This window comes from Mycolicibacterium doricum (genome assembly GCF_010728155.1).
Classification (GTDB): Bacteria; Actinomycetota; Actinomycetes; order Mycobacteriales; family Mycobacteriaceae; genus Mycobacterium; species Mycobacterium doricum.
This window is the reverse complement of record NZ_AP022605.1, coordinates 626171-738024: the sequence shown is the minus strand read 5'-3', so window position 1 is coordinate 738024 and position 111854 is coordinate 626171. Positions and strand designations below refer to the sequence as shown.

The window sequence follows — 111854 nt, the reverse complement described above, 5'->3', positions numbered from 1 at the left end:
CCATACGGAATATGGGGCGGATTGAGCGAATCCGAGCGGGAGATCTTGCTCAAGCGCGGGATTCGCCGGACCGCCTGACACGGCCTCTCGACGAACGAGAACGCCCCATCTCAGCAAACGCCGAGATGGGGCTTCTCCGTCTTTTGACGACACTGTTCGACGGCCGGCTCAGCGGGCAACCTAGCAAGCAGCCAGCTTGCGCAACACTGAGGCCGTCGCGGCCCAGTCCATGCATTTGTCGGTGACCGACTGGCCGTACGTGAGCGGCCGGGACTCGCAGGACTGCGCGCCGCCGACGAGGAAGCTCTCCAGCATCACGCCACTGACCGGGTGCCCGTCGCGGATCATCTGCGCGACCTCCGCGGCCACACTGGACTGGCGGATGTGGTCCTTGCCGGAATTGGCGTGGCTGCAGTCGACGACGACCCGGCCGGGCAGCCCGGCCGCGGTGAGCGTGGCGGCCGCGGCCCGCACCGCGTCAGCGTCGTAGTTCGGCCCGTCCGTGCCGCCGCGCAGGATCACGTGGCAATCCTCGTTGCCTTCGGTGCTCACCACCGCGCCCCGGCCGAGGTCGTCCATCCCGAAGAAGACGTGCTGGGCGGCCGCCGCCTTCACACCGTCGACGGCCACCTGGATGTTGCCGTCGGTGCCGTTCTTGAAACCGACGGGCATCGACAGACCCGAGGCGAGCTGGCGGTGTACCTGGGATTCGGTGGTGCGGGCGCCGATGGCGCCCCACGCGACAGCGTCGGCGATGTACTGCGGGCTGGTCGGTTCCAGGAATTCGCATCCGACGGGCAGGCCGATGTCGATGATGTCGAGCAACAGTTGGCGGGCGATGCGCAGACCGCGAGACACGTCGAAGGTGCCGTCCATCCCCGGATCGTTGATCAGGCCCTTCCAGCCGATCGTCGTCCGCGGCTTCTCGAAGTACACGCGCATGACGATCTTGAGCCGGTCGCCGAGCTCGTCGGCGACCTTGGCAAGCCGGCTGGCGTAGTCCAGTGCGGCGACCGGATCGTGCACGGAGCACGGACCCACCACGACCAGGAGCCGGTCGTCACGTCCGGCGAGGATGTCTGCGATCTCGTTGCGGTCGCGGGCCACCTGCTCGGCGCGCCGGGAGCCCAGTGGGAACTCTTCGAGCACCTCGTGTGGGCTGGGAATCGCGCTGAAGCTGCGGATGCGCCGGTCCGAGGTGGCCGGCGGGGTGGCGATCTGCGCCAGGTTCATTCTCGAGGTGCCTTTCCTGGGGTGGGCACCTGGGTGAGGACTTCCGGTGCCCTTGAATGACAAAAGGCAGCGACCATGGGTCACTGCCTGGGCTCCGGGTGGATGCGTGCTTAGCGCTGCGCCTTGTCGGCTCCGCCCGGAGCCTTGCTAAAGCGCCAATAGCCAGCATGCACACCGATATCCACGCGGCCAAGGGTACACGGCCGGCCGCGTCGAGGCGAAATCGGTCCCGGCGTCAGCCGACGCCGCCGATCCTGACGAGTTGTTTGCCGAGGTTTTCTCCGATGAAGATGCGCCGAAGTGCCTCCGGCGCGTTCTCGAGTCCCTCGACGACGTCGATATGGCTTCTGAGTTTTCCCTCGCCCGCCCAGGTCGCCAACTCCACTATCGCCTCGTCGGCCCGGTTCAGGTACTCGAAGACCAGGAAACCGCGCATCACCGCGCGTTTGACGATCAAACTTACGTGATTCCTGAGCGCCGCCCTGCTCAAGCGGTCGCTGTACCCGGAGATCGCCCCGCACAGCGCGATCCGCGCGCCGCCCGCAAGGTTGTCCAAGACCGCGTCCAGCACTTCGCCGCCGACATTGTCGAAGAACACGTCGACGCCGTCCGGACACGTCTCATGGATCCGATCCCGCAGACCTTCGGATTTGTAGTCAATCACCTCGTCGGCACCCAGTTGTTCACGGACCCAGCCACATTTTCGGGGCCCACCCGCGATGCCCACGACGCGACAACCCTTGAGCACGGCGATCTGGCACACGAGTGATCCCACCGCCCCGGCAGCGGCGAAGACGACGACCGTTTCCCCCTGTGCAGGCGTGCCGACATCCAGTAGACCGAAATATGCGGTGAGACCGGTGATGCCGAAGAGGGACAGCGCGGCCGTGGGCTCGCACCCCCGGCGGGATCGCGACCGGAGGCAGCAGACCGCCGAAGGCCGTGCCGTCGCTGACGGCGTAGTCCTGCCACCCGAACGCGCCGGACAAGTACTCACCGACCCGAAAACCCGGGTGGTTGGATTCGACCACCTCACCGACCGACACGGACGCCATCACCCCGCCCGGCGGGAGTGCCGGAATGTAAGTGTCAAACTCCATCCAACTGCGCTGTGCGGCATCGCAACTCAACCAACGGTTGCGCACCAGGAACTGACCGCCATCGATCGTCGGGGCGGGTTCTTCGCGCCACTCGAAATCATCGCGATCGACGATGCCCGTCGGACGTCGCGCGAGGACCCACTTGCGGTTGGTTCGCATCGAACACCCCCTCCTGGTGTGACCGCTCGTTCGGTGTGCGCCACGGACTCTCCGTGTAGCGGCGGGTCCCGATGGTGCAGACCTGGAGGCATAGAACTGCCCCACTGTGCGCCGCACCTCGTTGAAGATCGGCACGTCGCGGTGTTGCGCGCCGACCGGGGGACCGTCAGGCCGGGACATCACATTAAACTCCCTGTCAGCGCCGATGGTGTCTTTTCGACGATTCAGCGAATCAATGGCATCCCGATGCGCCGGGCCGCACAGCAGAACACCCCCGGCCCGAACGCCGGGGGTGCCCGATACTGGACTACTCAGTGAGCGTGGCCGTGGCCGTGATCCTCTTCCTCGGCCGGCTTGTCGACGATCGCGGTTTCGGTGGTGAGCAGCATCCGGGCGACCGACGCGGCGTTGAGCACCGCTGAACGCGTCACCTTGACCGGGTCGACGACACCGTCTGCGTGCAGATCGCCGAATTCGAGCGTCGCGGCGTTGAAGCCCTGCCCTGCGGGCAATCCGCTGACCTTGTTCACCACGACGGAACCGTCGAGCCCGGCGTTGGTGGCGATCCAGTACAGCGGAGCCGACAGCGCCGAGTTGAACACCTCGACACCGAGCGCCTCGTCGCCGGACACCGAACCGCGCAGGTCGGTCAGAGCCTTGCGGGCCTGCACCAAGGCGGCGCCGCCGCCGGTGACGATGCCCTCTTCGACGGCCGCCTTGGCCGCGGCGACCGCGTCCTCGACCGCTTCCTTGCGCTTCTTCAGGTCGGTCTCGGTGGCCGCACCGACCTTGATCACCGCGACGCCGCCGGCCAGCTTGGCCAGCCGCTCCTCGAGCTTCTCGCGATCCCAGTCGGAATCGGTCGCCTCGATCTCGGCGCGCAACTGCTTGGCCCTGTCGGCGATGGCTTCGGCGCTGCCCCCACCGTCGACGATCACGGTGCTGTCCTTGCTGACCACCACGCGCCGCGCGGTGCCCAGCACGTCCAGGCCCACCTCACGCAGCACCAGGCCGACGTCGGGGTTGATCACCTGACCGCCGGTGACGACGGCGAGGTCTTCCAGGAACGCCTTGCGGCGGTCACCGAAGAACGGCGCCTTGACGGCGACGGCTTTGAGCGTCTTGCGGATCGCGTTGACCACCAGGGTGGAAAGCGCCTCGCCTTCGACGTCCTCGGCGATGATCAGCAGCGGCTTACCGGCCTCGGCCACCTTCTCCAGCAGCGGCAACAGGTCGGGCAGCGAGCTGATCTTCTCCCGGTGCAGCAGCACCAGCGCGTCCTCGAGCACCGCTTCCTGGGAGTCGAAGTCGGTGACGAAGTACGCCGAGACGAAGCCCTTGTCGAAGCCGACTCCCTCGGTGATCTCCAGTTCGGTATTCAGGGTTGAGGATTCCTCCACCGTGACCACGCCGTCGTGACCGACCTTGGTCATCGCCTCACCGACCAGTTCACCGATCTGGGCGTCACGCGAGCTCACCGTGGCGACCTGGGCGATACCGCTCTTGTCGTCGATCGGGGTGGCCGCGGCCAGCAGCGCCTCGGACACGGCGTCGGCGGCCTTGCTGATACCGGAGCCAAGCGCGATGGGGTTGGCGCCGGCCGCGACATTACGTAGACCGGCCTTGATGATCGCCTGCGCCAGCACGGTAGCGGTGGTGGTGCCGTCGCCGGCCACGTCGTTGGTCTTGGTCGCCACGGATTTGACCAGCTGGGCGCCGAGGTTCTCGAACGGGTCCTCCAGGTCGATCTCGCGGGCGATGGTGACACCGTCATTGGTGACGGTCGGGCCGCCCCACGCTTTGGCCAGCACCACGTTTCGACCGCGCGGCCCGAGGGTCACCTTCACCGCGTCGGCGAGCTTGTCTACGCCGACTTCCATTGCGCGGCGCGCAGTTTCGTTGAATTGGATCTGCTTGCTCATATGTGTCTTCCTGTTTTTGGCGTGCAACGCATGCCGCCCCGGACATCACCCGTGCGTTACGGGGATCTCCGGGGCGGACACGGGTGCTTACTTGTTGACGACAGCCAGCACGTCGCGGGCCGAGAGGATTAGGTACTCCTCGCCGTTGTACTTGATCTCGGTACCGCCGTACTTGCTGTAGATGACGGTGTCGCCCTCGGACACGTCCAGCGGAATCCGCTTTTCACCCTCGTCGTCCCAGCGGCCGGGGCCGACGGCGACAACGGTGCCCTCCTGCGGCTTCTCCTTGGCGGTATCCGGGATGACCAGACCGGAAGCGGTCGTGGTCTCGGCCTCGTTGGCCTGGACGAGGATCTTGTCCTCGAGTGGCTTGATGTTCACGCTCGCCACGATGGAGCCCTCCACTAGTTCGGTGTAGGCCCAGGTGGTCCCGGACCTGAATGTTTCCAGCGTTTACAGATGTTCGGCATGCGTCCGGTCCCGAGCGCCGTCGTCGCGGGTGCCGACACGAGGGTTGGCCGCCTGCCACCTAGCACTCTATACATGCGAGTGCTAGCACTCAAGGCTGGGTGGCTGCCTGTCCGGTCGAAGTACCGCGGGTTGGTCGGAAGGTGGGCCGACACGTCCCCGACGTGTCGCCTGTACGACACCGAACGTCCACCTCCCCGGACGACGGTTCACGCCACCTGGCTCCGCATCACCGGCAGGCCCGGGTCACTGGCCGCGTCGAGCGGTGACGGCGTGGCACCTGCGGCGATGAGGTGAGCGGCGAACGACGCGATCATCGCGCCGTTGTCGGTGCACAACCGGGGCCGCGGAATGCGCAGCGTCAGGCCGGCTTCGGCGCACCGCTGTCCGGCCAGCTCCCGCAGCCGCGAGTTCGCCGCCACCCCGCCCGCGATGATCAGCGTCGAGACCCCCAGCGTTTCGGCCGCCCGCACCGCCTTGCGGGTGAGCACATCGGCCACCGCCTCCTGGAAACCCGCGGCGACATCGGCCTGCGAGGCTTCGGGATGCCCCTCCACATAGCGCGCGACGGCGGTCTTCAAACCGGAGAAGCTGAACGCATAGGGATCGTCGCGGGGACCGGTCATCCCGCGCGGGAACACGATCGCGTCGCGGTGGCCTTCGCGGGCCAGGTCGTCGAGCACCTTGCCGCCGGGGTAACCCAGCCCGAGCAGACGCGCCACCTTGTCGTACGCCTCCCCCGCCGCGTCGTCGACCGTGCTGCCGAGCTCGATGATCGGCTCCCCGAGCGACCGCACGTGCAGCAGGTGGGTGTGGCCGCCGGAGACCAAGAGCCCCACGCTCTCGGGCAGCGGTCCGTGGTCGTAGACGTCGGCGGCCAGGTGTCCGCCGAGGTGGTTCACCCCGTAGAACGGCACCTGCCAGGCCGCCGAATAGGCTTTGGCGGCAGCCACTCCCACCAGGAGGGCGCCGGCCAGCCCGGGCCCGATCGTGGCGGCGACGACGTCGGGTTTGCCGACACCGGCGGTGTCGAGCGCGCGCCGCATGGTGGGGACGAGCGCTTCGAGGTGGGCGCGCGAGGCGATCTCGGGCACCACACCACCGAAGCGCGCGTGCTCGTCGACGCTGCTGGCCACCTCGTCGGCCAACAGGGTCACGGTGCCGTCGGCGGTGAGTTCGGCGATACCGACACCGGTCTCGTCGCAGGAGCTCTCGACGGCCAGGATGATCACGGCACTTCTCGCTTCGCAACGCTGGGTGGGTCTCGCCTCATCGTATAGGCGTCGGCACCGCTGACCCGGTAGTAGCGCTTGCGCAACCCGATCCTGGCGAACCCGACGCTCTGGTACAGCGCGATGGCCGGCTCGTTGTCGGTGCGCACCTCGAGGAACACCACGCCGTCGTCGGCGATCTCGAGCAGTGATTCGAGCATCCGGCGGCCGATGCCGCGGCCCTGATAGCCCCGATCCACACCGATGGTGTGGATCTCGTACTCGTACGGCGCGTTTCGGCCCAGCCGCGCGATGCCGCCATAGCCGACGAGGACACCGTCGGCGCGGGCCGCGACGTAGTGGTTGTGCGGGGCGCTCAGTTCGGCGAGGAACGCGCGTGCGGGCCACGGATCGTCGCCCGGGAAGAGCTGTGCCTCCAGGTCGGCGCAACGGGCGGCATCGTCTTTGGTGAGGGCGCCGTAGGTGATGCTCACCGGCGGATCTGTTCGGCGCGCGGCGTCGCGTCGGGGCGGCGCAGGTACAGCGGCACCAGCGCGCCGGGCTCCGCGGTCCAGTCGGAGACGGCGCGGACCAGGCCCTCGACCGACGGGTACTGCGGGCCGACGACGGTAAGGTGGCGAAAGGCTGCATGATGGGGCGATCCGGCCGCGACGGTGGCGCCGGATGGCGCGTCGGCGGGTGCGCTGACCGCGGGACCGTCGATCCGGACGCCGTCGCGGTAGCGCGCCCAGTACACCTCCCGACGACGGGCGTCGGTCACCACGAGTGCCTCGCCGCACGTCGCGACCCCGATGGCGTCGAGGCTGCACACTCCGTACACCGGTATGCCCAGCGCGTGACCGTAGGCGGCGGCCGTCGCCATCCCGACGCGCAGGCCGGTGAACGGGCCCGGCCCACAGCCGACCACCACGGCGGTGAGGTGCTCCATGGTGATTCCGGCGTCCCCGACGGCGGCCAGCACGTTCGGCGTCAACCGTTCCGCGTGCGCCCGCGGGTCCACGGTCACCCGCTCGGCGAGCACGCTGACCGCGTCATCGGCCCGGCGCACCACCCCGGCGGTCACGGCGGGGGTGGCGGTGTCGATGGCCAGGACGAGCCTGCTCACGGTCGGCTCCAATGCCAGATCGCGATGCGCGCATCGGTCTCCACGGCGCGTTCCAGCCGGATGTCGAGGTGGTTGTCGGAGAGCCGCTCGGCGACGCCCTCACCCCATTCGACGACGACGACCGCATCGTCGAGATCGGTGTCGAGGTCGAGTGAGTCGAGTTCGGCGAGCAGGTCGGTGCCGGGGTCGTCGAGTAGCCGGTACAGGTCGACGTGCACCATGGCCGGCCGGCCGGGCTGCCGCGCGCGGTGCACCCGAGCCAGCACGAATGTGGGCGAGGTGACTGGGCCCTCGACATCCATCGCCTCGGCGATGCCCTTGGCCAGCACGGTCTTTCCTGCGCCGAGCGGTCCGGAAAGCACGACGACGTCACCGGCGCACAGGTGTGCGCCCAGCCGGGCGCCCAGCTCCATGGTGTCCTGCGCGGTGGCCAGTTCGGCGGTGCCGCTCTCCCGGTCAGCCACGGGGCCGTACCCGGTCGCGGATCCGCCGGGTCAGGGCGACGAGTCTGGACGGTGTGGCGCGTTCGACCAGCCGCACCAGCGCGTCGTCGATCTCCTCCGGCTGTTCGAGCTGAACCAGGTGGCCCGCGCCGGGCACGACGACGAGCTCACATTTGGGCAGCACGGCCGCCATCTCCTGCGAGTACTCCACCGGGGTGAGCAGGTCCCGGTCGCCGCAGGCAATCAGCGTCGGGATCTTGGCCAGGGTGCTCAGGCCACCGGTCTCGTCGTGCACCTCCAGCGCGTGCAGGAACTCGACGAGCGTGGGGATCGGCGTGTCGTGCATCATCTTCTGGGAGAAGGCGACGACGCTCGGGCTGATCTTCTCGTCACCGTAGGATCCCGCGCGCAGGATCGGGCCGATCACCGCCCGGGCCAGCCCGCGGGTGCGGTGCACGGTGCCTGGGGCGTAGCGTGCCGCGAACCGAACCGCCTCCAGCGCAGGATTTCTCAGGATCTCACCGAGCGGGGAACGGGATACGCCCTCGGCGGCCGACGAGATGATCGCGGCGCCGACGACACGGGTGGGATAACGCTGCGGGTACTGCCGTGCGTGCGAGAGCACGGTCATGCCGCCCATCGAGTGGCCTACCAGCACCACCGGCCCACGCCCAGCGACGACGGCCAGCACCGATTCGAGATCCTGTCCGAGCTGCGCGACGGTGTAGGTGTCCGGCGCCGCCTCGCCGGACTGGCCGTGGCCGCGCTGGTCGTAGAAGACCATGCGGACCTGATCGCCCCACTGCTCCGACAGGCGGGCCCGCTGGAAGTGGAAGGCGGCCATGCGAAGACAGAAGCCATGGGCGAACACGACGGTCAGCGGAGCGTCGGTGGGGCCGACCTCGCGGACGGCCAGCGGCACCCCGTCGGTGGTGGTGACCACCGAGCTGCGGTCGGCGTCGAGCAACTCGAAGTCTTCGGCGACATACGGGTCGTCGTCGGTGACTCGGCGTATCAGCGAGCGGGCCACCGTCACTCCGGCCAGTGAGCCGACCGCGGCCAGGCCCGCGGCGCCGGCCAGCCAGCCCGCATTGCCGCGGCGCCTGATCGCGTCGTCGATCAACGACTTCCCCGTCGATAGGCTCTGACGACGCGGCCACGGGGGCTTGTCACGATCTCGTAGTTGATGGTGCCGAGCGTCTCGGCCCAGTCCTGAGCGGTGGGTTCGCCGTAGGCGCCCGGCCCGAAGAGGATGGCCTCGTCGCCCTCGGCAACGTCGACGGCGCCGGGCCCGAGATCGACGACGAACTGGTCCATGCAGATCCGTCCGACACCCGGCCGCAGCCGGCCGTTGATCAACACCTGCAGGCGTCCGCTGAGGGTGCGGGACACACCGTCGGCGTAGCCGATCGGCAACAGCGCCACCGTCGTGTCGCGTTCGGCGATCCAGGTGTGGCCGTAGGAGACGCCGTCACCGGCCTTGATCGGACGAACTTGCGCCACCGGGCATTTCAACGTCATCGCCGGCCGCAGACCCATGTCGCCGAGCGCCGGGATGGGGGTCTGCCCGTACACGGCGATCCCTGGACGGACCATGTCGAAGGCCAGATCGGGCCGGGTCATCGCGGCGGGGGAGTTGCACAGATGCGCGATCTCGAACGTCACTCCAGCGTCGGCGGCCCGGCGCCGCATGTCCGCCAGCCGCTGCGCCTGCCGGTCGTTGGTCGGGTTGTGGGGTTCGTCACCGCACGCCAGATGGCTCATGATGCCCCGGACCCGGACTGCGTCCTCGGCGACCGCACGGGCCAGCCGGTCCAGCAGCGCCGGGTATTCGGCGGGGCTCACCCCGTTGCGACTCAGCCCGGTGTCGGCCTTGACGGTGAGGGTGGCCGTCGTCCCGGTCCCGTGCACGGCGTCGAGGACCTCGCCGAGTTGGCGCACCGAGGACACGGCGAGTTGGACGTCGGCGTGCAGGGCGGGGGCAAAGTCGGTGCCGGGGGTGTGGAGCCACGCCAGCACCGGTGCGGTGATCCCGTCGCGGCGCAGGGCGAGCGCCTCGTCGAGCGTGGCCACTCCCAGCTCGGTGACGCCGGCCGCGAGCACCGTTCTGGCGACCTCGGTGGCACCGTGCCCGTAGCCGTCGGCCTTGAGCACCGGCATCACCTGCGCCGCCCCGGCGCGTTCGCGCAGGCGCGCCACGTTGTGCGTGATCGCGTCGAGGTCGATGACCACCTGGGCGGTGGGCGTCGTCGTGGTCGTCTCAGTCGTGGTCGTCTCAGTCGTGGTCGTCTCAGTCGTGGTCGTCTCAATTGTCTGCATGGTCATGTCACCGTCGCCGATTGTCCCAGAACCGGCTCGGCGCGCGTCCAGGAGATCGGAGTTGACGCCCGCCGCGCCGCGGCAAGCGTGCGACAGGTCTGACTCGTCGAGCGGCTGGCTAGTGGGCGAACGGCTGCACCTCGTCGAAGTGGCCGCCGGGCTTGATCTCGTCGAGATGTCTGAGCACGGTGACCAGGTCGTCGCGCAGAGCGCGGGCCAGGTCGGCGGAGAACCCTTCTCGCACCACGACCCGCAGCACCGTGACATCCTCGGCGCCCTCGGGCATCGTGTACGCCGGCACCTGCCAGCCATAGGAGCGCAGCGTCTGCGAGATGTCGAACTCGGTGTAGCCGGGGTCGCCCTTCAACCGGAAGCTCACCACCGGGATGGCCGAGCCGTCGGTGATCAGGTCGAAGTGCTCGCTGTTGCGTAGTTCGTCGCCCAGCCACCGAGCGGTCTGCGACAGCGACTGCATGACCTGCGCGTAGCCGCCGCGGCCCAGCCGCAGGAAGTTGTAGTACTGGCCGACCACCTGATTGCCCGGCCGGGAGAAGTTCAGGGTGAAGGTCGGCATGTCGCCGCCCAGGTAGTTCACCCGGAACACCAGTTCCTCGGGCAGGTGCTCGGCGTTGCGCCACACCACGAAGCCGATCCCGGGATACGTCAGCCCGTACTTGTGCCCGCTGACGTTGATCGACACCACACGCGGCAACCGGAAGTCCCACATCAGCTCCGGATGCACGAACGGCACCACGAACCCGCCGCTGGCCGCGTCGACATGGACGGGCACGTCCACGCCACCGTCGGCGGCCAGCTTGTCGAGGGCGGCGCAGATGTCTTCGATGGGTTCGAGTTCACCGGTGTAGGTGGTGCCCAGGATCGCCACCACCCCGACGGTGTCCTCGTCGACGTGCTCGAGCACCTGATCCGCGGTGATGACGTAGCGCCCCTTCTCCATCGGCAGGTAGCGCGGTTCTACGTCGAAGTAGCGGCAGAACTTCTCCCAGACCACACTTCTCCCAGACCACCTGGACGTTCGAACCCATCACCAGATTCGGGGTCCGACCTTTCCATGTATCGCCGGCGAGGCGCTGGCGCCACCGCCATTTCATCGCCAGGCCGGCCAGCATGACGGCCTCGCTCGACCCGATCGTGGACACCCCGATCGCACTGTCGGGGTCGTCGTCGCGGAGATCCTCGGCATGGAACAGGTCGGCCACCATGCATACGCAACGCTGCTCGATGGCTGCGGTCGCCGGGTACTCGTCCTTGTCGATCATGTTCTTGTCGAACGTCTCGGCCATCAGTTTGTCGGCCTCGGGGTCCATCCAGGTGGTGACGAAGGTGGCCAGGTTGAGCCGCGAGCTGCCGTCGAGCATCAGTTCGTCGTGGATGAACCTGTAGGCCGCCTGGGGATCCATCGCCTCGTCCGGCAGCCGCAGCGACGGCACCGGCGCCATCGCCAACCGGCCGGTGTAGGCGGGCGAGATCTGCGGGACGTGACCGTGCGTGCGCGACATCATCGGTTCCTTTCGAGGGTCAGATACTGGCCAGTGCGGTGCGGATGTGGTGCAGGATGCGCGACGCCGAGGTGGGCGCCGCTCGAGGACCGGGGTCGGCCGCGGACGCGTTCGCGGCGTGGGCGTGGACGAACGCCGCCATCGCCGCGGCCTCACCGGCGGGTAGGCCGGCGGCCAGCAGCGCGCCGATCATCCCGGACAGGACGTCGCCGGAACCGGCGGTGGCGGCCCACGCCTCACCCGCCGGGTTGAGGTACGCCGGGCCGCCGGGTTCGGCGACGACGGTGACGTTGCCCTTCAGCAGCACGGTGGCGCCGAGCTGCTCGGACACCCTGCGGGCCGAGCGGACCCGGTCGTCTCCCGGTGGCGATCCGGCCAGCCGTGCGAACTCCCCGGCATGCGGCGTGAGCACGGTGGGCGCGCCGCGGTCGACGACGAGGTCGGGGTGGGCGGCCAGCAGCGTGAGCCCGTCGGCGTCGACGATCACCGGCAGGTCGGTGTCCAGTGCGAAGCACAACGCCGCCGCGGCCGCCTCGTTTGTCCCGAGGCCGGGGCCCACGACCCAGGACTGCACCCGCCCCGCCGCCGCGGCGTTGGGCGCGGCGACGACCTCCGGCCAGTGCGAAACGACCTCGGCGGCAGCACTTCCGGCGTAGCGCACCATACCGCTGGTGGCGGCCACAGCGGCCCCGGCGCACAGGATCGCCGCACCCGGATAGGTCGACGAACCGGCCAGCACGCCGGTCACACCCTGGGTGTACTTGTCGTCTTTCGGTCCCGGCCGTGGCCACCGGCTCCGCACGTCGGCCGCCTCGACGCCCCGTACATCCGACGGCGGCAGGTCCAGACCGATGTCGATGAGTTCGACCCTGCCGCATTCTGCCAGGGCATGTACGGGTTTGAGGCCGCCGAACGTCACGGTCGAGGCGGCGTTCACGTGCGGCCCGTCGGCGGCACCCGTCTGCACGTCGAGGCCACTGGGAATGTCGACGGCCACCACCGGGATCCCGGCGTCGTCGACGGCGGCGAACACCTCGGCCGCGCCGGGCCGCAGCGCCCCGGAACCGGAAATGCCCACCACGCCGTCGATCACCAGATCCGTTGCCGTAGGCACATTTTCGACCACCTGACCACCGGCCGCGCGGAACGCGGCGAGCCCCTTCGGATGGGCACGGTCCGGGTTGAGCAGCACCGCGGTGGCCGACGCCCCGCGCCGGCGCAGCAACGTGGCGGCCCACAGTGCGTCACCGCCGTTGTCACCCGACCCGACAACCGCACAGACCCGCCGCCCGGCGACGCCACCGGTGCGTGCGGTGAGTTCGCGGGCGATCGCCGTCGCCAGACCGAACGCTGCGCGCCGCATGAGAGCGCCGTCGGAGAGGCGCTGCAGCAGCGGTGCTTCGGCGTCGCGGATCGCCTCCGCGCTGTAGTAGTGCCGCATCAGCCACACCCTACGTGGGGAGGCGGTGCGTGCGGGTGGGCTTACTCGACGATGTCGGCGGCACGGGACGGCCACGTTCAACTATTCGACGGTGACGGACTTCGCCAGGTTGCGCGGTTTGTCGACGTCGTAGCCGCGGGCCCGGGCGACCTCCGCGGCGAACACCTGCAGTGGGATCGTGGAGAGCAGCGGCTGGAAAAGCGTTGTGGTGGCCGGGATTTCGAAGATGTGGTCCGCGAACGGCCGGACGGTGTCGTCACCCTCCTCGGCGATCACGATGGTGACCGCGCCGCGGGCCTGGATCTCGCGGATGTTCGACAGCAACTTCGCGTGCAGCATCGACGCCCCCTTGGGCGATGGCATGACCACGATCACCGGCAGGCCGTCGTCGATCAGCGCGATCGGACCGTGTTTGAGTTCACCGGCGGCGAAACCCTCGGCGTGCATATACGCCAGCTCCTTGAGCTTGAGCGCACCTTCGAGGGCCACCGGATAGCCGACATGCCGGCCGAGGAACAGGATCGTCGGCTTGTCGGCGAAGCGCCACGCCAGCTCCACCATCGGGTTGAGCTGCTTGAGCACCTGCTCGACGCGGCCGGGCATCGCTTCGAGCTCGTGGTACTCCCGCGCTACCTCGTCGGGGTACTTTGTGCCACGGGCCTGCGCCAACGCCAGACCGAGGAGATAGTTCGCGGCGATCTGAGCGAGGAACGTCTTGGTCGCCGCGACGCCGATCTCCGGTCCCGCACGGGTGTAGAGCACGGCGTCGGCCTCGCGCGGGATCTGGCTGCCGTTCGTGTTGCAGATCGCCAGCACCTTGGCCTTCTGCTTCTTGGCATGCCGCACCGCTTCGAGGGTGTCGGCCGTCTCACCGGACTGGGAGATCGCCACCACCAGGGTGCTGCGGTCCAGCACCGGGTCGCGGTAACGGAACTCGCTGGCCAGTTCGGCCTCGACAGGCAGCCGGGTCCAGTGTTCGATCGCGTACTTGGCCAGCAGCCCCGAGTGGTACGCCGTTCCACAGGCCACCACGAAAACCTTGTCGATGTCGCGAAGTTCCTGATCGCTCAGACGCTGCTCGTCGAGCACGATCCGGCCGTCGACGAAATGCCCGAGCAGCGTGTCGGACACCGCCGCTGGCTGCTCGGCGATCTCCTTGAGCATGAAGTACTCGTAGCCACCCTTCTCGGCGGCCGACAGGTCCCAGTCGATATGAAATTCCCGCGCATTGGCGTCGTCGGTGTTGCCGTGGAAGTCGCTGACGGTGTACCCGTCCGCGGTAACCACGACGGCCTGGTCCTGTCCGAGTTCGACGGCGTGGCGGGTGTGCTCGATGAACGCCGCGACGTCCGAGCTGACGAACATCTCCCCGTCACCGATCCCGAGCACCAACGGCGTCGACCGGCGCGCCGCGACGATCGTGCCGGGTTCGTCGGCGTTGGCGAACACCAGGGTGAAATGCCCCTCGAGCCGGCGCAGTACCGCGAGCACCGAGGCCGGGAAATCGCCAGCGGTGTCGCCGTAGCGGTACTGGCGCCCGACCAGATGGACGGCGACCTCGGTGTCGGTGTCGCTGGCGAACTCGACACCCTGGGCTTCGAGCTCACCACGCAGCGGGGCGTAGTTCTCGATGATGCCGTTGTGGACGACGGCGATCTTGCCGTCGGAGTCGCGGTGCGGGTGCGCGTTGCGGTCGGTGGGCCTGCCGTGCGTCGCCCACCTGGTGTGGCCAAGACCGCTGCAACCGGACAGTGTCTCCGGTGCCGCGCAGCCGAGGACCGCACCGAGGTTGGCCAGCCGGCCGGCACGCCGGTGCACGGTCATCCCGCCGTGTCCGTCCAGTAGCGCAATGCCCGCCGAGTCGTACCCGCGGTACTCCATCCGGTGCAGTGCGTCGACCACGATGCCGCAGGCCGGACGAGGCCCGACGTAACCGACGATTCCGCACATAGAGAACCAGGGTAGTGCAAGACCCTCCCGGGACCGGTGAGCTACGGTCATCAGGTGGCCAGCACAAAGAAGCTGTTCAAGGCTTTGACCCGCCGCGGCCCGCATCGCGTTCTGCGCGGTGATCTGGCCTTCGCCGGGCTGCCCGGCGTGGTGTACACCCCTGAGTCGGGGCTGAACCTGCCCGGTGTCGCGTTCGGTCACGATTGGTTGGCCAGTGGGATGCGTTACAGCGGCACGCTCGAGCACCTCGCGTCGTGGGGCATCGTCGCCGCCGCCCCCGACACCGAGACCGGAATCGCTCCGTCGGTGCTCAACCTTGCCTTCGACCTGGGCACCACCTTGGACATCATCGCCGGGGTGCGACTCGGCCCCGGCAAGATCAGCGTGCATCCGACGAAACTGGCGGTTGCCGGACACGGTTTCGGTGGATCAGCCGCGGTGTTCACGGCCGCCGGGATGCCGTCTCGGCTGAAGGCGGTGGCCGCCCTCTTCCCGACGGTGTCCCGCCCGCCCGCCGAGCAACCAGCGGCGTCGCTGCAGGTCTCCGGGCTGATCCTGGCCGATCCGGGCGGTCCAGTGTCGCTGCGGTCCAATGCGGTGGAGTTGGCGCGGGCGTGGAAGCCCGCGACCTTGCGCGCGGTGAACAAGGTGACGGCGGGCGGCCTCGTGGAAGGCCGCCGGTTGGCGCGCGCGCTGAAGCTGCCGGGTGAGGACAAAGGCACGCAGAAGATCGTGCGCGCGCTGCTGACGGGATATCTGCTGCACGAGTTGACCGGCGACAAGGCCTACCGCGACTTCGGTGATCCGGATGCGGTGCTGCCGAGGACCCACCTGATGGATCCGCACGCCGACGAACCGGTCGGTCTGGAGAACAAAGTCGTCGCGCTGCTGAAGCCGTAGTGTGTTCGCTCGACCAACCGCCGGGTGTATAACCTGGTGATGCGCACAGGCATCTTCATGAGTTATGCGGACGGCTTCCGTGAGGCCGTCGAGGACGTGGTGGAACTCGAGAAGGTCGGAGTAGACATCGCCCTGGTCGCGGAGGCCTACTCGTTCGACGCGATCAGCCAACTGGGATACCTGGCGGCCAAGACCTCGCGCATCGAACTCGGATCCGGAGTCGTGCCGATCTACGTGCGGACCCCCTCGCTGCTGGCGATGACGGCCGCCGGGCTGGACTACGTCTCCGATGCCCGGTTCCGGTTGGGCATCGGCACGTCCGGTCCGCAGGTGATGGAGGGCTTCCACGGTGTCCCGTTCGACGCGCCACTGGGCCGGACCCGTGAGGTTGTGGAGATCTGCCGGAAGGTGTGGCGGCGCGAGAACGTCGAATTCGACGGGCGCTACTACCAGATCCCGTTGCCCGCGGACCGCGGCAGCGGCCTTGGCAAACCGATGCACCTGATCAACCATCCAGTGCGAGAACGTATTCCGATCACCATCGCGGCGCTCGGGCCCAAGAACGTCGAGCTCACCGCCGAGATCGCCGAAGGTTGGCAGCCGGTGTTCTTCTATCCCGAGAAAGCAGACGTGGTGTGGGGCGACGCCCTGCGCGCGGGGTTCGCCAAACGCGGCCCCGAGCTCGGCCCGCTGGAGGTGATGGTGAGCGCGGCACTCGCGATCGGCGACGACGTCGACGACAGATTGGAGTGGGTGAAACCCCAACTGGCGCTGTATATCGGTGGGATGGGCGCCCGCGGCAAGAACTTTTATCACAACCTCGTGACACGCTATGGGTACGGCGAGGTGGCTGACCGAATTCAGGATCTCTACCTGTCCGGGAAGAAGGCCGAGGCCATCGCCGCGGTGCCCGACGAACTGGTCCGCTCGGTGTCGTTGATCGGGTCGGCGGGCTTCGTCAAGGAGCGGTTGGCCGCCTACGCGGAGGCCGGTGCCACCACTGTCCTGCTGCAGCCGGTGACGGCTGACCGCCGAGAGTCGATCCGCTACGTGGAAGAGCTTCAGGCGCTGCTGCCCTGAGTTCGGGACTCCTATCGCAACGGCATCACTCCCCTACCTGCGGAACCTCGTCGGCGGCGATCTCGCACGGAGTGGCCGGCATCGGCCCGGGTGGGGGCGGGATCGGTGCCGCCAACGGTGCCGCGGGAGTCGGGGCGGGTGTCGCGGCGAGCGGCTGGGGAACGGGCCCGTCGGCGGCGACGACCGGTTCCTCAACCGCAGCCGGCTCCTCGGACCCTGGTTCGGGTGCAGTTTCGGATTCGGGGTCTGTACTGTCTTTGTTCTCTTCGTCGTCGGTTTCCTCGTCGGTTTCCTCGTCCGTTTCCTCGTCCGTCTGCTCCTCGTCTGCTTCTTCTTCGTCTACTTCTTCTTCGTCTGCTTCTTCTTCGTCTGCTTCTTCTTCGTCTGCTTCTTCTTCGGTGCCGTCCTGTTCCTCGGTGCCGTCTTCGTCGTCTTGCTCGTCGAGTTCGAGCGCATCCTCGGGTTCATCAAGCTCGGGGGCGTCGCCGAGTGCGTCACCGATCGTCGGGACCAGACCGCCGACCATCTCGGCGAGCTGTTGACCGATACCTCCCATCCCGGACAGGCCGGAAAGACCTGATAGGCCCGATCCCACATCCGGTAGCGCGCCGGCTGGCGGCACGGGTGCAGCCGGCATCGGTGCCGCAGCCGCCGGTTCGGTCATCGGCGGGGGTACCAGCGCGGGCGCGGATGCCGGCGCGGACACGGGAGCGGGTGCCGGCACAGGTGCGGGCATCCACGACTCGGTGGACTCTGGAAAGCTCGGCGCCGGCTCGCTTTTCACTGCGGTGGTCGCGGCGTCGAAGCACTGGGCGACCGCAGCGCTCGCAGCCTCCATGGCGGCGACCCACTCCCCCCGGACGTCCTGTTCGACGAACGGTGCGACGTGGGCGTCGACCAGTTCACTGGCGGAGGACCGGTCACCGAAGCCGGTGGTGACGGTGTCCGCAGCCGCCCGCCACTCCGCGCGCACACCGTCGGTTCTCGCGTCGACCGCCTCGGCGGCCGCAACCTTGGCATCCACGATTCGCCAGAGTTCGTCTCGTAGCGCGCCCACCTGCTCGGCTGCGGTGGACAGCGCGGTGACGGCCTGCGTCGACGCCGTACTGTGCCGGCGCAGGAAGTCGGCGGCCGCATCCGCGCCGGCCCCCGTCCACGCCGCGCCGAGCGCGTTCAACTGCGTGTCCTGTCGTTCCTGTGCGTCGCGCAGCGCGGCCACAGCCGCGCGGAGGGCGGCGTGATCGGCGTCGAGCGCGTTCAGATCCAGCCCCGCTTCACTGGTGTAGGCCTGCTCCACCCGGTCGGTGAGGCCGTCCCCGCAGGTGCCCAGCGCCTGACACGCCGAGGCGTAGCGTGCGAGATCGTCGACAGCAGGACGTCCTTCGGCCAACCGGCCCGCCACGTCGAAGGTGTCCACCATGGCTCAACGCACCCGGGATGCCGCGTTGGCGTCGGCTTGGGCGTACCGCGCAGCCGAGGCGCGCAGCTCGGCAGCGATTCCGGCCGCCGAGCGCGCCCACCCGCGCAACCCGACGACGACGTCGTCCACTGCGGCGCGCAACGCCTCGCCGTGCGCGGCATAGTCCTGGCCTGCGGCCGAGCCGTCGAACGACAACGCCGCAAGCTTTGTCCGGACAACGGATTCGACGACGTTGGCCGTGCTGTCGAACTGCGCGGCGATCCTGACAAGTGCCGCACCGTCGACGTGGGCGGCCCGAACTGCTCCCATGTCAGTTAAGACGCCGCGCGGTGCCCGGCGGTTCCACAGTTCAGCGCTGTTCGCTCACCGATTCGGCCACCCGCACAGCCAACTGCCGGGCCGTGTCCTCGTCGGCCGCCTCGACCATGACCCGGACCACCTGTTCGGTGCCCGAGGGACGCAGAAGGATTCGCCCGGTCTCCCCGAGCGCCGCCTCGGCCTCGGCGACCGCGGTCCGCACTGACGGCGCCTGCGCGACGGTCGCCTTGTCCGCGACCTCGACGTTGATCAGCACCTGCGGCATTGTCTGCATCGGTTCGGCCAGCCGCGCCAACGACCTGCGGGTCTGCGCCATCCGCGACATCAACCGCAGACCGGTCAGGATGCCGTCACCGGTGGTGCCCATCGAGGGCATGACGATGTGGCCGGACTGCTCGCCGCCGAGCGCATACGACCCGGCCCGCAGTTCCTCGAGCACATACCGGTCACCGACGCTGGTGGTGCGGACCTCGATACCTGCCTCCCGCATTGCCAGATGCAGTCCGAGGTTGCTCATCACCGTCGCGACCAGCGTGTCGGACGCGAGCTCACCGGACTCACGCATGGCCAGCGCCAGGATCACCATGATTGCGTCACCGTCGACCACACGCCCGTTGGCGTCGACGGCCAGGCAGCGGTCGGCGTCGCCGTCGTGGGCAAGACCCAGATCCGCGCCGTAGGACACGACCGCCGCCTGAAGGGCCCCCATGTGCGTCGACCCGCAGCCGTCGTTGATGTTGAGGCCGTCGGGATCGGCGTTGATGGTCAGCACGTTGGCTCCGGCGGCGCGGTAAGCCGGCGGCGCGGCCAACGATGCGGCGCCGTTTGCGCAGTCGACCACGACGGTCAGCGCATCGAGGCCGGTGGTGACAGCCTTGCCGACGTGGCGCAGGTAGCGGTCGAGGGCGTCAGGGGCGTCGACCACCCGGCCGATTCCCGCTCCGACCGGCCGCCCCCCCGGGCCCTGTTGGACGAGTTCAGCGATGCGGTCCTCGGTGGCGTCGTCGAGCTTGTGTCCGCCGGGACCGAAAATCTTGATGCCGTTGTCGGGCATCGGGTTGTGCGATGCGGAGATCATCACGCCAAAGTCGGCGTCGTAGGCACTGGTCAGATACGCCACCGCCGGGGTAGGCAGCACCCCGACGCGCAGGGCGTCGACGCCTTCACTGGTCAGGCCGGCGATCACCGCCGCCTCCAGCATCTCGCCGCTGGCCCGGGGGTCGCGCCCCACCACCGCCACTCGGCGCCGCGGTTGTCCCGTGGAGCTGAGCCGCCGCGCCGCCGCGGAGCCGAGCGCCAAGGCGAGCTCGGCGGTCAGGTCGCGGTTGGCGACCCCGCGCACGCCGTCGGTGCCGAACAGTCGAGCCATTGGACAAACTTCTCACACATGGCGGCCGTGGAGCCAACTGCCGCGCAGACGACACACCGAGCAGGCGAACCGATTATCCGGTCGGGACGGAATCGGCCGGAGCGTTCGACTCGCCTCATCGGGCGCCTCGGCACCGGACGCCTCGATAGCCGCACGCCGTTCTTGATGGCCAGCGCGCCACCAGGCAGGTTCTCGCACACCGTCTGGTCGGTGCCCTCGCTGCGGACCCGCTCGACCAGAGCGGTCACGTCGGAGGTCGGCGGGCCACAGATCGCACCGGCGACGGTGGCGGCCATCTCGACGTCGACGTCCCCGAGGATCGCGGTGTTGCCGACGGCGACGGTGACGACGCTCTCAGGGACTCAGCCGGCTGAGCGTTGGCCAGCCCGAGCCCGGCGGTGAACAGGAGGCCACCCACGGTGTCCCGGCGGCGGTGTTGTTCAGGATGCTGTTCACGGTACTGCTACTTCTCAGTCACGAAGCCACGGCCCGGTTGGGTGCGAGTGACTGACTCGCCCCCGGGGGCAGAAGGTCCGCCGACGCCGTTGGACAGCGCCCGTGCTTCGACTCGAGGTTCTCCGATCTTGGCCCGGGAGTTCGAACCCACCCAGCGGATATTCGCGATTGAGCGCCGCGGTCCAACTAACTCGCACATCGAATGCCGCGCGCGTTCTCGCGTCGCAAATTGCGCGATACCGGATGGCGCCTGCCACGGTGACCATTTACTGAACCAGCGCTGTGTGACGTCACACATTGCGAATCGCCGGGCACATCCGAAGATGTGCCCGGCGATTCGGCGGAACGATCAGCGCTTGCTGTACTGAGGCGCCTTGCGCGCCTTCTTGAGGCCGTACTTCTTGCGCTCGATGGCACGCGGGTCGCGGGTGAGGAAACCCGCCTTCTTCAGCGCGGGGCGATCCTCGGGCTGCACGATGATCAGCGCGCGGGCGATGGCGAGACGCAGGGCGCCCGCCTGGCCGGACGGGCCCCCGCCGTCGAGGTGGGCGTAGACGTCGAAGCTGTCCACCCGGTCGACGGTCACCAGCGGTGCCTTGATCAGCTGCTGGTGCACCTTGTTGGGGAAGTACGCCTCCAACGTGCGGCCGTCCAGGTCGAACTTGCCGGTGCCCGGCACGAGGCGCACCCGCACCACGGCCTCCTTGCGGCGGCCGACGGTCTGGATCGGGCGGTCGATGTACACCGGCTCGCGGGGCGCCACGTCCGCGGCAACATCTTCGGTCGTCGGCTCGACGGTCTCGAATGCCTCTGTCATTGCGCCACCTGCTTGATCTCGAAAGGAATCGGCTGCTGCGCAGCGTGCGGGTGGTTGGATCCCGCGTACACCTTCAGCTTCTTCTGCATCTGCCGGCTGAGCTTGTTGTGCGGCAGCATCCCGACGATCGCGTTCTCCACGACGCGCGTCGGGTGCTTCAGCAGCAGCTCACCGATGGTGCGCCGGCGAAGGCCGCCGGGGTAACCCGAGTGGCGGTAGGCGTACTTGTTGTTGAGCTTGTCGCCGCTGACGGCGATCTTCTCGGCGTTGATGACGATGACGAAATCGCCACCGTCGACATTGGGCGTGAATGTCGGCTTGTGCTTGCCGCGCAGCAGTTTGGCTGCTTCGACGGCGAGCCGGCCGAGCACCACGTCGGTGGCGTCGATGACGTACCACGAACGTGTGGTGTCACCCGCCTTCGGCGTGTACGTAGGCACAGTGCTTACCCTTCTCATCTCGGGTTTTACCCCGCTCGGACCCCGGAGACCCGGGTGACGGTCTGGCGTGACGGAAGGTGTATCCCGGCGACCGACGTTGACCCGGGACCCGCGTTGCCGTGACGGCACCGCACGCCAACGAGGCAGCTTACCTGTGCGCGTCGTCGCAGGTCAAAACGCGGTTAGACGCGGTTGGCACAGGGTTAGACGCCGTGGGCACAGAACTGTGCGGTCCCGCGGGGCTCCCCTCCCGTTGGGACCGCACAGGGTCTGTGTGTGGGTCACCACCCCCACGCGTTGGCCGCGCTGCGGTCGGTCGCCGCGACGTCGTCGGCGCCGTCGCGCACCGCGCCGCCCAGGCTGAACAGGATCTCGTTCAGCGCAGCGGCCGCCTGGTCCCAGCGCAGCTGCTCGGCGCGGTAGGCCTCGGCCGCGTGCCGCGTCCAGACCTGCTGCAAGGGCGCGATCTGCGCGCGCAGTTCGTCCAGGACGGCGTTGAGCCGACCGTGCGTGGCGTGGATCTCCTGGCGGACGGTGTACTCGATTTGGTCGAAGTCGTAGGACAGAACCTGATCCATGGTGTCTCCAATTCTCGCTGCTACAGGGCGGTGCCGATGACACCGATTTGGTGTGAGTGTCCGTCGGAGGCAGCGAGCAGCGTCTGCTGGTTGCTCCGGATGGTTTCGGCGATGCGCTGCAGGGCGGTGTGCAGCTTCACCGACTCGCCGTCCCATCGGTCCACCACCTCGCGGAACCGGACGGCGGCCACCCCGCCCCACACCGACGGCGGCACGCTGGTCATCCGTCCGATGAACGACTGCAACATCGCCCGGATCTCTTCGTTGCGGGCGTCGATCGTGCCGGCAACGGAGCCCATGAGCTCGAAGTCGGTGTTGAGTGCGCCGCCGGTGGGTGTCGTCATCGAGGGGCTTCCCTTCTGCTGTGGTCGGATATGACTTAGGACGGGGCAGGCGTCCATCCGGTTCCGTTGTCGGACAGGTTTGTCAGAACACCGCATGAGCGGAGTGCACCGCGGCGTCACAAACCGACCGAAGGGTGTCCGCACGCTGCGGGGGGCTCTGACAACCGATACCTATCCGCAGCGCGTCGTCGACCAGCACCGCCCAGTCCGTCTGGTGGCTCGCGCGATGCTCCCGATACGTGACGACCGCCCGGTCACCTCGTTGGTCGGCGGCGATGAAATCGGTGAACACCCCTGCGGGCTCCGCCTCGAGTGCGTCGCGCAGTGTGCCCGCCACCTGTTCGAGCGTTTGAGCGTGCGGCAGTGGTGACTGCGTGACATGCAGGGCGACCGCGGCATCCACCGGTGAGGTGATCTGCATTCGGGCGGATCCGCGGCCGTCGGTGATGCGCCGAACGGTCCACCCCACCGGTACGACGACCGCGGCGCGGCCCTCCACCAGCAGGGTGCTCGTTTCCTCGGCTGCCAGTGGCGGTGTCGCGTCGTACCTGATCGCCACCGCGCCGACGGAGGCGACGGCCAGCAGCCCGCCGACCAGTACCGGTATGGCCCTCCGGCCTGACCGTTCGGATGACGGAGCGGCGGTCGCCGGCTCGGGTGACGGAGCGGCGGTCGCCGGCTCGGATGACGGGAGCCGCACCGGATGGGCACCCGTCATTGCGACGGTGATACCGCGCCCGCGCAGGGCCGCCGCGATCGCCGTCACCAGCGCCGTTGCGCCGACACCCGGTGGCACGTCGACGACAGCTGCCCTCGCATAGCCGATTTGGTGTACCACTGCCGCGCTCACCGCCTCGTCCGATGTGCGGGTGATGGTGCAGACACCCGCCGATATGACGGCCACCTGCTGTGCGGCGATCTCCACGATCGCCTCGCATCCGTCACCGAGTACCTCGGACCGAGCGACGGCGACCGCAGCGCCACAGATGTCGCCCGCCGCGTCGAGCACCGCCTTCACCCGGCGCCTGCTCCACCAAGTCGGATGGACCACGGTGAGCCCGTCGGCACCGGAGCCGGCCGCCGACCGCAGGAGGGCCGCCATCACCGCGCGGACGGAGACCGGACGGTCGTCCACCAGCATCAGGGTGTCGTCGATCGATTCGATTGCCGCACGGGCCAGGTCGTCGTCGACCGGATCAGCGCCACGCACCGTGGCCGGCCCCACCTCGACGGCGGTCACGGCAGATCCGTCCACGCCACCTGGATCAGCTGATCGATGGCACCACGGGTGATCAAGGTAGCCCGCCCGGGGGGCAGCACGCTGGGGCGCACCGAACCCAGGAGCACACCCTCTTCGGGCGCGGCGCTCATCATCAAACCCATCGCCCCGAGATCCCGCATCCGTCCCAGCAGTGGGTCGAACATCGCCCGGGCCGCACCGCCCGAGCGGCGCGCCACGATCATGTGCAATCCGACGTCACGCGCGTGCGGCAGGTAAGCCAGCAGCGGTGTCAGCGCGGTGCCACCGGCCACCAGGTCGTAATCGTCGACGACGACGTAGATCTCCGGACCCGACCACCAGGATCGGTCGCGAAGTTGACGTTGGGTCACGTCAGTGCCCGGCATCCGAGCCGCGAGATGCTCGACCACGGCGGTTACCGCGTCGGTCAGGCCGGCCTCCGTCATCACGTAGCGAACGAGGTGATCGGATTCGACCACCCCGAGCAGGGTGCGGCGGAAGTCGACGACGAGCAGCTGTACCGCCTCGGGCAAGTTGCCCGCGGTCAGCCCGGTGCACACCGCGCGCAGTGCGGCGGTCTTACCGCACCCGACGTCGCCGAGCACGATGAGATGCGGCTGCGCCTCGAAATCCATTGTCGCAGCCGCTGCGCCATTCTCGGCGGCACCGATGACCACCCGGGTGGGCGACTCTGCAGCAGCGAGGTCATGTCGGTGGACGAGCGGCGGCAGCTGGGTGATCGGTGGCGCGCCGCGGTGGTCATAGCGGGCCTTCAGCGTGTCCGCGGCGGCGGTGAGGGCCGCGGCGAGCCCGTCGTCGGTCGGACGACCGTCGAGGCGGGGAACCGCGATCACCGTCTCGCGTCCTTCGCGGGTGAGTCCCCGGCCCGACGCGCTCTGGGTGAGTTGCCGCGCCCGTTTGCGGTCCATCTCCGACTCCGCCGGATCGCCCAGCCGCAGTTCGATCCTGGTGCCCAGCTGATCCTTGAGCGCGGGGCGCAGGTCGGCCCACCGTGAAGCCGCCAGGACCACATGCAGACCGTAGGACAAGCCCTGCACGGCCAATGCGGTGATCGACGGCTCGAGCTGCTCGAAGTCCCGCCGCAGCGCCGACCATCCGTCGACGACGAGGAACACCTCGCCATACGGGTCACCCTCGGTGACCGGATCACCCGCACCGCGGCGACGTCGATACTCGGTGATCGACTCGATTCCGCCGCGCCGGAAGCGCGACTCCCTGGTACGGACCAGCGACTCGCATTCCGCGACGATCCGCCTGATCAGCTCGGGGTCCTGCCGACCGGCCACGGCTCCCACATGCGGAAGCTCCGACATCACGGTAAGCGCGCCACCGCCCAGATCGAGGCCGTAGAACTGCACCTCGTGCGGATCGTTCGTGGCCGCCAGAGCCAGCATCAACGTGCGCAACGCCGTCGACTTGCCAGATCGTGGACCTCCGATGACGGCGACGTTGCCCGCCGCTCCGCCGAGCGCGACGGTGAACAGATCGCGGCGCTGTTCGAAGGGGCAGTCGACGAGACCGATCGGGACCGTCAGCGGTGCGGCCTGGTCGGTTGGGGCGCGCGACAGCACCGTGTCGAGGGACGGCGAACCGGACAGTGGCGGTAGCCACACGGGGTGTGCCGGCGTGCCGGACCCGGCCAGCCGATCCACCACCGTGTCGAGCACCGTCGGCGCCGAAGAGCCAAGCGGTTCGGGCGCAACGGAATACGCTGTGCGCGAAGGCATCGTGAACAGCCGCGGTCTCGGGTGCTCCCCCGATGATGCAGGCCCAGCGGTGACGGGGCCGGAGACGAACGCCGTGCGGAATCGGGTCATGTCCCCGGAGGCCGTCTTGAGATAGCCCACACCCGGTGTGTTGGGAAGTTCGTGGGCGTCGCCCACACCGAGGACGGCGCGAGATTCGCCGGCCGAGAACGTCTTCAAACAGATCCGGTACGACAGGTGGGTGTCCAACCCGCGGAGCCGGCCCTCGTCGAGCCGTTGACTCGCCAGCAGCAGATGCATTCCCAGCGACCGTCCGACGCGCCCGATGGCCAGGAACAGTTCCGCGAAATCCGGTTGCTGGGCGAGCAGTTCGGAAAATTCGTCGACCACGATCAGCAGCACGGGCAGTGCCACAAGTTCGGGTCGGGACGCATGCGCCTGCCGGTAGTCGGCGATGTTGGCGACATTGCCCGCGGTCCGCAGCAACTGCTGGCGACGGTGCATCTCACCGGCCAGAGCGTCCCGCATGCGAGCGACGAGATGGGACTCCTCGTCGAGGTTGGTGATGAGCGCCGAGACGTGTGCGGCCCGCTCAAGACCGAGAAACGTGGCACCGCCCTTGAAGTCGACGAGGATCAGGTTGAGCGCGTCCGGCGGATGAGAGGCGATCAGACCGAGGGTCAGCGTGCGCAACAACTCCGACTTGCCAGACCCGGTAGCCCCGACACACAGCCCGTGGGGTCCCATACCGTGCTGAGCGGCTTCCTTGAGGTCCAGCTCCACCAGTGCGCCGTTGTCCGACAGCCCTATGGGTACCCGCAGGAACCGATCAGGAGCGTGCGAACCCCACGCCGTGGCGGGGTCCAACGCCGTCGGGTCGGTGATGCCGAGCAGATCCTGCCAACTCCCCGGTGCCGCGCGAACCGGCGTGTCGGTGACACACCGGGCCCTGCCGGCCAACTGCCTGGCGCAGGCGGTGGCCTGATCGACCGTGAGCCCGTCGGGGCAGCCCGGGCGTTCCTCACCGGTGCGGTCGGTGATCGTCAGTTCCACGCCTTCGGCGCACACCACCACGTCACTTCGCTCGGCCTCACCCAGACACAGCACGGTCATACCCGGCGCGCCGGCCCGGAGCTGTCCCCCGTCGACGATCTGCACAACATGTCCGCCGGAAGACCGGTAATGCGGTATCCACTTCAGCCACTCCCACTCGCCGGCGGCCGAGGCACCGGCTTCGGCACGCACGGAGACGTCCTCGGGACCGTGCAGGGTGACGAGTTGGCAGACCGCCGCCCTGACGAGATCCCGCACCGCCGCAGCGTCGCCGGTGAAACAGATCAGCCCCGGCTCGGTGACCCTCACGGTGAGCGGTGAACCGTCGACCGTGGAGCGGTCCCTGACCAGCGCACGCACCGCTTCAGCGGTCACCGGGTCGACGTCGTCGCCGCGGCCGGCGTCCGGGGCGACGAGCCGCACGCCCATCGGTACCCGGCCCAGGCCTACTCGTACCCAACCGAATTCGCTGTGACTGACGCCCCGCTCCCACATGCGCGCGCTGCCGGCGATCGCCCACAGCGTATCGGGGTCCGGGTGCAGGCGATGGTCGTCGTCGTACTGCCGGCGCGCGGTACCGGCGGCGGCCCGGTCGACGCCGTCGAGGTAGCGCAGATACTCGCGTCGGTTGCGCTCTACCTCGGCGCCGCGCTGGGTACCGCGCGCGCCGAACACCAGCGTGCCGACCAACGACATCACCATCATGACGGGAAACAACCCGAACATCGGGCTCCTCGCCTGCCCGCCGCCCGAGCTGAAGTACAGCAGCACCATTCCGCCTGCGGCGACGAGCATCGCGAACGGCATCAGCCGGGCCAACGGGTGGCCGCCGGTCGGCCGCGGTACCGGCGACGGCGCTTCGAGCACGAATTCACCTGTGGGGGGCAGGCGTTCGGTGGTGTCCATCAGTGTTTGGACGGTGCACGGCACCGAACGGTTCCCTGTCCACAGGCATCGAATTCCGTGCGTGGCGTTGTCGTCGCCCGCGGTTACGGTGACCAGGACTCGAGCGATGGGACTCGAGCGATGGGACTCGAGCGATGGAGACTCGAGCGATGGGACTCGAGCGATGGGACTCGAGCGATGGGAGTAGCCATGTCGGCCGACGTGCGTCACGTCTCTGTGCATGCCGACGACGACGTCGGAGCGGTGGATCTCGCGCTGCCCGCCCGGCTCCCGTTGGCGGCCCTGATCCCGGACATCGTCCGGCTGACGGGTGCCGACACCGGGACACCGGCACGCTGGCGGCTCGCCACTGTATGCGGCACCGTGCTCGACGACTCGGTTCCGCTGCGCGAGCAGAACGTCCGCGATGGCGACGTGTTGCTGCTGAGCGCAGCGCTGCCGCGGGCGCCGCGATTCGCCCGAACCGACGTCGTCACGGCGGTGCTGGCAGCGGCGCCGCCGCCGGCTGACACGCCGGTGCTCCGGATGATCGTGGGACTGGTCGTTGCGTCGGCGGGGGTTGTCGCCGGCGCCGCCGGGTACGGATCGGCTTCGCTGATCACCGCAGGTGTGCTGCTGTGCGTGGTCGCCGGAGCAGCGGTGACCGCGTCACGGACGGGTCGCGAGGCCTTGGTGTGCGGCCCGCTCGGATGCCTCACCGTGCTGATGGCCGCGCTGTGCGGGGCGCTGATGGTGCCCGGGCCGCTCGATGTGCCGCACGCTCTGCTGGGCGCCGCTGCGGCGGCGGCTGTTTCGATCGCCCTCCTTCGCTTCCGGGTCGGGTCACCGGTCCTGTCGACCGCGTCGGCGTGTGCGGGTCTGCTGTGCACCGTGGCGATGTCGGGTGCGGTGCTGTGGCCAGTGCCACGGCATTCGGTCGGCGTGGCGCTGGCACTGCTGGCCCTCGGATCGTTGAGCCTGGCCCCACGTCTGTCGGTGATGTTATCCGGGCTGGCTCCCGCGCCGTCGCTGACCGAAGAATCGGTCACCGACGTGGACCGCCGCGCAGCCGCCGGTCACCGGCTCCTCGTCGGGCTGGTGATCGGCAGCACGGCGGCGGCCGGTGCCGGCGTCACAGTGGTGGCGATCGGATGCCTGCATGGTTCGGGGCACTGGCTTTCCGGTGCCGCGTTCTGCGCCGTCATCGGGGCGGCGTTGCTGCTGCGGTCACGCTGCTACGCGGCGGGGCGGTGCCGGTGGGCGCTGACGCTGTCCGGATTATTCTCGGTCACAGTGGCATTCGCCGTTGTTGCCGTACAGTACGGCCATTGGGCCGCGGTCGTGGCGGTCTGCGCCGGAGTCGTCGTGATCGTGCGCGAGAGCCCGGACGAACAGTCACCGGTTGCTTCCCGATCGGTGGAGGTGCTCGAGTACTTCGTGCTGGCCGCGGTGACGCCGGTTGCCTGCACGGCGCTTGACGTGTTCTCCCTCGTTCGCTCCTCGAGCCTGATATGACCGGTCGACTCACCGCGGCCGCCCTCGCGGGACTGATCGTGGCAGCGGTCCCGTTGGCCACCGCACCGGCGGCGACGGCCGTGGCCCCGCCCGCGGTCGACGAGTCCTTCCTGCCGGCCGCCGCACCACCGGCACCGCCACAGCGCACCGAACAGCGCTCGGAATGCTCTGACGCCCATCACGACGAGGACCCGCCCGATGACCCGCAGTTGGGCATGCTAAGACTGCCGAAGGTGTGGCCGCTGACCCGGGGTGCGGGGCAGACGGTCGCCGTCATCGACACCGGTGTCGCCCGGCACCGACTGCTTCCTCGGCTTATGCCCGGCGGTGACTACGTGTCGACCGGCGACGGAACCGACGACTGCGACGGCCACGGCACGCTCGTCGCCGGGATCATCGCAGCGGCAGGCGAATTCACCGGTGTGGCACCGGACGTCGCCCTGCTGGGCATCCGCCAGTCGAGCAACAAGTTTGGGCCGGCCGACGAACCGGGCACCTCGGGATACGGCGACGTGCAGACATTGGCGAAGGCAGTGCGCACCGCGGCGGATCTCGGCGCCACGGTGATCAACGTGTCGTCGGTGGCCTGCTTGGCCGTGGCCGATGCCCTCGACGACCGTGCGCTGGGGGCCGCTCTCGCCTATGCCGTAGACGTGCGTAATACGGTCGTCGTCACCGCGGCGGGCAACGTCGGCGGGCCGGGTCAGTGCCCCGCGCAGAACCCGATGCAGCACCCCGACTGGGACAGAGTCGAATCCGTCGCCAGCCCGGCCTGGTACGACGATCTGGTGCTCACCGTCGGATCGGTGAGCACCGACGGCACGCCGTCACGGTTCAGCCTCGCGGGCCCGTGGGTCGATGTCGCCGCACCTGGTGAGCACGTGATATCGCTGGATCCCGACGGCGACGGAGTTGTCGGCGCCCTGCCGACCACCGAGGGCGACACCTCGATCGCCGGAACCAGTTACGCCGCGCCGGTGGTCTCGGGGATCGCCGCGCTGGTGCGCTCACGGTGGCCGCACCTGAGCGCACGCCAGGTGATGCAGCGCATCGAGGACACCGCGCACCGGCCCCCGGCGGGGTGGAATCCCGTCGTGGGTCATGGTGTCGTCGACGTCGCGGCCGCCGTCAGCGGCGGGGTACTCGCCGCCGACACGGCCGAAGCGCCCTCGCGCACGCTGAGCGCACCGGCCGACGTCCCGCGCGACCACCGGCCGCAGCGGATCGCCATGGCCGGAGCGGGCCTGTGCGTCGCGATCACCGCCCTGATCGCGCTGAGCTCCTCATCGCACCGGCGCGGCCGGCCCGACCGCGTCGCGCGTCACTGACGCTGCCGCACGACTCAATTCGGGTCCACGGGGTAACCGTGCCAGCACCGGCCACGGGGCTGGCACGGGCGACGACGTGACGCCCAGAGCGCGGGCGGTGTCGTCATCGGACACTCCGAACAGCACACCGAGGTCCGTCATCAGGTAGCGCGGTTGCGCCTCACCCCCACCGCCGGTGACGCTCACCGGACGGGCTAACACGCTGCGGCCGGGCGGGAAGGACACCGAGTCCACGTTCGGGCCCACGCCGTCTGCCTGTGCCAGCTCCACCACCGCACCGTCAGGGGCACCGTCGACGAGTGTGGTCTGCACGTCCGCACCGTCCATCGCCCAGTGCGCGCATAGCACGGAGACTTCGGTGATCACCACCCGATCGGGGTGTGCGTCAGTCGGCAGCGTGTCGACGACGCCGGCCGCCGCGACCGCATCCGGCGCTACGGTGGGGATGTCTGCGCCGCGCTGCCTGACGCTGAACCGGATCAGGTCGGCGGTCACCTCGCCGATGCGCTGCACGCCGTCGGCCAGTACAACGTAGTACTCCGCGGTGTCGGCACGGGCCAGCCGGACGACCGCGCCCACCGGGTGCCCGGCCAGTGCCCCTCGCTCCCCGGCACGGGGGACAGCCAGCGAGGTGATCGGCGGATTCTCGGGTAGGGCGTCGAGCAGCGTGCGGGACACCGGACGTGGCGTCACGCCGTCGAGCCGCAGAGCCCGCACGACGGCGCTGTCCCGCAGGTCGACCGCTGCACGCCGGCCGGCGTGCAGCAGATAGGTGACCGCCGGGCCTTCCGAGCGCGCCCTGACCAGCAGCGCACGGTCGCCCTCCAACGGGGCCGGCGGTGGAGGTCCGAACACAACCGACGTCGACGTGGCACCGTCGCACACTGTCCAGCCCGCGTCCTGCGCCGGCGCCGCCAACCCGACCGCCCCCGGCGCGCCGGGGATGCCGACCTGCGGTCCGCGCCGCGCCTCGGCCAGGGTGCGGGCGCTGACCGTCCGCGGCTCTGCGGGGCTCCCGACGATCAGGCGGGCCGAGGCGAGGTTGGGCACCGGATGCAGCGTGTCGTCGACCCGGACGTAGAGAGCGCCGGATTGCGCGTCCATCACGATCGGAGCGTCTCCGAGCCCGGCCTGCGGGCGCAACACCGCCAGGATCGCGCAGCCGGCCAACGCGATGGCCGCGAGCACCGCACCCGCGACGAGCGCCATCGATTGGCCGCGCAGCGGATCGTCGAGCATCCGGACGTCTGCGCGAACCAGTGCGTGCTCCATGCGCCGCGTCAGGAACCGGTATCCGCTGACGTGCAGCCCGGTGGTCGGTCCACCCATATCCACCCCCGAGGGGAGCGTAACCGCGCTCCGAACACCACTATTGCGCCAATTTCCCGGGCGTCGGTGCCCGTTCCCGGCTTCCCGAGAGGCGCAGTCGGTGACGTGCCGGCTGATCGCGACGTTCACCGCGACGCTCGGATTGGTGCCATTGACGACGCAGTGAGTGTCGCCGGGCCTGGCCCTCGCCCGTCGGGGAGACCGGCAGGACTCCCGGGAAGCCGGCAGCCGCAAACTGGTCCCCGAGGCGATGTGGGCGGAGAAGGACCGCGCCCGGGAGCGTGAAGAAGCGGGATCTGTTGGCTATAGCTAGCCGGTCTATGTGAGTATGTGCCGGTGATCTCGCTTCGCGCCGGTGCGCGCTTGGCCGCCACCGCACTCTCCGTCGTCACCGCCGGTGCCCTCGTCGCCGCGGGCCCCCCGCCGACCGCCGCCGCGCAAGGCTGCTCCGACGTCGAGCTGATCTTCGCGCGCGGTACCAGAGAACCCGTCGGTATCGGCCGGGTCGGCCAGGCACTCTCCGACGCGATGCGTCCCATGCTCGGAGAACGAACGCTGAGCACCTACGGCGTCGACTACCCGGCCACCTACGACTTCCTGACCACCGCCGCTGGCGCGGCCGACGCCACCGCACGCATCGCGTCGGTCTCGACACAGTGCCCCGGCACCCGGTTCGTCCTCGGCGGTTACTCGCAGGGCGCAGCGGTGATCGACATGCTCGCCGGGATCCCGCCCCTGGGCAACCGGATCGGTGACATCGGTTCGGCGCCGCCGCTGCCGAGCGATTACGTCAGCGACGTCGCGGCGGTGGCGGTGTTCGGCAACCCCGCCACCAAGTTCGGTAACCCCGTCAACGCTCAGGGCACTTTCGCCGGCCGCGGAATCGACCTGTGCAGTGACGGCGACCCGATCTGCTCGGACGGCCGTAACCCATTCGCCCACACCAACTACGAGTCGTCGCCGTTCATCGGTCAGGCGGCCGGTTTCGCAGCCGGGCTGGTTTGAGGATCGTGTCGGCTACCATCGACGGGGTGCATGATCATTCCGCGTCGCCCCGCTGGGTCCGCCGGTCCCTGACTCTGGCCACGTCCGTATTCGTTGCCGCCGGCCTACTCATCGCACCTTCGGCACTGTCCCGCACCGCCGCCGTCGCGTCCGCACAGTCGTGCCCGCAGGCGGAGTTGATCTTCGCGCGCGGCCGCACCGAGTCGCCCGGTGCCGGGGTGATCGGCAACGCGCTGATCAGCGCACTGCGAAGCAAGACCGACAAGGACATCGACCTCTACTCCGTGCAGTACCCGGCGGACACCGAGATCGACATCGGCGCGAACGACATGAGTTCGCGCATCCAAGACATGGCGGGGCGGTGCCCCGACACCCGGCTCGTGCTGGGCGGCTATTCGCTGGGCGCAGCCGTGACCGACGTCGTGCTGGCCGCGCCCATCGCGGCGTTCGGGTTCCAGAAGCCGCTGCCTCCGGGGATGGACCGCCACATCGCCGCGGTGGCGCTGTTCGGAAACGGGATCGCGTGGGTCGGTCCGATCAGCAACTTCAGCCCGCTCTACCGCGAACGCACGATCGAGCTGTGCCACGGGGCCGACCCGATCTGTAACCCGGCCGACCCCAACACCTGGGAGGGCAACTGGCCCGACCACGCGGCCAGGGCCTACATCAACGCCGGGATGGTCGACCAGGCTGCCGACTTCATCGCCGCCCGCATCTGACCGTCAGATGATGCGCAGGTCCCGGGTGACCAGTGTGCGTGCCGCCAGCTCGTCGTCCGGCGGATAGTCCACCCCCACCAAAGTGAGCCCCTGCGGCGGCGCGGCGGCGAATTCGCTCGACCGCTGCGTCGCGCCCAGCAGGCCGGCGCACCACCCGGGGTCGCGGCGGTGTTCCCCCACCGCGATCAGCGCGCCGACGAGCGAGCGCACCATCGACCAGCAGAAAGCGTCGGCGCTGACGTGCGCGCTAACCAGGTCGCCGGCACGCGTCCATTCCAGCCGCTGCAGGTGGCGGATCGTGGTGGCACCCTCCCGGTGCCGGCAGAACGCCGCGAAGTCGTGCAGGCCGACCAACGCCGAGCTGGCCGCGTTCATCGCCTCGACGTCGAGCGGCCGGGGCCACGGCGTCACGAAACGTGCCGATTGCGGCTCGACGCCGTAGGGCGCGGTGCCGAGCCGGTAGGTGTAGTGGCGCCGTAGCGCAGAGAAGCGTGCGTCGAACCCCGCGGGAGCCCGGGTGATGTTTCGAATCCGGACGTCGGCGGGCAGCAACCGCCCGAGCCGACGGACGAGCGGCAGGAACTCGGGTTCAGCAGGCCGCGTGGTACGCGGATAGGCATGGAAAAGCGCACCGTCGGGCACGTCGACGTGGGCGACCTGCCCGGTAGCATGCACGCCGGCGTCGGTGCGCCCAGCCGCCCGCACGACCACCGGCGTACGGAACACCGTCGTCAGCGCCTCGTCGATCAGCCCGGCCACCGTGCGCTGACCGGTCTGCGGCGCCCAGCCGGCGAAGTCGGTGCCGTCGTAGCTGACGTCGAGCCGGAGACGAACCAGCCCGCCACTCGGTGGAGTGGCGGGCTGGTTCGCGCTCATGTCACTAGGACTTGTCAGCGGCGTCGGAAGCCTCGGTGCCGGTCGACTCCTCGGCCGCCGACGAATTGTCGGTGTCGGGGCCTTCGGCGGCCTCCGGCTCGACCGACGCCTGCGGCGCCGCAGCGGCGGCCACCGGAGCGGTCTGCTTCGACGCACCCACGCGCCTGGCGCGATTGGCCTCCGACGTCACCGTCTTCTCCCGCACCAGCTCGATGACCGCCATCGGGGCGTTGTCACCCTTGCGCGGCTCGACCTTGACGATGCGGGTGTAGCCACCCTCACGGTCGGCGTAGAAAGGTCCGATCTCGGCGAACAGGGTGTGCACGACATCCTTGTCCCGGATCTTCTTCATCACCTCACGCCGGTTGTGCAGCGCACCTTTCTTGGCGTGGGTGATCAGCTTCTCCGCGTACGGCCGCAACGCGCGTGCCTTCGGCTCGGTCGTCTTGATGCGGCCGTGCTCGAACAGCGACGTGGCCAGGTTGGCCAGGAGCGCCTTCTGGTGCGACGACGACCCGCCGAGGCGAGGACCCTTGGTGGGTTTGGGCATGCGACTATCTCCTACGTGGGGCCGGCCCCCGTATCAGGTAGGACCGGGACGGATCTCTTCCGAGATATTGGGTTAGAGCTGTTCGGTTTCGGCGAAGTCCTGGTCGGCGTCAGCCTCATAGCCGGATTCGTAGCTGGCGTCGCTGTTCCAGGTGCCCGTGGCGGCGTCGTAGCCGGCCACCTCGGACGGATCGAACGTCGCCGGGCTGTCCTTGAGCGAGAGACCGAGCTGGTGCAGCTTGATCTTCACCTCGTCGATGGACTTCTGACCGAAGTTGCGGATGTCCAGCAGATCGGACTCCGTGCGGGCCACGAGCTCGCCCACCGTGTGCACACCCTCGCGCTTGAGGCAGTTGTACGAGCGCACGGTCAGGTCGAGGTCGTCGATCGGCAGTGCGAACGACGCGATGTGATCGGCCTCCGCCGGCGACGGCCCGATCTCGATCCCTTCGGCCTCCACGTTCAATTCACGTGCCAGCCCGAACAGCTCGACCAGCGTCTTGCCCGCCGAGGCGAGCGCGTCACGCGGGGTGATCGAGTTCTTCGTCTCGACGTCGAGGATCAGCTTGTCGAAGTCGGTGCGCTGCTCGACACGGGTGGCCTCGACCTTGTATGTCACCTTGAGCACCGGCGAGTAGATCGAGTCGACCGGGATGCGACCGATCTCGGCGCCGGACGCCTTGTTCTGCACGGCCGGCACGTAGCCGCGGCCGCGCTCGACGACCAGCTCCACCTCGAGCTTGCCCTTGTCGTTGAGCGTCGCGATGTGCATCTCGGGGTTGTGCACGGTCACACCGGCCGGCGGCACGATGTCGCCCGCGGTGACCTCACCGGGACCCTGCTTGCGCAGGTACATGGTGACCGGCTCGTCCTCATCGGAGGAAACGACGAGGCTCTTGAGGTTCAGGATGATGTCGGTGACGTCCTCCTTCACCCCGGGAACGGTGGTGAACTCGTGCAAAACACCGTCGATGCGGATGCTGGTGACCGCAGCGCCGGGGATCGACGACAGCAGCGTGCGCCGGAGCGAGTTGCCCAGCGTGTATCCGAACCCGGGCTCCAGCGGTTCGATGACGAACCGGGAGCGGTTGTCGGCAACCGTCTCTTCGGACAGTGTGGGGCGCTGAGAGATCAGCATGTGTTTTTCTCCTTCTTCACGACACCCGCTATTTGATGTCGCACAAACCCTGCCGCCATCCGGACGGCCGGGTGTTACTTCGAGTAGAGCTCCACGATCAGCTGCTCGGCCAGCGGCACGTCGATCTGTGCGCGCTCGGGCAGCTGGTGGACCAGGATGCGCTGGCGTTCGCCGACGACCTGCAGCCACGACGGGATCGGCCGGTCACCGGCGGTCTCGCGGGCGATCACGAACGGATCGGTGTTCAGCGACTTCTCTTTGACGTCGATGATGTCGTACTGCGAGACCCGGTAGCTGGGAATGTCCACCTTGACGCCGTTGACGGTGAAGTGTCCGTGGCTGACCAGCTGACGGGCCATCCGGCGGGTGCGGGCCAGGCCGGCGCGGTACACGACATTGTCCAGCCGGCTCTCCAGGATGCGCAGCAGGTTGTCGCCGGTCTTGCCGGGCTGGCGGTTCGCCTCGTCGTAGTAGCGGCGGAACTGCTTCTCGAGCACGCCGTAGGTGAAGCGGGCCTTCTGCTTCTCCTGCAGCTGGGTGCGGTACTCGCTCTCCTTGATCCGCGCACGACCGTGCTGGCCCGGCGGGTAGGGGCGCTTCTCGAAGGACTGATCACCACCGACGAGGTCGACGCCGAGACGGCGCGACTTGCGGGTGGCAGGTCCGGTATAACGAGCCATTTCTCAAATCCTCCCTAGACCCGGCGCCGCTTGGGCGGACGGCAACCGTTGTGCGGCTGCGGCGTGACGTCGGCGATGGCGCCGACCTCGAGCCCGGCGGCCTGCAGCGAGCGGATGGCGGTCTCGCGACCCGAACCAGGCCCCTTCACGAACACGTCGACCTTCTTGACGCCGTGCTCCTGGGCCTTGCGGGCGGCGTTCTCGGCGGCCAGCTGCGCGGCGAACGGCGTCGACTTACGCGACCCCTTGAAGCCGACGTGACCCGACGACGCCCAGGCGATGACGTTGCCCTGGGGATCGGTGATCGACACGATCGTGTTGTTGAACGTGCTCTTGATGTGTGCGGCGCCGTGCGGGACGTTCTTCTTCTCCCTGCGGCGGGTCTTCTGCCCCTTCTTCGCGGAGGAAGCGGCGGCTTTCTTCGGTGGCATGTACTTACCTGGCCTTCTTCTTGCCGGCGATGGTGCGCTTCGGGCCCTTGCGGGTGCGCGCGTTGGTCTTGGTCCGCTGGCCGCGCACCGGCAGGCCGCGACGGTGCCGCAGACCCTGGTAGCAGCCGATCTCGATCTTGCGGCGGATGTCCGCCTGCACCTCGCGGCGCAGGTCGCCCTCCACCTTCAGGGTCGCTTCGATGTAGTCGCGCAGCTGGGTGACCTGGTCGTCGGTCAGATCCTTGGTGCGCAGATCCCGGTCGATGCCGGTTGCCGCCAGGATCTCCTGGGACCGGGTGCGGCCGATCCCGTAGATATAGGTAAGTGCGATCTCCATGCGCTTGTCGCGCGGGAGGTCAACGCCCACTAGTCGGGCCATGGGTGTGCCATTCCTTCTTATTGGCGGAGGTCTGTTCCCAGTCCGATCCCGCCACTTGGCGGGGCCCGGCCTCCGTCCGGGCGTGTCCGAGCAGCAGTTGGTCGTCTTTTTTGGCGCTCGCGCGCCGGGCGGCTCAGTGGCACTGGGAGGTCATCATTGAGTTGTCTCGAGGGTGTGGCCGGCGCGAAGCCGGGCCGGGATCAGCCCTGCCGCTGCTTGTGGCGGGGGTCGGAGCAGATCACCATGACCCGCCCATGCCGACGGATCACCCTGCACTTGTCGCAGATGGGCTTGACGCTCGGGTTCACCTTCACGGCGTGCAGATCCTTCTTCGTCGTTCTGTCTGGGGTCGTTCTGTCTGGGTTACTTGTACCGATACACGATGCGGCCCCGGGACAGGTCGTAGGGAGACAGCTCCACTACGACGCGGTCCTCGGGCAGGATGCGGATGTAGTGCTGCCGCATCTTGCCGCTGATGTGGGCGAGAACCTTGTGACCGTTCTCCAGCTCAATGCGGAACATCGCATTGGGCAGGGGTTCGACCACGCGACCCTCGACCTCTATGGCACCGTCTTTCTTTGCCATAACTCTTCGGAGATCCTCCGTTGTCTTCTGGTTGGTTCGGCGCCCGTCGCCGTGACGGCGACGTGCTGCGCTGGCACAGCTACGCCCCGACCACGAAACGTGAGCCGGTAGTCGGAAATTCCGGAAACCAGAGGCACGCAAGAGCCGGCGCGGGCACCGCACCGTTGCTCAATACTACCCGCTCCGGTGGGCTGCCCAAAATCACGCGAACTGGCGCACCGGCCACCGTCACGACGCTCGCGACCGAAAGGCCCCATCCGCTTCGGAAGCTTCGTCTCTGCCCCGACAACAGGTCTCTGCCCCACAGGTCCCTACTTCTTCACAACAGTATGCCGCGCACCGTCGTGAGGACATCATCTCGAAAGGCAGCACCATGACCGTTCGGACCTGACACTCAGGACTGCGGTGCGGCAGATCCCGCGCCACCTGCCAGCCCGGATCGGCCTTCACCGCGCAGCTGCGGGTGATGAACTCCCCCAGCACCGCGTTATACACCCACACCCCGGGTGAAAAACCGGATACCGATCTCCCGGCACTGCGTTGGATTCGGCCGCAGCGGCCACGACCGCACATGCCTCGGCGCACGCTTGGCCCGCTTACCCGCCCTCGGCCTGCCCACCGGCTGCTCACCAGTCGGTGTCGGTGCCATGCGGTAGGTCTTACCCACAGCACAACCGTAGAGGTGTCCACTGACAACGACGACCTACCGCCGCAACCGGCACCGCGTGTCGTTGCTGCACGCCCACCTGGTTTCCGTAACCAAGTTCCGGCGCAAACTGTTCACCGATCCGATGCTCACCTCCGCCGAAACCACCATGCGCACCATGTGCGACCAGCTCGCTGTCGAGCTGGTCGAGTTCAACGGTGAGGCCCACCACGTGCATGTGCTGGTCGCCTACCCGCCCGCTCTGAGGGCCGGGCTGCGCCCGGCGACACACGGGATGGCTCACCTCGCCATAAATGGCGAGGCTTGCGCCCAAGAATTGGGTCAAAGGACAGCTTGCGCGCTCCCCTTTCGGGCCGCGGGGGTTCCTCCTCGCCCTGGGTCAACGTGGATACTGCCGGCGACGGGAGCTGGCGACCTGGCTGGACGGGGACCTTGATGGACGGGATCGGTAATCGCCTAACCGATCAGGGAGCCTGCCGCAGATCAACCTCGACCGACACCACGGACCCGTCGAGTTGACGCCGGCACGGCCAGCCGGAATCCGTGAGGACTGTCTGCATTTCGCGGTTCTCGGCGAGGATGTCGGCGATGAAGTAATGCTGGCCGTTGGCGCGGGCGATGCGGCCCAGCGCGTTGAGCAGGACGGTTCCGACGCCGCGATGGTGTTGACCATGTGCGACGACGATCGACACCTCCGCGTAGCCGGGGCGAGGTGACTCGATGCAGTTCGCCACACCGAGCAACGTGCCATCGTCGACGGCTGCCAACGTGAACCGGTCTGCGGATGCGTCGACCAACGAGTCAACCCATTCGTCGATGTGGCGGGGTGCGTGGTGAAGAACCGCAGATACCGTTCCTGTTCGGTGAGCCCATGCGCCAATGCGGTTATCGCTGCTCGGTCGGTTTCGGCGACCCGCCGGATCGTGACCACATGGCCGTCGAGAAGTTCTGCGGTGGTGGGTGATTCGTATTCGCTCCGGCCGGCGTCGGCCTGGTCTGGCATCAGCGGACCACGAGCACTGAGTGCCGCCGGGCGCCGCCGAACATTGTGCCGTGCGGGCCGACGATGTCCACCACCGCCTCTGCGTCGGCAGTCCCGACGACGACCATGTGGACGTCGTCGTCCCTCTGGTGTGCCAGATATCGCACGATGTCACCGTCGGTCGACACCACTTTTGTCCGCACACCGGGGTATCGGTGAGCCAAGTACGTTGTGCGCCGGTCCAGCTCGTCGTAACTCGGCTCGAGCGATTGCCAGCGGCGTACTCCGACGACCACGACCGGCGAACCGCGTAGCCGGGCCTCCTCCAGTGCGCCGATGACAACGCTTTCGCTTTCCGGCGTGGCGTCGGATGCGACCGCCAGCCAGCCGTTCGGCGACGGAATGGCATCCCGGCGGAGCACCGCGACGCGACACTGTCCCTGTGTCGACACGGTGACCGCGGTGGAGCCCAGGATCACGTTGGGCAATCGCACCGATCCCCACAGATCCGACGCAGACCATCTCGGCACCACGCGATTCGGCGACCAGTTCGCTCTCGGGGGAACCCCACAGAATCTCCGTTTCGACCTTGACATCCCGGCCGGCCGACCTTTCCGCAGTGGAGGCCGCCCGGAGCACCGTCTCCGCATATTCGCGTTCGAGCCGGTAATCGTCGGGCGACTGGTCCGCCTGTGGCGTCACGCCCGTGGCGTGTACCAGTCGCAGCGGCACGGAGCGCTCGACAGCCTCGTCGACCGCCCATGTCACAGCGTCGAGTGCGGCCTGAGAGCCGTCCACTCCCACCACGACCGGCCCGCATGTCGTGTCCATCTGATCTCCCATTCTGGTCGGCGCAGCTGACCACCCTGAGCTAAGGGACGGACGAGCGCCTCGGAGGGAGCGGTTGGCCCAGCGTCTCGGGTCTTTGGTGCTCCCTCTACGCGGACGAACGCCCCCAGCGCTGCGCGCCACAGTTTCCCAACATCAGGACTGGTCATCATGCCACCGACTAGGCGATATGACCACATCAGCGGACCCGGCGGATTTCAGCGGGGAGTCGACGGGTCGCCACAGGTTCGGTGTGTCGTCCGATGCACCACACGCACGACGAGACAACGAGCCCCGGCGGGCTCAGGCGCTGTGGTGGTCCGCATCGCCGGATGGACGGCATCCGGTCTCCACGGCCGGATCGTTCAGTTCCGCGCTCATGTGGCCGCCGGTGTCGCGATGATGGCTACAAGCACGGCCCTGGCGTCGGGGGTATCCGTCGCGGTCTCGGATGGCCTGCTTCGCCGTGGTGCACAATCCCGCGAGCTGGTTGCGCTACAGCAGGACCGCCGTCCCGTCGCCGCAGTCGGCCACGGCCAACTGCCCGTCACGCAACCGCCCCTGGCGCGATCGGGGAATCGAGGACGCGTACCGGCTGGGCGTTGCAAAGGTTTGCAAGGGTCCAATGTCCCTATCTCCGCCCGTCGCCGCCACCTAACGTGGCTGATTGTGGTGGCCGCGGTACGACGGCCCCCGGCCCGAGAGGACCAGGTGATGACCAGACAGTGCGTCCACCGCGGACATCATTGTGGGCATGGCGTTCAGGAGGTCTCATGAGCACTGGCACCGCGATCGTCATAGTCGCGGCGTGGCTGAGCACGGGGTTGGTCTCCGGCCTGTGGATGACCCGCCGCGGTTATGACCCCCTCTGGATACTTGTCGCGCCACCGCTGGGACTGCTCTTCGTACCCATCGCATTCGAGCGTGTCTCAGGGCGGCCTCCAGTCGCGTCATCCGAGGCTCGCACGATGCCACGGGCGGATCCGAACGCCGGTGAGGGTCCACGCGTCCTGGCGGGTCTCGACGGTTCATCGGAAGCCAAGCAGGCTCTTGCGACGATCCGGCGTCTCCTCCGCCCGCGTTGCGCGCATCTTGTACTTGCCGAGGTCGTGCATTTCGCGGCGACCGAGGACATGACCCACTCGCGAATCGATGCGGCGTCGCGAAGGCTCGGCGAGGCGCCGACCCGCATCGCGCGAGGATTTCCGGTGCACACCGAGGTACTCGCCGGTCCACCGGGATGTGGGTTGCGCCAGTTCGCCCAGCGACACGACATCGACCTACTCGTGGGCGGCCGGCGCGGTCGTGGGCCGTCCCGACTGCTTCTGGGGAGCGTCTCCGCCGATCTGGTGCAGCACTCACCGGTCCCGGTGCTGGCGGTCGAACCTGTTGCAGGAGTCGATCACGTGCCCAGCCGGGCGGTGGGCTGAATGACGCAGCGCAATATGATGCAGCCCAATCTGGTCACGTCCAATGCACATCACGGACTACCCACGCACGATGTGGTTCTGATCCTCCAGACCGATCCGCACCGGGGCCTGTCCACGTCGCAGGCACAGGAACGTCGGGTGCAGTTCGGACCCAATGTCCTACCCGAGACGGTCGGCGCCGGTCCACTGCTTCGCATCCTGCGTCAGTTCCACCATCCACTGATCTACGTACTCCTGGTTGCCGGGGCCGTGACTGCCCTCCTACGCGAATACGTCGATGCAACAGTGATCTTCGCCGTGGTGCTGGTGAACGCTGTGGTCGGGTTCATCCAGGAGTCCAGGGCGGAGGCAGCGCTGCAGAGCCTGCGCGCGATGGTCCACACCGACGCCCGAGTCGTCCGTGACGGCCGGGAAATTTCCATCACCTCGGAGGAACTGGTCCCCGGTGACCTGGTGCTCATCGAGGCCGGCGACAAAGTTCCGGCGGATTTGCGGATACTGCGGGAAACCGAACTGCGGGTGGACGAGTCGGCCCTGACAGGTGAGTCGGCGCCGGTGGTCAAAGCCGAGGTTGAGTTGCCGGAAGCCACACCGGTGGCCGACCGGCGGAACATGGCCTATTCAGGAACCCTCGTAACCGCGGGGACGGCAGCGGGGGTCGTGGTAGCGACCGGAGCGGTGACCGAGATCGGCCAGATTCACCGCCTGGTCGGTGCCGCCGAAGCGCTTGCCACGCCGTTGACGGCGAAGCTGGCGCAGTTCAGCCAGATCCTGACCGTCGCCATTCTGGGGTTGGCCGCGGTCACCTTCGCCCTCGGCCTGCTGCGCGGACAGGATCCTGTGGAGACCTTCAACGCCGCCGTGGCGCTGGCCGTCGGCGCGATCCCGGAGGGGCTGCCCGCAGCGGTGACCATCACGCTCGCTATCGGCGTCGCCCGGATGGCCAAACGCCGAGCCGTGATCCGACGCCTGCCCGCCGTCGAGACACTGGGCAGCACGACCGTCATCTGCTCTGACAAAACCGGCACTCTCACCGAGAACGAGATGACGGTGCGCAAGATCTGGACTCCGGAGAACTCCATGGAGGTGACCGGCTCTGGTTACGCCCCTGAGGGCACCCTGCTCGCGACAGGAGGGGCGACCGTCTCGATCGACGACGACGCTGCGCTGCGCTGGACGCTGCTCGGCGGAGCGGCATGCAACGATGCGGCACTCAACCGCGTCGACGGCCGGTGGCAGGCGACCGGCGACCCGACCGAGGCGGCGATGGTCGTCGTTGCCGCGAAGGCAGGCATCCCACCGGACCGGGTCGGCGCCGAACTTCCCCGGCGTGCCACGATTCCGTTCACCTCCGAACGACAGTACATGGCGACTCTTCACGAATGGGGCCGGTCCGAGCACGTTGTTCTGGTCAAGGGCGCTGTGGAACGCATGCTGGAGATTTGCGACTCTCAGATGCGTGCCGACGGCTCACTTCGCGCGCTCGACCGCGCGGCGGTGACCGAGGCGGCCGATCGCCTCGCGGCCGAGGGGCTTCGCGTTCTGGCCTGCGGAATCCGAACGTCGGTCTCACCAGATGAATTCGGTGAAGAGGCGGTGGTCGGCGCGACGGCCTTCACCGGCATGCAAGCCATGCTGGACCCACCGCGGGCGGCCGCCGCACCAGCGGTCACCGCGTGTCACTCGGCGGGTATCGCGGTCAAGATGATCACCGGCGACCACGCCGGCACGGCGAGGGCCATCGCATCGGCAGTCGGTGTGCTCGACCGTACGGACAGCACCTCCGACCAGGTGTTGACGGGCGCTCAGTTGGCCGTCACACCGGCCGACGAACTGCCCGAGGCAGTACAACGAGCCAGCGTCTTCGCCCGGGTGTCACCCGAGCAGAAGCTGCGGCTCGTCCGGGCCCTGCAGCAGAGGGGACACGTCGTCGCGATGACTGGCGACGGCGTCAACGACGCTCCGGCGTTGCGGCAGGCCAACATCGGAGTTGCGATGGGTCGTGGCGGCACCGAGGTCGCCAAGGACGCGGCCGACATGATCCTCACCGACGACGATTTCGCCACCATCGAAGCGGCGGTGGAGGAGGGCCGCGGCGTCTTCGACAACCTGACGAAGTTCATCACCTGGACGCTGCCGACGAACATCGGCGAGGGGCTGGTCATCCTGGTGGCGATCGCGTTGGGCGCGACACTCCCGATCCTGCCCACCCAGATCCTCTGGATCAACATGACCACCGCCGTCGCCTTGGGACTCATGCTGGCCTTCGAACCCAAAGAGGCCGGGATCATGACGAGGCCGCCGCGTGACCCCGACCAACCGCTGCTCACCTCGGCGTTGGTGGGTCGGATTCTCCTGGTATCCAGCCTCCTGGTGGCCGGATCGTGGTGGCTCTTCCAATGGGAACTCACCCACGGCGCCGAAGTGGCCGAAGCACGCACGGCGGCGCTGAATCTCTTCGTCGTGGTGGAGGGGTTCTACCTCTTCAGCTGCCGCTCGCTGACCCGATCGGCTTGGCGGATTGGGTTGTTCACCAATCGGTGGCTGATCGTAGGTGTCGGTGTGCAGGCCATGGCGCAGCTGGCCATCACCTACCTTCCGGCCATGAACCTCGTGTTCCAGACCGCTCCCCTGGACGCGGGGAGTTGGCTGCGCATCTTCGGAATCGCGGTCGCCATCAGCCTGGTGGTCGCAGCCGAGAAATGGATCCGGGCACGGAGATGGTCGCCGTGAATCCGACCCACAGCCGTCATGACGCCGGCCGACCGCACACCTGCGCGGCGCCGGGCCGTTCCATCGACGACCAGGGCGGCCGCTGACGTGTCCGCTTCTGGCGGTCGGACCTCGGCCGGGGGAACCAGCACCCCGGTCGGTGAAGCTGCCGATGTCTCCGTTCGCACCGGGACAGATGTTGCCCACGAGCTCGACGTCGACCCGGCGGTCGGGTTGAGCGCAGCGGAGGCCGCGCGGCGACTGGCGGTCGACGGGCCGAACGAGCTGAGGCCGAAACCGCCCGCGCCCCTGTGGCGGACAGTGTTGGACAATTTCCGGGATCCGCTGATCTATCTGCTCCTCGCGGCGGTCGTCGTATCGCTGGCGGCGTGGGTCGCCGAAGGTGCACGCGGTGTCCCGATCGATGCCGTCGTCATCGCACTGGTGGTACTTCTCAACGCGGCCATCGGGTTCATCCAGGAGCACCGGGCCGAGCGGGCGGTGGCGGCACTGCAGAGCGTGACCGCGGTGCGAGCCACCGTGCTCAGGGACGGTGAGTTGCACACCGTGCCTTCAGGTGAGCTGGTACGCGGCGACATCCTGGTGCTGTCCGAGGGGGAAGCCGTTGGCGCCGACGGCCGTCTGCTCGAGGCCAGCGGCCTGCGCGTCACCGAGGCGGAACTAACCGGCGAGAGCGAGCCGGTGACCAAGGACCCCGCAGCGTTGGCCGGTACGGTCGTCATCGGTGACCGCACCGACATGGTGTACCGGGGTACCGCGGTGGTTCAGGGCGTCGGCCGTGCCGTGGTCACCAGCACCGGCATGGATACCGAGATGGGCGCCATCGCCCAGATGCTCGAGGACGCCGAGGATCAGCCGACGCCACTGCAACGCGAGATCGCCCGGGTGGGAAAGATGCTGGGGATCGCGGTCGTCGGCATCGCGGTCGTTGTCATGGCGGCGACCGCCCTGGCCAACGACGTGTCAACCTTCTCCGGCATGGTGACCGTGCTGTTGCTCGGGGTTTCGCTCGCGGTCGCCGCCGTCCCGGAAGGACTGCCGGCCATCGTCACGGTCGTTCTCGCACTGGGGGTCGAGCGCATGGCAAAGGCCCGCGCGATCGTCAAGGACCTGCACTCCGTCGAGACGCTGGGCACCGCGAGTGTCATCGCGTCGGACAAGACCGGCACCCTGACCAGGAATGAGATGACGATCAGGCACGTGCGCACCTCATCGGGGGAGCTGGAGCTCACCGGCACCGGCTACCGTCCCGGTGGAGAGGCGCTCACCGCGGGGCGGAGTGGGCCCGGCCCGGCCCTGCGGCACGAGGCGATGCTCGTGCTCGGCGGCGGAGCCCTGGCCAACGACGCACAGGTACACCCCACCGACGGTGATTGGGAAATCCACGGTGACCCAACCGATGCAGCCTTTCTGATAGCCATCCACAAACTCGACGAGATCGCCGATGAGGTTCACCGATACGTCCGGCGCTCAGAACTTCCGTTCACCTCCGAGCGCAAGATGATGTCCGTCGTCGTCGAGCGCGTGGACGACGGCGTCGGATTGCTTGTCACCAAGGGGGCACCCGACGTGCTGCTCAGCCGGTGCACCCGCCGGCAGGTGGACAGTGATGCCATCGCGCTGACGGAGGCCGACCGTAGGGCCGCGACGGAAGACGTCGAGGCGTTGTCCGCGCAGGCGCTTCGAACTTTGGCCGTGGCCTATCGCCGGTTCGACGGGGACACGGCCGCGGAATCCGACGAACACGACCTGGTGTATCTGGGTGTGGTGGGCATGATCGACCCGCCGCGCGAAGAGGTACCGGCTGCCGTCGCCGAGGCCCGCACCGCGGGGATGCGAGTGGTGATGGTGACCGGTGACCACCCGGGCACCGCGGTGCGGATCGCCGAGGAGTTGGGGATCGCCCAACCCGGGGCCAAGGCCGTCACACCGGGAGAATTGGACGCCGTCTCGCCTGAGCGACTGCGCGGCATCGCGGCCACCGCCGACGTGTACGCCCGGGTGACTCCGAAGGACAAGCTGCAGATCGTCGAAGCCCTGCGGGACAACGGTGAAGTCGTTGCGGTCACCGGGGACGGCGTCAACGACGCCCCGGCGCTCAAAGCCGCCGACATCGGCGTGGCCATGGGCACCGGCACCCAAGTGGCCAAAGAAGCCGCACAAATGATCCTGGGTGATGACAACTTCGCCACGATCGTCGTCGCGGTCCGACAGGGACGGGTGATCTTCGACAACATCCGCAAGTTCCTGCGCTACCTGCTCTCGTCGAACATCGGCGAGGTCTTCACCGTGTTCTTCGGAATGATGTTCGCCGGATTCCTCGGAATCACCGGAGCCGAAGAGGAGATCGCGGTCCCGCTGCTGGCGACACAGATCCTCTGGGTCAACCTCATCACCGATTCCGCACCTGCGCTGGCGATGGGTGTCGACGGCGAGATCTCGGACGTGATGGCTCGACCACCACGGCGTGTCAGCGATCCAATACTGGACCGCGGTACCTGGCTGGGAATTCTCTTCGTCGGCGCGGTGATGGCCGTGGTCACCCTGATGACCGTGGACATCCTCCGCCCCGGCGGCTTCTTCTCCGGCGCCGAGTCGCTGGACACCGCACGCACGGCCGGGTTCACCACACTGGTGTTCGCGCAGTTGTTCAACGCCTTCAACGCACGCTCCGGCACCGCCAGCGCGATTCGGAACCTGTTCGCAAACAAATGGTTGTGGGCTGCGGTGGCCTTCGGTTCGGTGCTTCAGATCGCCGTGGTGCACACGCCGTTGCTGCAGCACGCGTTCGGGACGGTGCCGCTGAACACCACGCAGTGGGTGATCGCGATCGCCATGGCGTCGTTGGTGCTGTGGTCTGAAGAGCTGCGGAAACTGGTGGCCCGCCACCTGAGTTCCGGATGCGGGTCAGCGCCGCGTGGCGAGCGTCTTGCGGGCGGTCATCCGAGATAACGGTCAAGCACGGCACGGATGAGCTGTTGGCGGACGCGTTCGACCTCCGCCGCCCGGTGCGCGGCGATCGCGTCCTCCCAGGCGGCCACCTGCGCGGCCAGTTTCCTGTCGGCGATGGTGTGTTCCAGCCACCGCGAGAAATCACCGCGCTCGAGATGGTATTCCAGTGCCTCGGGGGTGATACGGCGGAGCGCGGCGCCGAACTCCTCCATAGTCGCCGCGGGCGGTATCGATTGCCCGTCGAAAGAATGGAAGTGGAAACTCCGCTCTTTGGGCAGCGCGACATCAGCGTACTTGTGCCGGTGCCTGATGTGTCCCGTGGCCCGCTCGGCCACGGTGAAGCGGCGCGGTGGATCTCCGCCGTACCGGACTGCGGCGTACGGGAGGGGATGCGGCGCGGACAGATTCTGCTCTCGGTAGTCCATCTCGATCACCACGTCACTGGCATCGATCTCGTCGGCCGGCAGCGCCGCCGGGGTGAACGAGGACAGCACGTAGCCGCCGCGGCGGACCCACCGAACCTCCTGGCCGGGCCCGAGCAGGTGCGCTTCGTCGTAGATGGTCCAGTGCGGGAACCCGTGTTGTTCGCGGTGCGCCTCAACGATCGGGCGCAGGCGGTGCACATAGTCGTATTTGTCGGCGGCGGACAGTGCGGACAGATCGACGACGGCGCTGCCGCTGGGATGGAACATACTGACGAGTTCGGAGGGTTGCGGCAGGTAGTGGTGGCTGTCCACCAGACCCGTGCGGTCCATGGTCGCCAATTGCGTGTGGTCACCTTCCGGGTCGACGATCAGCACGCCGTATCCGGCAAGGATCCAGCGCTCCGCCATCAACCCGATGATGTGACTCTTACCCGAGCCGGTCGGGCCGGTGACCATGATCCGGCCCTGACTGCCCGGCAGTCGAGCCGGCGTACCGTCGTCGAAGGCACCGATGTCGATCCACCGTCGCATCGGGCACCACCGCCGCGCTCCGGTGAGTATCGATCCGGTCAGTATCCGGGCGACTCCCTCGCCGTCGTTGTCGTCGAGCACCTCGTCGGCGTGGGCCTTCACCGATGGGAGTGCATTGGCCACGGCGACACCGAGTTCGGCGGCCGCCATCATCGACACGTCGTTCTCGGCATCTCCGATCGCGATGGTGTTGTGTGGCGAGCGGTTCATCCGCGCCAGCACTCCGCACAGGCTGGTTCCCTTCGTGACCCCCGCGGGCAGAATCATCAGGGCGCCCCGGTTTCGGATGATCTGGCAGTCCAGCCCGAGTTTTCCGATCGCCTCGACAGCGCTGAGCGCGTACTGACTATCGGTTGCGATCAGCGCTTGGCCGCGACGGAACGGTATTCCGCGGGCACTCAGCTCTGCATCGAGGGTCGGTTCCACCGCTGGTGTGAGCGCCACCGGCTCGCCGTCGACGACCGCGACTGCACCGTTCTCGAGTACCAGTGCATCGGCGTGGTTGGCCAGGTTCGGGAAATCCGCGCTCAACTCGCGGCCGATGCGACCGGTCACCAGCACGATCTGCGTTGCGTTGCGGCGGGCGTCGCGGATGGAACCGATGGCTTTTGACGACAGTGCGCCGTTCGACGTCAAGGTGCCGTCGATGTCGACCGCCACCACTTTGAAGAAACCCACAGTGTCCCCGACCTGTCTGTGTCCCCGACCTGTCTGCTCGACTTCCACCACCCATCGGGGAATCTAAGGCATGGAACCCTCGGCTCCTAGGGTCCTTCGGCCTCTCCGCCGACCCGGACATCAGTGCGGATCCGAAGGCCGGATATGGACTTCCGTGATCACGTGACGGCCGATACCGGTCACCTCGACGCGGTAAGGCGGAAGGTCGATGCAGTCCCCGGCAATCGTCGGTATCCGGCCCAGTACGGAAAGTACGAGTCCGGCGATCGTGGTGTAGTCGCCAGGAGGTAAGGTGGAGAACTCGATCCCGAGGTCGGAAAGATCGTGAATCGGGAACGCGCCCGGCAGGATATGGCTGCCGTCGGGCAATGCCGTGGCGGTTCGGATGTCTTCGTCGGCCTCGTCATAGATCTCGCCGACGATCTCCTCTAGCAGGTCCTCGAGCGTGACGATGCCGTCGACGCCGCCGCGCTCGCCCACCACGAGTGCCAGATGTTCATGCGCGGCGAGGAGTTGGCGCAGCGCGGCGGAGACTCGCAGACTGTCCGGCAGTCTCAGCACCGGCCGCGCGACGGAGCCGACGGTGCCGCGGTCGCCCAGCAGATCGCGCAGGTGCACCACCCCGGTGGCGTCGTCCAGTTCCCCTGATCGGGCAACCGGCGCCCTCGTGTGGCCGGATGCCGCGAGTTCCATGCGGGCCCGGGGCAGTGGCAGTTCGCCGTTCAGCCGGAAAACCGCGGTGCGGGGGACGACCACTTCGCGCAGCGAACGCTCGTGGATCTCCAGCGCACCGGACATGATCGTACGTTGCTCGGTGGTGAGACCCCCGAATCCCGTGACCAGTTCGCGGAACTCCTCGACGGTCAGTTCTTCCCGCCCGACGGCGGGATCACCCCCGAGGCTCTGCACGACGAGGTCGGTGGCCTTGCCCAGAAGCCACGCGATCGGTGCGGCGACGGCCGACAGGGCACTCAAAGGAGAGGCCACGGCAAGAGCCCAACGACGGGCGTTCTGCATCGCCAGCCGTTTGGGCGCGAGCTCGCCGAATACCAGCGTCACGCCCGCCACCGCCACCGTCACCACAGCGATGCTCACCGGCGTCCGGGCGCCGGCACCCAGAAAGCTCAGCAGTGGTGCCAGCGGCTCCGCCAGGGTCACCGCTGCAGCGGCCGAGGCGAAGAACCCGGCCAGGGTGATGCCGAGCTGAATTGTGGCCAGGTAGCGGTTCGGTTCCCGCGCCAGCCGAACGACGGTGTGGTCCCGTCGGCCGCCGCGATGCTCGAGTTCGCGCAACTGGCCCTCTCGCAGCGAGATGAACGCCGCTTCGCTACCGGACAACAGCCCGTTGACCAGGACCAGCGCCGCCACCAGGGCCACGTTCGACCAATAGTCGTTCATCGTGCTGGCTCAGCCCTCACTCGATCCGTCGTCCCGAGTCTGTGCGTGCTACTGCGGGTGCAACAAGAGTCGGTGCAACAAGAGTCGGTGCAACAAGAGTCGGTGCAACAAGAGTCTTTGTGCCCTGACGGTTCTCTCTGGGGGGTGGTGGTGCGGTAAGGGGCCGATCGGCCCTTATATGCCGATCGGCCCCTATATTAGGCCAGCGGATAGCGTCCCATGACTTGCCCACTGACGAGGGCGAAACGACTGCGCCGCGTCGCCGGTGAACCCTGTGTGTCCGCGCCCGGATGCGCGGACATCTCTGGTCGCCGTCTCTGAGCGCCGGGCTACGCCAGCCGACGTTCGGGATCGGCTCACCCCGGGCTGAAGTTCGAGGCTTGCGCGCCAAGAATTGGGTCACCTGCTTGCCCGGTCGCCTCTCCGAGGGGCGTCTGCGCGGTCAGGATGCGGTTGACGAGCGCCATCGCAGCCCTCATCTGCTTCTCGGCCTGGTCCAGGTTGGCGGTGAACTCACCTTGGTAGTTGTGCGGCGACTCGGCGACCACCGCCAGACACATGTGGGCCGCCGAGTGGGCGTCCTCCGTCGCGGCGCTCAGCTTCGCGCTCAGGTCGGGGTCAGGAGAGGGTAGTTGAGCAGGAATGCCCACCGCCGCACCGTCGTGCATCCGCTGACATGCCGACGCGAGTGCCGACGCGTTCATCCGGCGAAGCGAACTCTCGGAGTCGTAGAGCGCATCCTGCAGATCCGTGACCGCCGGCTGCGCGGTCACCCACCACTGGCGGACAGCTGCCTGCTCAGACGGCATGACCACGTCACGCGTCCGCGTGGCGTCGACGGCGAAGATCAGCACCGCCACGGCGACGGCGACCGCCACGATTGTGGCCAACACCACGCCCGGACGGCCGACCGAGTGATACCGCCGACGACGCCCTGCCGGTTGGGGCGACACATCGGCCCGCACGTCAAGGGCCGCGCCACACACCGGGCAGAACCCGGTCGTGGTGCGGTGATCCTCGGGGCACGCTGGCGACCCCTCGGCAGCCGGAGGGTTCAGGGTCATTGCGACCGGACCACGATCACCGGGACGTCGACCGCCTGCACGACAGCTGAGCTCACCGATCCGAGCAGCATGCCGGCGAATCCGCCGCGGCCATGGCTGCCCACCACCACGAGTTGGGCGTCCGCGGAGTGCTCGACGAGCCGCCGCGCGGGACTGTCGTACTCGACGACCCGTCGTACCCGAACCTCGGGATAGCGTTCCTGCCAGCCGGCGAGGCGCTCGGCCAGGGTCTCCTCGGCCTGGTCCCTGGACTCGTGCCAGTCCATTCCTGCACCGGGCAGCGCAACCACATCGATCCAGACGTGCACGGCCACGAGTTCGGCGCCGCGCTGGGCTGCTTCGTCGAAGGCCAGTGCGGTGGCCGCCTCGGAGGTCGGTGACCCGTCGATGCCGACGATCACCGGCGCATCGGCAGCCGGCAACCGGCCGCCCCGGCTGCGGACCACCGCGACCGGGCAATGCGCATGGTGGATCAGCCCGGCGCTGACCGAACCGAGCAGGACACGGCGGACTGCGCCGAGCCCGCGGGCCCCGACGACGACCATCTGCGCGTCCTTCGACGCATCGACGAGTGCTTCCACCGCCCCCGCGAACAGCACCTTGCTGCGCACCTCCGGGGTGGGTCCGGGACCGAACTCGGCCAGCAGCGCCTTGCGCGCACGGCCCAGCACGTCCTCGGCGTAATCCCTTTCGTACGCGGAGATCTGGTCCTGCAGCATGATGGTCGGCCAGCTGACGGCCATCGGCGTGACGACGTTGACGAGAGTCACCGGTCTGCCGGATGTCTGCGCCTTCCTTGCGGCCCACCGTACGGCGACCTCGGACTCCGGTGAGCCGTCGACACCGACCACGATCCCGTTGCGGCGTGTCGAACCGGGCATGTGCTGGCCGCTCACTTCGAGTGTCGTGAGGCGATGTGGGTGCTCACAATCGCCGTCCCGGCGATCACGACGGCGATCGGTACGGCTGCGGTCGGCCACTCCATGACGTTTCTCCCTGTCGGCGGCTGTTCTGTCTGTCGGCGGCTGTTCTGTCGGCTCGTCTCCGACGTTAAGATTTCCGCGCTGGGCACACCAGGGCCGTTGGTCCCGGGGTGGGATGCCGGTAGTCCTGTGCGGCGCGCGTTCAGACGAGCAGAACCGCGGCGCCGGCGATGCGGCCCGCGCTCAGCGCGTCGAGCGCATCGTCGGCTCGGTTCAGCGGGTATTCCGGGCTCGTCACCTCGATGTGATGGCGGCCGGCGAACTCGAGGAATGCCCGTGCGTCGGCGCGGGTGTTCGCCGTCACCGACCGCACCTGGCGCTCCTGGAACAGGTGGCGTTGATAATCCAGTGCAGGGATGTTGCTCAGATGAATGCCCGCGATGGCCAGCGTTCCACCGCGGTCGAGCCCCTCCAGCGCGGGCAACACCAGATCGCCGACGGGAGCGAACAGGATTGCGGCGTCGAGTTCGACCGGCGGCGGGTCGGCGGCGCCCTGCACCGATGCAGCGCCCAGCGCCCGTGCCAGCTCCCGCGCGTGCTCCCCCCGGGTCATGACGTGGACTTCGGCGCCCTGCGCGAGCGCCACCTGCGCGGTGATGTGGGCACTGCCGCCGAAGCCGTAGATGCCTAGCCGGCCGCCCGGCGGCAGATCCGCACGCAGTAACGACCGGTATCCGATGATGCCGGCGCACAACAGCGGCGCCAGCTCGGTGTCGGTGTATCCGGCTGGCAGCCGGTGAACGAAAGCCGCCGGCGCCGTGGTGAATTCGGCATATCCACCGTCGGCATCCCACCCCGTGTAGCGCGAGTGCGGGCACAGGTTCTCCTGCCCGCGGCGACAGTAGCGGCACTGCCCACAAGTGTGCCTGAGCCACGCCACGCCGACTCGGTCGCCCACCGCGAACTCGGAATCCGTTTCCGGACCGACGGTGACCACCTCCCCCACGACCTCGTGCCCCGGCGTCACGTGTTGACGGTGGACGGGCAGATCCCCCTCCGCGACGTGCAGGTCGGTGCGGCACACCCCGCATGCCCGTACGGCGATCAGGAGCTCACCGGGGCCGGGTTCGGGCACTTCGGTGGTGATCCACTCCAGCGGACGCGTGCCGATCGGCCCTGGGACGCGGATCCGCCAGGCATGCATCATCCGGGAAGTCACCGCTCTACCCCGCGGGCGTTATCAGTCCGTAGTGGCCGTCGTAGCGGTGATACAGCACGCAGGCACGTCCCTCGGCGGCGTCGATGAAGAACAGGAACGGCAGTCCGGACAGGTTCAGACGTTCCACGGCCTGCGCCGTCGTCAGGCAGGCCGCCGGCTGCTCACTGATGGTCACCGGTGACTCGAACGGCGCCAACTGCTCTCGAGGGGTCGGCGCCACGAGCGCCAGCCGGTATCCGGTGTCCCCGCCTCGGTACAGCACCGCGGCGTATCCGGTGGCCTTCTCGGTGAACAGATGGAACTCGTAGTCGAGCAGTTCCAGCTCCTGCGCCGCCTCGTCGACTGTGCATGCCGCCGGCGTGAACGACTTGCGGCGCACCACCTGGCGGTCCTGGGCTGGCCGGGGGAAGTGTCCGGGACGGTGCTGCGGTTCGGATCGGTGGCGCCACTCAGGTGGCTCACCGGTAGGTGCTCCACGCCGCCGCGCCTCCCGGTGTCCGGCGAGCCGCTCGAGCCGCCGCCGAAGTCGAGCGTCGAGCCGATCGATCGCCTCATGAGCCGTGGCGCCCTCGACCTGTGCCCGTACCAGCCGACCTTCCAGGTCGAGGTTCGCCTGTGCGATGACGGGCCGTTCCACCGCCGGGTCCGCATGCTTGGTGAGTCTGACCCGGGCGGCGAGCACGGGGCGGTCGGCGACGCGGCCCAGCCGGCCGATCTTGGCCCTGGCGTATTCGACGGCACCCGCCAAGTCGCCGCTGGTCGTGACGTTGACATCGAGATCAGGTGCTGATGAGGCCTTTTTGTTCACAAGAGCCTTTTTGTTCACAAGACATTGTGATACTCGAATCCCTCGCCGCCGAACAGGGCATTTGGTCACCGCCATCGGAGTCCGAGGATCCGGTCGCTCACGGTCGTCCACGCCCGCCCGCGCAGCGGCCCATCGTCCTGCAGCTCGTCGTCCTCACCTCCGGTGCGATCCTGGTCGACACCGCCACGACATCGTCGCGGATTCGTCGCTCGGGGCTCATGACGTCCGCCACTTCTCCAAGCCGTCAGGCTGCTCGAGCATTTCGTTGATCGCGGCGAGGAACGACGCACCGCGGTGGCCGTCGCTGGCTCGGTGATCGGCCGCCAGGGTGGTGGTCATCGCGGTCGCGATGCGGACACCACCGTCGACGGCACACACGCGCTGGGCCGGCTTGCCGAACCCGACCAGGGCGACTTGTGGCGGATAGATGACTCCGTGCACCGTGTCGACCCCCTGGTCGCCCAGATTGGTGACCGTGATGGACGGGTCCGACATCTCCGAACTGCGCAGCGAACCGGCCCGAGCGCGTGCCACCAGATCGGTCAGGGCCATCATGAGTTCGTCGATACTCTTGTCGGGGACGTCGTGGATCGCAGGCGCAACCAGTCCCCCGCCGCGCAGTGAGATGGCGACACCGACGTGCACGCCGTCGGCCCCGACGAACGCGTCGTCCCGCCAGAAGCCGTTGAATTCCGGAAAGCGGTGGGCTACGGCGCCGACGGCCTTGATCTGCAGGACCGCCGGCAGCACACGTTCGGTGATGGGCCGTGCGGCGTTGCGCTCAGCCAGCCACGCCAACGCCGGGTCCAGCAGGACTTCGTCGGCCAGGTAGTAGTGCGGTATCTCGCGCTTGGACCGGCTCATCGCAGCGGCTATCGACGCGCGCATCGCCGCGGCCCGGTCCCGTGCGGTCGACCCGTCACCCGGCTGCTTCGTCGCGGCCGCGGCCCGTTTCACGTCGTGGATCGTCACGGCGCCCTGCGGGCCGGTGCCGGCGAGTGCCTCGGCGTCGATGTTCAACGACGCCGCCAGCCGCCGGGCTGCCGGGGAGACCACCCATCGCCGATGCGGCCGGGTGACGATGGCTGGACCCGCGGCCGGAGCCGGCCTGCCGGCGCCTTCTGGCGGCTCGACGGCCACGGACGGTTCATGTTCCGTGCGCGGGGCCGCGGATGCTGTCGTCTGGGGCGTCTCACCCGGCGCGAGCAGCGTGGCCAACGGGGTCCCGACCCGCACGCTCTGGCCCTCCGACACGAGGAGCGCGTCGACGGTTCCCTCCTGCCGGCACTTGACTTCGACGGCGGACTTGGCCGTCTCGACGACCGCGACGACCTGGCCACGGGTGACGGTGTCACCGGAATTGATCAGCCACTGGTCAAGCATTCCCTCGTCCATGTCGCAGCCGAGGGCGGGCACCCGGAACTCGGTCATGCGGGACCGCCGCAGGGTTCCGTCGCCGCGGTCACGATCTGAGCGGTCTGTCGCAGCGCCGCCTGCTCGAGATGCTTGGCATAGGGCACCGGCACCTCGGCGCTGCACACCCTCGCCACGGACGCGTCGAATTCGCAGTCGACGCCTGCGAGCGCGCGTCGCTCGGCGGCGCCGAGGGTCTTCGGCAGCGACTCGCCGTAGGTTATGAGGGCGACGTCCGTCCCGGAGCGACGAATCGCCGCGCGGGCGATGTCGGTGGCGCGCAATGTCGTCACATCCGCCGACGAGTTGGCCAGCGCGACGTGCTCGAACACGATGACCGGGTCGTCGTCCGCCAGCGCGGTCATCACCATGCCGTATGCGTTGTCCACCGTCGCCGGGGCCACCACCTTGATCCCCGGTATGTGGGCGCAAGAAGAATGAAGTTCACCGTCACGATTTCGACGGTGGGACGCAGCCCACCCAGCGCAGCGCCGATCCTGACCCCGACGAACCAGAGCTCCGACAGTGCGGTGTCGGGGTTCCTCGAGGAGTCGCCTCGACGCGGCATAGGTGCCGCCGTAACGATCGACGTCCTCACCCTCACCCATCAGCGCCACCCGGTTAGCGGCCGCCGGCCTCCGTCCCCGCACAGGGATTCGGGACGGGCGCCTAATCGGATGTGGCACGTGTCTTGTCGTGGTCGGGTGAGATCGGGGTGATCCGGCAGTCCTCCGCGGTCTTGCGGATGATCATGGCTTGGACTGCTCTCCGGAGCTTTGGCTTAGGGCTCCGCAACGCACCGCCGGGGCGATGTTGTCCATGACGCGGTCGAGCAGCGTATGGTACACGGAGCCGTCGTCATACAGTCGGCGGTAGCCGTGGCGGAGGAGAAACGCACCGAGGCGCCGATCGACCGGCCAGTTACCGTAGACGGCCCCGGCGAACTCCGACCGGAGGAACTGCCACGCGACATCGTCGAAGTGACCTGACGTCGGGTTGTTGCGATCGATTGGGGCCATGGCGGTCCTTTCCGCTCGTGCAGTCGCCTTCATGGTTCGCGAAATCCTCCGGCGCCGATAGAGACAAAAGTCACCACACCGCGGTTACCCAGCTGTTGCGGGCTGAGTGGTCGGTCGTGTGTCTGGGAACAGAGATATGGGTCTGCCGGCGTGGGCTGAGTGTTAACCGTCTCTCTGATGACCACCCACGGGGTGTTGTGCCGTCGTTGATCCTGCCGATGTGGTGGTCAACAGTGGCGCGGGTGACCTGGTGGGCAACGGCTGACCAGATCCCGGTCGATGAGGTTCGGTCGATGAGGTCGTCACCGAAGTCGGTCAGCGCCAGCCTGGCAGCGCCGCAAGTTCCCGGCGCTGCTGGGTGATCCGACCGTAACGCGGATTGTGGTGCAACAGCCGATTGTGGTGCAACAGCCGATTGTGGTGCAACATCGGGATGGGTTCTGCCGGGCGGGCTCTGAGCTTAGCTGAGTGTGTCTCTGAAGTATGTTCAGGCGCCGGCCGCCCAAGGCCGTGAGGACCTCGATGTGGGCCCGGCTGTATGGCGAACGCGCTGCGGGCAACCGTGCTCGGCGTGGCCGTTGACGCGGCGCCCTGCATCGGGGACACGAGGCTGCGTGATGGCGCGTTCCGAGTGTCCCGACCGGTGCTGTGTGCAGGCGCGTTCTGGTTCACGTGGGAGATCCGACCGCCGAGCAGGCCTGTGCGTCGGCGCGGCATTTCGGCGCGCGTCGCAAGGCGTACAACGGGGCCGTCGCCGTGGGTCCGTGCAAACGCCGGCGCACCATCGAAGACCCGGTGTGCGTCAACGCCCAGACGGGGCAGCCGCCGTGGAGTCGGTGCTCGCCGGAGGTCTACGCCGATGGCATCGCCGGCGCGGTGGACGGGCGATCTCGGTCTCCACCTTCACCGGACGCGTCGGCGCCGCCCGGCGTGATCTTCGGCATCAGCTATGCCGGGACCGGGCCCTTCGGCCGTCCGCCGAAAGGCCTTTTGGCAGTATCGGAGCATCGCCGCTCGGCGACACACTTGGATTCGTGACGCGCTCCGACACATCCCTGATGCGCGACGAGGAAGTCCGCGTGGCTACCCGATCCGCCGTGGTGTCCGGTCACCTCGCCGTTCCCGAGCAGCCGCGGGGCGTCATCGTATTCGCCCATGGCAGCGGAAGCAGCCGACACAGCCCCCGGAACCGGTACGTCGCCGAGGTGTTGAACGGCGCCGGTTTCGCCACCCTGCTGTTCGATCTGCTGACCCCCGAGGAGGAGCGCGATCGCGCCAATGTCTTCGACATCGGGTTGCTCAGTTCGCGGCTGGTCGATGTGACCAGATGGTTGGCCGCAGAGCCGGAGACCGGCTCACTCCCGGTCGGTTACTTCGGGGCCAGCACCGGAGCCGGGGCTGCGCTGGCCGCGGCCGCTGATCCCGCGGTGGCGGTGGCGGCGGTGGTATCCCGGGGCGGTCGACCCGATCTGGCCGGGACTGCGCTCGCCCACGTCGAGGCTCCCACCCTGCTGATCGTGGGCGGACGCGATCCAGAGGTCCTGGCCCTCAACCGGCAGGCGCAGGCCGCCATACCCGGCGAGTGCGAGCTCGCCGTCGTCCCCGGCGCGACGCACCTCTTCGAGGAGCCCGGGACGCTTGTGCAGGTGGCCGAGTTGGCAAGTGCGTGGTTCGACCGGCATCTGGGTCGCCGGCCCGCCGGGGATTGACCCGCCGATTTCCAACGCCCGTTCACACGGTCTCGAGGAGATGACATGACCACCGATCCGTCCGGATCCGCGACCGGACCCGCAGCCGGCCAGTACAGCATCGAGGAGGAAGACCAGTTGACTTCGGAGGAGAGCCCGACTCTGCGGCCGTTGTCGAGGGGGCGGAGCGGGCAGTCGGCTTCCCGCGCCGGGGCGAGGTCGGCGGACCGCGTGCGGGCCGGCTCGTCGCGCCCGATCAAGGTTTCGGCGAGGACGACGAGGCCGACCTGGTCGCCACGGACGTCGGTATCGACGGTGGTGGGGCCTCCGCGGAGGAGGCGGCGGTCCATGTGATCGACGAAGACGACCCAGCAGAGGACTGAACAGAGGCGACGGATCGCCGTCGGCCGGTAAGGCGGCCGGCACATCGGACGGAAGCGACGGGCATCGCCACACTCCCCCGCGGTCGGCGATCTCGGGTCAGTCGCGGTAGAAACCCACGAACCGACGCGCAATCCGAGATGTGTGTGGGAAGCCGTCCTGCCCCCAGCCGGAGGGCGACTACTTCGCGTCGCCGCGGAGGATGGCCGACTGCACGGCCCCGAATCGGCGGCCGGCGCGTTCGCCGGCGGCGTGCTGCTCATCGGCGGTCAGGACCACCGCATCGGGGCCGGGGAAGACCGTCGCCACGTGATCGGTGTCGAGCCAGCGCACGACGTACGGCGGCGAACCGTCCGTGGAGTGCACCTCGGTGATCAAACCCCGTTGGTCGGGCCGATCGACCGTCGTTCCCTTGATGACGAGCCAGTCACCCACCTTGGCCTTCATGATGTCCCCTTCCATCCGGTAACCAATATCGTCCACCCGGTCCGCGCGGGATAGGGGCAGGAGGACACCAGCCCGCGGGTCGAACGTCCCCCCGGTCTCCGAGCGATGGGGACTTTCGGCTCTGTTGCCCGCGCTGTCCAGGCCGCCTGGGAATCGGCCGCACGATCCGCAACGGGGATCGGCCTGCCGCCCACGCGATCACCGAGTCCGCCGGTCGACGTGACCGCGACCGCATCACCGTGGTCCCGGCCAACTGACGTTGGCATCGCAAGGTGGAACCTTCGGCAGCGGCGTCCCTGCGCAGCGCGATAGCGTCGTAGCCATGTCAGATGCAAACGTGCCGGATCGAACCAAGCCCGATGCCCCCGAGCCGGTCTCCGTCCTCCCCCAGAGCGAATGCTGGCACCTGTTAGCCAGTGTGTCTCTCGGCCGGCTCATCACCAGCGTCGACGGCCAGCCCGAGATCTTCCCGGTCAACTTCGTCGTGCAGCGGCACACGGTGTTGTTCCGCACCGCAGAAGGGACCAAGCTGGTGAGTACGGCCGTCAACCACAATGTGCTTTTCGAGGCCGATGACCACAACGTCGCCGAAGGCTGGAGCGTCGTGGTCAAGGGTGTGGCCCGGATCCTGCACGATGCCGACGAACTGGCCGAAGCCGAACGCGCGCAATTGCTTCCGTGGACCTCGACGGTCAAACAGCACTATGTCCGGATTCGCCCGCTGGGCGTCACCGGACGACGGTTCGTCTTCGGCGCCGGGATGGTGCGCTAACCGACGCGGTGCACCTCTGCACTCGCCGGGGCCGCGGCCGCCCCCGCCTGGCGGTGGCTCTCCGCGCGGCGCTTGATGCCGAGCAGCATGCCGCGGGTGAGCATTGCCCTCGCCGGCCCGAACAGTTCGGCGAGCATGACCTCGCCGGGGTGCCGCAATCCGAGCCGGGATCTGATCAGCAACCGGCAGCGGTCCACCCCGCGGGGCATCAGATGGAACGACCAGACCATGGTCCAGGGCACTCCCGGCGGTTCGGCGAACAGCACGACGGTCTTTCCCTCCACGAGTTCGGCGACCCGCATCTCGATACCGTCCTCCAACCAGAGCCATCCCTTCGGCGCCAGCCTCACCGGGTCCCCCACCGCGAGGTGCTGCCACTCGTCGTGGACCTGATCGGCGTTGCGGTACCGCAGGCCCAGGGTGTTCTCCAGGCGCTCGTAGCTGTAGAGACCGCCCCGGTCCTGACCCATCTGCACCAGCCACGGCCACGTCGACTCGGCGGGCGCCTCGATCGAAACCGCCTCGGTGGCTTGGAGCACCGGTGGGTGGACCAATCCATCACCGGGCAGGTGGCTGGCGGACTCCGCTTTGGTGGTGCCCCAGTCACGGAAGTAGCGCCTCGCCGCATACAGCAGGGCGGCAACTGCGCCCACCTTCACCACATCGCTCCTCATGCGTTCCTCATGCGTTCCAGCCTGCCCGGTCGCACCAAGCGCGACTAGGGCCGGTAGTCCCTTGCCGTTGCCGCCGTAGCCGTTTGTACGCCGCATCCACGACGACGACCGCGGGCATGGCGCAGAGCGCGACGGTGAAGCCGGTGACCGACGGACCGGCCTGCCCGAGCAGACGTGCGACCGGGGGAACGTAGAGCAGGATCACCAGGACGGCCAACTCGACGGCGATCGCCGCCACCAGCAGCCGGTTCGTCCGCATCGACACAGCCCACGCCGGTCGGGTGGCGCTGCGGCACGCGAACGCGTTCGCCACCTGAGCGAGCACGATTGCGGTGAACGCCGCGCCCGACGCGGTCACAAGGGGCTGTCAGCTGTTGCGGTGTGCTGTGCCCGCTCCTCTTGCGCGAAGGCGAAAAGTCCGTTGGGTACCACCACGATCAGGATCGCGACACCCAGCTGCGGGAGCCCCGCCACGAACGCCAGCCCGCTGGCCGACCCGAACACCAACGCGAAGAAATGCACGAGTTGCGCCGCCAGGCGCCGCCACCACGGCGCCGCCCGCCGCATCGGCAGTCGGTTGGGTCCTTCCGCAGCCAGTCGGCGCGCGGCCTCGGCGGTAGTGAGCCTCCGGCAGATCGCGCTTGCATATCCGCTTCTGGAACCGTCGCCACCCTGCCCGCTTCCATGGTTTCACCGCCCGACCGGCCTCGGTGATCTCACCGTAAGCAGGCGATGCGGTGCACGTCGCCGGACGAACGGCCCCCATCGGGAGGACTTCAGTCCCTATCGGGCGCCGCTCCGGTGGTGGTCGGATATGGATGTCGCAGTTACCGAACTCCTAGGGAGCGCTCATGAGCAATGTCGATGTGCAACAACATCACCGCCCGTCCTGGCCTGACATCAACGACTTCTTCTCCGGCTTTCCGGCGTGGGGGAATCGGCGCACGGTGTTCGGCGGGCACCCCATCAAGGTTGAAGAAGACATCAAGGATGACAAGTACGAACTGAAGGCCGAGATCCCCGGGGTGGATCCGGAGAAGGACGTCGACGTGGTGGTGCACGAGGGCGTGCTCACCATCAAGGCTGAGCGCAGCGAGAAGAAGGAGTCCAATGGCCGCTCGGAGTTCTCCTACGGGTCCTTCACCCGTTCGGTGACCCTGCCGGCAGGTGCCAACGAGGACGGCATCTCGGCCGGCTACGACAAGGGCATCCTCACCGTGTCAGTGCCGCTCAAGGAGCCCGCCAGCCCTGAGAAGCACATCACGGTCAAACCGGCGGAGTGACCGCTGCGCGGTCACGCCTGATCCGCCGCGACGAAGCTCATTGGACAAGACGATGACTCAGACTCACCGACCGTTGCAAAGCCCCCGGCGGGTCTTCCGGGACCGCCGGGAGGCCGGTCGGGTGTTGGCGAACCTGCTCACCGCCTACCGGGGCAGAGCTGACGTGATCGTGTTGGGGCTGGCACGTGGCGGCATCCCGGTGGCGTGGGAGGTCGCCGCGGCCCTCGACGCTCCCCTCGACGCGTTCATCGTGCGTAAGCTGGGGGCGCCGGGGCACGAGGAGTTCGCGATGGGAGCGCTGGCCACCGGGGGGCGCGTGGTGGTCAACGACGACATCGTGCGCGCGCTGCGGGTCAGCCCCCAGCAGCTGCGCGACATCGCCGAGCGGGAAGGGCGCGAACTGTTCCGCAGGGAAGCCGCCTACCGGCCCGGGCGCCCCCCGCTCGACGTGGCCGGCAAGACGGTCGTCCTGGTCGACGACGGACTGGCGACCGGAGCCAGCATGATGGCGGCGGTGCAGGCCCTGCGCGACGCCGAACCGGCCGAGATCGTGGTGGCGGTACCCGCCGCGCCGGAGTCGACCTGCCAGGAGATACTCGGCCTCGCCGATGACCTGGTCTGCGCCAGCATGCCGACGCCATTCGTCGCCGTCGGCGAATCTTTCTGGGATTTCCGGCAGGTCAGCGACGAGGAGGTCCGCGAGTATCTCGCCACCCCGACGACGGGCGTCGCCACCGAAGCCACGGCGACCACCCCGACACCGGACGCAGTGGTGCGCAGGTGCGCGGTGGACGCACCGAACGGTGTGCCGCCGACCGACGCACTGGAGGAGATCGTCGGTGACGCCCGCGTGGTCCTGATCGGCGAGGGCTCACACGGCACCCACGAGTTCTACGCGGCGCGCGCAGCGATCACCAAGTGGCTCGTCGAGCAGAAGGGTTTCTGCGCAGTCGCCGCGGAGGCGGACTGGCCCGACGCCTACCGCGTCAACCGCTATGTCCGTGGCCTGGGTCAGGACACCAACGCAGAGCAGGCCCTGAGCGGATTCCAGCGCTTCCCGGCGTGGATGTGGCGCAACACGGTGGTGCGGGACTTCGTCGAGTGGCTGCACGCCCACAACCGACAACACCCGTTCCTCGATCAACGCCAGACCGGGTTCTACGGCCTGGACCTCTACAGCCTGCACCGCTCCATGGAAGAGGTGATCTCCTACCTGGACCGGGTCGATCCGCGGGCCGCCGCCCGGGCGCGCCGCCGCTACGCCTGCTTCGACCACGCGGCCGCCGACGACGGTCAGGCCTACGGTTACGCCGCCGCCTTCGGCGCGGGGCTGTCCTGTGAGCGCGAGGCGGTGGACCAGTTGATCGACATGCACCGCAGCGCAATCGACTACCTGCGGCGCGACGGCCTGGTCGCCGAAGACGAGCTGTTCTACGCCCAGCAGAACGCTCAGACCGTCCGCGACGCCGAGGTCTACTACCGTGCAATGTTCAGCGGCCGGGTGACGTCGTGGAATCTGCGTGATCGACACATGGCCAAGACGCTGGAGTCGCTGTTGACTCACCTCGACCGCCACCGCGGCGGCACGCCCGCACGAATCGTGGTGTGGGCCCACAACTCTCATGTGGGTGACGCCAGAGCCACCGAGGTGGCCACCGACGGTCAGCTGACCCTGGGTCAGCTCACCCGCCAGCGATTCGGCGACAGCTGCCGCCTGATCGGCCTGACCACTTACAGCGGCACCGTCACCGCGGCGAGTGAATGGGGGGGCGCCGCCGAGCGCAAAGTCGTGCGGCCGGCGCTGAACGGCAGCGTCGAGGAGTTGTTCCACGAGGCCGACCGGCCCGCGTTCCTCATCTCACCGATGATCAGCCGCGCTGCCGCCGAACCACTGTCGACGGTACGGTTGGGCCGCGCGATCGGCGTCATCTACCTTCCGGCCACCGAGCGCCAGAGCCACTACTACCATGTCCGGCCTGCCGATCAGTACGACGCGATCATCCACGTCGACAAGACGCGAGCACTCGAACCGCTGGAAGTCACCAGCGGGTGGGAAGCCGGCGAGACGCCCGAGACATATCCCAGCGGCTTGTGAGGTCCGGCGGCTTGTGAGGTCGCGGTATGGGGCGGCATGACCACCAGCCAGTGCCCACCAGTGCCCGGGTCAGGAATGGTCGAAGTTCGACTGTGCCCCGGACCACTGTGCCCGGACCACTCAGCCCCGGACCACGAGGACCGACGAACGGCCGTGCGTCAACTTCGGATAGCCGGGCCGGCCCAGTATTCCACCGAGTTCGCCGGCGTCGGCCGCGCCTATCACCGTCAGGTCGATCGGTTCGTCATGCTCACGGACGAAGTGAGCGACACCCCCTCGGGCGGCGATCGGATAGATGTGGACGTCGTCGAAGCGCTTCCGCCACTGCTCGACGGTGCGGTCGAGTTCGTTGCGGCCGGCGCCATCCCGAGGTTGCCGTCCCAGGAGAAGCACCGGCAATCCGCGGAGTCGCGCTTCCCGCATCGCGCCTGAGATGACGACCTCGTCGTCGGGTGCGCCGGCCGCCGCAGCGAGGAGCCAACGGATTCCGCTCGACCCGCCGGGGTCGGGTGGCCGTATCACGGCCACCGGGCAGTCGGCCTGCTCGGCGACATCCGTTGCGGTGGAACCCAAGATGGACTTGGCGTATCGTCCGATCCCCACCGAGCCGACGCATACGAGTTGTGCGTCACGGGACCGGGCGATGAGGACCGCCGCGGGCTGGCCGGTCGCGATCTCCGTGTCCACCTTCACCGGACGCCCAGTGCCCTCGACCGCCGTGCGCGCCGCGCGAAGTGACGCCTCGGCGTGGTGTAGTTCCCGTTGGTACTCGTCGGCGGACGGATGCATGGACCTCATCACGCAGATGAGCACCAAGGGGACGGATCGGCTGACCGCCTCCTCCACCGCCCACATCGCGGCATTGATCGCCGCGTCGGACCCGTCGATGCCCACCAGAACCGGGGAGAACTGCCGTGTGCCGTTCACGATTGCACGTCCTTTCTGAGCGCCGTCGTCACGAGTCGTCCACCGGCGGCCTCGGCTGGTATTCGCCGCTCGGCCGTAGCGATGCGGGACTTGTGGCGGTACCCAGCCGCACAGAGACGACGCGTTCCCCCCCGCGCCGGGCGAAAACGATCGACACTCCGTCGATCTCCATGCCGTCGATCCCCATGCCGTCGATCCCAATGCCGTCGATCCCCATGCTGATGTATCCAGGCAGCCAGCGCACGACGGACGGCACCCCCCACCACCCACCGGTGCAGGTCCCGGTGGAAGCCGAGCAATGTGGCGTCGACCACTGAGAGGCGCTTTTCGAGTTCCCAGCGGGTCCGAACGATTGCGATCATCAGGTGCCCGTTCGTTGAGTGGAACGAGGCATCGCCGGCGTCCTCAGAATCGGACATGCACGGGTCGGAGACGTCACGAACATGGATGGCGTCTTGCATGGCACCGACTCTCGCATGGGAAAACAATGCCAGCGTAGCGTCCGAGGACCGCAGTCACGGCGAAGAAAGTCACCGCTGGTGAGGGCCGAAAGTCCCTGCGAGAATATGATTCCGATAGCGCTCCTGGCGCTCGTCGTCGCCGACCTGCGCGCCACCTGCATCGAATTCGCCGGTGTGACCGCGGTATGGAGTTGCTCGGCACGCCCGTTCACGTGACAGAACCCTACCTCGGTCACCACCTTGTCGACCGGAATCTGTTCAGCCGTGACCCAACCGGTCGACCGTGCGACACCGTTGCGCTCAGCTCCACGTCGGCCCGCAACAGCCGGCGAGAACTACTTCGTCCTCGCCGAAGACCAGTCCGCCACCGCAGAGCCTCACCGCCTGCGGGCCTTTCGGCGGCGTGGTCGGGCCGATGGTCCCTATCCGCAATCCCCCCGCGCGCGGTGTAGTGGAGACGTTTCGGTAGCCACGGAACCTCGACATCTTCTCGGAAAGGGGCGTCATGACCGCTGACCCCACACCGTCGACCGGTCCCCGCCGACGCCGCACCCGCCGCAGGACTGTTCGGCTCCACCGACGCGCTGCGTGCCAGATGCGACGACTACCTGGCGTGGACCGTCCGCAGAAAAGGGCACCAGTGAACAGCCATGACGCCGTAAGTGGGGTCAGCACACGGCTCTACCGCAAACTGCACCCCCACAGCAACGAGACCGCCACGGCGCTTCACGGCCATGCCCACAGGTGCTCATGCCGGCACTGAACGAAAAAGCACTGAGCGAAAAGACACTGAGCGATGCAACGAAAGAGGATGGCCACCATGCCGACACCAGGACCCGATAGGGAGACGGTGCGCGCCGCGCTGTCATTGGCGGTGCGCGCCCCGTCGATCCACAATTCGCAACCGTGGCACTGGCGCGTCGGGCACAACACCTTGCAGCTTTACGCCGATCACACACTACATCTGCCCCATACCGATCCCGGCGCCCGGGAGCTCTTGATCAGCTGTGGCGCCGCGCTCAACCACTGCGTGATCGCGTCGGCAGCATTGGGGTGGCGTGCGGAGATTCACCGCTTCCCCAACGACGCCGACCCGTGGCACCTGGCGGCCGTCGAAATGCACCGCCAATCACCGCACGAAGTCGACATCGCGCTGGCCGCCGCGATCCCCCGCCGACGCACCGACCGCAGGCTCTACAGCGCCTGGCCGGTCGCCGCCGGTGACATCGCGCTGATCGGTGCGCGCGCCGCCCGTGCAGGGGTCATGATGCGCCGCGTAGAGGCCACGTCGGAGCTCCGGTCCGCCGTGGCGAGCGCGGTGCGCCAACACGCCGCCGATCACGGGTACCGCGCCGAACTGGCCACCTGGAGCGGACGGCACGCCTGGACCTCCGGCGTGCCCGCCGCCAGTGTGCCCGCTTCCGTCGCCGAATCTCCGGTGCCGGGTCGCGTGTTCGCCGGCGCGGCACTCGACCAGCCGCCGGGCGCCGACCCCGCCGAAGACAATGCGGTGCTGCTCGCATTGGGCACCGCCGCCGACGATGGGCTGGCGCGGTTGCGCGCCGGCGAGGCGACGAGCCTGGCGCTGCTCACCGCGACGGCGCTGGGGCTGGCGACCTGCCCGGTCACCGAGCCCCTGGAGATCCCCGCCACCCGCGACGCCGTCCGACGAGAGGTGTTCGAGGAGAGCGGGTTACCCCAGCTGCTTTTCAGGGTCGGTTGGGCGCCGGTCAACGCCGATCCACTGCCGCCGACCCCGCGCCGCCCGCTGGCCGAGGTGGTGTCCCGGCTCGACGGCTCACCCTGGGAATAGGAGTGCGACCGTGCCTGGACTCGACGCCCTGTGGAGACGCCCTGTGGAGCCGCGGTCCGCTGGGGCGACCCGCGCGGCTGAGTCGCCGCCTACCTCTCATGCCAGCGGGGCGCTCCAGCACAAGCAGGTGCCCCCGCCGTCGGCGGGGCCGACGGTGAACTCACCGTTGGCCTCCTCGGCGCGGCGGCGCAGGTTCGCCAGTCCACTTTCGGTCAGGTTGTCGGGAACGCCGACACCGTTGTCCCGAACCTCGATTCGCAGGTCGTCTTCCACGGTGACCAGCACGGTCACCTCGGTGGCGTGCGCATGCCGGACGGCATTGCTGACCGCTTCGGACACCACTGCTTCGGCGTGGTCGGCGAGGTCGGCGCCCACCACCGACAGTGGCCCCACGTACTGCACCGTCGTGCGCAGCTCCGCGACGGCGAACCGGGTGATCGCTTCGTCGAGCCGTTGCCGCAGCCGGGTGGCGCTCGGCGGGCCGCCCTGGAGGTCGAAGATGGCGGTGCGGATCTGCTGGATGACGTTCTGCAGGTCGTCCACGCATTCGGTGAGGCGGCGTTTCACATCGGGGTTGCGGGAGCGGGGAATGGTGCCCTGCAACGCCAACCCGACCCCGAACAGCCGCTGGATCACGTGGTCGTGCAGGTCGCGGGCGATCCGGTCGCGATCGGTCAGGATGGCGAGCTCCCGAATGCGGCGCTGCGCGACCGCGGCCTGCCACGCCAGCGCCGCCTGATCGACGAAGCCGGCCATCATCTGCAGCTGCTCGTCGGTGAAGACCTGGCTGCCGGCGCGCCGAAGCAACACCGCCACACCCGTCACCGTCTCCGCTGTCCTCATGGGCAGGATCAGCGCGGGACCGCCGCCGTCGAGCAAGCCCGTCACGGTGTCGATGGCGTCGGTCAGCGTGGGTGCGCGATTGAGGAACGCTCCGCCGATCCGAGTACCTGCGACGGTGATCGGAGCCGTGTTGGACAGCTCGGTGCGGGTGTCGCCGGCAGCTTCGATGATGATGAGCTCGCGGACTTCGCTGAGCGGGGCCTCCTCGTCGGTGGGCACGGCGACGAAGGCGACGTCGGCATGGGTCAGTTTGAGTGACTCCTCCGCCACCAGGCGGTACACCCGGGCGGGATCGCCGCCGTCGAGCAGCTCGGTGGCGATGTCGCGGGTGGCTTCGATCCACGCCTGCCGGGTGCGGGACTGCTCGAACAGCCGGGCGTTGTCGATGGCGATACCGGCTGCGGCGGCGAGCGCCTGGGCGAGCACTTCGTCGTCCTCGCTGAACGGTTGACCCGACGCCTTCTCGGTGAGATACAGATTGCCGAAGACTTCGTCACGGATCCTGATCGGCACACCCAGGAAGGTGCGCATCGGTGGGTGATGGTCGGGGAACCCCACGGATGCGGGGTGGTCGTGGATGTTGTCCAGGCGGATCGGCTTGGGGTCGTCGATCAGCAGACCGAGGACACCCCGCCCCTGTGGCAGCGATCCGATCGCCTCTCGGGTGGGTTCGTCGATGCCCTCGTAGATGAATTCGACCAGTTCGTGGTCGTGTCCGCGGACGCCCAGTGCCCCGTAGCGGGCATCGAGCAACTCGATGGCGGTGTGCACGATGGTGCGCAGGGTGGCGTCGAGCTGAAGCCCGGAGGTCACCGTGAGCATCGCCTCGACCAGGCCCTCGAGCCGGTCCCGACCCGCCACGATCTCCTCGACCCGATCTTGCACCTCGGTCAGCAACTCGCGCAGCCGCAGCTGTGACAGTGTTTCACGGATCGGACGGATGCTGCTTTGATCATTCGGCCGGGCACCGGTCATGAGGCCATCCTGGCACCGTCGATCATCGAATGGACAGCCGAGATCCGCGAAACGAAATCGACGAACTGCACTAGCGGTCGTCGGCGGGCCCGTGATCGCGGTGGAGCCCCGACATGAAGACCGCCGCCTGGGTGCGACGTTCCAGCCCCAGCTTCGCCAGCAGCCGGGACACGTAGTTCTTGATGGTCTTCTCGGACAGGAACATCCGTGCGGCGATCTGTTTGTTGGTCAGTCCCTCCTCGAGTAGCCCCAGCAGCACGCGTTCCTGAACGCTGAGCCCGGACAGCGGATCGGCTTTTTCGGCGGCCCCACGCAACCTCCCCATGAGCGCGGCGGCTGCCCGGTTGTCCAGCATGGAGCGGCCCGCTCCGACCTCCTTGATCGCCTTGGCCAGTTCCATGCCCTTGATGTCCTTGATCACGTATCCGCTGGCGCCGGCGAGGATCGCGTCGACCATGGCCTCGTCGGAGGTGAAGGAGGTGAGCATCAGGCACCGCAGGTCGGGCAGCCGGGAGAGCAGTTCGCGGCAAAGTTCGATGCCGTTGCCGTCGGGCAGTCGCACGTCGAGGACGACGACCTGGGGACGCAGCGCCGGGATGCGGGCCAGCGCCTCCGACACCGAGCCCGCTTCGCCGATCACCTCGAGTTCCGGCTCGACGCTGAGCAGGTCGACCAGCCCACGGCGAACGACTTCGTGATCATCGACGAGGAATACGGTGACCATGGCTGCTCTCTCGAGGAACAGGTGCACCGATGAGGCGTGGCCGCTGCGGTGAACACTTCGCGCCCTGTGATCTCGGCGGTGGCCAGATCATGTGCCGTGGCCTACCACGACAACCGGCGTCCGCCCGGTCACGACCGCACCTCGAGCACCTCGTCCAGACGACGCCGGGGCGTCGGTGGTGGGGCGTCCTCGACTGCGGGCGCCGTTCCGACCCGGACCAGCACCTGCGGCAGATCCCGGTCGACGAGAGCCGAGACGATGTCGCGACTGGCCCGCAGTTCGGTCAGGTGGGTCAGCGTGCAGGTGGCCATCCCCGCCATCGTCGCTTCCAGCAGGAGCTGCGACAGTGTCTCGCCGCAGCGCAGCACGTCGCGGTTGGTGTCGTCGTGCGCCGAAATCACCAGCACCTTGGACCGATCCTCGGGTACGTTGATGCGCCGCTCGGCACCACCGTGGGTGGCCGGGAAGTGGCGGCCGATGTCCACCCGATCGCTTTCGGCGGCCGACACCAACGAGCTCTGCGGAATACCGTCGGATACCGGCAGGGACCCTGTCCACCAACTCAATTCGGCGTGGTAACCGGAGTCGTAGAGGCGCAGCGACTCGGTGAGCCGGGAAGCTTCTGCGAGCCGCGAACGAGCGTCGTCGGCGATGACGTCCAGCATCGCCACCGATTCGTCGATGGCCCCGCGCAGCCGGATCTCCAGCGCGTCCCACTCCGGGGGTGCCCCGAACGGCAGCCGGTCGGTGCGGCGCCGGGCAATCGCCTCGGCCCGGGCGCGGTGACCTCCGGTCACATACGACATCGGAGAGAAGTCGATGGCGGCCAGGTGCCGGTGGTTGTTGGGGTTGGGGTAGCGCTCGAGGTGCGCGATCCAGCCGCTGGCCGCCATGGCCACCCGCAGGTGATCCAGCACGGCGCCGCAACTCAGCAGGGCTTCCCGGCCGGAGTGATCAGTCGCCAGCCGCCGGTCGGTGTCGAGGAAGAGTTGCAACCCCGACCGGTCGGCGACCCAGCGCCACGGCTGGCTGTTGTGAACCGACGGAGCCCGGCACGCCAGCTGCACCGCGTCGCTGATGGTTTCGATGTCGGGTCGTGTCGCGGTCATCGACCTTGTCTCCTCTCGACGTGCCTTTGACCACGGTCACAGCACCGGCATCGCGGCGGCAAGGGTATTTCGTCACTCGCTGCGACACCGGCTGCGACACCGGCTGCGACGACGAGGGACGATGAGGGACGATGAGGGACGATGAGGGACGATGAGGGACGATGAGGACTAAGGGCCCACCGGGTCGGGACCTTCCGCCCGGCACGGATGGCCGAAGGCCGCTGGGCCGCCGCGCGCCGGCCAGCCACGATTGGACCATGACCGCCATGGAGGACAACGCTGCTGCCGAGGCCGCCCAGGTGGCCGATCTGGCCGCCGAGGTGCACGAGACCCACACCGGTGTGGTGGTCCTGCTGGGGGACAAGGCGTACAAGGTCAAGAAGCCGGTCGTGACCGACTTCCTCGATTTCCGCACCGCCGGGCAGCGCGAAGCGGTCTGCGCCCGTGAAGTCGCGCTCAACAGCCGACTCGCGCCGGGCAGTTACCTCGGGGTGGCGCATCTGCAGAGCCCCGGGCACGATGCGCCGGAACCGGTCGTGGTGATGCACCGCTACCCCGACGACTACCGGCTGAGGTCCATGGTGGCGCGGGGAGAGCCGACCGAACACCACCTCACCAGGCTGGCGAGTACGCTGGCCCGCTTCCATGCCACCGCGGAGCGGTCCACCGAGATCGACGCCTGCGCGACGACCGCCGCCGTCGGGGAGCGATGGTGTGAGAACCTCACCGAACTCGACCACCACGCCGACACGGTGTCCGCCGGCGCCGTCGACGAGATCCGCCGCCTGGCTTTGCGTTACCTCGACGGCAGAGCCCCGCTGTTCGCCGGGCGCATTGCCGACCGTCGCATCGTCGACGGTCATGGTGACCTGATCGCAGACGACGTCTTCTGCACGCCCGACGGTCCCATCGCGCTGGACTGCCTCGAATTCGACGACCGGCTCCGGTTCGTCGACGGCATCGACGACGCAGCTTTCCTGGCGATGGATCTGGAGTTCCTGGGCCGGCGTGATCTGGCGGACCACTTCCTCGGCCAGTACCTGCAGCTCGCCGGTGACACCGCGCCGCGCTCGCTGATCGACTTCTACATCGCCTACCGCGCCGTCGTACGCGCCAAGGTGGACTGCATCCGAGTCGCTCAGGGCCGCAGTGGGGCGGCGGCGGACGCCCGGCGGCATCTGGAACTGGCCGCCCACCATCTCAGGGCAGCCACGGTCCGGCTGGTGCTCGTCGGCGGGGGTCCCGGCACCGGCAAGACCACGCTGTCCGAAGCACTCGGCGATTCCGTCGGCGCACAGGTGATCTCGACCGACAACGTGCGTCGCGAACTGCAGGGCAGCGGAACCCTTCATGGCGACGCCGGCGCACTGGACAGCGGACTGTACTCCCCGGATAACGTGGCACTCGTCTACGACACGGTGCTCGCCCGGGCCGCGGCGCTGCTGGCACACGGGGAGTCGGTGATCCTCGACGGCACCTGGCGCGACCCGCGACAGCGTCGGGCGGCCCGCAGGTGCGCCGAGGAGGCTTTCGCCGTGCTGGTCGAATTAGCGTGCGCCACCGGCCTTTCGGCGGCCCAGGAGCGCATCGAGCGGCGATCGGCGACGGCGTCGGACGCCACGCCGGAACTCGCCGCCGGCATCACCGCACCCGTCTGGTCGGGCGCCCACCGCGTCGACACCGGCCGCCCCTTGGCCGACTCGGTGGCCGAAGCACAGCAGATCTGCTGCCTGGCGTTTTGACACCAACAACGGAAGCCAACACACTGCAAGGAGGACCGTCAATGCATGCAATGGTTTACCACGGCCCGGGTAGGCGCTCGTGGGAGCAGGTGCCCGACCCGGTGATCGAACGCGCCACCGACGCCATCGTCCGCGTCGACGCGGTCACCATCTGCGGGACCGATCTGCACATCCTCAAAGGCGACGTCCCCGAGGTGCAGCCCGGCCGCATCCTCGGCCACGAGGCGGTGGGCACCGTGACCGAGATCGGCGCCGCCGTCGACAACCTCGCTGTCGGCGACCGAGTGCTGGTGTCGTGCATCAGCGCTTGCGGCAGCTGCCGCTACTGCCGGAACGGGCAGTACAGCCAGTGCCTCGGCGGGGGCGGATGGATTCTCGGCCACCTCATCGACGGCACGCAGGCCGAGTACGTCCGCGTGCCGTTCGCCGACAACTCCACCCACAAGGTGCCGCCGGGCGTCGGCGATGAGCAGATGGTGTTACTCGCCGACATCCTGCCCACGTCCTACGAGGTAGGTGTGCTGAGCGCCGCGGTGCGGCCGGGGGACGTGGTGGCGATCGTGGGCGCCGGACCCATTGGTCTGGCGGCCGTGCTGACGGCGAAGCTGTACAGCCCCAGCCACATCGTGGTGATCGACATCGCCGAAAGCCGGCTCAAGGCGGCCACCACCGTCGGGGCCGACATCGTGGTGGACTCCACGTCCCAGGACGTGCGCGCGGTCATCGACGGCCTCACCGATGGCCTGGGCGCCGACGTGGTGATGGAAGCCGTCGGTGTGCCGGAAACCTTCGAACAGGCGGTTGGGCTGGTGCGGCCCGGCGGGCACGTGGCCAACATCGGAGTCCACGGGAAACCGGCGACACTCCATCTCGAAGACATCTGGATCAAGAACCTCACGATCACCACGGGATTGGTGGACACCCACTCCACCCCCACCCTGATCGGCCTGGTGGCGGGCCACCAGATCGACACCGCGCCGATGGTCACCCACCATTTCGGCATGGACGAATTCGACCTCGCCTACGACGTGTTCAGCCGCCCGGGCGAGACCGGTGCGCTCAAAGTCCTTCTCACCCGCACACCCCACACCGACTGACCACCCGCCCATTCGCCACCGCGATGGACGAATGCGACCAGACCGACCTCCCCACCAGGCGTGGCAGAACCGGGTAGTAATCGGTTGGTGGACACCGTCGCGGCTACGGCACCGTCCACGCCATCGCGGCCCCGCCCGAACCAGCACCTCGACGCCGGAGCCGACCAGGTGCCCGTGCAGGTGCTGACCGGGCCTGACAAGCTGGTGGCCGGACTGGCCGGACCGCTCGCCCACCGGTGATCCGGCTCGAAGACGACTGAAGGGACCTGACATGACCGAAGGGGTTTCACTCAAGCCCGGCCTGGGCCGCTACGGCGTCTGGACTCCCGGGGCCCCGAAACCGGAGCAGGCGGCGCAGATCGAACAGCTCGGTTACGGCGCGGTGTGGGTCGGCGCGTCCCCCGCCGCGGATCTGGAGTTCGTCGAGCCGATCTTGGACGCGACGGAGACATTGCAGGTTGCCACCGGGATCGTGAACGTGTGGGCGTCACCGGCCGAGGACGTGGCCGCGTCGTATCACCGCATCGAGGATAAGTATCCGAGCCGGTTCCTGCTCGGCATCGGGATAGGGCACCCGGAGGCCACCCAGGAGTACCGCAAGCCCTACGACGTGCTGGTCCAGTACATCGACAAGCTCGACGCGGCCAAGGTGCCGACCAGTCGGCTGGTGATCGCCGCGCTGGGGCCGAAGGTGCTCCAACTGGCGGCTCGGCGCAGCGCGGGCGCCCACCCGTACCTGACCACCCCCGAGCACACCGGCCAGGCCCGCAATCTCGTCGGCCCGACGGTGTTCCTCGCCCCCGAGCACAAGGTGGTACTGAGCACCGACGTCGACGAGGCGCGCGCGATCGGCCGCGAGACCGTCCAGTTCTACCTCGGCCTGAGCAACTACGTGAACAACTGGAAGCGGCTTGGCTTCACCGACGAAGACGTCGCCGAACCGGGTAGCGACAACCTGATCGACGCGGTGGTCGCCCACGGCACCGCCGAGGCCGTCGCCGCGCGCCTCGAAGAACACCACGAGCGCGGTGCCGACCACGTGGCCATCCAGGTGCTGGGCGGACGGGACAAGTTGATCCCGACGCTGAAGGAGTTGGCGGGCCCCCTCGGGTTGAAGGGCTGAGCGGAGGCTGCCCGCTAGGGTTTGATCCATGCGGTTGCTGGTCACCGGCGGTGCGGGGTTCATCGGCGCGAACTTCGTGCACGCCACCGTCCGTGAGTATCCTGACTATGCGGTGACGGTCCTCGACGCGCTCACCTATGCGGGCAGTCCCGAGTCCCTTGCGCCGGTCGCGGACCGGATCCGGCTGGTCGAAGGCGACGTGGCCGATGCCGGGTTGGTCGGCGGGCTCGTCGCCGAGGCCGACGCCGTCGTGCATTTCGCCGCCGAAACCCACGTCGACAACGCGCTGGCCGATCCCGGGCCGTTCGTGCAGAGCAATGTCGTCGGCACCTACACGGTGCTCGAGGCAGTGCGCCGGGCCGGCGCCCGGCTCCACCACGTCTCCACCGACGAGGTGTACGGCGATCTCGCGCTCGGCGAGGACCGCCGTTTCACCGAGTCGACGCCGTACAACCCGTCGAGCCCGTACTCGTCGACCAAGGCGGCCGCGGATCTACTGGTGCGGGCGTGGGTGCGGTCCTACGGTGTGCGCGCGACGATCTCGAACTGCTCGAACAACTACGGGCCCTATCAGCACGTGGAGAAGTTCATCCCGCGCCAGATCACCAACGTGCTGACCGGGCGACGGCCCAAGCTCTACGGCACCGGCGCCAACGTACGGGACTGGATCCACGTCGAGGACCACAACAGCGCGGTGTGGCGGATCCTGCGCGACGGTGTGGTGGGCCGGACGTATCTGATCGGCGCGGAGGGTGAGCGGGACAACCTCACGGTGCTGCGCACGCTGCTGCGGATCATGGACCGCGATCCCGACGACTTCGACCACGTCACCGACCGCGCCGGCCACGATCTGCGTTACGCCATCGACCCGTCGCCGCTCTATTCGGAACTGGGTTGGTCGCCGGCGCATCTGGACTTCGAGGAAGGGCTGCGGTCGACCGTGCAGTGGTATCGCGACAACGAGGCGTGGTGGCGGCCGCTCAAGGACGCCGCCGAAGCGGCGTACGCGGAGCGCGGCCAGTGACGGCGCGGGAGTTGACGGTGCCCGGCGCGTGGGAGATCACCCCGACCGTGCACGCCGACCCGCGCGGGTTGTTCTTCGAGTGGTTCACCGACCGCGAATTCACCGGATTCGCCGGCCACCGCCTCGACATCCGACAGGCCAACTGTTCGGTGTCGCGGGCCGGCGTGCTGCGCGGGTTGCACTTCGCCGCGGTGCCGCCGGGTCAAGCCAAGTACGTCACCTGTGTGCGCGGTGCGGTGTGCGACGTGGCGGTCGACATCCGGGTCGGCTCACCGACGTTCGGCCGCTGGGATGCGGTGCTGCTCGACGGCCGGGACCGCCGATCGATCTACCTCGCGGAGGGACTGGGCCATGCTTTCCTTGCGCTGCAGGACGATTCGACGGTGATGTATCTGTGCTCGACGGGCTACGACCCGGCCCGCGAGCACACGGTGTCACCCACCGATCCGGCGCTGGACATCGACTGGAACTTCGACGGTGAGCTGGTGGTCTCCGACCGCGACGCCGATGCCCCCACGCTGGACCAGGCGCGCCAGGCGGGGCTGCTGCCGACGTGGGACGCGTGTCAGGCCTACGTCGAGGGCCTGCGCCGCCGATGACCGCCGGCCTCTTGTCAATCACCCCGACCACTTACTAGGATGTCCTAGTATCTCGAACGAGGGGCATTTCATGACCAATCAGATCCAGCACTTCATCGACGGCAAGCGCACCGCGGGTGAGTCCAGCCGAACCGCGGACGTGATGAACCCGAGCACCGGAGCGGTGCAGGCCCAGGTCCTACTCGGTTCGCGCGCCGATGTGGACGCCGCGGTGGCCGGCGCCGCGGAGGCCCAAAGGGAATGGGCGGCGTGGAACCCGCAGCGCCGCGCCCGCGTCATGATGCGCTTCGTCGAGCTGGTCAATCAGCACGTGGACGAGTTGGCAGAGCTGCTCAGCCTGGAACACGGCAAGACCGTCGCCGACTCCAAGGGCGACATCCAGCGCGGCATCGAGGTCATCGAGTTCGCGATCGGCATCCCGCACCTGCTCAAGGGTGAGTACACCGAGGGCGCGGGCACCGGCATCGACGTGTACTCCATGCGCCAGCCGCTCGGCGTCGTCGCCGGCATCACGCCGTTCAACTTCCCCGCGATGATCCCGCTGTGGAAAGCCGGTCCTGCGCTGGCCTGCGGTAACGCCTTCATCCTCAAGCCCTCCGAGCGCGACCCGTCGGTGCCCGTGCGGCTCGCGGAGTTGTTCATCGAGGCCGGGCTGCCCGCGGGCGTGTTCCAGGTCGTCCACGGCGACAAGGAAGCCGTCGACGCGATCCTCGAGCATCCGGTCATCCAGGCCGTCGGCTTCGTCGGCAGCTCCGACATCGCCCAGTACATCTACGCGGGCGCGGCCGCCAACGGTAAGCGCGCCCAGTGCTTCGGCGGCGCCAAGAACCACATGATCGTGATGCCCGACGCCGACCTCGACCAGGCCGTCGACGCGCTGATCGGCGCCGGCTACGGCAGCGCGGGTGAGCGCTGCATGGCCATCAGCGTCGCGGTGCCCGTCGGCAAGGAGACCGCCGACCGGCTGCGTAACCGGCTGATCGAGCGGGTGAACAACCTGCGCGTCGGCCACAGCCTCGACCCGAAGGCCGACTACGGCCCGCTGGTCACCGAGGCCGCGCTCAACCGGGTCCGCGACTACATCACCCAGGGTGTCGAGGCGGGCGCCGAGGCCGTCGTCGACGGGCGCGAACGTTCCAGCGACGAAATGCAGTTCGGGGACGACAGCCTCGAGGGCGGCTACTTCATCGGCCCGACGCTGTTCGACCACGTCACCCCGGACATGTCGATCTACACCGACGAGATCTTCGGCCCGGTGCTGTGCATCGTGCGCGCCGACAACTACGAGGAGGCGCTGCGCCTGCCCACCGAGCACGAGTACGGCAACGGCGTGGCGATCTTCACCCGCGACGGCGACACCGCACGTGACTTCGTCGCCAAGGTCCAGGTCGGCATGGTCGGGGTCAACGTCCCGATCCCGGTCCCGGTGTCCTACCACACCTTCGGCGGGTGGAAGCGTTCCGGCTTCGGCGACCTCAACCAGCACGGGCCGCACTCGGTCCTGTTCTACACCAAGACCAAGACCGTCACGCAGCGCTGGCCGTCGGGCATCAAGGATGGCGCCGAGTTCGTCATCCCCACCATGAAATAGAGCTGATGGACTACTCAAGCTGATGGACTACTTTGGCCTCGACGACGAGGAGCGCGTGATCGCCGAGACGGCGGCCGCGTTCGCCGAGAAACGCCTGGCCCCGTACGCGGCGGAATGGGACGAGTCCCACCACTTCCCGACCGACGTGCTGCGGGAGGCCGCCGAACTGGGCATGGCGGCGATCTACTGCCGCGAGGACGTCGGCGGCAGCGGGTTGCGGCGCATCGATGCGGTGCGCATCTTCGAGCAGCTGTCCGCCGCCGACCCGGCCGTCGCGGCGTTCCTGTCGATCCACAACATGTGTGCCTGGATGGTGGACACCTATGGCTCCGGAGAGCAGCGCAAGACGTGGGTGCCGCGGCTGGCGTCGATGGCCAGCATCGCCAGCTACTGCCTCACCGAGCCGGGTGCGGGGTCGGACGCCAGTGCGTTGCGCACCAGGGCCGTTCGGGAGGGCGGCCACTTCGTTCTCGACGGGGTGAAGCAGTTCATCTCCGGCGCGGGCACTTCCGACGTGTATGTGGTGATGGCCCGCACCGGCAGTGAGGGGCCGCGCGGCATCTCCGCGTTCGTGGTCGAAAAGGACACGCCCGGCGTCAGTTTCGGTGCCCAGGAACAGAAGATGGGCTGGAACGCCCAGCCCACGGCGCAGGTGGTGTTCGACGGTGCGCGTGTCCCGGCCGAGAACATGCTCGGTGGCACCGGCGCGGAGGGCAGTGGTTTCGGTATCGCGATGAACGGACTCAACGGCGGGCGTCTCAACATCGCCGCCTGCTCGCTGGGTGGCGCGCAGACGGCCTACGAGAAGGCGGCGGCCTATCTGGCCGACCGGCAGGCCTTCGGCGCCGCCCTGCTCGACGAGCCGACCGTCCGGTTCGCCCTGGCCGATATGGCGACCGCACTGCAGACGTCCCGTACGTTGTTGTGGCGGGCGGCGAGCGCACTCGACGACAACCATCCCGACAAGGTGGAGTTGTGTGCGATGGCGAAGCGTTACGTCACCGACGCCTGCTTCGACGTAGCCGATCAGGCGCTGCAATTGCACGGCGGCTACGGATATCTACGCGAGTACGGGGTGGAGAAGATCGTCCGCGATCTGCGGGTGCATCGGATCCTCGAGGGCAGCAACGAGATCATGCGCGTGGTCATCGGACGGGCTGTCGCGGGCCGAGCCCGCAATCAAACAGAGGCGGCCACGGCACGCACGTCGGCATGAGCGGCGACGGGAGAAGTCAACAGTGAGCACGATTGCGTTCTTCGGGCTGGGCAACATGGGCGGGCCGATGGCGGCCAACCTGGCCAAGGCGGGTCACACCGTGCGGGGTTTCGATCCGGTGGCCGCGATGCGCGCCGCCGCGGAGGACCACGGCATCGCCACGTTCGACAGCGGCGCCGAAGCGGTGTCCGGCGCCGAGGTGGTGATCACCTCGCTCCCCAACGGCGCGATCGTGAAGAGCCTCTACGACGAGGTGCTCCCCGCCGCGGGAGCCGGCACGCTGTTCATCGACACCTCCACCATCTCGGTGGACGACGCACGCCACATCAACGCGGCCGCCGTCGAGCAGGGGTGCGCCCAGATCGACGCGCCGGTTTCCGGCGGGGTCAAGGGCGCCACCGCTGGGACCTTGGCATTCATGGTCGGGGGTGACGACGACGCCGTCGCGCGTGCCCGTCCGGTGCTGGAACCGATGGCGGCCAAGGTGGTTCACTGCGGTGCGTCGGGCACCGGTCAGGCCGCCAAGCTGTGCAACAACATGGTCCTCGCCGTCCAGCAGATCGCGATCGGTGAGGCGTTCGTCCTGGCCGAGAAGCTCGGGTTGTCGGCGCAGTCGCTGTTCGACGTCATCACCGGCGCGACCGGCAACTGTTGGGCGGTGCACACGAACTGCCCTGTCCCGGGACCGGTACCGACCTCCCCGGCCAACAACGACTTCAAGCCTGGGTTCGCGGCGGCGCTGATGAACAAGGACCTCGGTTTGGCCATGGCCGCGGTGTCGTCGACGGGTGCTTCCGCACCGTTGGGCAGCCACGCCGCCGAGCTGTACGCCGCGTTCGCCAACGATCACGCCGACAAGGACTTCAGCGCCATCATCGAGATTCTTCGGGGCTGACGAGAACTGTCCGCTATGCCGCGGGCGCGGTCCTACGGGCCGTCGAGCGGGCGTAGAGCCGTTCGCATGCGCTCAGCCGCAGCGGTTCGGCGCCACCGTAGTCGGCGCGCACCGCCAGCGCGGCCACCTCATCGCGCGGCGCATCGTGCTGACCGACGAGGATGGTCGCCAGTCCCGCCGCAGTCGCTGCGCGCAGCCCCGCCGTCGTGCCGGTCACCGCGACGACGCGGTCGTTGGTGACACCGAGCTCGTCCAGTGCCAGGCGGTAGGCGTCGACGCCGGGCGTGGTCACGTCGTCGCGGGTGACGATCGTCTCGACCTGTCCCTCCCCCACGAGCTGGCGCACCAGCGGCTCCACCCAGGCGCGGCGGCCGGCGGTCACGACCGCGACCGGGACGCCGGCGGCGAAGGCGTCGCCGACGAGGTCGTCGAGGCCGGGCCGCGGGGTCGCGCCGACGTCGAGCACCATCTCGTCGAACATCGTCGCCTTCGTCGAGCAGATCTCGTCGGCGAGCAGTTCGATCAGCACGTCGCACTCGGGGCCGACGCAGTGGTTGCGCAGTTCGGCCAGTACCCGCCGGCGTTCGTCGCGCAGCACCCGCAGCCGCCGGTACCGGGCCTCAGACCACGCGATGGGCACCCGGTGCGCGGCGAACGCGGCGTTGAACACCAGCCGGTGCACGTCGTGATCGAGGTCGGTCAACGCCTCGAGGTCGAAGACCAGGGCCTCCAACGGCGTGACGTCGGCACCGAGCGGACGGGCGCCCTCCCACCAGAACCGGCCCACACCCGGTGTTCTCTCACCCGGTGTTCTCTCACCCGTTGTCTGCACCTGATCACAGTGGCGCAGGCCACACGTCGCCGTCCTCCCCCTTTTGGGGGATTCGACGTGGCGAAGTTGGCCGGCCGCGCCCCTCCCGCCTTTAAGGTGATGCGCATGGCCGGGCCAGTGCGGATCGTCCTGGTCGACGACCACGAGATGGTCATCGAGGGACTCAAGGCCATGCTGGCGACCTACGACGACCGTGTCGCGGTGGTCGGGCAGGCGGTGGGCGCCGAACGCGCCGTCGGCGTCGTCGCCGAGCTGCGCCCGGACATCGTGCTGTGCGACGTGCGGATGCAGGGTGCCAGCGGGCTGGACCTGTGCCGGCAACTGCGCGGGCGTGATCCGCAGCAAAAGGTGGTCATGCTGTCGGTGTACGACGACGAGCAGTATCTGTTCCAGGCCCTGCGGGTGGGCGCGTCGGGATACCTGCTCAAGAGCATCGGCAGCGACGAGCTGGTCCGTCAGCTGGAACTGGTCCATCGCGGGGAGACCGCCATCGATCCGGGCATGGCGGCCAGAGCGGTGGACACCGCCGCCCGGCTGCAGCGCGACGAGTTCTGGCCGGGCGCCCGCCAGGGTCTCACCCAGCGCGAGAGCGAGATCCTCTCCTTCGTGGTGACCGGGCTCTCCAACCGCGGGATCGCCGCCAAGCTGGTCATCGGGGAGGAGACGGTGAAAACCCATCTTCGGTCGATCTACCGCAAGCTGGGCGTCGGTGACCGCGCCGGCGCGGTGGCGACGGCGCTGCGAGAGGGCATCTACCGGTGAGTGCGCGTTCGCTGCTGACCGCCGACCGGGAGTTGGCCCTGTTGCGCGAGCTGATCCAGGCGGCGTCCAGCGGGCCCGGGGTGGAACCGCTCGCGGCCGCGGCCGCGCGGATGATCACCGCGGCCACCGGCACCGACGTCTGTTTCGTCCACGTGCTCGACGACTCCGACCGGTCGCTGACCCTGGCCGGCGCCACCCCGCCGTTCGACAGTCAGATCGGCAAGATCCGGCTGCCGCTGGGCCAGGGTATCTCCGGCTGGGTGGCCAGCCACCGTCAGCCGGTGGTGATCGGCCACGACAAGGAGTCCGACCCGCGCTACAAGCCGTTCCAGTCCTTGCGCGGCAAGGACTTCACCTCGATGGTGTCGGTGCCGATGCAAACCGACCCCGGCGGTCTGGTGGGGGTGCTCAACGTGCACACCGTCGAGCGGCGCGACTTCTCCGGGCCCGACGTGGAACTGCTGCTGGTGATCGGCAGGCTCATCGCGGGCGCACTGCACCAGGCGCGGTTGCACCGGCAGTTGGTGGCGCGCGAACGGGCGCATGAGAACTTCGTCGAGCAGGTGATCGAGGCGCAGGAGATCGAGCGCCGTCGGCTGGCCGGCGACATCCACGACGGCATCTCTCAGCGCCTGGTGACGCTGTCCTACCGGCTCGACGCCGCGGTCCGCGGGATCGAGGATCCGCATGTGGTGGCCGAACAGCTCGGCAAGGCCCGTGAGCTGGTGGCGCTGACGCTGGGCGAGGCGCGCGCCGCGATCAGTGGTCTGCGGCCACCGGTACTCGACGACCTCGGGTTGGCGGGCGGGCTGGCGAGCCTGGCACGGTCCATCCCGCAGGTGCACATCGATGTCGACCTTGCCGAGCGCCGGGTGCCCGATCACATCGAACTGGCGCTGTACCGCATCGCGCAGGAGTGCCTGCAGAACGTGGTCAAACATTCCGGGGCCGCCACGGCGAGGTTGACGTTCGGGGTGGCCGACGATGTCGCGCGACTCGAGATCATCGACGACGGCGTGGGATTCGACACGTTCGAACATCCGCTCGGCGGCGACGAGATGGGTGGCTACGGGCTGTTGTCGATGGCCGAGCGGGCGGAGATCGTCGGCGGCCGCCTCAACATCCGGTCGCGGCCGGGGGCGGGCACGGCGGTGACCGCCACGATCCCGCTGCCGTCCCCGGCCTAGAAATCCCCGGCGTGGCGACGGAGCGTCTCGATCGAGGCGGCCAGCGAGCGGGACTCTTCGGCCGACATCCCGATGTCGGCGAACACCTCGTTGTTGAGCGTCACGGTGGCGTCCTCGACGGTCGAGCAGCCGAGTTCGGTGATCCTCACCAGCGTGGTGCGACCGTCGGTGGGGTGCGGGATGCGCTCCACCAGCCCGCCGGCCTCCAGCCGCCGGATGGCGTGCGTGACGCTGGTGACGTGTACCTGCAACCGGTCGGAGGCCTTCGTGATCGGCAACGCGCCGGAGCGGCTGAACGCCAGCAATCGCAGCAGCTCGAATCGGGAGAAGCTCAGATCGTAGGGGCGTAAGGCGTTCTCGACGCGGGCCAGCAGGATCTGGTGCGCCCGCATGACGGAGGTGACGGCGACCATCCCGTCGGCGACCTCACCCCATCCGGCCGATTCCCAGTTCGCACGGGCCAGGGCGATCGGGTCGTGCTCGTCGGGCCCGTCGGTCACCGTTCAGGCCGCAGGGAGGGTGAGGATTCGGGGTCCGTCCTCGGTGACCGCCACGGTGTGCTCCCAGTGTGCCGCGCGCGAACCGTCTGCGGTGATGACGGTCCACTCGTCCTCGAGCACTTTGGTCTTGGTCGTGCCGAGGGTGAGCATCGGCTCGATCGCCAGCACCGATCCGGGGGCAAGGTGCGGGCCGCGTCCGGGGGCGCCCTCGTTGGGCAGGAACGGGTCCATGTGCATCTGCCTGCCGATGCCGTGCCCGCCGTAACCGTCGACGATGCCGAAGGCGCGCTGATACCGCGCCTCGGCGGCGCGGGTGCCCTTCTCGATGGCGTACGAGACGTCGGTCAGCCGATTGCCGGGCAGCATCGCGGCAATGCCCGACTCCATGGACTCCCGGGTGGCCGCCGAGAGCGCCTCGTCGACGGGGATGAGCGGGCCGACGCCGAAGGTGATCGCCGAGTCGCCGTGCCAGCCGTCGAGGATGGCGCCGCAGTCGATGGAGACCAGATCACCGGAGGCCAGGATCTCGGTGGCCGACGGGATGCCGTGGACGACACGGTCGTTGACCGAGGAGCAGATGCTCGCCGGGAAGCCGTGGTAGCCGAGGAACGACGGGATACCGCCACCGTCGCGGATGACGGATTCGGCGATCACGTCGAGCTCTTTGGTGCTCACTCCCGGCGCGGCCGCGTCACGCACCGCGCTCAGCGCCGCCGCGACGAGCGCACCGGCGGCCGCCATCGCGTCCAGCTCCGCGGGGGTGCGTTGCGCGACGACCTTGTCCCTGCGCAGCCTCAGGCCGGCCACGTCACTTGCCCAGTGCCTGCAACGCCCGGGCGAACACCTCGTCCACGGAGCCGACGGCGTCGACGGTCTTCAGTTCGTCGCGGTAGCGGTCGAGCAGCGGCGCGGTCTCGTCGCGGTACACCTTCATCCGGTTGAGGATGACCTCTTCGGTGTCGTCGGCGCGGCCGCGGCCCTTGAGCCGGGTCAGCAGCTCCTCCTCGGAGACGCGGAACTCGATGACCGCGTCGAGGGACAGGTTGCGGTCCTCGAGCATCTTCTCCAGCGCGTCGGCCTGTTCGACCGAACGGGGATAGCCGTCGAGGATGAAGCCGTCCTTGGCGTCGTCCTGGCCGATGCGATCCTCGACCAGCGCGTTGGTGAGGGTGCTCGGCACCAGGTCGCCGGCGTCGAGGTACCGCTTGGCCGCCAGGCCCAGTTCGGTCTCGCCCTTGATGTTGTCGCGGAACAGGTCACCGGTCGAGATGTGCGGCACCCCGAGCTTGTCGGCCAGCTTCGCCGCCTGCGTGCCCTTGCCCGCGCCCGGCGGTCCCAGGAGAACGATCCTCACTTCAGGAACCCTTCGTAGTTTCGCTGCATGAGCTGGCTCTCGATCTGTTTCACGGTGTCCAGACCCACGCCGATCATGATCAGCACACCGACGCCGCCGAAGGGCAGGTTCTGCACGGGACCGCCGCTGCCGACGGTGAGGAACAGGTTCGGGATGACGGCGATGACGCCGAGGTAGATCGAGCCCGGCAGGGTGATCCGGCTCAGCACGTAGCGGAGGTAGTCGGCGGTCGGTTTACCGGGCCGGATGCCCGGGATGAAGCCGCCGAACTTCTTCATCTCGTCGGCCCGCTCGTCCGGGTTGAACGTGATGGACACGTAGAAGTAGGTGAAGAAGATGATCAGCGCGAAGTAGATGCCGATGTACCAGGGGCTGCTCGGGTCCGTCAGGTACTCCGCGACCAGACGGTCCCACCAGCCGGTGCCCGGGTTGGCGCTGCCGCTCTGGATCAGCTGCGTGATCAGCTGCGGGATGTAGATCAATGACGACGCGAAGATGACGGGGATGACGCCGGCCTGGTTGACCTTCAGCGGCAGGTAGGTCGAGGTGCCGCCGTACATCCGGCGGCCGACCATGCGCTTGGCGTACTGCACCGGGATGCGGCGCTGGCCCTGCTCGACGAACACGACACCGATGATGATGACCAGCGCGCCGGCGCAGACGGCGGCGAACACCATGCCGCCGCGGCTGTCGAGGATCGACTTGCCCTCGCCGGGCATGGCGGCGGCGATGCTGGCGAAGATGATCAGCGACATGCCGTTGCCGATCCCGCGCTCGGTGACGAGTTCACCCATCCACATGACCAGCGTGGCGCCTGCCGTCATCACCAGCACGATGACCAGCAGCGAGAAGATCGACTGGTCGTTGATGATGTCGAGGGCGCAGCCCTGCAGCAGACCGCCGTTGGCGGCCAGCGCGACGATGCTGGTCGACTGCAGCACGGCCAGCGCGACCGCTAGATAACGCGTGTACTGCGTCATCTTGGACTGGCCGGCCTGCCCCTCTTTGCGCAGCTGTTCGAACCGCGGGATCACCACGGTCAACAGCTGCACGATGATGCTCGCGGTGATGTACGGCATGACGCCCACCGCGAACACCGACAGCTGCAGCAGTGCGCCCCCGGAAAACAGGTTGATCAACGAGTAGATCTGTCCCGACTCACCGCCGCTGACCTGCGCGATGCACTCCTGCACGTTGGGGTAGTTGACTCCCGGAGACGGCAGCGAGGCGCCGACCCGATAGAGCAGCACCACGCCCAGTGTGAACAGGATCTTGCGCCTCAGGTCGGCCGTCCGCAGCGACGAGATGAAAGCCGAAAGCACTCTTTCCTCCTGCGCAGCCGACCTCTTGAGCGCGGCGTGCCAAATGGGGCTGGACAAACCAGCGTCATGGTCAAGTCACACGCACCGTCTCGGACAGACATCTCGCCTGCTAACGGCACGCGTCAAACAGTCTACGAGACTAACAGTTGCCACCGGGCATGCCCGCATCGCTGCGCGCTCGCAGATTGCCTACACAATCGAAGCGTACAGTCGGCGCAAGCTGGTTAACCCAGCTAAGGAAATCGACGGGTCGCAATCTCGAGAAGGGGTCAACCGATGGCACGTACCGACAACGACACCTGGGACCTGGCGTCCAGCGTCGGAGCGACCGCGACGATGGTCGCCACGGCGCGCGCGGTGGCCAGCCGGGGGCCCGACGCACTGATCGACGATCCGTATGCCGAAGCGCTCGTGCGCGCGGTGGGCGTGGAGTACTTCGTCAAACTGCTCGACGGGGAGGTCACCCTGGAGGCCGACAACGCCGCGGCGCTGCAGGCGATGACCGACGTCATGGCAGTGCGCACCCGCTTCTTTGACGACTTCTTCTTGGCCTCGGGTACGACACAGGCGGTCATCCTCGCCTCCGGCCTCGATGCCCGCGCGTACCGGCTGCCGTGGCCGACGGGGACGGTCGTCTACGAGATCGACCAGCCGCAGGTCATCGAGTTCAAGACCCGCACGCTGGCCGAGCTCGGCGCCTCCCCCGCGGCCGAACTGCGCACCGTCGCGATCGACCTGCGCGGCGATTGGCCGGGCGCACTGCGGGACCGTGGTTTCGACCCGCAGGTGCCCACGGCGTGGATCGCCGAGGGGCTACTGATCTATCTGCCGCCGGACGCGCAGGACCGGTTGTTCGACAACATCACCGCGCTGTCGGCGCCGGGCAGCCGCCTGGCCACCGAGTTCCACCCGGACGCGGGGATGCGAATGGGCGCGAGCTCGCAGCGGATGGCCGAGGAGTTGCGCCGCCAAGGCCTCGACCTCGACATGGCCGACCTCTGCTACGACGGTGAGCGCAACCTGGTCGTCGACTATCTGCGCGAGCGCGGCTGGGATGTCCAGGCGCGCAGCAGACCGGAGGTGTTCGCCCACTACGGGCGCCCGTTCCCCACCGGCGAGGAGGTCGAGGCGCTACGCCAGTCGCTCGCCGTGACCGCGACCAAGAGTTAGGACATCGTCATGGCCCGTACCGAAGGTGACACCTGGGATCTGGCGTCCAGCGTCGGCTCCACGGCGACCGGCGTGGCCGCCTTACGCGCGCTGGCGTCCAAACAGCGCGACCCGCTGATCTTCGATCCGTACGCCGATCCGTTGGTCAAGGCCGTGGGGCTGGAGCACTGCAACCGACGCGCCGACGGCGAGATGCACGTCGAGGGCCACCCGATGCTCGACAACCGGCGCGCCTGCGAGCAGATTGCGGTGCGCACGCGGTTCTTCGACGACTTCCTCTCCTCGGCGGGTGCTGCAGGTGTGCGTCAGGCGGTGATCTTGGCGTCCGGCCTCGACACCCGGGGCTACCGGCTGGACTGGCCCGCCGGGACCGTCGTCTACGAGATCGACCAGCCGGAGGTGATCGAGTTCAAAACCCGCACCCTGGCCGCCCTCGGCGCCTCCCCCGCCGCCGAACTGCGCAGCATCGGAGTGGACCTGCGCGACGACTGGGCCCAGGCATTGCGGCACAGCGGCTTTGACGCGAGTGCGCCGACGGCGTGGATCGCCGAGGGGTTGTTGATCTATCTTCCGCCCGAGGCGCAGGACCGGCTGTTCGACGCAATCATGGCGCTGTCCGCACCGGGTAGCCGGATCGCCACCGAGCACATGGATTTCGGTGGTTGCGGCGACGCCTGGCTACAGCGGGTCGGCGAATGGTCCAAGCAGGTGGGCTCCGACGTGGACCTACTGGACCTCTTCTACACCGCAGACCGCACTCCGGCCGGCACCTATCTGGCCGGACGGGGTTGGAAGATCGAGGTGCTGACCTCGCCTGACGCGTACGCTGCCAACGGGTTCGAGTATCCGAAGGACATGGCCGCGGTGGCCGCCGGCTCCGGCTATCTGACGGCGACGTTGGAAATGAGGTAGGCATGGCGCGCGCCGACGGCGACAGTTGGGACGTGGCGTCGAGTGTGGGGGCGACGGCCACCATGGTCGCCGCGGGCAGGGCCGTCGCGAGCCGGGATCCGCGTGGCCTGATCGATGACCCGTACGCCGCTTTGCTGGTGCGGGCCGTCGGTATCGACTTCTTCACCAAGGTTGCCGACGGCGACTTCGACCTGACCGGGATGGATCCGGCCGCAGGCGCGGAGATGCAGGCGCGTGTCGACGAGATGGCCCTGCGGACGAAGTTTTTCGACGATTACTTCCTCGCTTCGACCGCCGCCGGAATCCGTCAGGTCGTGATCCTGGCCTCGGGCCTGGATTCGCGCGCCTACCGACTGCCGTGGCCCGACGGCACGGTGGTGTTCGAGGTCGACCAGCCTGCGGTGATCGAGTTCAAGACGTCCACGCTGGCCGGCATCGGGGCGAAGCCCACGGCTCAGCGAAGGACCGTCGCGATCGACCTGCGGGAGGACTGGCCTGCCGCGCTGCGGGCGGCGGGTTTCGACAGCACGGCGCCGACGGCGTGGTGCGCCGAAGGGCTGCTGATCTATCTACCGCCCGAGGCCCAGGATCTGTTGTTCGACAACGTCACCGCGTTGAGCGCACCAGGCAGCACGGTGGCGACCGAGTACGTGCCGGGGATCATGAACTTCGATGCCGAGAAGGCCAGGGCCGGCACCGCGCAGATGCGCGAGTTCGGCCTCGATCTGGACATGCCGTCGCTGGTGTACCACGGGGACCGCAAACACGTCGTCGAGTACCTGACGTCACTCGGGTGGCAGATGACGGGCCTCCCACGCGCGGACCTATTCGCCCAACACGGGGTGCCGACGGTGGAACACGACAACGATCCGCTCGGCGAGATTGTCTACGTCAGCGGCCGACTCCAGTAACCCCGCGTCGCTGCCCTCCTGCCCGGCGCTCAGAACCTATAGTCACCGAACCACACTGCGCTGACGCCACTCATCGACCGCTCGGCCTGGTCGATGATATTGACCACCGACCGGCCGACCAGCACACCGAGGGCGTCGGGCAGCGACGCCGCCGCGGGCTGCGAGGACTGCTTGGGGCGCAGCATGTCGAGCAGCGACGACGCCGGGTAACCGATGATGCGCACGTCGGTGTCGGGTTCCAGGCCGGCGAGCATCTTGGCCCGGTCGATGGCGGTGCGCAGCCCGCCGAGTTCGTCGACAAGGCCGCGTTCCCTGGCGTCGGCACCGGTCCACACGCGGCCGCGCGCCACCTTGGAGACGTCGTCCACGGACAGCCCACGGCCGTCGGCGACGCGTTCGACGAAATCGGTGTAGAACAGGTCGGCCTCGGCCTCGACGTGGGCCTGCTGCTCGTCGGTGAACGGCGAATCGGCCGACCACGCATCGGCGTTGGCGTTGGTGCGCACCGAATCCGAGCCGACACCGAGCCTGTCTTTGAGTTCGCGGGCGACGAGCTTGCCGGTGACCACGCCGATCGATCCGGTGATGGTGCCCGGGTTGGCGACGATGGCGTCGGCACCCATCGAGACGTAGTAGCCGCCGGATGCGGCGACCGCACCCATGGAGGCGACGACGGGCGTGCCGTTCTCGCGGGCGCGCAGCACCTCACGCCAGATGGTCTCCGAGCCGGTGACCGAACCGCCGGGGCTCTCGACACGCAGCACGATCGCCGAGACGTCCTTGTCTGCGGCGGCTTCCCGCAGTGCGGCAGCAATGGTGTCGCCGCCGGCGCTCGAATTGCCCAGCGGCAGTGGGCCGGGCCCGCCACGGCCGCTGACGATCGGCCCGTGCAGGGTGACCACCGCGATGGTGGGCTTGGCTTTGCGGCCGGGGATCGGCGGGCCCCCGCCGGGTGCGGTGGCACGTGCATAGCGGGAGAGGAACAGCCGCGGCGGCGCATCGGGGGTGTCGACGTTCTGAGGTGAGATGTCCGTGGCTCCGGTCAGCTCCGCGATCCGCGCGTAGGCCTCGTCACGGAAGCCGATGCGGTCGACCAGGCCGCTGTCGACTGCGGCGTCACGCAGCAGCGGGGCCTTGTCGGCGAGGGCGTCGATGTCTTTGGTATCGAGCTTGCGTGACGCGGCGACGGCGCTGAGCACCTGCTGGTTGAGGCTCTCGATGAGTCGGCTGTCGGCTTCGCGGTGCGGCTCGGTGTAGCTGTCCTGGGTGAAAAGGTTTGCCGCCGACTTGTATTCGCCACGCGCGGTGAACTGGGCCTGGATGCCGGCTTTGTCGAGCGCATCGCGCAGGAACAGCGCGCTGGTGGCGAAGCCGACGAGCCCGACGGCGCCCGACGGCTGCATCCACACTTCGCCGAACGCCGAGGCGAGGTAGTAGGACAGCGTGCCGGGATAGGTTTCGGCCCAGGCAACCGAGGGCTTCTTGGCACTGAAGGCAGCGATGGCCTCCCGCAGTTCCTGGACTGGGGCGGCGGGTGCGGCGGTGATCTGCACACGGGCGATCAGGCCGGCCACGCGGTCGTCGTCGGCGGCGCGGTGGATGGCGGCCACGGCCTGACGCAGCACCATGGGACGCCCGCGAGCCGAGATCATCGCCAGCGGGTCGAAGCCGCTGGTCTCCGGCGGCACCGACATCAGGTCGAGTTCGAGCACGCAGCCGCTGGGGATGCCCTTGTGGCGAGCGGTGTCGACCCGTCGCACCAGGGCGCGCACGTCGTCGGCGCCGGGGATGCCGGGTAAGAAGGCGAACATAGGACCGAGGGTACCGGCGTGCGGGGATGCTGATGATGATCGCGCCGCTGGAGCTGTTGGCGTACGCGGCTCGGGGGGCCCGGGAGACGTGGATGCAGGTGGTGCGGCGCGCGTCAGAACGGGGGTGGTCTGTTGCGTTCGGCGACGAGGTCGTCGTTGAGTCGGCGTTGCGCTTCGATGTAGCGGGCGCGGTTTTGGGCGCGGGTGCGGCGGCGTTTGGGCATGGCCAGGCCGCGGTCTTTGGTGGGTTCCGGGCTCTGCTGTAGTGGCGCCTCGGCGGTGGGCGTGCACAGAGTCGGGAACAGCAGTGTGCTGCCGGGGTGGGTGGCGTAGGTCTGGCCGGTCGGTGAGGTCCAGACGACCGTGCCGTCGGCGAGTTGTTCGTCGCGCCAACCGGTTTCACCGATCCAGAAAGTTTTGAGCAAGTGGTGTTTTCGACACAGACATTTGAGGTTCGACGCGCAGGTCGGACCGGCGGGGTAGGGCACGGTGTGGTCGATGTCGCAGCGGTGAGCGGGTCTGTCGCAGTTGGGGAAGCGGCAAGTCAGGTCACGGCTGCGGATGAAGTCCTGCAATGCCGCTGAGGGTCGGTGCTGCGGTTCGGGTGGGGCGTCGCCGGGGTGGGTGATCGGCCTGATCCTGGCGCGGTCGAGGAAGGCGCCGAGCACGGCGGCGCCGAGCATGCCGCCACCGAGGACGAACGCCGATGCCGGGCAGGCTGGCCGCGGCGCGGGAGGTGGTTGCGGCGCGGACCCGACGGCGTCCTCCGGCTCGGCGGCCTCCGGCTGCGGCCCAGGTGCGTTCGCCGCGGCTCGGGCATGGTCCAGAGTGGCTTGCTCCGTGACGACGTGGATGACGACGTCTTTGGCGGGGCGGCCGTCGCGTGCGCCGGGGCAGTCGGGGTTGTCGCATTCGCAGCGCAGGCTGGTGCCGGTGGCGATCGTGGCCAGTGCGTCGTTGCGGCGCTCGTCCATGGTGCGGGGGTCCTCGGCGCATACCGAGTGCGCCATGTCGTGGACGCGTTGTTCGAGGGCGACGCCGTCGGGAGAGTACATGCGCGCCCAGACGGTCATGAAGCCGGCGGCGTCCCCGATGAAACCGAACTCCGTTCCGCGCTCCTGCGGGGCGTCTTTGATGTGCCGCAGCGCTCCCGGGTCGTGGGCCTCGACCAGGGCGTCGATGGCAGCGGTGGTCTTCCGCTCCGATTTGGGGCCCCATGTGGTGATCTGGTCAGCCAGAGCGGCATCGACGGCGGCCATGAGATCGGGATCGGTGATCAACAGGGTGCGGGCGACGATGGAGCGCACGAGCAGATCACTGATCAGCCCACGTTCGAACAAGGCGGCGACCTTGGGGAGACGGTCGCGCAGCATGACCGCGCGGTGGGTCTGGAACATCGCGAGCTTTTCGGTGATGTTCTCCGGCGGCGGCCAGTTCGCTGACCGCGCTTGCTTCGGGGTCGACGAACCAGTTGTTGCGGTCGGTGGCGTCGTCGAGGCCGGTGCGGCGGCGGAACACCTCGGCCATGACGGCCAGTTTGCGCGCTGCGGCGGCAGATTCGACCCGTGTCCACCCGCCGGCGGCCGCGACCAACTCGGCGTCACCGAGCGCACGCAGATCGCCGACCTCGGGCAACGAACCATCGAACATAGTTTCGATTGTTTCAGAGGGGTACGACAAGTCCGACCCCAAAACCGCACTGATCCCGACGAATTCACCCCTCGGGGATCACCCCGTCCCCCGGCATGATGGCGATCGAGGGATTCGATCGGCTGAGCCACACGCCTAACCCACAAGCGCACGAAGACCCCGACACACCGAAGTGTGCGGGGTCTCCGTGCGGACGTGTCAGGACAGTTCGGTCGCCGAACCGCCTGCGGCCGTGATCTTCTCGCGGGCGCTGCCGCTGAACTTGTGCGCGGTGACGTTGACCGCAGCGCTCAGCTTGCCGTCTCCGAGCACCTTCACCAGCGTGTTCTTGCGAACCGCACCGGAGGCCACCAGCTCGTCGAGGCCGATGTCGCCACCGTTCGGGAACAGCCGGCCGAGATCGCCGACGTTGATGACGGCGTACTCGGTGCGGAAGCGGTTGCGGAAGCCCTTGAGCTTCGGCAGCCGCATGTGGATCGGCATCTGGCCGCCCTCGAACCCGGCGGGGACGTTCTTGCGCGCCCCGGTGCCCTTGGTGCCGCGGCCCGCGGTCTTGCCCTTCGAACCTTCACCGCGGCCGACACGCGTCTTCGCGGTCTTCGACCCGGGGGCCGGCTTCAGGTCGTGAAGTTTGATCGGCTGTGTCATCGTCTCAGACCTCCTCTACGACGACGAGGTGATGCACGGTCTTGATGAGGCCGCGGGTCTGCGCATTGTCCTCCCGGACGACCGACTGGCGGATCTTCCGCAAGCCGAGCGTGCGCAGGCTCTCCCGCTGGTTCCAGCGCGCACCGATGGTGCCGCGCACCTGGGTGATCTTCAGTTCCGCCATGGTCACACCGACCCTTCACGTGACGAGGACGCGGCGAGCGCGTCGGCCTCACGGCGAGCCTTGAGCATGCGCGCGGGGGCGACGTCCTCCAGGGGCAGGCCACGTCGGGCCGCCACTTCTTCGGGACGCTGGATCATCTTCAGCGCGGCAACGGTGGCATGCACCACGTTGATCGCGTTGTCGCTGCCCAGCGACTTGGCCAGGATGTCGTGGACGCCGGCGCATTCCAGCACCGCGCGTGCCGCTCCACCGGCGATCACACCGGTACCGGGGCTCGCCGGACGCAACATCACGACACCCGCGGCGGCCTCACCCTGCACCGGGTGCACGATGGTCCCGCCGATCAGGGGAACGCGGAAGAAGCCCTTACGGGCCTCTTCGACACCCTTGGCGATGGCGGCCGGAACCTCCTTGGCTTTGCCGTACCCGACCCCGACCATGCCGTTGCCGTCGCCGACGATCACCAGGGCGGTGAAGCTGAAGCGCCGTCCACCCTTGACCACCTTGGAGACACGGTTGATCGAGACGACACGCTCGAGGTAGTTGCTCTTGTCGCCACCGTCGCGCCCGCGGCCGCCACGGTCGTCGCGGCGGCCACGACCATCGCGGTCACCCCGCGAGCCCCGGCCGTCGGATGTCGCCGGCCCGGCATTGTTCGCCTGCTCGGCCATCATGCAGTCCTTCCAGTGTTGAACACGTCGGTCATCAGAACTTCAGCCCGCCTTCACGAGCGGCGTCGGCGAGCGCGGCGATACGTCCGCCGTAGCTGTAACCGCCACGGTCGAACACCACCTCGTCGATACCCGCCGCCTTCGCGCGCTCGGCGATCAGCTGACCGACACGCACGCTGTGCGCCTTCTTGTCACCGTCGACGGCCCGCACGTCACCCTCGATCGAGGATGCGGCGGCGAGCGTCGTGCCGGTGAGGTCGTCCACCAACTGTACGTGGATGTGCCGCGAGGAGCGGTTCACCACCAGACGCGGCCGCTGTGCGGTGCCCGCGACCTTCTTGCGCAGCCGTGCGTGACGGCGGATGCGGTCCCGTCGGCGCGTCTGGGAGATGTTCGCCCCGACCGGCTTGTGCTTGGTATCCGTTGCCTGTGCCATCGCTTACTTACCTGTCTTTCCGACCTTGCGGCGGATCTGCTCACCCTCGTACCGCACGCCCTTGCCCTTGTAGGGGTCGGGGCGGCGCAGGCGGCGGATGATCGCCGAGATCTGGCCGACCTTCTGCTTGTCGATACCCGAGACCGAGAACTTCGTGGGCGTCTCGACCGCGAAGGTGATGCCCTCCGGCGGCTCGATGACCACGGGATGGCTGTACCCGAGCGCGAACTCCAGGTTGGAACCCTTGAGCGCGACGCGGTAACCGACGCCGTAGATCTCCATCTTGGTGGTGTATCCCTGCGTGACGCCCTCGACCAGGTTGGCCACCAGCGTGCGGGACAGCCCGTGCAGCGAGCGGTTGCGCCGCTCGTCGTTGGGCCGGGTCACCACGATGGCGCCCTCGTCATCACGGGCGACGACGATCGGTTCGGCGACCGCGAGCGACAGGGCGCCCTTGGGCCCCTTCACCGAGACGTTCTGACCCTCGATCGTCACATCGACTCCGGCAGGAACCGGAACCGGCTGCTTTCCAATACGCGACATGTTTCCTACCCCCTCACCACACGTAGGCGAGGACTTCGCCGCCCACGCCGGATCGCGCTGCCTGACGATCGGTGAGCAGACCCGAGGACGTGGAGATGATCGCCACGCCCAGGCCGCCGAGCACCCGAGGCAGATTGGTGGACTTTGCGTAGACCCGCAGGCCGGGCTTGGAGACCCGGCGCAGGCCGGCGATGCTGCGTTCGCGGCTCGGGCCGTACTTGAGCTGCACCACCAGGGACTTGCCCACGCGGGCGTCCTCGGTGCGGTAATCGGAGATGTAGCCCTCGGACTTGAGGATCTCGGCGATGTTCGCCTTGATCTTCGAGTGCGGCAGAGTCACCTCGTCGTGGTACGCCGAATTGGCGTTGCGCAGACGTGTCAAGAAGTCTGCGATCGGATCCGTCATGGTCATGACAGCCGGTTCACCTTTCTCGCGGCGGTTCCCAGACCCGAGACTTCGGGCTCCAGGGCCTTCCGCAACTGCTTTGTTAGTGGTTGGGCTGGCTTACCAGCTGGACTTCTGCACACCGGGCAGTTCGCCGGCGTGGGCCATCTCGCGAAGGCAGATTCGGCACAGGCCGAACTTGCGGAAGACGGCGTGCGGGCGGCCGCAGCGCTGGCAGCGGGTGTAGGCCCGCACTTTGAACTTCGGCTTCTTGTTGGCCTTGTTGACCAGTGCTTTCTTTGCCATTAGCTCAGTTCTCCTTGAAGGGGAAGCCCAGCGCCCGCAGCAGCGCTCGTCCTTCGTCGTCGGTCGTCGCCGAGGTGACGACGGTGATGTCCATGCCGCGGGGGCGGTCGATGCTGTCCACGTCGATCTCGTGGAACATCGACTGCTCGGTCAGGCCGAAGGTGTAGTTGCCGGTGCCGTCGAACTGCTTGGGGTTCAGGCCGCGGAAGTCGCGGATACGCGGCAGCGCGATCGCCACCAGGCGGTCCAGGAACTCCCACATGCGGTCGCCACGCAGCGTCACGCGGGCACCGATCGGCATGCCCTCGCGCAGCTTGAACTGGGCGATGGACTTGCGGGCGCGGCGGATCTCCGGCTTCTGGCCGGTGATCACGGCGAGGTCGTTGACCGCACCGTTGATCAACTTCGCGTCACGGGCGGCGTCACCGACACCCATGTTGACGACGACCTTCACCACGCCCGGGATTTGCATCACGTTGGCGTAGCCGAACTGCTGCTGCAGCGACTCGCGAATTTCCTCGCGGTAGCGCTGCTTGAGCCGGGGAAGAGTTTTCTCTGCAGTGGTCATGTCAGCCGATGTCCTTGCCGTTGCGCTTCGAGATGCGCACCTTCTTGCCGGTCTCTTCGTCGAAGCGGTAGCCGACGCGGGTGGGGTTGCCGTCGGAGTCGACGACCATCACGTTGGACACGTGGATCGGCGCCTCCTGGGTGACGATTCCGCCCGACGATGCGCCGCGTTCGTTGCTCGAGACCGCGGTGTGCTTCTTGATGCGGTTGACGCCCTCGACGAGGATCTTGTTGCGTGCGGGGTAGGCCCGGATGACCTTGCCCTTGGCACCCTTGTCTTTACCGGAGACAACCAACACGGTGTCGCCCTTGTGGACCTTCATCTACAACACCTCCGGGGCCAGCGAGACGATCTTCATGAAGCGCTTCTCACGCAGTTCGCGGCCGACGGGCCCGAAGATGCGGGTGCCGCGCGGATCGTTGTCGTTCTTGATGATCACGGCGGCGTTCTCGTCGAACTTGATGTAGCTGCCATCGGCGCGGCGACGCTCCTTGACGGTGCGCACCACGACGGCCTTGACGACGTCGCCGCGTTTGACGTTGGCGCCGGGGATGGCTTCCTTGACGGTGGCCACGATGACATCACCGATGCCTGCGTAGCGTCGCGATGAACCACCGAGCACGCGGATGCACAAGATCTCCTTGGCGCCCGTGTTGTCGGCGACCTTCAACCGCGATTCCTGCTGAATCACTCGATCTCCTGACCTGGTTATGTCTGCACGCCAGGCGAAGCCCACCGCCGGGCCGGGGCCCGGACGCGACCTGACGTACGCGGTCCTTGCTGTCACCGAAGAGCACGCAGGGCCGGTCCGCGATGAGCGCCTGCGCGAGGAGCGTCAAGCATCGTCGATCGGCCGAGGTCTGCCCAAGGCAACCGTTTGATTCTAGGTGAGGACCTGCGGAGAACCAAATCGCCGCAGGTCAGCGTCCAGTGTCCGGCGGTGTCAGGCCACGCAGCGAAAGCCGATGTGCGTGGTGGCGCTGTCCTGTGACTGCGGCGACCGCGCGGCGGGCCGGTACCGGTGACAGTACTCGGGGGCGCACAGATGGGAGCCGCCCTTGAGCGTCTGGTTGAGGGCGGGGTCGGCATCGGCTGGGCCACAGCATGATTCGACGGCGCCGTCGGGCCGGTGGTGCGCCGAGAACCGGGTGGTCGTCCATTCCCAGACGTTGCCGATCATGTCGACCAGGCCGAACTTGTTGGCGGGGAAGGTGCCGACCGGGGAGGTGCCGACCCAGCCGAGCGCGCCGTCGTTGCGGTACGGGAACCGGCCCTGCCAGGTGTTGGCCATCAACTGTCCGCCGGGCTGCGCGTCGTCGCCCCAGGGATAGGTGGTGGTGGCACCGGCGCGTGCGGCGTACTCCCACTGCACTTCGGTGGGCAGTCTGCGGCCGGCCCATGTCGCGTAGGCGGCCGCGTCCGGGTAGGCGACCTGGACGACGGGGTGGTCGGGACGGTCGCGCCAACTCGATTCCGGGCCGTGCGGACGGCGCCAGCACGCCCCGGGCGACCACGTCCACCACTGCCGCCAGTCACGCAGGTCCACGGGCCCTGGAGTCGGCTGGAACACCAACGCGCCGGGCACCAGGTCGGCCGGCGGCACCCCCGGGTACAGCGTGGGGTCGAGTTCCCGTTCGGCGACGGTGACATGGCCGGTGGCGTCGGCGAACGCCGCGAACTGTGCGTTGGTGACGGGATGCCGCTCGATCGCGAAGGGGGCGACGGCCACCGTGTGCACCGGCACTTCCTCGGGATAGAACTGCGTCGAGCCCATCCGGTAGGCGCCGCCGGGCAGTTCGACCAGCTCGGTCAGCATGTCTGAAGCGTACGGGTCAGTCCCTCGCGAAGGCGCGGGCGAACTCACGATCCAGGTCGAGGTAGGGCTTGCCGGAGACGTCGAACGAGATCTGGGCGATGGTGCCGCCGGTGAACTCGAACGGCGGCCGGTAGTCGCGCGACACCGGCGAACCGGTGTTGCGCCCGACGGCGAGCGTGGCGCCGGCCAGGCCGAACGTCCCGGGATGGGTCCGCACGCCCGCCAACGTGGCGACCTCGTCGTCGTCGACGTAGAGGACGGCGTCACCGAGCGGCGTGTGGCTGCCCTCGACGGTGCCGGTCCGGGTGTAGGCGATGCCGAAGGTGTGGCTGCCCCCGGTGATCGGCACGGACGAGGAGAGCTTCTGTTCGGTCTCGCCGAGGAAGTTGTAGACGTAGTGCAGACGGCCGTCCTGCACGAACATCACGTGCCCGCCGTGTGCGCCACCGTGTTTGAACACGACTCCCTGTGCGTCGTCGTCGTCGACGGTGACGTCGGCGAGCACCACGAACGAGCGGCCCTGGATCTCCACGACGGCGCCCATGCCGACGTCCGCGGTGCCCGGGTAGTACACGTAGGCGTCGCGGGTGCCCGAGAGGGTGGGCCGGAAGCGCCCGATGGTGTCGAGCATGTTGAGGTCACCGAGCGGCAGCCCGTTGTACTTGGCCGCCTCGCTGAACCACAGCGCCTTGAGTTCCTCGAGCTTCTCGGGATGTTCGGCCGCCAGATCATGGGCCTGTGCGCGGTCGGCCTCGATGTGGAACAACTCCCACCGATCGTCGTCGAAGTGTGACCAACCGGCCGGGGACGCGGCGTGCACGGTGTTGGCGAACCAGCCCCGGTGCCAGATCCCGCGGGTGCCGAGCATCGAATAGAACTGGGTGTCCTTACCCGTGGGTGCGGTCGGGTTGTCCAGGGTCACTTTGAAACTCACGCCGTCGAGGGGCTTCTGCGGCACCCCGCGCACCGACGCGGGCGCGGTGATGCCCAACAGGTCGTAGACGGTCGGGGTGATGTCGCAGACGTTGACGTAGTTGTCGCGCACTTCGCCGTGTGCGGCGATGCCCGCGGGCCACGAGATGATCGCCGAGTCGGCGATGCCGCCTTCGTGGGAGGCGTAGCGCTTGAACAGTTTGTACGGCGTGTTGAACGCCATGGCCCAACCGGTCGGATAGTGGTTGTAGGTGTGCGGGCCGCCGAGCTCGTCGATGACCTTGAGGCCCTCCTCGGCAGTGTCGATGTAGCCGTTGAAGAACTTCGTCTCGTTGACCGAACCGTCCGGCCCCCCTTCGCCGCTGGCTCCGTTGTCGGAGATCACGACGATCATGGTGTTGTCGAGCTGACCCGATTCCTCGAGGTAGTCGAGGATCCTGCCGATCTGCGCGTCGGTATAGGAGAGGAAGCCGGCGAAGACCTCTGCCATCCGGCTGAACAGGCGCTTCTCGCTGTCGGACAGGGAATCCCACGGCCGAACGGTGTCCTGGGTGGGCCACGGCTCCCCGTTGGGTCCGGTGACGTCGGCGTAGGGGTTCATCGGCGAGAGCTCGGTGTCCGGCGGGACGATCCCGAGGCGCTTCTGGTTCTCCAGCACGATATCGCGGTACTGCTCGTAGCCGATGTCGAAGCGGCCCGCGTAACGGTCGGCCCACTCGGTGAACACGTGGTGCGGGGCGTGCCCGGCGCCGGGACACAGGTAGGAGAACCACGGTTTTTCCGGAGCGATCACCTTGGCGTCGCGGATGAACTCGATCGTCTTGTCCGCGAGGTCCTTGGACAGGTGGTACCCGTCCTCGGGGCTCGCCGGCGGCGCGACCGGATGGTTGTCGTAGACCAGTTCGGGATACCACTGGTCGGTTTCGCCACCCAAGAACCCGTAGAACCGTTCGAAGCCGCGCGACAGCGGCCAGTGCCGTTTGGTGGCAGCCAGATTGGACTCCTCGAGCGGGGTCAGGTGCCACTTGCCGACGCAGTAGGTGTTGTATCCGTTCTCGGCGAGCACCTCTGAGATCAGCGCGGTGTCGAAGGGGATGCGGCCGTTGCAGTTCGGGAAACCGTCGGTGAATTCCTCGATGGTGGCCATGCCGACGGTCGTCGGGTTGCGACCGGTGAGCAGGGAGGCGCGGGTCGGCGAGCACAGCGCGGTGGTGTGGAACTGCGACAGACGCACACCGCGTTCGGCGATGCGGCTCATCGCCGGCATCTCCACCAGGCCGCCGAAGCAGTCCCACGTCGCGATGCCGGTGTCGTCCCACACCAGATACAACACGTTTGGCGCACTCTCGGGTGCGGTCGGCGCGGCGTAGGGGCCCCAGTCCGGCTCCGAATCCCGGATGTCGAGGGCGATTTTGCCGTTGAAGGCGTTGTCTGCGGATGCCATGGCCGGCCTCGCTCACGGGGTTGGGTGCATAACGGTCGCCCGGAGACTACACCGGCTTGGTGTCGCCGGTCTCGTTGATCAAAGGCGGCCGGTGGATCAAAGACGGCCAATGGATCAAAGACGGCCAATGGATCAAAGACGAAGACCCCACACGCCGAGCGTGCGGGGTCTTCGAGGCATGCAGTGAGAGGTCGGCTCTTGGCCTTCTCCAGGCTACTTGGCCTTCTCCAGGATCTCCACCAACCGCCACCGCTTGGTGGCCGACAGCGGGCGGGTCTCCATCAGCGAGACCCGGTCGCCGACGCCGGCGTCGCCGTTCTCGTCGTGTGCCTTGACCTTCGTGGTGGTCCGGATGATCTTGCCGTAGAGCGGGTGGCTCTTGCGGGACTCCAACTCGACCACGATGGTCTTGTGCATCTTGTCGCTGACCACGTAGCCGATCGCCGTCTTGCGGCGGTTACGCGGCTTCTCGGTGCGCGGCGTGTACGCCGGCCCCTTGCCCGAGTCGGTTTCAGTCTCTGCCATTACGATTCCTCACCTGCGGGTCCAGAAGCCAGACCCAGTTCACGTTCGCGCAGCACGGTGTACACGCGCGCAATCTCCTGCCGCACGACACGAAGCCGGCGGTTGTTGGACAGCTGGCCCGTGGCCATCTGGAAGCGAAGGTTGAAAAGTTCTTCCTTCGACTCGCGCAGACGCTCGGTCAGCTCGTCGTCGCTCAGCTCGCGCAGTTCACCAGGTGCCACTCCGACTGCCATCAGAAGTTCTCCTCTCTGGTCACGATGCGCGCCTTGATCGGCAACTTGTGGATCGCACGGGTCAGCGCTTCACGCGCGGTCTTCTCGTCCGGGTAGCTGAGCTCGAAGAGCACGCGGCCGGGCTTGACGTTGGCGACCCACCACTCGGGTGAACCCTTACCGGAACCCATGCGGGTCTCGGCGGGCTTCTTGGTCAGCGGGCGGTCCGGGAAGATGTTGATCCACACCTTGCCGCCACGCTTGATGTGCCGGTTGATGGCGATACGAGCGGACTCGATCTGCCGGTTGGTGATGTAGGCGTGCTCGAGCGCCTGGATGCCATAGTCACCGAAGCTCACCGTCGTGCCACCGCTGGCGATGCCGCGCTGTCGGGGGTGATGCTGCTTGCGGTGCTTGACTTTACGAGGGATCAGCATGCTCAGCTCCCTGAATTCTCAGTAGTCGATTCGGCGGCAACCGCATCCGCAGCGGCAGGCGCCTCGGCGTTGGCCGCGACGCTGCCGACCGGGGCCGCACCGGATGCGGCACGCCCGGCGTCGGTGCTCGTCGCCGTGGTACCCGACGCACCGCTGCGACGCGGGCGGCTGCCCGACGGACGCTCACGGCGCGGGCGGTCGGAACCCGCGGGCGCCGCGGCGGTCAGCTCACGCTTACCGCCGACGATGTCGCCCTTGTAGATCCACACCTTCACCCCGATGCGGCCGAAGGTGGTCTTGGCCTCGTAGAGGCCGTAGTCGATGTCGGCGCGCAGCGTGTGCAGCGGGACGCGGCCTTCGCGGTAGAACTCCGAGCGGCTCATCTCGGCGCCGCCGAGACGGCCCGAGCACTGGACCCGGATGCCCTTGACGTTGGGCTGACGCATGGCGGACTGGATCGCCTTACGCATCGCGCGGCGGAACGCCACCCGGTTGGAGAGCTGCTCGGCGACACCCTGGGCGACGAGCTGAGCCACCGACTCGGGGTTCTTCACCTCGAGGATGTTGAGCTGCACCTGCTTCTTGGTGAGCTTCTCCAGGTCGGCGCGGATGCGGTCGGCCTCGGTACCGCGGCGGCCGATGACGATGCCCGGACGCGCGGTGTGGATGTCGACGCGAACTCTGTCGCGAGTCCTCTCGATCTCCACGTCGGCGATGCCGGCGCGTTCCAGACCGGTGGCCAACAGCCGCCGGATCGCCACGTCTTCCTTGACGTAGTCCTTGTACTGCTTGTCTGCGTACCACCGCGACTTCCAGTCGGTGGTGATGCCGAGGCGGAAGCCGTGCGGGTTGATCTTCTGGCCCACTACTGCGAGCCTCCCTTCGCTTCTTCGGAAGCTTCAGTGGTCGTTACGGCTTTCGCCGGGGCCTTCTTCGCCGCGGCGGCCTTGCTGGCCTGCGCGCGACGTGCGCGTGCGCCACCGGCGGCATCGCCGCGGCGGCCCTCACGGCTCGGGCGGCTCTCGACGACCACGGTGATGTGGCTGGTCCGCTTGCGGATCCGGAACGCACGCCCCTGGGCGCGCGGCCGGATACGCTTGGCGGTCGGGCCCTCGTCGGCGTAGATGGCGGCGACCACGAGCGTCGACGGGTCGAGACCCTCGTTATTCTGCGCGTTGGCCGCAGCACTCGCGATCACCTTGGCGACCGGCTCACTGGCCTGCTGAGGCGCCCACCGCAGGATGTCGAGGGCCTCCTCGACGCGCTTGCCGCGGACCAGGTCGATGACGCGGCGGGCCTTGCTCGCCGAGATGCCCACATAGCGGGCGATCGCCGTCGCATTGGGGTACGTAGACGGATTCGTCGTTGCTGTACTCATCGCCTCTTGCTCTTCCGGTCATCCTTGATGTGACCCTTGAAGGTGCGGGTGGGGGCGAACTCGCCCAGCTTGTGCCCGACCATCGCCTCGGTGACGAACACCGGCACGTGCTTGCGGCCGTCGTGGACCGCGAAGGTGTGCCCGATGAAGTCGGGGATGATGGTCGACCGACGCGACCAGGTCTTGATGACCTGTTTGGTGTTCTTGTCGTTCTGGACGTCGACCTTCTTGAGAAGATGGTCGTCGACGAACGGACCCTTCTTCAGGCTGCGTGGCATTGCTTTGGTTCCTTCCCCGGCCTAGCGCTTCTTGCCGGTGCGCCGGCGTCGGACGATGAGCTTGTCGCTCGGCTTGTTCGGCTTGCGGGTGCGGCCCTCCGGCTTGCCCCACGGGCTGACCGGGTGGCGACCACCGGAGGTCTTGCCCTCACCACCGCCGTGCGGGTGGTCGACCGGGTTCATCACGACACCGCGGACGGTCGGGCGCTTGCCCTTCCACCGCATCCGGCCGGCCTTGCCCCAGTTGATGTTGGCCTGCTCGGCGTTGCCGACCTCACCGACGGTGGCGCGGCAGCGCACGTCGACGCGACGGATCTCGCCGGACGGCATCCGCAGCGACGCGTAGGCGCCTTCCTTGCCCAGCAACTGGATGCTGACACCGGCCGAGCGGGCCAGCTTCGCGCCGCCACCGGGCCGCAGCTCCACCGCGTGGATCACGGTGCCGGCGGGGATGTTGCGCAGCGGCAGGTTGTTGCCCGGCTTGATGTCGGCGTTGGCGCCGGACTCCACGATCGCGCCCTGCTTCAGCCCGTACGGCGCGATGATGTAGCGCTTCTCGCCGTCCAGGTAGTGCAGCAGCGCGATGTTCGCGGTGCGGTTCGGGTCGTACTCGATGTGGGCGACCTTCGCGTCGACGCCGTCCTTGTCGTGGCGACGGAAGTCGATGACGCGGTAGGCACGCTTGTGGCCACCGCCCTTGTGCCGGGTGGTGATCCGACCGTGTGCGTTGCGTCCGCCCTTACCGTGCAGCGGGCGGACCAGCGACTTCTCCGGGGTCGAGCGAGTGATCTCGGCGAAATCGGAGACGCTGGCACCGCGGCGACCCGGGGTCGTCGGCTTGTACTTGCGAATTGCCATTTCTTTTAAGTCTCTCTAGCTTCTCGCCCGGCTCAGGCCGGTGCTCCGAACAGGTCGATCGGCTTGCTTCCCGCGGCCAGCGTCACGATGGCGCGCTTGGTGCTCTTGCGCTGGCCGAAGCCGGCGCGGGTGCGCTTGCGCTTGCCCTGCCGGTTCGCCGTGTTCACCGAGTCGACCTTGACCTTGAAGATCTTCTCGACGGCGATCTTGATCTGGGTCTTGTTGGAGTCCGGGTGCACGACGAACGTGTAGACGTTGTCCTCGATCAGCCCGTAGGACTTCTCGGAGATGACCGGCGCCAGGATGATGTCGCGGGGATCTGTCACGGTTGCCATCAGGCCGAAGCACCTTCCTTTTCAGTGCGTGCTGTCTGCGCGTCGATGTAGACGTTGAGCGCCTCGACGCTGAAGATCACGTCGTCGGCCTTGAGCACGTCGTAGGTGTTGAGCTGATCCGGTGAGATCACGTGCACGCCGGGAAGGTTGCGCACGCTGCGCTGGCCCGTCTCGTCGGTGCGGCCGATGACGATCAGGACCTTGCTGTTCTCGGCGGCGCGGTCGGACAGCAGCGACGACACGAACGCCTTGGCGCTCTTGGTCGACGGGGTCTGCCCCCCCACGAGTTCGGTGACCGCGTGGATGCGACCGTTGCGCGCCCGGTCCGACAGCGCCCCGCGCAGGGCGGCGGCGATCATCTTCTTCGGGGTGCGCTGGCTGTAGTCGCGCGGCTTTGGGCCGTGGACGGTGCCACCACCGGTGAACTGCGGCGCCCGGATCGAACCCTGACGCGCGCGGCCGGTGCCCTTCTGCCGGTACGGCTTCTTTCCGCCGCCGGAGACCTCACCGCGGGTTTTGGTCGAGTGCGTGCCCTGCCGCTTGGCGGCCAGCTGCGCGGTCACCACCTGGTGCATCAGCGCGATGTTGGCCTCGACGTCGAACAGCTCAGCGGGCAGCTCGATGGAGCCGTCGGTGGTCCCGGCCGGCGTCTTGACCTCAATTGTGGTTGCCATTTACTTCTCGCCTCGCTTGATTGCGCTGCGGACCATCACCAGTCCACCGTTGCGTCCGGGGATGGCGCCCTTGATGAGCAGCACGCCCTTCTCTGCGTCCACCTTGTGCACGACCAGGTTCTGCGTGGTCACCCGGTCGTTGCCCATGCGGCCCGACATGCGGGTGCCCTTGAACACGCGGCCCGGGGTGGCGCAGCCACCGATCGAACCGGGCCGGCGGTGCACGGCCTGGGCGCCGTGCGCGGCCCCCTGGCCCTTGAAACCGTGGCGCTTCATGGTGCCGGCGAAGCCCTTGCCCTTGCTGGTGCCGGTGACGTCCACGTAGGCGCCTTCGGCGAAGACTTCCGCAGTGAGCTCCTGGCCGACCTCGTAGTCAGCGGCCGCCGACTCGTCGTCGAGCCGGAGCTCGGCGAGGTGGCGCCGCGGGTTGACGCCGGCGGCGGCGAACTGACCGGTCACCGGCTTGTTGACCTTGCGGGGGCTGATCTCGCCGTAGGCGATCTGCACCGCGCTGTAACCGTCGCGCTCCGGGGTGCGGATGCGCGTCACGACGTTGGGGCCGGCCTTGACGACCGTCACCGGCACGACCTTGTTGTTCTCGTCGAACACCTGCGTCATGCCCAGCTTGGTGCCCAGAATGCCGCGCCGCGGTGCGGCCGAACTGCTTGAGCGTGCCATTTCTCGGGTCTCCTACTGGATGTTCACGTCGACGCTGGCCGGGAGGTCGATGCGCATGAGCGCGTCGACGGTCTTCGGCGTCGGGTCGAGGATGTCGATCAGCCGCTTGTGGGTACGCATCTCGAAGTGCTCACGCGAGTCCTTGTACTTGTGCGGTGAGCGGATGACGCAGTACACGTTCTTCTCGGTCGGCAGCGGCACGGGGCCCACCACGCTGGCACCGGTGCGGGTGACCGTCTCCACGATCTTGCGCGCCGAGGCGTCGATGGCCTCGTGGTCGTAGGCCTTGAGCCTGATGCGGATCTTTTGTCCCGCCACGCGTTCCTACCTCACTCCTGCTTGTTGCCCGCGCCGGGAAAGCCCAGCGCGACCTGGTGTCGGCTGTCGCCGCCGCTGTTTACCTGTCTGTGGTCCACCGGTCCCCGCGGTCGGGTGTGTCGCCCTACGCGCGCTCAGATGCGGCGGAAATCTCCGTCACACTCGAGAGGTGGGACCGATGCGCCCGTACGGGCGCCGGTCGGATGCCCCCGCGGGGCGGTCCGAACAGGCACCGTCCCGGCTCAAGGCAACCCGAACAGTATGCCTGACGATCGTGGCCTCGTCCAAATCCCTGGACAACCTTTGCCGACCAGCGGGCGGGAGCCCTCTCAGTCTTCCAGGTCGGCCCAGAAGGCGCACTGGTGTTCCTGCGCGAACGCCGTGGTCACCCTGCTGCCGTCGGGCCGCAGCGAGAGATAGGAGCCGTCGCCGAACTGTGGCCACGGGGGAGCGCCGGGGGCCGACGGGGTACCGGTGGCGACGAAGGCGCTCCAATAGTCGATCATCGCCTCCGACAGCGCCTGTTGCCGCGGCGACAGGGGCGGCGCCCCGCCGACGTCGAAAAGGTAACGCAATTCGAGTGAATGGCCGGCGCCGACGGGGAACGGCAGCGTCTGCAGCGGTTCGGGGGCGGGCGCCTGCCGGTCGTTGAACTCGTAGGCGTAGACGGGTGCCGCGCCGCGGAGTTCTGTGGCCATGCGGTCGGCGACACACGCGAACTCGGCGTCGGTGACCGTTGCCGCGTAGGCGAGCGGGACGCTTGCGCGGGAGTCGGGGCCGAAGCGGTCGATCGGGTAGCGCGCGGCCACCTGCGCGGCGTCCGGCCCGAACGTGTCGGCCAGCAGGCCGGGGTACTGCTCGGGGGTGTACCGGTAGTCGTCGCGCAGGTAGCGCATCGCGACGAACAACGTGAACTCGTCGCGGTTGGTGCCGATGAGCACCGGCACCGGCGCCGCTGTCCCGTCGGCGATGGCTCGGACGGGGTCGACCGGCAGCGCCGTGGTGCCGGTGACCGGTCCGGTCAGCCGGTCCGCGCCGATCTCGACGAACCAGACCGGTTTGCGCAGTGTGTCGGCGGGCAGCGCGCGCAGGCAGTCGGCGGCGGTGCCCGGGTCCGGGCAGCCCACGCCGGCGGCGTAGTCGAGGCTGCGTTGTTCGGCCACGGGTAGCGGCGCCTGGGCCTGGCAGGGGGCGCTCTGGATGATCGCGGCGGCGAACAGGCCCTGGGAACCGGGTGCGACGAGGTGATCGCACACCGACATGCCGCCGGCCGACTCGCCGGCCACGGTCACCCTCGCGGGGTCGCCGCCGAATTCGGCGATATTGTCGCGTACCCATCGCAGTGCGGCCTGCTGATCGGCCAGTCCGTAGTTGCCGACGTCGCCTGCCGAGCCCAACGCGGGGTGCGCCAGGAACCCCATCGTGCCGAGCCGGTAGTTGACGGTGACGACGACGATCTCGCCGCGGGCGGCCAGCCGACGGGCGTCGTAGATCCCGCCGCTGCCGTTGACGAACGCGCCACCATGGATCCACACCATCACCGGCCGCTTCTCGTCCGACGCCGGCGGCGTCCACACGTTGAGCCTCAGGCAGTCCTCGTCGGTCTGCCTGCCGAGCTCAAGGTCACCGCCCGGGTCCTGCAGGCAGCGCGGACCGGAACGGGTGGCCTGCCGTTCGCCGTCCCAGGCGGGTGCTGGCTCGGGCGGGCGCCAGCGCAGCCTGCCGACGGGCGGCGCGGCGTAGGGGATGCCGGCGAACAACCGATGGTCGTCGGCGACGGTGCCGCGCAGCGCACCCGAGGCGGTGCGGACCAGCGAGGGATCGGCACGCGGCGCGGGATCGGGCCGGTCCGACGGCGCCGTGGACGTGCATCCGGTCGCGAGAACGAGCACCAGCACGAGCGCCGCCAGCCGGCGGCGAACCGGTCCGGGCTGCACGCCCCTGACAGTACCGGCCGGCGACCCGGAATCCTCGCGGTCCTCGGATCCCTCCGGCATGGGCCATGCTGACCGCGCTGTCGACCGAAATGCGCCGCCGCTAACCTGGCTGCCGTGCGGCTGCTCCTGGTGAACCCGAACACGACGGCGTCGATGACGGCGGCCATCGCCGCAGGCGCGACGGCGGCAGCGCATCCGACCACGGTCGTCGAGGCGGTGAACCCGACGGCGGGGCCGGCCAGCATCGAGAACGACGACGACGAACGCCGTTGCGTCCCGCCTCTCCTCGAGGTCCTCGGCCAGGCTCGCGCTCGGGTGCGCGACCGCCCGGACGCGTACGTGATCGCGTGCTTCGGCGATCCGGGCCTCGACCGGGCACGGGCGCTGCTCGACGCGCCGGTGCTCGGCATCGCCCAGGCGGCCATGCATGCGGCCGCCCTGCTCGCCGGCAGCTTCTCGGTGGTGACGTCGATGTCGGCGACCGTCCCGCGCGCCTGGCAACTCGCCACGGCGTACACCCCCTCCGCGTGTCTGGGCGTGTACGCCTGCGACATCCCGGTGCTGCGCATCGACGCCGACCCGGCCACCGTCGACCCGATCGCCGAACTGTGCAAGCACGCCTTGCGAGTGGACCAAAGCCGCTCCATCGTGCTCGGCTGCGCGGCGATGGCCCGCTTCGCCGACCCGCTGTCGCGTCGGCTTGGTGTCCCGGTGGTCGACGGTGTGGCGGCCGCCACCCGGCTGGCCGAGGCGCTGGCACCGCTCAGCCTGCGATGAACTCCGCGGCCCGGTGCCCGATCATCGCGATCGTCGCATGCGGGCCCCGGCTGGTGATGGCCGGCATGACGGCACCGTCGACCACCCACAGCCCGTCGACCCCGCGGACCCGGCACTGTGCGTCGAGCACAGCCCGCGGATCGCCGTCGCCACCCATCGGCGCCGTCCCAGCCAAATGCTGCGATGTCGACCACGAAGCTTCGCCCGAATGCACTGTGCCGTCAAGAATTTCGTGCGCGGCCGCGGCCCCTGCGGCGAGATCAGCCACGTCGTCGGGCTCGCTGTCGTAACGGTGCTCGATCATCGGGGGAACCAACGGATCGGCTGACACGAGGGTGACGCGGCCCCGCGACCGCGGTCGCATCAACGCGACGCCGAGCTGCGGACGGTCGGCCGAATCATGGCCGGCGCCGTGCACCATCGCTGCGAAACCCGTTGTGTAGGGCCGGATCTCCAGACCCGAGTCGGTGGTGAGCACCGCCTCCAGTGGCGGCAGGCCGTGCGTCGGTGTGCACCGCAGCGGGATCACCCATTCCGGATGATCGGATGTCGACGCACCGACGGGCACATCGGACCACACGTGAATACCCAAGGCGCATAGGGTGTCTGCAGGTCCGACACCGGAGAGCATCAACAGCTGCGCGCTGGAGATCGCGCCGGCGCAGAGCACGATGCGGTCCGCCGGCACGGTTTGCGCGCCGAACGGGCCCGTGCATTCGACGGCCACCGCGCGGCCCCGCACGATCTGGACGCGGGTGACCCGGGTGTCGGGCAGCAGGTCGAGGTTGCCGCGTTCGAGGGCCGGCTGCAGGAACGCCCCGCCGGGGCCGACGCGGGTTCCGCTGTCGAGGTTCAGCGGCACCGCACCCACACCGTCGGCGGGGACGTCCGCGTCCAGTCCGCTCAGATCCTCCACCCACCGGAAGCCGGCGTGACGGGTGGCCTCGACGAAAGACGCGGTGCAGCGGTCGAAGTCGCGAACCCGGCGGACCGTGATCGGCCCGCGGTCGCCGTGCAGCGGTCCGCCGAAGTCCAGGTCGGTCTCGATCGCCCGGAAGTGCGGCAGCACGTCGCGCCAGGTCCAGCCCGGGACCCCCCACCCGTCGAAGTCAGCAGGCAGCCCGCGGCAGAAGTACCCGCCGTTGACCGCACCCGATCCGCCGACGACCGCGCCCCGCGCGATCTGCGTGCGACGGACCGGTGCGTCGGTGAGGGTGGTCAGGTAGTGCCGGACCACCGAGCTGGCGGTGCCGATGGGCAGCCGCAGACCGTCGCTAATCTGCTGCGCCACGCGTGGGTCGGACGGGGCGGGCCCGGCCTCCACCACGGTGACGTGGCACTGCGGGTCGGCAGAAAGACGTTCGGCCAACACCGATCCGGCGCTTCCCGCGCCGACGATCAGCACGTCACGGGGATGAGGCGTGGGTGTGGGCAAGGCAGCCTTTACGTTCGGATCTGCGGTTTCAGCGCACCGAGGTGCCGTTGGTGCACCACCCCGGTCCACAGTCCGAGCCCGTAGGCGATGTCGTCGAGCCGGCGCAGCAGCACATAGGTCAGCAGTCCGACCTGTTCGGTGTCCTCGACGGTGCCGCGCCGCGCCGCCCAGTCGACGACACCGTCGAGCACCGCGGCGATCAGCACCACCTGCCGGCAGCGTCGCGACACCACGGCGGCGAGCAGGGCGATCGGCCAATAGTGCCGGCAGATCGCCGATGCCAGTTGCAGCGCCGCCGACCACAGTCCGTGCGCGGCGATCGCGGCCACCTGCCGCGGTTCGGTCTCGACCGAGCGCAGTGAATTGGCCACCCGCCGGGCGGTCAGACCCGCGGCGAGCACCGACAACAGGTAGCCGATACCGCTGCCCATTGCCATCAGCACCCAGACCACCAGCGTCCACCCCGAGATCACCAGCGGCGCCGTCTTGCCCGGATGCCGCTCCGCCAGCGGCGCCGCCGACGTCCCGTAGAACGCCTTGCGGCGGAACCACTCCCCCAGCTCGGTCCGGTGGTCGTGGGCCACCAGGGCGATCGGCTCGTAGCGCAACCGGGCTCCCGCCTCCACGAGCCGCCAGCACAGGTCGACGTCCTCGCCTGAGTGCAGGGTCTCGTCGAACCCGCCCACCGCGTCGAGCATCCGCCTCCGGCAGATGATCGCGGCGCTCGGCACGTAGGCCACCGGCCCGTACGGCACCACCGGTGCCTCCCGGCGCCCGAGATCGAGCGACGAGCGCACCGCCTCGTACTTGGCCACCGGGTTGTCGGCGATGCGCAGACCCACGATGCGCGGCGCCACCAACGCCACCGCCGGATCACAGAAGTGTCCCAGCAACGCCTCGAGCCACCCCCGGCGCGGAAGTACGTCGGAGTCGAGGAACGCGACGAAGTCGGTGCGGCATGCCGCGGCGCCGGCGTTGCGGGCGGCCGCCGGCCCCTTGCTGCGGTCGTGCCGGATCAGCTGCACATCGCAGTGCGCACCGGCCATGTCACAGGGCTCGATTGGC

General features: G+C 68.4%; 114 protein-coding genes and 8 pseudogenes (2 of these 122 running past the window's edge). 34 read left to right on the top strand and 88 right to left on the bottom strand.

Annotation, left to right across the window (positions count from 1 at the left end):
- A protein-coding gene (locus G6N07_RS03740) for a WhiB family transcriptional regulator (RefSeq protein ID WP_085192330.1) crosses the window boundary here: on the top strand, window positions 1–78 show its 3' portion. 213 nt of this gene lie to the left of the window's left edge; only the last 78 of its 291 coding nucleotides appear in the window; its start codon lies off the left edge, out of view; its stop codon occupies window positions 76–78.
- A 102-nt stretch (window positions 79–180) separates the two neighbouring features.
- Here the strand turns inward: G6N07_RS03740 and G6N07_RS03735 are convergent, their stop codons facing one another.
- The 14 genes and pseudogenes from G6N07_RS03735 to glmS form a co-directional block, all read right to left on the bottom strand.
- The gene (locus G6N07_RS03735) at window positions 181–1233 is read right to left on the bottom strand and encodes a 3-deoxy-7-phosphoheptulonate synthase (RefSeq protein ID WP_085192331.1); all 1053 of its coding nucleotides are present in this window, start codon (window positions 1231–1233) and stop codon (window positions 181–183) included.
- A gap of 235 nt (window positions 1234–1468) precedes the next feature.
- The gene (locus tag G6N07_RS20120) at window positions 1469–1960 is read right to left on the bottom strand and encodes an MDR family NADP-dependent oxidoreductase (RefSeq protein ID WP_235849908.1); all 492 of its coding nucleotides are present in this window, start codon (window positions 1958–1960) and stop codon (window positions 1469–1471) included.
- The gene (locus G6N07_RS20875; protein WP_163784079.1) at window positions 1917–2492 is read right to left on the bottom strand and encodes an MDR/zinc-dependent alcohol dehydrogenase-like family protein; all 576 of its coding nucleotides are present in this window, start codon (window positions 2490–2492) and stop codon (window positions 1917–1919) included. Before G6N07_RS20875 ends, G6N07_RS20120 begins: the two co-directional genes overlap by 44 nt.
- 311 nt (window positions 2493–2803) lie before the next feature.
- On the bottom strand, window positions 2804–4414 hold the full coding sequence (groL, locus tag G6N07_RS03720; RefSeq protein WP_085192332.1) for a chaperonin GroEL: 1611 nt from the start codon (window positions 4412–4414) through the stop codon (window positions 2804–2806).
- Between the two features lie 87 nt (window positions 4415–4501).
- Window positions 4502–4804, bottom strand: coding sequence for a co-chaperone GroES (groES, locus tag G6N07_RS03715; protein WP_041310041.1), 303 nt, complete (start codon window positions 4802–4804; stop codon window positions 4502–4504).
- Window positions 4805–5091: 287 nt separating this feature from the next.
- Window positions 5092–6114: a tRNA (adenosine(37)-N6)-threonylcarbamoyltransferase complex transferase subunit TsaD gene (gene tsaD / locus G6N07_RS03710; protein ID WP_085192333.1), complete on the bottom strand. Its 1023-nt coding sequence runs from the start codon at window positions 6112–6114 to the stop codon at window positions 5092–5094.
- A complete protein-coding gene (rimI, locus tag G6N07_RS03705; RefSeq protein ID WP_085192334.1) occupies window positions 6111–6587 on the bottom strand; it encodes a ribosomal protein S18-alanine N-acetyltransferase in 477 nt (158 codons plus the stop codon). The genes tsaD and rimI overlap by 4 nt, the downstream gene beginning before the upstream one ends.
- On the bottom strand, window positions 6584–7219 hold the full coding sequence (gene tsaB, locus G6N07_RS03700; protein ID WP_085192335.1) for a tRNA (adenosine(37)-N6)-threonylcarbamoyltransferase complex dimerization subunit type 1 TsaB: 636 nt from the start codon (window positions 7217–7219) through the stop codon (window positions 6584–6586). Before tsaB ends, rimI begins: the two co-directional genes overlap by 4 nt.
- Window positions 7216–7683, bottom strand: a complete 468-nt coding sequence (gene tsaE / locus G6N07_RS03695) for a tRNA (adenosine(37)-N6)-threonylcarbamoyltransferase complex ATPase subunit type 1 TsaE (RefSeq protein ID WP_085192336.1) — start codon at window positions 7681–7683, stop codon at window positions 7216–7218. The genes tsaB and tsaE overlap by 4 nt, the downstream gene beginning before the upstream one ends.
- Window positions 7676–8785 carry an alpha/beta fold hydrolase gene (locus G6N07_RS03690; RefSeq protein WP_085192337.1) on the bottom strand — a complete coding sequence of 370 codons (1110 nt, stop codon included), beginning with the start codon at window positions 8783–8785 and terminating at the stop codon, window positions 7676–7678. Before G6N07_RS03690 ends, tsaE begins: the two co-directional genes overlap by 8 nt.
- Window positions 8782–9981: an alanine racemase gene (alr, locus tag G6N07_RS03685; RefSeq protein ID WP_085192452.1), complete on the bottom strand. Its 1200-nt coding sequence runs from the start codon at window positions 9979–9981 to the stop codon at window positions 8782–8784. The genes G6N07_RS03690 and alr overlap by 4 nt, the downstream gene beginning before the upstream one ends.
- Window positions 9982–10099: 118 nt before the next feature.
- Window positions 10100–11501, bottom strand: a pseudogene (locus G6N07_RS03680) (glutamate decarboxylase).
- A 19-nt stretch (window positions 11502–11520) separates the two neighbouring features.
- Window positions 11521–12942, bottom strand: a complete 1422-nt coding sequence (locus G6N07_RS03675; protein ID WP_085192453.1) for an NAD(P)H-hydrate dehydratase — start codon at window positions 12940–12942, stop codon at window positions 11521–11523.
- An 81-nt stretch (window positions 12943–13023) separates the two neighbouring features.
- Window positions 13024–14892, bottom strand: a complete 1869-nt coding sequence (gene glmS / locus G6N07_RS03670; protein WP_085192338.1) for a glutamine--fructose-6-phosphate transaminase (isomerizing) — start codon at window positions 14890–14892, stop codon at window positions 13024–13026.
- A 54-nt stretch (window positions 14893–14946) separates the two neighbouring features.
- On the opposite strand from glmS, the gene G6N07_RS03665 reads away from it, so the two are divergent.
- Window positions 14947–15792, top strand: coding sequence for a dienelactone hydrolase family protein (locus G6N07_RS03665; RefSeq protein WP_085192339.1), 846 nt, complete (start codon window positions 14947–14949; stop codon window positions 15790–15792).
- A gap of 39 nt (window positions 15793–15831) precedes the next feature.
- Window positions 15832–16872, top strand: coding sequence for an LLM class F420-dependent oxidoreductase (locus tag G6N07_RS03660; RefSeq protein WP_085192454.1), 1041 nt, complete (start codon window positions 15832–15834; stop codon window positions 16870–16872).
- 25 nt (window positions 16873–16897) lie between these two features.
- On the opposite strand, the gene G6N07_RS03655 is transcribed toward G6N07_RS03660, so the two are convergent.
- From G6N07_RS03655 to eccCa, 9 genes are all read right to left on the bottom strand, one after another.
- Window positions 16898–18292, bottom strand: coding sequence for a hypothetical protein (locus G6N07_RS03655; protein ID WP_085192340.1), 1395 nt, complete (start codon window positions 18290–18292; stop codon window positions 16898–16900).
- 3 nt (window positions 18293–18295) lie between these two features.
- Window positions 18296–18601: a DUF7162 family protein gene (locus tag G6N07_RS03650; protein WP_085192341.1), complete on the bottom strand. Its 306-nt coding sequence runs from the start codon at window positions 18599–18601 to the stop codon at window positions 18296–18298.
- Window positions 18602–18641: 40 nt separating this feature from the next.
- Complete coding sequence (gene glmM / locus G6N07_RS03645; protein WP_085192342.1) at window positions 18642–19979, bottom strand: phosphoglucosamine mutase; 1338 nt, start codon at window positions 19977–19979, stop codon at window positions 18642–18644.
- 805 nt (window positions 19980–20784) lie between these two features.
- On the bottom strand, window positions 20785–21252 hold the full coding sequence (gene rpsI, locus G6N07_RS03635; protein WP_085192343.1) for a 30S ribosomal protein S9: 468 nt from the start codon (window positions 21250–21252) through the stop codon (window positions 20785–20787).
- Window positions 21249–21692, bottom strand: a complete 444-nt coding sequence (rplM, locus tag G6N07_RS03630) for a 50S ribosomal protein L13 (protein WP_085192344.1) — start codon at window positions 21690–21692, stop codon at window positions 21249–21251. The genes rpsI and rplM overlap by 4 nt, the downstream gene beginning before the upstream one ends.
- 281 nt (window positions 21693–21973) lie before the next feature.
- Window positions 21974–22270 carry a WXG100 family type VII secretion target gene (locus G6N07_RS03625; RefSeq protein WP_085192345.1) on the bottom strand — a complete coding sequence of 99 codons (297 nt, stop codon included), beginning with the start codon at window positions 22268–22270 and terminating at the stop codon, window positions 21974–21976.
- Between the two features lie 20 nt (window positions 22271–22290).
- Window positions 22291–22614, bottom strand: a complete 324-nt coding sequence (locus G6N07_RS03620) for a WXG100 family type VII secretion target (RefSeq protein WP_085192346.1) — start codon at window positions 22612–22614, stop codon at window positions 22291–22293.
- A gap of 82 nt (window positions 22615–22696) precedes the next feature.
- Window positions 22697–23854 (bottom strand): type VII secretion-associated protein, encoded by a 1158-nt coding sequence (locus G6N07_RS03615; RefSeq protein ID WP_235849909.1) that lies wholly within the window; start codon window positions 23852–23854, stop codon window positions 22697–22699.
- Window positions 23851–27540 carry a type VII secretion protein EccCa gene (gene eccCa, locus G6N07_RS03610; protein ID WP_085192455.1) on the bottom strand — a complete coding sequence of 1230 codons (3690 nt, stop codon included), beginning with the start codon at window positions 27538–27540 and terminating at the stop codon, window positions 23851–23853. Before eccCa ends, G6N07_RS03615 begins: the two co-directional genes overlap by 4 nt.
- 189 nt (window positions 27541–27729) lie before the next feature.
- Between eccCa and eccD the strand changes: the two genes are divergently transcribed.
- Together eccD and mycP are read left to right on the top strand one after the other, a co-directional pair.
- Entirely contained in the window at window positions 27730–29034 is a 1305-nt protein-coding gene (gene eccD / locus G6N07_RS03605) for a type VII secretion integral membrane protein EccD (RefSeq protein ID WP_235849910.1), read from the top strand.
- A complete protein-coding gene (gene mycP / locus G6N07_RS03600; RefSeq protein WP_085192348.1) occupies window positions 29031–30362 on the top strand; it encodes a type VII secretion-associated serine protease mycosin in 1332 nt (443 codons plus the stop codon). Before eccD ends, mycP begins: the two co-directional genes overlap by 4 nt.
- Here mycP and eccB read toward each other — a convergent pair.
- On the bottom strand, window positions 30318–31691 hold the full coding sequence (eccB, locus tag G6N07_RS03595) for a type VII secretion protein EccB (protein ID WP_085192349.1): 1374 nt from the start codon (window positions 31689–31691) through the stop codon (window positions 30318–30320). The genes mycP and eccB overlap by 45 nt on opposite strands.
- A gap of 330 nt (window positions 31692–32021) precedes the next feature.
- Between eccB and G6N07_RS03590 the strand changes: the two genes are divergently transcribed.
- Together G6N07_RS03590 and G6N07_RS03585 are read left to right on the top strand one after the other, a co-directional pair.
- Window positions 32022–32696 carry a cutinase family protein gene (locus tag G6N07_RS03590; protein WP_085192350.1) on the top strand — a complete coding sequence of 225 codons (675 nt, stop codon included), beginning with the start codon at window positions 32022–32024 and terminating at the stop codon, window positions 32694–32696.
- A 5-nt stretch (window positions 32697–32701) separates the two neighbouring features.
- Window positions 32702–33415, top strand: coding sequence for a cutinase family protein (locus G6N07_RS03585; protein ID WP_085192456.1), 714 nt, complete (start codon window positions 32702–32704; stop codon window positions 33413–33415).
- 3 nt (window positions 33416–33418) lie between these two features.
- Here G6N07_RS03585 and truA read toward each other — a convergent pair whose 3' ends face one another.
- The 8 genes from truA to infA form a co-directional block, all read right to left on the bottom strand.
- Entirely contained in the window at window positions 33419–34291 is an 873-nt protein-coding gene (gene truA, locus G6N07_RS03580; protein ID WP_085192351.1) for a tRNA pseudouridine(38-40) synthase TruA, read from the bottom strand.
- 4 nt (window positions 34292–34295) lie between these two features.
- Window positions 34296–34841, bottom strand: a complete 546-nt coding sequence (gene rplQ / locus G6N07_RS03575; RefSeq protein ID WP_085192352.1) for a 50S ribosomal protein L17 — start codon at window positions 34839–34841, stop codon at window positions 34296–34298.
- A 72-nt stretch (window positions 34842–34913) separates the two neighbouring features.
- On the bottom strand, window positions 34914–35978 hold the full coding sequence (locus G6N07_RS03570; protein WP_085192353.1) for a DNA-directed RNA polymerase subunit alpha: 1065 nt from the start codon (window positions 35976–35978) through the stop codon (window positions 34914–34916).
- A gap of 74 nt (window positions 35979–36052) precedes the next feature.
- Complete coding sequence (gene rpsD / locus G6N07_RS03565; RefSeq protein ID WP_085192354.1) at window positions 36053–36658, bottom strand: 30S ribosomal protein S4; 606 nt, start codon at window positions 36656–36658, stop codon at window positions 36053–36055.
- A 14-nt stretch (window positions 36659–36672) separates the two neighbouring features.
- Window positions 36673–37089 carry a 30S ribosomal protein S11 gene (gene rpsK, locus G6N07_RS03560; RefSeq protein WP_011558523.1) on the bottom strand — a complete coding sequence of 139 codons (417 nt, stop codon included), beginning with the start codon at window positions 37087–37089 and terminating at the stop codon, window positions 36673–36675.
- A gap of 4 nt (window positions 37090–37093) precedes the next feature.
- Window positions 37094–37468: a 30S ribosomal protein S13 gene (gene rpsM, locus G6N07_RS03555; RefSeq protein ID WP_085192355.1), complete on the bottom strand. Its 375-nt coding sequence runs from the start codon at window positions 37466–37468 to the stop codon at window positions 37094–37096.
- A gap of 200 nt (window positions 37469–37668) precedes the next feature.
- Complete coding sequence (gene rpmJ, locus G6N07_RS03550; RefSeq protein ID WP_003879483.1) at window positions 37669–37782, bottom strand: 50S ribosomal protein L36; 114 nt, start codon at window positions 37780–37782, stop codon at window positions 37669–37671.
- A 49-nt stretch (window positions 37783–37831) separates the two neighbouring features.
- Window positions 37832–38053 carry a translation initiation factor IF-1 gene (gene infA, locus G6N07_RS03545; protein ID WP_003418601.1) on the bottom strand — a complete coding sequence of 74 codons (222 nt, stop codon included), beginning with the start codon at window positions 38051–38053 and terminating at the stop codon, window positions 37832–37834.
- Between the two features lie 689 nt (window positions 38054–38742).
- Here infA and tnpA point away from each other — a divergent pair.
- On the top strand, window positions 38743–39156 hold the full coding sequence (tnpA, locus tag G6N07_RS03540) for an IS200/IS605 family transposase (RefSeq protein WP_085192357.1): 414 nt from the start codon (window positions 38743–38745) through the stop codon (window positions 39154–39156).
- Between the two features lie 28 nt (window positions 39157–39184).
- Here the strand turns inward: tnpA and G6N07_RS20115 are convergent, their stop codons facing one another.
- The 3 genes and pseudogenes from G6N07_RS20115 to G6N07_RS20870 all read right to left on the bottom strand — a co-directional run.
- A complete protein-coding gene (locus G6N07_RS20115) occupies window positions 39185–39517 on the bottom strand; it encodes a GNAT family N-acetyltransferase (protein ID WP_244949041.1) in 333 nt (110 codons plus the stop codon).
- A gap of 205 nt (window positions 39518–39722) precedes the next feature.
- Entirely contained in the window at window positions 39723–40196 is a 474-nt protein-coding gene (locus G6N07_RS20110; protein WP_244949040.1) for a hypothetical protein, read from the bottom strand.
- A gap of 46 nt (window positions 40197–40242) precedes the next feature.
- Window positions 40243–40533 (bottom strand): annotated as a pseudogene (locus G6N07_RS20870) (universal stress protein); the annotation flags it as partial.
- A 770-nt stretch (window positions 40534–41303) separates the two neighbouring features.
- On the opposite strand from G6N07_RS20870, the gene G6N07_RS03525 reads away from it, so the two are divergent.
- The 3 genes from G6N07_RS03525 (at window position 41304) to G6N07_RS03515 (ending at window position 47645) form a co-directional block, all read left to right on the top strand.
- Window positions 41304–41960 carry a universal stress protein gene (locus tag G6N07_RS03525; RefSeq protein WP_085192359.1) on the top strand — a complete coding sequence of 219 codons (657 nt, stop codon included), beginning with the start codon at window positions 41304–41306 and terminating at the stop codon, window positions 41958–41960.
- 18 nt (window positions 41961–41978) lie between these two features.
- Window positions 41979–44693 carry a cation-transporting P-type ATPase gene (locus G6N07_RS03520; RefSeq protein ID WP_099050289.1) on the top strand — a complete coding sequence of 905 codons (2715 nt, stop codon included), beginning with the start codon at window positions 41979–41981 and terminating at the stop codon, window positions 44691–44693.
- Between the two features lie 87 nt (window positions 44694–44780).
- Complete coding sequence (locus G6N07_RS03515) at window positions 44781–47645, top strand: cation-translocating P-type ATPase (RefSeq protein ID WP_235849913.1); 2865 nt, start codon at window positions 44781–44783, stop codon at window positions 47643–47645.
- Here G6N07_RS03515 and G6N07_RS03510 read toward each other — a convergent pair.
- The 9 genes and pseudogenes from G6N07_RS03510 to G6N07_RS03470 form a co-directional block, all read right to left on the bottom strand.
- A complete protein-coding gene (locus tag G6N07_RS03510; RefSeq protein WP_085192361.1) occupies window positions 47633–49279 on the bottom strand; it encodes an HAD hydrolase family protein in 1647 nt (548 codons plus the stop codon). The genes G6N07_RS03515 and G6N07_RS03510 overlap by 13 nt on opposite strands.
- A 120-nt stretch (window positions 49280–49399) precedes the next feature.
- Window positions 49400–50677, bottom strand: coding sequence for a hemolysin family protein (locus G6N07_RS03505; RefSeq protein WP_085192362.1), 1278 nt, complete (start codon window positions 50675–50677; stop codon window positions 49400–49402).
- 356 nt (window positions 50678–51033) lie between these two features.
- Window positions 51034–51573: a hypothetical protein gene (locus G6N07_RS03500; protein ID WP_235849914.1), complete on the bottom strand. Its 540-nt coding sequence runs from the start codon at window positions 51571–51573 to the stop codon at window positions 51034–51036.
- Between the two features lie 164 nt (window positions 51574–51737).
- A complete protein-coding gene (locus G6N07_RS03495; protein ID WP_085192458.1) occupies window positions 51738–52622 on the bottom strand; it encodes a universal stress protein in 885 nt (294 codons plus the stop codon).
- A gap of 244 nt (window positions 52623–52866) precedes the next feature.
- The gene (locus G6N07_RS03490; protein WP_179960019.1) at window positions 52867–53868 is read right to left on the bottom strand and encodes a zinc-binding alcohol dehydrogenase family protein; all 1002 of its coding nucleotides are present in this window, start codon (window positions 53866–53868) and stop codon (window positions 52867–52869) included.
- Window positions 53869–53887: 19 nt separating this feature from the next.
- The gene (locus G6N07_RS03485) at window positions 53888–54691 is read right to left on the bottom strand and encodes an HPF/RaiA family ribosome-associated protein (protein WP_235849915.1); all 804 of its coding nucleotides are present in this window, start codon (window positions 54689–54691) and stop codon (window positions 53888–53890) included.
- 216 nt (window positions 54692–54907) lie between these two features.
- Window positions 54908–56122: a dihydrolipoamide acetyltransferase family protein gene (locus tag G6N07_RS03480; RefSeq protein WP_085192366.1), complete on the bottom strand. Its 1215-nt coding sequence runs from the start codon at window positions 56120–56122 to the stop codon at window positions 54908–54910.
- Window positions 56119–56778 (bottom strand): annotated as a pseudogene (locus tag G6N07_RS03475) (hypothetical protein). Before G6N07_RS03475 ends, G6N07_RS03480 begins: the two are co-directional and overlap by 4 nt.
- Before the next feature lie 75 nt (window positions 56779–56853).
- A complete protein-coding gene (locus G6N07_RS03470) occupies window positions 56854–57123 on the bottom strand; it encodes a hypothetical protein (protein WP_085192367.1) in 270 nt (89 codons plus the stop codon).
- Window positions 57124–57356: 233 nt separating this feature from the next.
- On the opposite strand from G6N07_RS03470, the pseudogene G6N07_RS20105 reads away from it, so the two are divergent.
- From G6N07_RS20105 to G6N07_RS19940, 4 genes and pseudogenes are all read left to right on the top strand, one after another.
- Window positions 57357–57705 (top strand): annotated as a pseudogene (locus G6N07_RS20105) (hypothetical protein); the annotation flags it as partial.
- Window positions 57706–57737: 32 nt separating this feature from the next.
- Window positions 57738–58005 (top strand): annotated as a pseudogene (locus G6N07_RS20100) (helix-turn-helix domain-containing protein); the annotation flags it as partial.
- A 176-nt stretch (window positions 58006–58181) separates the two neighbouring features.
- A pseudogene (locus tag G6N07_RS03460) lies at window positions 58182–58832 on the top strand (dienelactone hydrolase family protein); the annotation flags it as partial.
- Window positions 58833–58897: 65 nt separating this feature from the next.
- Entirely contained in the window at window positions 58898–59194 is a 297-nt protein-coding gene (locus G6N07_RS19940; protein ID WP_220096646.1) for a DUF5709 domain-containing protein, read from the top strand.
- 178 nt (window positions 59195–59372) lie between these two features.
- On the opposite strand, the gene G6N07_RS03450 is transcribed toward G6N07_RS19940, so the two are convergent.
- A complete protein-coding gene (locus G6N07_RS03450; RefSeq protein WP_085192460.1) occupies window positions 59373–59639 on the bottom strand; it encodes a DUF1918 domain-containing protein in 267 nt (88 codons plus the stop codon).
- 322 nt (window positions 59640–59961) lie between these two features.
- Between G6N07_RS03450 and G6N07_RS03445 the strand changes: the two genes are divergently transcribed.
- On the top strand, window positions 59962–60411 hold the full coding sequence (locus G6N07_RS03445) for a pyridoxamine 5'-phosphate oxidase family protein (RefSeq protein WP_085192369.1): 450 nt from the start codon (window positions 59962–59964) through the stop codon (window positions 60409–60411).
- Here the strand turns inward: G6N07_RS03445 and G6N07_RS03440 are convergent.
- Genes G6N07_RS03440 through G6N07_RS03430 form a run of 3 tightly spaced genes read right to left on the bottom strand, consistent with a single transcriptional unit; the run spans window position 60408 to window position 61721 of the window.
- Window positions 60408–61085, bottom strand: a complete 678-nt coding sequence (locus tag G6N07_RS03440) for a hypothetical protein (protein ID WP_085192370.1) — start codon at window positions 61083–61085, stop codon at window positions 60408–60410. The two genes, G6N07_RS03445 and G6N07_RS03440, sit on opposite strands and share 4 nt — an antisense overlap.
- A 7-nt stretch (window positions 61086–61092) precedes the next feature.
- On the bottom strand, window positions 61093–61443 hold the full coding sequence (locus G6N07_RS03435; RefSeq protein ID WP_085192371.1) for a cation transporting ATPase C-terminal domain-containing protein: 351 nt from the start codon (window positions 61441–61443) through the stop codon (window positions 61093–61095).
- Window positions 61440–61721, bottom strand: coding sequence for a cation-transporting P-type ATPase (locus tag G6N07_RS03430; protein ID WP_085192372.1), 282 nt, complete (start codon window positions 61719–61721; stop codon window positions 61440–61442). Before G6N07_RS03430 ends, G6N07_RS03435 begins: the two co-directional genes overlap by 4 nt.
- A 215-nt stretch (window positions 61722–61936) precedes the next feature.
- On the opposite strand from G6N07_RS03430, the gene G6N07_RS03425 reads away from it, so the two are divergent.
- Window positions 61937–62368: an Hsp20/alpha crystallin family protein gene (locus tag G6N07_RS03425; protein WP_085192373.1), complete on the top strand. Its 432-nt coding sequence runs from the start codon at window positions 61937–61939 to the stop codon at window positions 62366–62368.
- Window positions 62369–62420: 52 nt separating this feature from the next.
- Window positions 62421–64463 carry an erythromycin esterase family protein gene (locus G6N07_RS03420; protein ID WP_085192461.1) on the top strand — a complete coding sequence of 681 codons (2043 nt, stop codon included), beginning with the start codon at window positions 62421–62423 and terminating at the stop codon, window positions 64461–64463.
- Between the two features lie 120 nt (window positions 64464–64583).
- On the opposite strand, the gene G6N07_RS03415 is transcribed toward G6N07_RS03420, so the two are convergent.
- The 3 genes and pseudogenes from G6N07_RS03415 to G6N07_RS03405 all read right to left on the bottom strand — a co-directional run.
- Window positions 64584–65390, bottom strand: coding sequence for a universal stress protein (locus G6N07_RS03415; RefSeq protein WP_085192374.1), 807 nt, complete (start codon window positions 65388–65390; stop codon window positions 64584–64586).
- 28 nt (window positions 65391–65418) lie between these two features.
- Window positions 65419–65646: a hypothetical protein gene (locus G6N07_RS20865; protein ID WP_085192375.1), complete on the bottom strand. Its 228-nt coding sequence runs from the start codon at window positions 65644–65646 to the stop codon at window positions 65419–65421.
- Between the two features lie 426 nt (window positions 65647–66072).
- Window positions 66073–66141 (bottom strand): annotated as a pseudogene (locus tag G6N07_RS03405) (IS607 family transposase); the annotation flags it as partial.
- Between the two features lie 530 nt (window positions 66142–66671).
- Here G6N07_RS03405 and G6N07_RS03400 point away from each other — a divergent pair.
- Window positions 66672–67664, top strand: coding sequence for an Acg family FMN-binding oxidoreductase (locus G6N07_RS03400; RefSeq protein WP_085192462.1), 993 nt, complete (start codon window positions 66672–66674; stop codon window positions 67662–67664).
- A 96-nt stretch (window positions 67665–67760) separates the two neighbouring features.
- Here the strand turns inward: G6N07_RS03400 and G6N07_RS03395 are convergent, their stop codons facing one another.
- The 3 genes from G6N07_RS03395 to G6N07_RS03385 all read right to left on the bottom strand — a co-directional run bounded on the left by G6N07_RS03395 (window position 67761) and on the right by G6N07_RS03385 (window position 71315).
- Entirely contained in the window at window positions 67761–69482 is a 1722-nt protein-coding gene (locus G6N07_RS03395; RefSeq protein WP_085192376.1) for a GAF domain-containing sensor histidine kinase, read from the bottom strand.
- A gap of 70 nt (window positions 69483–69552) precedes the next feature.
- Window positions 69553–70206: a response regulator transcription factor gene (locus G6N07_RS03390; protein WP_085192377.1), complete on the bottom strand. Its 654-nt coding sequence runs from the start codon at window positions 70204–70206 to the stop codon at window positions 69553–69555.
- Between the two features lie 128 nt (window positions 70207–70334).
- Window positions 70335–71315, bottom strand: coding sequence for an Acg family FMN-binding oxidoreductase (locus tag G6N07_RS03385; protein ID WP_085192378.1), 981 nt, complete (start codon window positions 71313–71315; stop codon window positions 70335–70337).
- Window positions 71316–71581: 266 nt separating this feature from the next.
- Between G6N07_RS03385 and G6N07_RS03380 the strand changes: the two genes are divergently transcribed.
- The 9 genes and pseudogenes from G6N07_RS03380 to mmsB all read left to right on the top strand — a co-directional run bounded on the left by G6N07_RS03380 (window position 71582) and on the right by mmsB (window position 80602).
- A complete protein-coding gene (locus G6N07_RS03380; RefSeq protein ID WP_372507544.1) occupies window positions 71582–73057 on the top strand; it encodes a bifunctional aminoglycoside phosphotransferase/ATP-binding protein in 1476 nt (491 codons plus the stop codon).
- A gap of 41 nt (window positions 73058–73098) precedes the next feature.
- Window positions 73099–74154, top strand: coding sequence for a zinc-dependent alcohol dehydrogenase family protein (locus G6N07_RS03375; protein WP_085192380.1), 1056 nt, complete (start codon window positions 73099–73101; stop codon window positions 74152–74154).
- 60 nt (window positions 74155–74214) lie between these two features.
- Window positions 74215–74394 (top strand): annotated as a pseudogene (locus G6N07_RS03370) (LLM class F420-dependent oxidoreductase); the annotation flags it as partial.
- A 31-nt stretch (window positions 74395–74425) separates the two neighbouring features.
- Entirely contained in the window at window positions 74426–75277 is an 852-nt protein-coding gene (locus G6N07_RS03365; RefSeq protein ID WP_085192381.1) for an LLM class F420-dependent oxidoreductase, read from the top strand.
- Window positions 75278–75305: 28 nt separating this feature from the next.
- Complete coding sequence (rfbB, locus tag G6N07_RS03360) at window positions 75306–76301, top strand: dTDP-glucose 4,6-dehydratase (protein WP_085192382.1); 996 nt, start codon at window positions 75306–75308, stop codon at window positions 76299–76301.
- A complete protein-coding gene (locus G6N07_RS03355) occupies window positions 76298–76900 on the top strand; it encodes a dTDP-4-dehydrorhamnose 3,5-epimerase family protein (protein ID WP_085192383.1) in 603 nt (200 codons plus the stop codon). The genes rfbB and G6N07_RS03355 overlap by 4 nt, the downstream gene beginning before the upstream one ends.
- A 70-nt stretch (window positions 76901–76970) precedes the next feature.
- Window positions 76971–78491 carry a CoA-acylating methylmalonate-semialdehyde dehydrogenase gene (locus tag G6N07_RS03350; RefSeq protein ID WP_085192384.1) on the top strand — a complete coding sequence of 507 codons (1521 nt, stop codon included), beginning with the start codon at window positions 76971–76973 and terminating at the stop codon, window positions 78489–78491.
- Between the two features lie 22 nt (window positions 78492–78513).
- Window positions 78514–79707, top strand: coding sequence for an acyl-CoA dehydrogenase family protein (locus G6N07_RS03345; RefSeq protein WP_085192385.1), 1194 nt, complete (start codon window positions 78514–78516; stop codon window positions 79705–79707).
- 22 nt (window positions 79708–79729) lie between these two features.
- Window positions 79730–80602 carry a 3-hydroxyisobutyrate dehydrogenase gene (gene mmsB, locus G6N07_RS03340; RefSeq protein ID WP_085192386.1) on the top strand — a complete coding sequence of 291 codons (873 nt, stop codon included), beginning with the start codon at window positions 79730–79732 and terminating at the stop codon, window positions 80600–80602.
- 13 nt (window positions 80603–80615) lie between these two features.
- On the opposite strand, the gene G6N07_RS03335 is transcribed toward mmsB, so the two are convergent.
- Complete coding sequence (locus G6N07_RS03335; RefSeq protein WP_085192387.1) at window positions 80616–81434, bottom strand: HAD family hydrolase; 819 nt, start codon at window positions 81432–81434, stop codon at window positions 80616–80618.
- A gap of 105 nt (window positions 81435–81539) precedes the next feature.
- On the opposite strand from G6N07_RS03335, the gene G6N07_RS03330 reads away from it, so the two are divergent.
- The gene (locus G6N07_RS03330) at window positions 81540–82196 is read left to right on the top strand and encodes a response regulator (protein WP_085192463.1); all 657 of its coding nucleotides are present in this window, start codon (window positions 81540–81542) and stop codon (window positions 82194–82196) included.
- Complete coding sequence (locus G6N07_RS03325; protein ID WP_085192388.1) at window positions 82193–83383, top strand: GAF domain-containing sensor histidine kinase; 1191 nt, start codon at window positions 82193–82195, stop codon at window positions 83381–83383. The genes G6N07_RS03330 and G6N07_RS03325 overlap by 4 nt, the downstream gene beginning before the upstream one ends.
- On the opposite strand, the gene G6N07_RS03320 is transcribed toward G6N07_RS03325, so the two are convergent.
- Genes G6N07_RS03320 through secY form a run of 4 tightly spaced genes read right to left on the bottom strand, consistent with a single transcriptional unit; the run spans window position 83380 to window position 86559 of the window.
- On the bottom strand, window positions 83380–83883 hold the full coding sequence (locus G6N07_RS03320) for a MarR family winged helix-turn-helix transcriptional regulator (protein WP_085192389.1): 504 nt from the start codon (window positions 83881–83883) through the stop codon (window positions 83380–83382). The two genes, G6N07_RS03325 and G6N07_RS03320, sit on opposite strands and share 4 nt — an antisense overlap.
- A gap of 3 nt (window positions 83884–83886) precedes the next feature.
- Complete coding sequence (gene map / locus G6N07_RS03315) at window positions 83887–84690, bottom strand: type I methionyl aminopeptidase (protein WP_085192390.1); 804 nt, start codon at window positions 84688–84690, stop codon at window positions 83887–83889.
- A gap of 1 nt (window position 84691) precedes the next feature.
- Entirely contained in the window at window positions 84692–85237 is a 546-nt protein-coding gene (locus tag G6N07_RS03310) for an adenylate kinase (protein ID WP_085192391.1), read from the bottom strand.
- Window positions 85234–86559 carry a preprotein translocase subunit SecY gene (secY, locus tag G6N07_RS03305; RefSeq protein ID WP_085192392.1) on the bottom strand — a complete coding sequence of 442 codons (1326 nt, stop codon included), beginning with the start codon at window positions 86557–86559 and terminating at the stop codon, window positions 85234–85236. Before secY ends, G6N07_RS03310 begins: the two co-directional genes overlap by 4 nt.
- 276 nt (window positions 86560–86835) lie before the next feature.
- On the opposite strand from secY, the gene G6N07_RS03300 reads away from it, so the two are divergent.
- Genes G6N07_RS03300 through G6N07_RS03290 form a run of 3 tightly spaced genes read left to right on the top strand, consistent with a single transcriptional unit; the run spans window position 86836 to window position 89552 of the window.
- Window positions 86836–87729 carry a class I SAM-dependent methyltransferase gene (locus G6N07_RS03300; RefSeq protein WP_085192393.1) on the top strand — a complete coding sequence of 298 codons (894 nt, stop codon included), beginning with the start codon at window positions 86836–86838 and terminating at the stop codon, window positions 87727–87729.
- 9 nt (window positions 87730–87738) lie between these two features.
- The gene (locus tag G6N07_RS03295; protein WP_085192394.1) at window positions 87739–88641 is read left to right on the top strand and encodes a class I SAM-dependent methyltransferase; all 903 of its coding nucleotides are present in this window, start codon (window positions 87739–87741) and stop codon (window positions 88639–88641) included.
- A gap of 2 nt (window positions 88642–88643) precedes the next feature.
- Window positions 88644–89552: a class I SAM-dependent methyltransferase gene (locus G6N07_RS03290; protein ID WP_085192395.1), complete on the top strand. Its 909-nt coding sequence runs from the start codon at window positions 88644–88646 to the stop codon at window positions 89550–89552.
- A 29-nt stretch (window positions 89553–89581) separates the two neighbouring features.
- Here the strand turns inward: G6N07_RS03290 and sppA are convergent, their stop codons facing one another.
- The 27 genes from sppA to G6N07_RS03160 form a co-directional block, all read right to left on the bottom strand.
- Window positions 89582–91363: a signal peptide peptidase SppA gene (gene sppA, locus G6N07_RS03285; RefSeq protein WP_085192396.1), complete on the bottom strand. Its 1782-nt coding sequence runs from the start codon at window positions 91361–91363 to the stop codon at window positions 89582–89584.
- 113 nt (window positions 91364–91476) lie between these two features.
- Window positions 91477–92736: an HNH endonuclease signature motif containing protein gene (locus G6N07_RS03280; protein WP_244949039.1), complete on the bottom strand. Its 1260-nt coding sequence runs from the start codon at window positions 92734–92736 to the stop codon at window positions 91477–91479.
- Window positions 92678–93013 carry a hypothetical protein gene (locus G6N07_RS20090; protein WP_235849918.1) on the bottom strand — a complete coding sequence of 112 codons (336 nt, stop codon included), beginning with the start codon at window positions 93011–93013 and terminating at the stop codon, window positions 92678–92680. Before G6N07_RS20090 ends, G6N07_RS03280 begins: the two co-directional genes overlap by 59 nt.
- Before the next feature lie 198 nt (window positions 93014–93211).
- On the bottom strand, window positions 93212–93661 hold the full coding sequence (rplO, locus tag G6N07_RS03275) for a 50S ribosomal protein L15 (protein ID WP_085192397.1): 450 nt from the start codon (window positions 93659–93661) through the stop codon (window positions 93212–93214).
- Window positions 93662–93665: 4 nt separating this feature from the next.
- Window positions 93666–93845, bottom strand: a complete 180-nt coding sequence (rpmD, locus tag G6N07_RS03270) for a 50S ribosomal protein L30 (protein WP_011854818.1) — start codon at window positions 93843–93845, stop codon at window positions 93666–93668.
- A gap of 2 nt (window positions 93846–93847) precedes the next feature.
- Window positions 93848–94519: a 30S ribosomal protein S5 gene (gene rpsE / locus G6N07_RS03265; RefSeq protein ID WP_085192398.1), complete on the bottom strand. Its 672-nt coding sequence runs from the start codon at window positions 94517–94519 to the stop codon at window positions 93848–93850.
- A gap of 31 nt (window positions 94520–94550) precedes the next feature.
- Complete coding sequence (gene rplR / locus G6N07_RS03260; RefSeq protein ID WP_085192399.1) at window positions 94551–94952, bottom strand: 50S ribosomal protein L18; 402 nt, start codon at window positions 94950–94952, stop codon at window positions 94551–94553.
- Between the two features lie 3 nt (window positions 94953–94955).
- The gene (rplF, locus tag G6N07_RS03255; RefSeq protein WP_085192400.1) at window positions 94956–95495 is read right to left on the bottom strand and encodes a 50S ribosomal protein L6; all 540 of its coding nucleotides are present in this window, start codon (window positions 95493–95495) and stop codon (window positions 94956–94958) included.
- Window positions 95496–95508: 13 nt separating this feature from the next.
- Window positions 95509–95907, bottom strand: a complete 399-nt coding sequence (gene rpsH / locus G6N07_RS03250; RefSeq protein WP_011558445.1) for a 30S ribosomal protein S8 — start codon at window positions 95905–95907, stop codon at window positions 95509–95511.
- A 93-nt stretch (window positions 95908–96000) separates the two neighbouring features.
- Complete coding sequence (locus tag G6N07_RS03245; RefSeq protein ID WP_059101363.1) at window positions 96001–96186, bottom strand: type Z 30S ribosomal protein S14; 186 nt, start codon at window positions 96184–96186, stop codon at window positions 96001–96003.
- A gap of 4 nt (window positions 96187–96190) precedes the next feature.
- Complete coding sequence (gene rplE, locus G6N07_RS03240) at window positions 96191–96754, bottom strand: 50S ribosomal protein L5 (protein ID WP_085192401.1); 564 nt, start codon at window positions 96752–96754, stop codon at window positions 96191–96193.
- A 1-nt stretch (window position 96755) separates the two neighbouring features.
- Window positions 96756–97076, bottom strand: coding sequence for a 50S ribosomal protein L24 (gene rplX, locus G6N07_RS03235; protein ID WP_085192402.1), 321 nt, complete (start codon window positions 97074–97076; stop codon window positions 96756–96758).
- Complete coding sequence (gene rplN, locus G6N07_RS03230; RefSeq protein WP_011558441.1) at window positions 97077–97445, bottom strand: 50S ribosomal protein L14; 369 nt, start codon at window positions 97443–97445, stop codon at window positions 97077–97079. It lies immediately after the preceding gene.
- Between the two features lie 252 nt (window positions 97446–97697).
- Window positions 97698–98570, bottom strand: a complete 873-nt coding sequence (locus tag G6N07_RS03225) for a formylglycine-generating enzyme family protein (protein WP_085192403.1) — start codon at window positions 98568–98570, stop codon at window positions 97698–97700.
- A gap of 16 nt (window positions 98571–98586) precedes the next feature.
- The gene (locus G6N07_RS03220) at window positions 98587–100947 is read right to left on the bottom strand and encodes an arylsulfatase (RefSeq protein ID WP_085192404.1); all 2361 of its coding nucleotides are present in this window, start codon (window positions 100945–100947) and stop codon (window positions 98587–98589) included.
- Window positions 100948–101160: 213 nt separating this feature from the next.
- Window positions 101161–101472: a 30S ribosomal protein S17 gene (gene rpsQ, locus G6N07_RS03215; protein ID WP_085192405.1), complete on the bottom strand. Its 312-nt coding sequence runs from the start codon at window positions 101470–101472 to the stop codon at window positions 101161–101163.
- A complete protein-coding gene (gene rpmC / locus G6N07_RS03210; RefSeq protein ID WP_085192406.1) occupies window positions 101472–101705 on the bottom strand; it encodes a 50S ribosomal protein L29 in 234 nt (77 codons plus the stop codon). Before rpmC ends, rpsQ begins: the two co-directional genes overlap by 1 nt.
- Window positions 101705–102121, bottom strand: coding sequence for a 50S ribosomal protein L16 (gene rplP / locus G6N07_RS03205; RefSeq protein WP_085192407.1), 417 nt, complete (start codon window positions 102119–102121; stop codon window positions 101705–101707). Before rplP ends, rpmC begins: the two co-directional genes overlap by 1 nt.
- 2 nt (window positions 102122–102123) lie before the next feature.
- Entirely contained in the window at window positions 102124–102987 is an 864-nt protein-coding gene (gene rpsC / locus G6N07_RS03200; RefSeq protein ID WP_085192408.1) for a 30S ribosomal protein S3, read from the bottom strand.
- On the bottom strand, window positions 102987–103499 hold the full coding sequence (gene rplV, locus G6N07_RS03195; RefSeq protein WP_085192409.1) for a 50S ribosomal protein L22: 513 nt from the start codon (window positions 103497–103499) through the stop codon (window positions 102987–102989). The genes rpsC and rplV overlap by 1 nt, the downstream gene beginning before the upstream one ends.
- Window positions 103496–103777 (bottom strand): 30S ribosomal protein S19, encoded by a 282-nt coding sequence (gene rpsS, locus G6N07_RS03190; protein WP_011558433.1) that lies wholly within the window; start codon window positions 103775–103777, stop codon window positions 103496–103498. Before rpsS ends, rplV begins: the two co-directional genes overlap by 4 nt.
- A 21-nt stretch (window positions 103778–103798) precedes the next feature.
- On the bottom strand, window positions 103799–104635 hold the full coding sequence (gene rplB, locus G6N07_RS03185; RefSeq protein ID WP_085192410.1) for a 50S ribosomal protein L2: 837 nt from the start codon (window positions 104633–104635) through the stop codon (window positions 103799–103801).
- 32 nt (window positions 104636–104667) lie between these two features.
- Complete coding sequence (rplW, locus tag G6N07_RS03180; RefSeq protein ID WP_085192411.1) at window positions 104668–104970, bottom strand: 50S ribosomal protein L23; 303 nt, start codon at window positions 104968–104970, stop codon at window positions 104668–104670.
- A complete protein-coding gene (gene rplD, locus G6N07_RS03175; RefSeq protein WP_085192412.1) occupies window positions 104970–105644 on the bottom strand; it encodes a 50S ribosomal protein L4 in 675 nt (224 codons plus the stop codon). The genes rplW and rplD overlap by 1 nt, the downstream gene beginning before the upstream one ends.
- Window positions 105645–106322, bottom strand: coding sequence for a 50S ribosomal protein L3 (gene rplC / locus G6N07_RS03170; RefSeq protein WP_085192413.1), 678 nt, complete (start codon window positions 106320–106322; stop codon window positions 105645–105647).
- A gap of 12 nt (window positions 106323–106334) precedes the next feature.
- Window positions 106335–106640 carry a 30S ribosomal protein S10 gene (gene rpsJ / locus G6N07_RS03165; RefSeq protein WP_003883485.1) on the bottom strand — a complete coding sequence of 102 codons (306 nt, stop codon included), beginning with the start codon at window positions 106638–106640 and terminating at the stop codon, window positions 106335–106337.
- A 329-nt stretch (window positions 106641–106969) separates the two neighbouring features.
- Window positions 106970–108577 (bottom strand): carboxylesterase/lipase family protein, encoded by a 1608-nt coding sequence (locus tag G6N07_RS03160; protein WP_085192464.1) that lies wholly within the window; start codon window positions 108575–108577, stop codon window positions 106970–106972.
- A gap of 114 nt (window positions 108578–108691) precedes the next feature.
- Between G6N07_RS03160 and G6N07_RS03155 the strand changes: the two genes are divergently transcribed.
- The gene (locus G6N07_RS03155) at window positions 108692–109354 is read left to right on the top strand and encodes an aspartate/glutamate racemase family protein (RefSeq protein WP_085192414.1); all 663 of its coding nucleotides are present in this window, start codon (window positions 108692–108694) and stop codon (window positions 109352–109354) included.
- On the opposite strand, the gene mftG is transcribed toward G6N07_RS03155, so the two are convergent.
- A complete protein-coding gene (mftG, locus tag G6N07_RS03150) occupies window positions 109341–110759 on the bottom strand; it encodes a mycofactocin dehydrogenase MftG (protein WP_179960016.1) in 1419 nt (472 codons plus the stop codon). The genes G6N07_RS03155 and mftG overlap by 14 nt on opposite strands.
- 38 nt (window positions 110760–110797) lie before the next feature.
- Window positions 110798–111854 carry the 3' portion of a mycofactocin biosynthesis glycosyltransferase MftF gene (gene mftF / locus G6N07_RS03145; protein ID WP_085192416.1) on the bottom strand. Its footprint extends 353 nt past the window's final position, so 1057 of the gene's 1410 nt are visible here — the last part of the coding sequence; the start codon falls outside the window, past its right edge; the stop codon is at window positions 110798–110800.

Bases quoted from the DNA above. Each gene is read 5' to 3' on its own strand.
- G6N07_RS03735 (WP_085192331.1), bottom strand. From the start codon at position 1,233: ATGAACCTGGCGCAGATCGCCACCCCGCCGGCCACCTCGGACCGGCGC.
- G6N07_RS20875 (WP_163784079.1), bottom strand. From the start codon at position 2,492: ATGCGAACCAACCGCAAGTGGGTCCTCGCGCGACGTCCGACGGGCATC.
- groL (WP_085192332.1), bottom strand. From the start codon at position 4,414: ATGAGCAAGCAGATCCAATTCAACGAAACTGCGCGCCGCGCAATGGAA.
- alr (WP_085192452.1), bottom strand. From the start codon at position 9,981: ATGCAGACAATTGAGACGACCACGACTGAGACGACCACGACTGAGACG.
- G6N07_RS03675 (WP_085192453.1), bottom strand. From the start codon at position 12,942: ATGCGGCACTACTACAGCGCGGAGGCGATCCGCGACGCCGAAGCACCG.
- glmS (WP_085192338.1), bottom strand. From the start codon at position 14,892: ATGTGCGGAATCGTCGGTTACGTCGGGCCTCGTCCGGCCTGCGGCATC.
- G6N07_RS03660 (WP_085192454.1), top strand. From the start codon at position 15,832: ATGCGCACAGGCATCTTCATGAGTTATGCGGACGGCTTCCGTGAGGCC.
- G6N07_RS03655 (WP_085192340.1), bottom strand. From the start codon at position 18,292: ATGGTGGACACCTTCGACGTGGCGGGCCGGTTGGCCGAAGGACGTCCT.
- G6N07_RS03650 (WP_085192341.1), bottom strand. From the start codon at position 18,601: ATGGGAGCAGTTCGGGCCGCCCACGTCGACGGTGCGGCACTTGTCAGG.
- glmM (WP_085192342.1), bottom strand. From the start codon at position 19,979: ATGGCTCGACTGTTCGGCACCGACGGCGTGCGCGGGGTCGCCAACCGC.
- rpsI (WP_085192343.1), bottom strand. From the start codon at position 21,252: ATGACAGAGGCATTCGAGACCGTCGAGCCGACGACCGAAGATGTTGCC.
- G6N07_RS03625 (WP_085192345.1), bottom strand. From the start codon at position 22,270: ATGGATCAGGTTCTGTCCTACGACTTCGACCAAATCGAGTACACCGTC.
- G6N07_RS03620 (WP_085192346.1), bottom strand. From the start codon at position 22,614: ATGACGACACCCACCGGCGGCGCACTCAACACCGACTTCGAGCTCATG.
- eccCa (WP_085192455.1), bottom strand. From the start codon at position 27,540: ATGGACACCACCGAACGCCTGCCCCCCACAGGTGAATTCGTGCTCGAA.
- eccD (WP_235849910.1), top strand. From the start codon at position 27,730: ATGTCGGCCGACGTGCGTCACGTCTCTGTGCATGCCGACGACGACGTC.
- mycP (WP_085192348.1), top strand. From the start codon at position 29,031: ATGACCGGTCGACTCACCGCGGCCGCCCTCGCGGGACTGATCGTGGCA.
- eccB (WP_085192349.1), bottom strand. From the start codon at position 31,691: ATGGGTGGACCGACCACCGGGCTGCACGTCAGCGGATACCGGTTCCTG.
- truA (WP_085192351.1), bottom strand. From the start codon at position 34,291: ATGAGCGCGAACCAGCCCGCCACTCCACCGAGTGGCGGGCTGGTTCGT.
- rplQ (WP_085192352.1), bottom strand. From the start codon at position 34,841: ATGCCCAAACCCACCAAGGGTCCTCGCCTCGGCGGGTCGTCGTCGCAC.
- G6N07_RS03570 (WP_085192353.1), bottom strand. From the start codon at position 35,978: ATGCTGATCTCTCAGCGCCCCACACTGTCCGAAGAGACGGTTGCCGAC.
- rpsD (WP_085192354.1), bottom strand. From the start codon at position 36,658: ATGGCTCGTTATACCGGACCTGCCACCCGCAAGTCGCGCCGTCTCGGC.
- rpsK (WP_011558523.1), bottom strand. From the start codon at position 37,089: ATGCCACCGAAGAAAGCCGCCGCTTCCTCCGCGAAGAAGGGGCAGAAG.
- rpsM (WP_085192355.1), bottom strand. From the start codon at position 37,468: ATGGCCCGACTAGTGGGCGTTGACCTCCCGCGCGACAAGCGCATGGAG.
- infA (WP_003418601.1), bottom strand. From the start codon at position 38,053: ATGGCAAAGAAAGACGGTGCCATAGAGGTCGAGGGTCGCGTGGTCGAA.
- G6N07_RS03525 (WP_085192359.1), top strand. From the start codon at position 41,304: ATGAGCACTGGCACCGCGATCGTCATAGTCGCGGCGTGGCTGAGCACG.
- G6N07_RS03520 (WP_099050289.1), top strand. From the start codon at position 41,979: ATGCAGCCCAATCTGGTCACGTCCAATGCACATCACGGACTACCCACG.
- G6N07_RS03505 (WP_085192362.1), bottom strand. From the start codon at position 50,677: ATGAACGACTATTGGTCGAACGTGGCCCTGGTGGCGGCGCTGGTCCTG.
- G6N07_RS03495 (WP_085192458.1), bottom strand. From the start codon at position 52,622: ATGCCCGGTTCGACACGCCGCAACGGGATCGTGGTCGGTGTCGACGGC.
- G6N07_RS03490 (WP_179960019.1), bottom strand. From the start codon at position 53,868: ATGCATGCCTGGCGGATCCGCGTCCCAGGGCCGATCGGCACGCGTCCG.
- G6N07_RS03480 (WP_085192366.1), bottom strand. From the start codon at position 56,122: ATGACCGAGTTCCGGGTGCCCGCCCTCGGCTGCGACATGGACGAGGGA.
- G6N07_RS03470 (WP_085192367.1), bottom strand. From the start codon at position 57,123: ATGGCCCCAATCGATCGCAACAACCCGACGTCAGGTCACTTCGACGAT.
- G6N07_RS03450 (WP_085192460.1), bottom strand. From the start codon at position 59,639: ATGAAGGCCAAGGTGGGTGACTGGCTCGTCATCAAGGGAACGACGGTC.
- G6N07_RS03445 (WP_085192369.1), top strand. From the start codon at position 59,962: ATGTCAGATGCAAACGTGCCGGATCGAACCAAGCCCGATGCCCCCGAG.
- G6N07_RS03440 (WP_085192370.1), bottom strand. From the start codon at position 61,085: ATGAGGAGCGATGTGGTGAAGGTGGGCGCAGTTGCCGCCCTGCTGTAT.
- G6N07_RS03425 (WP_085192373.1), top strand. From the start codon at position 61,937: ATGAGCAATGTCGATGTGCAACAACATCACCGCCCGTCCTGGCCTGAC.
- G6N07_RS03420 (WP_085192461.1), top strand. From the start codon at position 62,421: ATGACTCAGACTCACCGACCGTTGCAAAGCCCCCGGCGGGTCTTCCGG.
- G6N07_RS03400 (WP_085192462.1), top strand. From the start codon at position 66,672: ATGCCGACACCAGGACCCGATAGGGAGACGGTGCGCGCCGCGCTGTCA.
- G6N07_RS03395 (WP_085192376.1), bottom strand. From the start codon at position 69,482: ATGACCGGTGCCCGGCCGAATGATCAAAGCAGCATCCGTCCGATCCGT.
- G6N07_RS03390 (WP_085192377.1), bottom strand. From the start codon at position 70,206: ATGGTCACCGTATTCCTCGTCGATGATCACGAAGTCGTTCGCCGTGGG.
- G6N07_RS03385 (WP_085192378.1), bottom strand. From the start codon at position 71,315: ATGACCGCGACACGACCCGACATCGAAACCATCAGCGACGCGGTGCAG.
- G6N07_RS03380 (WP_372507544.1), top strand. From the start codon at position 71,582: ATGGAGGACAACGCTGCTGCCGAGGCCGCCCAGGTGGCCGATCTGGCC.
- G6N07_RS03375 (WP_085192380.1), top strand. From the start codon at position 73,099: ATGCATGCAATGGTTTACCACGGCCCGGGTAGGCGCTCGTGGGAGCAG.
- G6N07_RS03365 (WP_085192381.1), top strand. From the start codon at position 74,426: ATGACCGAAGGGGTTTCACTCAAGCCCGGCCTGGGCCGCTACGGCGTC.
- rfbB (WP_085192382.1), top strand. From the start codon at position 75,306: ATGCGGTTGCTGGTCACCGGCGGTGCGGGGTTCATCGGCGCGAACTTC.
- G6N07_RS03350 (WP_085192384.1), top strand. From the start codon at position 76,971: ATGACCAATCAGATCCAGCACTTCATCGACGGCAAGCGCACCGCGGGT.
- G6N07_RS03345 (WP_085192385.1), top strand. From the start codon at position 78,514: ATGGACTACTTTGGCCTCGACGACGAGGAGCGCGTGATCGCCGAGACG.
- G6N07_RS03330 (WP_085192463.1), top strand. From the start codon at position 81,540: ATGGCCGGGCCAGTGCGGATCGTCCTGGTCGACGACCACGAGATGGTC.
- G6N07_RS03300 (WP_085192393.1), top strand. From the start codon at position 86,836: ATGGCACGTACCGACAACGACACCTGGGACCTGGCGTCCAGCGTCGGA.
- G6N07_RS03295 (WP_085192394.1), top strand. From the start codon at position 87,739: ATGGCCCGTACCGAAGGTGACACCTGGGATCTGGCGTCCAGCGTCGGC.
- G6N07_RS03290 (WP_085192395.1), top strand. From the start codon at position 88,644: ATGGCGCGCGCCGACGGCGACAGTTGGGACGTGGCGTCGAGTGTGGGG.
- sppA (WP_085192396.1), bottom strand. From the start codon at position 91,363: ATGTTCGCCTTCTTACCCGGCATCCCCGGCGCCGACGACGTGCGCGCC.
- G6N07_RS03280 (WP_244949039.1), bottom strand. From the start codon at position 92,736: ATGCTGCGCGACCGTCTCCCCAAGGTCGCCGCCTTGTTCGAACGTGGG.
- G6N07_RS20090 (WP_235849918.1), bottom strand. From the start codon at position 93,013: ATGTTCGATGGTTCGTTGCCCGAGGTCGGCGATCTGCGTGCGCTCGGT.
- rplO (WP_085192397.1), bottom strand. From the start codon at position 93,661: ATGACACAGCCGATCAAACTTCACGACCTGAAGCCGGCCCCCGGGTCG.
- rpmD (WP_011854818.1), bottom strand. From the start codon at position 93,845: ATGGCGGAACTGAAGATCACCCAGGTGCGCGGCACCATCGGTGCGCGC.
- rpsE (WP_085192398.1), bottom strand. From the start codon at position 94,519: ATGATGGCCGAGCAGGCGAACAATGCCGGGCCGGCGACATCCGACGGC.
- rplR (WP_085192399.1), bottom strand. From the start codon at position 94,952: ATGGCACAGGCAACGGATACCAAGCACAAGCCGGTCGGGGCGAACATC.
- rplF (WP_085192400.1), bottom strand. From the start codon at position 95,495: ATGTCGCGTATTGGAAAGCAGCCGGTTCCGGTTCCTGCCGGAGTCGAT.
- rpsH (WP_011558445.1), bottom strand. From the start codon at position 95,907: ATGACCATGACGGATCCGATCGCAGACTTCTTGACACGTCTGCGCAAC.
- G6N07_RS03245 (WP_059101363.1), bottom strand. From the start codon at position 96,186: ATGGCAAAGAAAGCACTGGTCAACAAGGCCAACAAGAAGCCGAAGTTC.
- rplE (WP_085192401.1), bottom strand. From the start codon at position 96,754: ATGACCACTGCAGAGAAAACTCTTCCCCGGCTCAAGCAGCGCTACCGC.
- rplX (WP_085192402.1), bottom strand. From the start codon at position 97,076: ATGAAGGTCCACAAGGGCGACACCGTGTTGGTTGTCTCCGGTAAAGAC.
- G6N07_RS03225 (WP_085192403.1), bottom strand. From the start codon at position 98,570: ATGCTGACCGAGCTGGTCGAACTGCCCGGCGGCGCCTACCGGATGGGC.
- G6N07_RS03220 (WP_085192404.1), bottom strand. From the start codon at position 100,947: ATGGCATCCGCAGACAACGCCTTCAACGGCAAAATCGCCCTCGACATC.
- rpsQ (WP_085192405.1), bottom strand. From the start codon at position 101,472: ATGGCAGAGACTGAAACCGACTCGGGCAAGGGGCCGGCGTACACGCCG.
- rpmC (WP_085192406.1), bottom strand. From the start codon at position 101,705: ATGGCAGTCGGAGTGGCACCTGGTGAACTGCGCGAGCTGAGCGACGAC.
- rplP (WP_085192407.1), bottom strand. From the start codon at position 102,121: ATGCTGATCCCTCGTAAAGTCAAGCACCGCAAGCAGCATCACCCCCGA.
- rplV (WP_085192409.1), bottom strand. From the start codon at position 103,499: ATGAGTACAGCAACGACGAATCCGTCTACGTACCCCAATGCGACGGCG.
- rpsS (WP_011558433.1), bottom strand. From the start codon at position 103,777: ATGCCACGCAGCCTGAAGAAGGGTCCGTTCGTCGACGACCATCTTCTC.
- rplB (WP_085192410.1), bottom strand. From the start codon at position 104,635: ATGGCAATTCGCAAGTACAAGCCGACGACCCCGGGTCGCCGCGGTGCC.
- rplW (WP_085192411.1), bottom strand. From the start codon at position 104,970: ATGGCAACCGTGACAGATCCCCGCGACATCATCCTGGCGCCGGTCATC.
- rplD (WP_085192412.1), bottom strand. From the start codon at position 105,644: ATGGCAACCACAATTGAGGTCAAGACGCCGGCCGGGACCACCGACGGC.
- rplC (WP_085192413.1), bottom strand. From the start codon at position 106,322: ATGGCACGCTCAAGCAGTTCGGCCGCACCGCGGCGCGGCATTCTGGGC.